Annotated in this window: 97 protein-coding genes, 1 tRNA gene, 1 pseudogene and 3 riboswitches (2 of these 102 cut by a window edge); of the genes and pseudogenes, 51 read left to right on the forward strand and 48 right to left on the reverse strand. The window is 66.0% G+C overall.

Annotated features, from left to right (window positions below; translation table 11 throughout):
• A protein-coding gene (locus JQ639_RS17355; RefSeq protein ID WP_211967348.1) for a Crp/Fnr family transcriptional regulator crosses the window boundary here: on the forward strand, positions 1-297 show its 3' end. 372 nt of this gene lie to the left of the window's left edge; 297 of the gene's 669 nt are visible here — the last part of the coding sequence; its start codon lies off the left edge, out of view; it ends in the stop codon at positions 295-297.
• Here the strand turns inward: JQ639_RS17355 and JQ639_RS17360 are convergent.
• The 6 genes from JQ639_RS17360 to JQ639_RS17385 all read right to left on the reverse strand — a co-directional run bounded on the left by JQ639_RS17360 (position 287) and on the right by JQ639_RS17385 (position 7,639).
• The gene (locus JQ639_RS17360) at positions 287-778 is read right to left on the reverse strand and encodes a flavin reductase family protein (RefSeq protein ID WP_211967349.1); all 492 of its coding nucleotides are present in this window, start codon (positions 776-778) and stop codon (positions 287-289) included. The two genes, JQ639_RS17355 and JQ639_RS17360, sit on opposite strands and share 11 nt — an antisense overlap.
• 106 nt (positions 779-884) lie before the next feature.
• Positions 885-1,496 (reverse strand): Crp/Fnr family transcriptional regulator, encoded by a 612-nt coding sequence (locus tag JQ639_RS17365; protein ID WP_211967350.1) that lies wholly within the window; start codon positions 1,494-1,496, stop codon positions 885-887.
• 233 nt (positions 1,497-1,729) lie between these two features.
• Positions 1,730-2,764, reverse strand: a complete 1,035-nt coding sequence (gene rocF, locus JQ639_RS17370) for an arginase (RefSeq protein WP_211967351.1) — start codon at positions 2,762-2,764, stop codon at positions 1,730-1,732.
• Positions 2,765-2,841: 77 nt separating this feature from the next.
• Positions 2,842-4,392, reverse strand: coding sequence for a SpoVR family protein (locus JQ639_RS17375; RefSeq protein ID WP_211967352.1), 1,551 nt, complete (start codon positions 4,390-4,392; stop codon positions 2,842-2,844).
• Positions 4,389-5,660: a YeaH/YhbH family protein gene (locus tag JQ639_RS17380; RefSeq protein WP_211967353.1), complete on the reverse strand. Its 1,272-nt coding sequence runs from the start codon at positions 5,658-5,660 to the stop codon at positions 4,389-4,391. Before JQ639_RS17380 ends, JQ639_RS17375 begins: the two co-directional genes overlap by 4 nt.
• Before the next feature lie 35 nt (positions 5,661-5,695).
• A complete protein-coding gene (locus JQ639_RS17385) occupies positions 5,696-7,639 on the reverse strand; it encodes a PrkA family serine protein kinase (protein WP_211967354.1) in 1,944 nt (647 codons plus the stop codon).
• A 636-nt stretch (positions 7,640-8,275) separates the two neighbouring features.
• On the opposite strand from JQ639_RS17385, the gene recQ reads away from it, so the two are divergent.
• The 7 genes from recQ (at position 8,276) to JQ639_RS17420 (ending at position 18,416) form a co-directional block, all read left to right on the forward strand.
• Complete coding sequence (recQ, locus tag JQ639_RS17390; protein WP_211967355.1) at positions 8,276-10,114, forward strand: DNA helicase RecQ; 1,839 nt, start codon at positions 8,276-8,278, stop codon at positions 10,112-10,114.
• 77 nt (positions 10,115-10,191) lie between these two features.
• The gene (locus JQ639_RS17395; RefSeq protein WP_211967356.1) at positions 10,192-10,353 is read left to right on the forward strand and encodes a hypothetical protein; all 162 of its coding nucleotides are present in this window, start codon (positions 10,192-10,194) and stop codon (positions 10,351-10,353) included.
• Between the two features lie 291 nt (positions 10,354-10,644).
• Positions 10,645-12,087, forward strand: coding sequence for a citrate/2-methylcitrate synthase (locus JQ639_RS17400; RefSeq protein ID WP_211967357.1), 1,443 nt, complete (start codon positions 10,645-10,647; stop codon positions 12,085-12,087).
• A complete protein-coding gene (locus JQ639_RS17405) occupies positions 12,084-13,715 on the forward strand; it encodes an amino acid adenylation domain-containing protein (protein ID WP_211990914.1) in 1,632 nt (543 codons plus the stop codon). Before JQ639_RS17400 ends, JQ639_RS17405 begins: the two co-directional genes overlap by 4 nt.
• Positions 13,705-15,192, forward strand: a complete 1,488-nt coding sequence (locus tag JQ639_RS17410) for an FAD/NAD(P)-binding protein (protein WP_211967359.1) — start codon at positions 13,705-13,707, stop codon at positions 15,190-15,192. The genes JQ639_RS17405 and JQ639_RS17410 overlap by 11 nt, the downstream gene beginning before the upstream one ends.
• A gap of 141 nt (positions 15,193-15,333) precedes the next feature.
• Positions 15,334-16,788 carry an L-lactate permease gene (locus tag JQ639_RS17415; RefSeq protein WP_211967360.1) on the forward strand — a complete coding sequence of 485 codons (1,455 nt, stop codon included), beginning with the start codon at positions 15,334-15,336 and terminating at the stop codon, positions 16,786-16,788.
• A 389-nt stretch (positions 16,789-17,177) separates the two neighbouring features.
• The gene (locus JQ639_RS17420) at positions 17,178-18,416 is read left to right on the forward strand and encodes a GGDEF domain-containing protein (RefSeq protein ID WP_211967361.1); all 1,239 of its coding nucleotides are present in this window, start codon (positions 17,178-17,180) and stop codon (positions 18,414-18,416) included.
• A gap of 16 nt (positions 18,417-18,432) precedes the next feature.
• Here the strand turns inward: JQ639_RS17420 and JQ639_RS17425 are convergent, their stop codons facing one another.
• Positions 18,433-18,570, reverse strand: coding sequence for a hypothetical protein (locus JQ639_RS17425; RefSeq protein WP_211967362.1), 138 nt, complete (start codon positions 18,568-18,570; stop codon positions 18,433-18,435).
• A gap of 362 nt (positions 18,571-18,932) precedes the next feature.
• Here JQ639_RS17425 and JQ639_RS17430 point away from each other — a divergent pair, with 362 nt between their 5' ends.
• From JQ639_RS17430 to JQ639_RS17460, 7 genes are all read left to right on the forward strand, one after another.
• Entirely contained in the window at positions 18,933-19,505 is a 573-nt protein-coding gene (locus JQ639_RS17430) for a hypothetical protein (RefSeq protein ID WP_211967363.1), read from the forward strand.
• Positions 19,506-19,578: 73 nt separating this feature from the next.
• Positions 19,579-19,881, forward strand: coding sequence for a hypothetical protein (locus tag JQ639_RS17435; RefSeq protein ID WP_211967364.1), 303 nt, complete (start codon positions 19,579-19,581; stop codon positions 19,879-19,881).
• A gap of 40 nt (positions 19,882-19,921) precedes the next feature.
• Complete coding sequence (locus JQ639_RS17440; RefSeq protein ID WP_211967365.1) at positions 19,922-20,134, forward strand: hypothetical protein; 213 nt, start codon at positions 19,922-19,924, stop codon at positions 20,132-20,134.
• Between the two features lie 55 nt (positions 20,135-20,189).
• Positions 20,190-20,387, forward strand: coding sequence for a hypothetical protein (locus JQ639_RS17445; RefSeq protein WP_211967366.1), 198 nt, complete (start codon positions 20,190-20,192; stop codon positions 20,385-20,387).
• Positions 20,384-20,530 carry a hypothetical protein gene (locus JQ639_RS17450; RefSeq protein WP_211967367.1) on the forward strand — a complete coding sequence of 49 codons (147 nt, stop codon included), beginning with the start codon at positions 20,384-20,386 and terminating at the stop codon, positions 20,528-20,530. The genes JQ639_RS17445 and JQ639_RS17450 overlap by 4 nt, the downstream gene beginning before the upstream one ends.
• 1,662 nt (positions 20,531-22,192) lie before the next feature.
• A complete protein-coding gene (locus JQ639_RS17455) occupies positions 22,193-23,005 on the forward strand; it encodes a dCTP deaminase/dUTPase family protein (RefSeq protein ID WP_211967368.1) in 813 nt (270 codons plus the stop codon).
• Positions 22,905-23,888, forward strand: a complete 984-nt coding sequence (locus JQ639_RS17460) for a thymidylate synthase (protein ID WP_211967369.1) — start codon at positions 22,905-22,907, stop codon at positions 23,886-23,888. Before JQ639_RS17455 ends, JQ639_RS17460 begins: the two co-directional genes overlap by 101 nt.
• Here the strand turns inward: JQ639_RS17460 and JQ639_RS17465 are convergent.
• From JQ639_RS17465 to JQ639_RS17510, 11 genes and pseudogenes are all read right to left on the reverse strand, one after another.
• On the reverse strand, positions 23,885-24,325 hold the full coding sequence (locus JQ639_RS17465) for a very short patch repair endonuclease (protein WP_249126384.1): 441 nt from the start codon (positions 24,323-24,325) through the stop codon (positions 23,885-23,887). The two genes, JQ639_RS17460 and JQ639_RS17465, sit on opposite strands and share 4 nt — an antisense overlap.
• Before the next feature lie 34 nt (positions 24,326-24,359).
• Positions 24,360-25,493, reverse strand: a complete 1,134-nt coding sequence (locus tag JQ639_RS17470) for a PD-(D/E)XK nuclease family protein (protein ID WP_211967370.1) — start codon at positions 25,491-25,493, stop codon at positions 24,360-24,362.
• Positions 25,494-25,495: 2 nt separating this feature from the next.
• Positions 25,496-31,138, reverse strand: a complete 5,643-nt coding sequence (locus JQ639_RS17475; RefSeq protein WP_211967371.1) for a DEAD/DEAH box helicase — start codon at positions 31,136-31,138, stop codon at positions 25,496-25,498.
• Positions 31,135-32,004: a hypothetical protein gene (locus JQ639_RS17480; protein WP_211967372.1), complete on the reverse strand. Its 870-nt coding sequence runs from the start codon at positions 32,002-32,004 to the stop codon at positions 31,135-31,137. Before JQ639_RS17480 ends, JQ639_RS17475 begins: the two co-directional genes overlap by 4 nt.
• The gene (locus JQ639_RS17485) at positions 32,001-36,035 is read right to left on the reverse strand and encodes an ATP-binding protein (RefSeq protein WP_211967373.1); all 4,035 of its coding nucleotides are present in this window, start codon (positions 36,033-36,035) and stop codon (positions 32,001-32,003) included. Before JQ639_RS17485 ends, JQ639_RS17480 begins: the two co-directional genes overlap by 4 nt.
• Positions 36,036-36,240: 205 nt before the next feature.
• Entirely contained in the window at positions 36,241-37,401 is a 1,161-nt protein-coding gene (locus JQ639_RS17490; RefSeq protein ID WP_211967374.1) for a DNA cytosine methyltransferase, read from the reverse strand.
• A 220-nt stretch (positions 37,402-37,621) separates the two neighbouring features.
• Positions 37,622-39,430 carry a coiled-coil domain-containing protein gene (locus JQ639_RS17495; RefSeq protein ID WP_211967375.1) on the reverse strand — a complete coding sequence of 603 codons (1,809 nt, stop codon included), beginning with the start codon at positions 39,428-39,430 and terminating at the stop codon, positions 37,622-37,624.
• Positions 39,427-39,729, reverse strand: a complete 303-nt coding sequence (locus JQ639_RS17500) for a YlcI/YnfO family protein (protein WP_211967376.1) — start codon at positions 39,727-39,729, stop codon at positions 39,427-39,429. Before JQ639_RS17500 ends, JQ639_RS17495 begins: the two co-directional genes overlap by 4 nt.
• 757 nt (positions 39,730-40,486) lie before the next feature.
• On the reverse strand, positions 40,487-42,475 hold the full coding sequence (locus JQ639_RS17505; RefSeq protein ID WP_249123315.1) for a tyrosine-type recombinase/integrase: 1,989 nt from the start codon (positions 42,473-42,475) through the stop codon (positions 40,487-40,489).
• 6 nt (positions 42,476-42,481) lie between these two features.
• Positions 42,482-42,655: pseudogene (locus JQ639_RS35830) on the reverse strand (DUF6538 domain-containing protein); the annotation flags it as partial.
• 70 nt (positions 42,656-42,725) lie between these two features.
• A tRNA-Ser gene (locus JQ639_RS17510) sits at positions 42,726-42,815 on the reverse strand.
• A 234-nt stretch (positions 42,816-43,049) separates the two neighbouring features.
• Between JQ639_RS17510 and JQ639_RS17515 the strand changes: the two genes are divergently transcribed.
• Together JQ639_RS17515 and JQ639_RS17520 are read left to right on the forward strand one after the other, a co-directional pair.
• On the forward strand, positions 43,050-43,274 hold the full coding sequence (locus JQ639_RS17515; RefSeq protein WP_211967378.1) for a sulfurtransferase TusA family protein: 225 nt from the start codon (positions 43,050-43,052) through the stop codon (positions 43,272-43,274).
• A gap of 50 nt (positions 43,275-43,324) precedes the next feature.
• Positions 43,325-43,624 (forward strand): hypothetical protein, encoded by a 300-nt coding sequence (locus JQ639_RS17520; protein ID WP_211967929.1) that lies wholly within the window; start codon positions 43,325-43,327, stop codon positions 43,622-43,624.
• 57 nt (positions 43,625-43,681) lie between these two features.
• On the opposite strand, the gene JQ639_RS17525 is transcribed toward JQ639_RS17520, so the two are convergent.
• From JQ639_RS17525 to JQ639_RS17555, 7 genes are all read right to left on the reverse strand, one after another.
• A complete protein-coding gene (locus JQ639_RS17525; RefSeq protein ID WP_211967379.1) occupies positions 43,682-45,148 on the reverse strand; it encodes a trehalose-6-phosphate synthase in 1,467 nt (488 codons plus the stop codon).
• A 342-nt stretch (positions 45,149-45,490) separates the two neighbouring features.
• The gene (locus tag JQ639_RS17530) at positions 45,491-47,281 is read right to left on the reverse strand and encodes a glycoside hydrolase family 15 protein (protein WP_211967380.1); all 1,791 of its coding nucleotides are present in this window, start codon (positions 47,279-47,281) and stop codon (positions 45,491-45,493) included.
• On the reverse strand, positions 47,278-48,093 hold the full coding sequence (gene otsB / locus JQ639_RS17535; RefSeq protein WP_211967381.1) for a trehalose-phosphatase: 816 nt from the start codon (positions 48,091-48,093) through the stop codon (positions 47,278-47,280). The genes JQ639_RS17530 and otsB overlap by 4 nt, the downstream gene beginning before the upstream one ends.
• Positions 48,094-49,596 (reverse strand): MFS transporter, encoded by a 1,503-nt coding sequence (locus JQ639_RS17540; protein ID WP_211967382.1) that lies wholly within the window; start codon positions 49,594-49,596, stop codon positions 48,094-48,096.
• Positions 49,597-49,931: 335 nt separating this feature from the next.
• Positions 49,932-51,995: a methyl-accepting chemotaxis protein gene (locus tag JQ639_RS17545; RefSeq protein WP_371745115.1), complete on the reverse strand. Its 2,064-nt coding sequence runs from the start codon at positions 51,993-51,995 to the stop codon at positions 49,932-49,934.
• 134 nt (positions 51,996-52,129) lie between these two features.
• Positions 52,130-52,843, reverse strand: coding sequence for a 3-oxoacid CoA-transferase subunit B (locus tag JQ639_RS17550; protein ID WP_211967383.1), 714 nt, complete (start codon positions 52,841-52,843; stop codon positions 52,130-52,132).
• Positions 52,840-53,553 (reverse strand): 3-oxoacid CoA-transferase subunit A, encoded by a 714-nt coding sequence (locus JQ639_RS17555; RefSeq protein ID WP_371745150.1) that lies wholly within the window; start codon positions 53,551-53,553, stop codon positions 52,840-52,842. Before JQ639_RS17555 ends, JQ639_RS17550 begins: the two co-directional genes overlap by 4 nt.
• 319 nt (positions 53,554-53,872) lie before the next feature.
• On the opposite strand from JQ639_RS17555, the gene JQ639_RS17560 reads away from it, so the two are divergent.
• The 4 genes from JQ639_RS17560 to JQ639_RS17575 all read left to right on the forward strand — a co-directional run bounded on the left by JQ639_RS17560 (position 53,873) and on the right by JQ639_RS17575 (position 58,351).
• Positions 53,873-54,358, forward strand: a complete 486-nt coding sequence (locus JQ639_RS17560) for a (2Fe-2S)-binding protein (protein ID WP_211967385.1) — start codon at positions 53,873-53,875, stop codon at positions 54,356-54,358.
• A 97-nt stretch (positions 54,359-54,455) separates the two neighbouring features.
• On the forward strand, positions 54,456-56,810 hold the full coding sequence (locus tag JQ639_RS17565) for a xanthine dehydrogenase family protein molybdopterin-binding subunit (RefSeq protein ID WP_211967386.1): 2,355 nt from the start codon (positions 54,456-54,458) through the stop codon (positions 56,808-56,810).
• Between the two features lie 14 nt (positions 56,811-56,824).
• Positions 56,825-57,625 (forward strand): FAD binding domain-containing protein, encoded by an 801-nt coding sequence (locus tag JQ639_RS17570; protein WP_211967387.1) that lies wholly within the window; start codon positions 56,825-56,827, stop codon positions 57,623-57,625.
• 123 nt (positions 57,626-57,748) lie between these two features.
• Positions 57,749-58,351, forward strand: a complete 603-nt coding sequence (locus JQ639_RS17575) for a DUF938 domain-containing protein (protein ID WP_211967388.1) — start codon at positions 57,749-57,751, stop codon at positions 58,349-58,351.
• A 234-nt stretch (positions 58,352-58,585) separates the two neighbouring features.
• Here JQ639_RS17575 and hppD read toward each other — a convergent pair whose 3' ends face one another.
• Positions 58,586-59,710, reverse strand: a complete 1,125-nt coding sequence (gene hppD / locus JQ639_RS17580) for a 4-hydroxyphenylpyruvate dioxygenase (RefSeq protein WP_211967389.1) — start codon at positions 59,708-59,710, stop codon at positions 58,586-58,588.
• A 121-nt stretch (positions 59,711-59,831) separates the two neighbouring features.
• On the opposite strand from hppD, the gene JQ639_RS17585 reads away from it, so the two are divergent.
• From JQ639_RS17585 to JQ639_RS17605, 5 genes are all read left to right on the forward strand, one after another.
• Entirely contained in the window at positions 59,832-60,338 is a 507-nt protein-coding gene (locus tag JQ639_RS17585) for an Lrp/AsnC family transcriptional regulator (RefSeq protein WP_211967390.1), read from the forward strand.
• Positions 60,339-61,163: 825 nt separating this feature from the next.
• Positions 61,164-61,358, forward strand: a riboswitch (cobalamin riboswitch).
• Positions 61,359-61,461: 103 nt separating this feature from the next.
• Entirely contained in the window at positions 61,462-63,423 is a 1,962-nt protein-coding gene (locus tag JQ639_RS17590; protein WP_211967391.1) for a TonB-dependent receptor plug domain-containing protein, read from the forward strand.
• A gap of 50 nt (positions 63,424-63,473) precedes the next feature.
• Positions 63,474-63,682, forward strand: a riboswitch (cobalamin riboswitch).
• A gap of 31 nt (positions 63,683-63,713) precedes the next feature.
• Positions 63,714-65,663: a TonB-dependent receptor plug domain-containing protein gene (locus tag JQ639_RS17595; RefSeq protein ID WP_211967392.1), complete on the forward strand. Its 1,950-nt coding sequence runs from the start codon at positions 63,714-63,716 to the stop codon at positions 65,661-65,663.
• A complete protein-coding gene (locus tag JQ639_RS17600; protein WP_211967393.1) occupies positions 65,657-66,682 on the forward strand; it encodes a FecCD family ABC transporter permease in 1,026 nt (341 codons plus the stop codon). The genes JQ639_RS17595 and JQ639_RS17600 overlap by 7 nt, the downstream gene beginning before the upstream one ends.
• On the forward strand, positions 66,679-67,476 hold the full coding sequence (locus JQ639_RS17605; RefSeq protein ID WP_211967394.1) for an ABC transporter ATP-binding protein: 798 nt from the start codon (positions 66,679-66,681) through the stop codon (positions 67,474-67,476). Before JQ639_RS17600 ends, JQ639_RS17605 begins: the two co-directional genes overlap by 4 nt.
• An 8-nt stretch (positions 67,477-67,484) precedes the next feature.
• Here JQ639_RS17605 and cobD read toward each other — a convergent pair whose 3' ends face one another.
• On the reverse strand, positions 67,485-68,474 hold the full coding sequence (cobD, locus tag JQ639_RS17610; RefSeq protein WP_211967395.1) for a threonine-phosphate decarboxylase CobD: 990 nt from the start codon (positions 68,472-68,474) through the stop codon (positions 67,485-67,487).
• Between cobD and JQ639_RS17615 the strand changes: the two genes are divergently transcribed.
• Positions 68,466-69,344 (forward strand): ABC transporter substrate-binding protein, encoded by an 879-nt coding sequence (locus JQ639_RS17615; protein ID WP_249123281.1) that lies wholly within the window; start codon positions 68,466-68,468, stop codon positions 69,342-69,344. The genes cobD and JQ639_RS17615 overlap by 9 nt on opposite strands.
• A 1-nt stretch (position 69,345) precedes the next feature.
• Positions 69,346-70,323 carry an adenosylcobinamide-phosphate synthase CbiB gene (gene cbiB / locus JQ639_RS17620; RefSeq protein ID WP_211967396.1) on the forward strand — a complete coding sequence of 326 codons (978 nt, stop codon included), beginning with the start codon at positions 69,346-69,348 and terminating at the stop codon, positions 70,321-70,323.
• A gap of 2 nt (positions 70,324-70,325) precedes the next feature.
• Here cbiB and JQ639_RS17625 read toward each other — a convergent pair whose 3' ends face one another.
• From JQ639_RS17625 to cobS, 8 genes are all read right to left on the reverse strand, one after another.
• Positions 70,326-71,789, reverse strand: a complete 1,464-nt coding sequence (locus JQ639_RS17625; RefSeq protein WP_211967397.1) for a cobyric acid synthase — start codon at positions 71,787-71,789, stop codon at positions 70,326-70,328.
• Complete coding sequence (cobO, locus tag JQ639_RS17630) at positions 71,789-72,415, reverse strand: cob(I)yrinic acid a,c-diamide adenosyltransferase (protein WP_211967398.1); 627 nt, start codon at positions 72,413-72,415, stop codon at positions 71,789-71,791. Before cobO ends, JQ639_RS17625 begins: the two co-directional genes overlap by 1 nt.
• The gene (gene cobN / locus JQ639_RS17635; RefSeq protein WP_211967399.1) at positions 72,412-76,122 is read right to left on the reverse strand and encodes a cobaltochelatase subunit CobN; all 3,711 of its coding nucleotides are present in this window, start codon (positions 76,120-76,122) and stop codon (positions 72,412-72,414) included. Before cobN ends, cobO begins: the two co-directional genes overlap by 4 nt.
• A 163-nt stretch (positions 76,123-76,285) precedes the next feature.
• Complete coding sequence (cobW, locus tag JQ639_RS17640) at positions 76,286-77,299, reverse strand: cobalamin biosynthesis protein CobW (protein WP_211967400.1); 1,014 nt, start codon at positions 77,297-77,299, stop codon at positions 76,286-76,288.
• 12 nt (positions 77,300-77,311) lie between these two features.
• The gene (cobU, locus tag JQ639_RS17645) at positions 77,312-77,848 is read right to left on the reverse strand and encodes a bifunctional adenosylcobinamide kinase/adenosylcobinamide-phosphate guanylyltransferase (RefSeq protein WP_211967401.1); all 537 of its coding nucleotides are present in this window, start codon (positions 77,846-77,848) and stop codon (positions 77,312-77,314) included.
• Positions 77,845-78,294, reverse strand: a complete 450-nt coding sequence (locus tag JQ639_RS17650; protein WP_211967402.1) for a DUF1636 family protein — start codon at positions 78,292-78,294, stop codon at positions 77,845-77,847. The genes cobU and JQ639_RS17650 overlap by 4 nt, the downstream gene beginning before the upstream one ends.
• A 110-nt stretch (positions 78,295-78,404) precedes the next feature.
• Positions 78,405-78,600: riboswitch (cobalamin riboswitch) on the reverse strand.
• A gap of 17 nt (positions 78,601-78,617) precedes the next feature.
• The gene (locus tag JQ639_RS17655) at positions 78,618-79,190 is read right to left on the reverse strand and encodes a histidine phosphatase family protein (RefSeq protein WP_249123282.1); all 573 of its coding nucleotides are present in this window, start codon (positions 79,188-79,190) and stop codon (positions 78,618-78,620) included.
• Positions 79,191-79,198: 8 nt separating this feature from the next.
• Positions 79,199-79,945, reverse strand: coding sequence for an adenosylcobinamide-GDP ribazoletransferase (cobS, locus tag JQ639_RS17660; RefSeq protein WP_211967932.1), 747 nt, complete (start codon positions 79,943-79,945; stop codon positions 79,199-79,201).
• Between the two features lie 137 nt (positions 79,946-80,082).
• On the opposite strand from cobS, the gene cobT reads away from it, so the two are divergent.
• Positions 80,083-81,096 (forward strand): nicotinate-nucleotide--dimethylbenzimidazole phosphoribosyltransferase, encoded by a 1,014-nt coding sequence (gene cobT, locus JQ639_RS17665; RefSeq protein ID WP_211967404.1) that lies wholly within the window; start codon positions 80,083-80,085, stop codon positions 81,094-81,096.
• Between the two features lie 10 nt (positions 81,097-81,106).
• Here cobT and JQ639_RS17670 read toward each other — a convergent pair whose 3' ends face one another.
• Together JQ639_RS17670 and JQ639_RS17675 are read right to left on the reverse strand one after the other, a co-directional pair.
• A complete protein-coding gene (locus JQ639_RS17670; protein WP_211967405.1) occupies positions 81,107-81,598 on the reverse strand; it encodes a winged helix-turn-helix transcriptional regulator in 492 nt (163 codons plus the stop codon).
• A 21-nt stretch (positions 81,599-81,619) separates the two neighbouring features.
• Complete coding sequence (locus tag JQ639_RS17675) at positions 81,620-82,156, reverse strand: PaaI family thioesterase (protein ID WP_371745151.1); 537 nt, start codon at positions 82,154-82,156, stop codon at positions 81,620-81,622.
• Positions 82,157-82,330: 174 nt separating this feature from the next.
• Between JQ639_RS17675 and JQ639_RS17680 the strand changes: the two genes are divergently transcribed.
• From JQ639_RS17680 to JQ639_RS17690, 3 genes are read left to right on the forward strand one after another with little or no spacing between them, the layout of a single operon-like run.
• Entirely contained in the window at positions 82,331-82,825 is a 495-nt protein-coding gene (locus JQ639_RS17680) for a (2Fe-2S)-binding protein (RefSeq protein ID WP_211967407.1), read from the forward strand.
• The gene (locus tag JQ639_RS17685; protein WP_211967408.1) at positions 82,818-85,187 is read left to right on the forward strand and encodes a xanthine dehydrogenase family protein molybdopterin-binding subunit; all 2,370 of its coding nucleotides are present in this window, start codon (positions 82,818-82,820) and stop codon (positions 85,185-85,187) included. The genes JQ639_RS17680 and JQ639_RS17685 overlap by 8 nt, the downstream gene beginning before the upstream one ends.
• Positions 85,184-86,038 carry an FAD binding domain-containing protein gene (locus JQ639_RS17690; protein ID WP_211967409.1) on the forward strand — a complete coding sequence of 285 codons (855 nt, stop codon included), beginning with the start codon at positions 85,184-85,186 and terminating at the stop codon, positions 86,036-86,038. Before JQ639_RS17685 ends, JQ639_RS17690 begins: the two co-directional genes overlap by 4 nt.
• Positions 86,039-86,054: 16 nt before the next feature.
• Here the strand turns inward: JQ639_RS17690 and JQ639_RS17695 are convergent, their stop codons facing one another.
• Genes JQ639_RS17695 through JQ639_RS17705 form a run of 3 tightly spaced genes read right to left on the reverse strand, consistent with a single transcriptional unit; the run spans position 86,055 to position 88,789 of the window.
• Positions 86,055-86,681 carry a winged helix-turn-helix transcriptional regulator gene (locus JQ639_RS17695; protein WP_249123283.1) on the reverse strand — a complete coding sequence of 209 codons (627 nt, stop codon included), beginning with the start codon at positions 86,679-86,681 and terminating at the stop codon, positions 86,055-86,057.
• Between the two features lie 57 nt (positions 86,682-86,738).
• Positions 86,739-87,989 (reverse strand): CaiB/BaiF CoA transferase family protein, encoded by a 1,251-nt coding sequence (locus JQ639_RS17700; RefSeq protein WP_211967410.1) that lies wholly within the window; start codon positions 87,987-87,989, stop codon positions 86,739-86,741.
• Between the two features lie 2 nt (positions 87,990-87,991).
• Positions 87,992-88,789, reverse strand: a complete 798-nt coding sequence (locus JQ639_RS17705) for an enoyl-CoA hydratase/isomerase family protein (protein ID WP_349644746.1) — start codon at positions 88,787-88,789, stop codon at positions 87,992-87,994.
• A gap of 387 nt (positions 88,790-89,176) precedes the next feature.
• Here JQ639_RS17705 and JQ639_RS17710 point away from each other — a divergent pair, with 387 nt between their 5' ends.
• The 12 genes from JQ639_RS17710 (at position 89,177) to dhaK (ending at position 99,275) form a co-directional block, all read left to right on the forward strand.
• Positions 89,177-90,502 carry an ABC transporter substrate-binding protein gene (locus JQ639_RS17710; RefSeq protein ID WP_211967411.1) on the forward strand — a complete coding sequence of 442 codons (1,326 nt, stop codon included), beginning with the start codon at positions 89,177-89,179 and terminating at the stop codon, positions 90,500-90,502.
• Positions 90,503-90,656: 154 nt separating this feature from the next.
• A complete protein-coding gene (locus JQ639_RS17715; RefSeq protein ID WP_211967412.1) occupies positions 90,657-91,619 on the forward strand; it encodes a carbohydrate ABC transporter permease in 963 nt (320 codons plus the stop codon).
• Between the two features lie 8 nt (positions 91,620-91,627).
• Entirely contained in the window at positions 91,628-92,581 is a 954-nt protein-coding gene (locus JQ639_RS17720; RefSeq protein ID WP_211967413.1) for a carbohydrate ABC transporter permease, read from the forward strand.
• Positions 92,578-92,787, forward strand: coding sequence for a hypothetical protein (locus tag JQ639_RS17725; RefSeq protein WP_211967414.1), 210 nt, complete (start codon positions 92,578-92,580; stop codon positions 92,785-92,787). Before JQ639_RS17720 ends, JQ639_RS17725 begins: the two co-directional genes overlap by 4 nt.
• 3 nt (positions 92,788-92,790) lie before the next feature.
• On the forward strand, positions 92,791-93,888 hold the full coding sequence (locus tag JQ639_RS17730) for an ABC transporter ATP-binding protein (protein ID WP_211967415.1): 1,098 nt from the start codon (positions 92,791-92,793) through the stop codon (positions 93,886-93,888).
• Positions 93,881-94,903 (forward strand): ABC transporter ATP-binding protein, encoded by a 1,023-nt coding sequence (locus JQ639_RS17735; protein ID WP_211967416.1) that lies wholly within the window; start codon positions 93,881-93,883, stop codon positions 94,901-94,903. The genes JQ639_RS17730 and JQ639_RS17735 overlap by 8 nt, the downstream gene beginning before the upstream one ends.
• The gene (gene dhaL, locus JQ639_RS17740) at positions 94,903-95,499 is read left to right on the forward strand and encodes a dihydroxyacetone kinase subunit DhaL (protein ID WP_211967417.1); all 597 of its coding nucleotides are present in this window, start codon (positions 94,903-94,905) and stop codon (positions 95,497-95,499) included. Before JQ639_RS17735 ends, dhaL begins: the two co-directional genes overlap by 1 nt.
• The gene (gene dhaM, locus JQ639_RS17745) at positions 95,496-95,903 is read left to right on the forward strand and encodes a dihydroxyacetone kinase phosphoryl donor subunit DhaM (RefSeq protein WP_211967418.1); all 408 of its coding nucleotides are present in this window, start codon (positions 95,496-95,498) and stop codon (positions 95,901-95,903) included. Before dhaL ends, dhaM begins: the two co-directional genes overlap by 4 nt.
• Positions 95,904-95,924: 21 nt before the next feature.
• The gene (locus JQ639_RS17750) at positions 95,925-96,230 is read left to right on the forward strand and encodes an HPr family phosphocarrier protein (protein ID WP_211967419.1); all 306 of its coding nucleotides are present in this window, start codon (positions 95,925-95,927) and stop codon (positions 96,228-96,230) included.
• Complete coding sequence (ptsP, locus tag JQ639_RS17755; RefSeq protein WP_211967420.1) at positions 96,214-97,824, forward strand: phosphoenolpyruvate--protein phosphotransferase; 1,611 nt, start codon at positions 96,214-96,216, stop codon at positions 97,822-97,824. The genes JQ639_RS17750 and ptsP overlap by 17 nt, the downstream gene beginning before the upstream one ends.
• On the forward strand, positions 97,821-98,228 hold the full coding sequence (locus JQ639_RS17760; protein ID WP_211967421.1) for a hypothetical protein: 408 nt from the start codon (positions 97,821-97,823) through the stop codon (positions 98,226-98,228). Before ptsP ends, JQ639_RS17760 begins: the two co-directional genes overlap by 4 nt.
• 57 nt (positions 98,229-98,285) lie before the next feature.
• Complete coding sequence (gene dhaK, locus JQ639_RS17765) at positions 98,286-99,275, forward strand: dihydroxyacetone kinase subunit DhaK (protein WP_211967422.1); 990 nt, start codon at positions 98,286-98,288, stop codon at positions 99,273-99,275.
• Between the two features lie 168 nt (positions 99,276-99,443).
• Here the strand turns inward: dhaK and JQ639_RS17770 are convergent, their stop codons facing one another.
• Complete coding sequence (locus JQ639_RS17770; protein WP_211967423.1) at positions 99,444-100,496, reverse strand: S1C family serine protease; 1,053 nt, start codon at positions 100,494-100,496, stop codon at positions 99,444-99,446.
• 54 nt (positions 100,497-100,550) lie between these two features.
• Complete coding sequence (locus JQ639_RS17775; protein ID WP_211967424.1) at positions 100,551-101,639, reverse strand: carboxylesterase family protein; 1,089 nt, start codon at positions 101,637-101,639, stop codon at positions 100,551-100,553.
• Positions 101,640-101,816: 177 nt separating this feature from the next.
• On the opposite strand from JQ639_RS17775, the gene JQ639_RS17780 reads away from it, so the two are divergent.
• Positions 101,817-102,866, forward strand: a complete 1,050-nt coding sequence (locus JQ639_RS17780) for a LacI family DNA-binding transcriptional regulator (RefSeq protein ID WP_211967425.1) — start codon at positions 101,817-101,819, stop codon at positions 102,864-102,866.
• A gap of 9 nt (positions 102,867-102,875) precedes the next feature.
• Here JQ639_RS17780 and JQ639_RS17785 read toward each other — a convergent pair whose 3' ends face one another.
• Entirely contained in the window at positions 102,876-104,354 is a 1,479-nt protein-coding gene (locus tag JQ639_RS17785) for an aspartate ammonia-lyase (protein WP_249123284.1), read from the reverse strand.
• Positions 104,355-104,404: 50 nt separating this feature from the next.
• The gene (gene pyrC / locus JQ639_RS17790; RefSeq protein WP_211967427.1) at positions 104,405-105,508 is read right to left on the reverse strand and encodes a dihydroorotase; all 1,104 of its coding nucleotides are present in this window, start codon (positions 105,506-105,508) and stop codon (positions 104,405-104,407) included.
• Between the two features lie 347 nt (positions 105,509-105,855).
• Here pyrC and JQ639_RS17795 point away from each other — a divergent pair, with 347 nt between their 5' ends.
• On the forward strand, positions 105,856-106,827 hold the full coding sequence (locus JQ639_RS17795) for a S1C family serine protease (RefSeq protein WP_211967428.1): 972 nt from the start codon (positions 105,856-105,858) through the stop codon (positions 106,825-106,827).
• Between the two features lie 119 nt (positions 106,828-106,946).
• Here the strand turns inward: JQ639_RS17795 and JQ639_RS17800 are convergent, their stop codons facing one another.
• Positions 106,947-107,543 (reverse strand): cysteine hydrolase family protein, encoded by a 597-nt coding sequence (locus JQ639_RS17800; protein WP_211967429.1) that lies wholly within the window; start codon positions 107,541-107,543, stop codon positions 106,947-106,949.
• A gap of 128 nt (positions 107,544-107,671) precedes the next feature.
• On the opposite strand from JQ639_RS17800, the gene JQ639_RS17805 reads away from it, so the two are divergent.
• Together JQ639_RS17805 and JQ639_RS17810 are read left to right on the forward strand one after the other, a co-directional pair.
• A complete protein-coding gene (locus JQ639_RS17805; protein WP_211967430.1) occupies positions 107,672-108,526 on the forward strand; it encodes a LysR family transcriptional regulator in 855 nt (284 codons plus the stop codon).
• Between the two features lie 130 nt (positions 108,527-108,656).
• Entirely contained in the window at positions 108,657-109,286 is a 630-nt protein-coding gene (locus JQ639_RS17810; protein WP_211967431.1) for a transglutaminase-like cysteine peptidase, read from the forward strand.
• A 36-nt stretch (positions 109,287-109,322) separates the two neighbouring features.
• Here the strand turns inward: JQ639_RS17810 and JQ639_RS17815 are convergent, their stop codons facing one another.
• On the reverse strand, positions 109,323-110,666 hold the full coding sequence (locus JQ639_RS17815; protein ID WP_211967432.1) for an MFS transporter: 1,344 nt from the start codon (positions 110,664-110,666) through the stop codon (positions 109,323-109,325).
• Between the two features lie 340 nt (positions 110,667-111,006).
• On the opposite strand from JQ639_RS17815, the gene JQ639_RS17820 reads away from it, so the two are divergent.
• Together JQ639_RS17820 and JQ639_RS17825 are read left to right on the forward strand one after the other, a co-directional pair.
• Positions 111,007-111,429 carry a YciI family protein gene (locus JQ639_RS17820; RefSeq protein WP_211967433.1) on the forward strand — a complete coding sequence of 141 codons (423 nt, stop codon included), beginning with the start codon at positions 111,007-111,009 and terminating at the stop codon, positions 111,427-111,429.
• Between the two features lie 57 nt (positions 111,430-111,486).
• On the forward strand, positions 111,487-112,749 hold the full coding sequence (locus JQ639_RS17825) for an RNA polymerase sigma factor (RefSeq protein WP_211967434.1): 1,263 nt from the start codon (positions 111,487-111,489) through the stop codon (positions 112,747-112,749).
• Positions 112,750-112,769: 20 nt separating this feature from the next.
• Here JQ639_RS17825 and JQ639_RS17830 read toward each other — a convergent pair whose 3' ends face one another.
• Together JQ639_RS17830 and JQ639_RS17835 are read right to left on the reverse strand one after the other, a co-directional pair.
• Complete coding sequence (locus JQ639_RS17830; protein WP_211967435.1) at positions 112,770-113,240, reverse strand: nucleoside deaminase; 471 nt, start codon at positions 113,238-113,240, stop codon at positions 112,770-112,772.
• Positions 113,241-113,339: 99 nt separating this feature from the next.
• Positions 113,340-114,209 (reverse strand): HAD family hydrolase, encoded by an 870-nt coding sequence (locus tag JQ639_RS17835; RefSeq protein ID WP_211967436.1) that lies wholly within the window; start codon positions 114,207-114,209, stop codon positions 113,340-113,342.
• On the opposite strand from JQ639_RS17835, the gene JQ639_RS17840 reads away from it, so the two are divergent.
• A protein-coding gene (locus JQ639_RS17840; RefSeq protein WP_211967437.1) for a YgiQ family radical SAM protein crosses the window boundary here: on the forward strand, positions 114,196-115,343 show its 5' portion. It continues 889 nt past the right edge of the window; 1,148 of the gene's 2,037 nt are visible here — the first part of the coding sequence; its start codon is at positions 114,196-114,198; its stop codon lies beyond the right edge, outside the window. The genes JQ639_RS17835 and JQ639_RS17840 overlap by 14 nt on opposite strands.

Consider the following 115,343-nt stretch of genomic DNA (forward strand, 5'->3'; position numbering starts at 1 on the left):
ACCGTTACCAGCCTCAAGCAGCGCGTGCTGGCGATCCGCCTCGAGCACCTGACCTCGCGCGAGCCGCAGGACCGCATCATGGAGCTGCTCAACCGCCTCAAGGCGATGTTCGCGATCGACCATCCGCGCGGCCGCCTGCTGGTCACCCATCTCACTCATGAGCAGATCGGGGCGATGACCGGCATCTCACGGGTGACGGTGACACGGGCGCTGCAGCGCCTGCGCGAACAGGGCATCATTGACACCGTTGACGGCCACATCCTGATCCGCGGCCGGCCCGCGGCCACTAGCCGCTGACCGCCGGCGCCGGCAGGCGGGCATAGCCGCCGGCGTAATAGAGCAGCGGCTGGTCCGCACACTCCGGCCCAAGGATATGCATCACCCGGCCGACGATGATCGCGTGGTCGCCGCCGGGATGCACGCGCTCGACATGGCACAGGAAGCTGGCGTTGGCATCAGCCAATGCGATCCAGCCGCCGTGATGCTCGATCGGCACGGGCCGCGCCATCCGGCGGCCAGCGAAATGGCCGGAGACATCCTGTTGTGTCGCCGCCAGCACGTTGACCGAAAAGCGGCCGTTACGCACCACCGCTGCCGCCGAGCGGCTCTCGTTGCGGGCGCAGAACAGCAGCAGCAGTGGATCGAGGCTGAGCGAGGTCAGCGAATTGACCGTCAGCCCCTCCGGCTGGCCGCCATCGCCCGTGAGCACCACCGCGACGCCGGTGGCGAAGCGGCCGATCAGCCGCCGGAATTCGCTCTGTTTGTGTTCGGCCGTCATGCCCGTTCCGATCGCTCTCGTCTCGTCACCGACGATAGCGAAATCCCGGAATCGTGCCGTATCGCCGTACACAATGACGGCGCCTCCCTCCACCTCGCGCGTTTCGTCAGCTGTGCATCGCAGCGCGGTGGACGAGTTCGTATTCGCCGCGGCGGCAGCGCACCGCGCCCTCACGACGCAGCTTCTTCATCGCCCGTGTCACGGTGATGCGTGAGGTGCCGATGAGATTGGCGATCTGCTGGTGGGTCAGCACGATGGTCGGCGAATCTGCCTGGGTGATCTGCGACAGCAGCTCGGTGATGCGGATTTCGGGCGAGGCCTGGGAGATCTGGTTGAGCCGCCCGGCCAGCATGCGCTGCTTGAGCGCGATGGCCTGCACGATCAGCGGCACGATCTCGACCTGCTGCGACATCAGCCGGCACAGTTCGTCGGCGGCGATCAGCAACACCTCGCTGGGCTCCAGCGCGCTGGCGCTGGAGAACCGCGGCAGACCGTCGAACGCGGCGCCCTCGCCGCAGATCGCGCCCGCACCAACGATATCGATGAGGAACTCCTGGCCGTCGGGACGCAGCATCGAGATGCCGATGCGACCCGACATCACCACGAACAGATGACCGTCGTTCTCGCCCTGGCGGTAGACCGTCTGCCCCTTGGCGACGCGGCGCCGCGCGATCGGCGGCATCACGCGCAGCAGATGGCCAAGCAAAGTCGTTGGCACGCGCATCGTCTCGCTGACCTCGGAACGCCGTCTGGCAGACTTCGCGGACGCGCCTTCGTTGCCCTTCATGGTGGTTCAATCCTCCCGTCTCTTGCCGAGACTATTGTGTGTTTTCGGATCTGGAGATCCAGCCCATTCCTATAGCAGGTGCTGCCTCGCTGCGAAGCCCTGCAACCGATACGCGCGCTGCAGCATTTCCACCCGTTGCGCCGCAATGTCGTAGGAAAATGCGCCTAGAGCGCTGGCAGCGAGGTGATCGCGGCCATGCCGCTGGCGGCCGGCGCGCCGAGCAGGCGCGCGGTGAGCTCGACCGCGAGCCGCGCGGTGCGCTGCCCGCGATCGAGCAGCGGATTGAGTTCGACAATGTCGACGGAGCGCACGAGGCCGGATTCGGCGAGCGTGATCATGACCTCCTCGGCATCCTGCACCGTGGCGCCGCCGGCAACCGTGGTCCCGGCTCCCGGCGCAAAAGCGGGATCGAGAAAGTCGACATCGAAGCTGACGTGCAGCAAGCCCCCCGCCGCCGTGACCCGCGCGACGAGCGCGCGAATCAGGGCGCCGGCGCCGGACATCGCGATCTGCGGCATGTCGGCGCGCTCGATCGCGCGCGCCGCCAGCAGCTTCCGTTCCAGTGGATCGATCGAGCGGGTGCCGAACAGCGCGAGATGATCAGGACTGATCGGAACACGTGGCTCGTCGGCCAGCAGATCGTCGAGGCCCGGCTCTCCACACAGGAAAGCCGCCGACATGCCGTGCATGTTGCCCGAAGGGGTCGTCTCCGGCGTATTGTAGTCGGCATGCGCGTCCAGCCACAGCACGAACAGAGGCCGCCCTTCATCGTGGCAACGGCGCGCAATCCCATTGATCGAGCCCATCGACAGGCTGTGATCGCCACCGAGAAACACCGGCACGACGCCGGGGTCAGCGAGTGCATACGCCCTTGCGCTGAGCGCGCGGACCCAAGCCTGAATCTCGCGATAGTGTCTTGCCATCGGCGGACCTGGCCGATCCAGCCAGGTTCGGTCGAGCGAGGTCAGATCGTCGCGTGACAGATCGCCGTGGTCGCGGACGGTGAGACCCAGTGCCGCAAGGGCCGGAGCGAGCCCCGCCGCCCGCAGTGCCGCCGGCCCCCTCGCCGCCCCGCGGCGGGAGGCGCCGATTTCAATCGGCACGCCGAGCAGAGCCACGACCGGACGATCGGGGGCAACGAGTGGTGGCGACGCCGAAAGGCCCGGTGCGACGATCCCCTGAGATCCCCCTTCAACCATCCTCGCCCTCCCTTCATGCGCGGGACGCGACAACAGATCGACGGTGAAACGAGGCGGCGACGCGGCCGGCCGTGTGCTCAGGCCGCGGCGGCGATCTTTCGCGGGCTCGCAGCGTGTTCCTTCAACACGGTGTCGGTCGCATCGACCTCCTTGAGCAGCACATCATAGCTCCAGAGATCCGCGAGATGCTGCAGAACACGCTTGGCGTCGAGGTCGTCGAGCTGGGCGCCGTTGACCACCTGATGACGCAGCAGCAGGCGCCGGTCGCCGGCGAGATCGACATCGACCACCTCGATATTGGGCTCGATCTGGCCGACATCGTACTGCCGGGCGAGCTCGCGCCGGATGCGGCGGTAGCCGCGCTCGTTGTGAATGGCCTCGACCTCGATGCCTTCGTGGCGCGCCGGATCGTCATGCAGGTGGAACATGCGCATATGACGGATCAGGCGCGGACTGAGGAACTGGCTGATGAAGCTCTCGTCACGATAGTTCGCCCAGATGTCGCGCAGCACGCCCATCACGTCGCCGGCGCCGGCGATGTCGGGGAACCAGGCGCGATCCTCATCATCGGGCTCGGTCACGATGCGCTCGATGTCCTGCATCATCGCAAAGCCCAGCGCATAGGGATTGAAGCCCGAATAGCGGGGATCATCGAAGTTCGGCTGGAACACGACATTGGTGTGCGACTGCAGGAATTCGAGGAAGTTGCCGTCCGACAGCCGGCCCTGCTGGTGCAGGCGGTTCATGATGCGGTAGTGGACGTAGGTCGCCGTGCCCTCGTTCATCACCTTGGTCAGGCCCTGCGGGTAGAAGTACTGCGCGATGTGACGCACGATGCGCAGCAGCTCACGCTGCCACGACTGCAGCCGCGGCGCCGACTTCTCGAGGAAATAGAGGACATTCTCCTGCGGCAGGCCGAGCAGCGCGCGGCGACGGTCGATCGTCAGCTCGCTGGCGCTCTTGCCGGGGCCCGACGGCACCGTACGCCAGAGGTCGTTGAAGCTGCGCTCCTTGTGCGTCCGCCGTTCCTGCTCGCGCTTCTCCTCGGCCCGCAGATCGATGGTCTTCTTGCCGGGATAGCGAAACACGCCATGGGACATCAGCGCATGGGCCGCATCGAGGGTGCGTTCGACCGCCAGCGAGCCATGATGCTCTTCGCACTGCGCCACATAGGTCTTGGCGAAGTTGAGATAATCGAGGATGCCCTCGGCATCGGTCCACTGCTTGAACAGGTAGTTGTTCTTGAAGAAATGATTGTGGCCGAAGGCGGCGTGGGCGATCACCAGCGTCTGCATCGTCGCGGTGTTCTCCTCCATCAGGTAGGAGATGCAGGGCGACGAGTTGATGACGATCTCGTAGGCAAGCCCCATCAGGCCCCTGCGATAGAACGCCTCGTGATGGGCAAAGTGCTTGCCGAACGACCAGTGCTTGTAGAACAGCGGCATGCCGATCGATGAATAGGCGTCGAGCATCTGCTCGGCGGTAATCACCTCGATCTGGTTCGGGTAGACGCTGAGACCGAGCTCGCCGAGCGCGACCTCCTCGCAGGCGTCATGAATACGCTGCAGAGTCTGGAAATCCCAGTCCGCGCCGCGGAACAGGAGAGGACCGGCAGAGGACGCTGTCACGGGGCGACTTTCTCCTGCTTGCGGCGACGCTGGAACAGATCGTGGAAGACCGGAAAGATCTCGCTGCGATCGCTGACCTTGCGCATCGACAGCGGCGCGCCGTCGGCGCTGAGCTTCTTGTACAGCGTCCACAACGACGAATCCGGCATGTCCATCGGGCCGCCCGCCTCGCTGACCTCCAGATAGGCGTAATACTGCGTCACCGGCAGGATCATGTTGGTCAGCAGCCGCGCCGTGGTTTCGCTGTCGGAATAGGCGTTGTCGCCGTCTGAACTCTGCGCGGCATAGATATTCCAGTCGGCAGGATGGAAGCGCGTCCGCACGATCTCGTTCATGACCTCCAGCGCGCTCGACACCAGGGTGCCGCCTGACGCAGGGTTGCGGAAGAACGTCTCCTCGTCGACCTCCTCGGCACGGTCGGTGTGGCGGATGAACACGATCTCGACATGACGATAGCGCCGCGTCAGGAAGACGTAGAGCAGCATGTAGAACCGCTTGGCGAGATCCTTCATGTGCTCGGACATCGAGCCGGACACGTCCATCAGGCAGAACATCACCGCCTGCGCTACCGGCTTCGGCACTGTTTCGAACCGGCGGTAGCGAATATCGATGGGATCGATGAACGGGATGCGCTTGGTCTTGGCCCTCAGCGCTTCGATCTCGGCCAGGAGCTCGGCGCGACGCTCCTCGTCGCACGTCTCGAGCTCCGCCTCCATTTTCTCGATGGTCTCGGTGCGCGGCCGACGCAGCGCGATCCGCCGCGCGGTCGCGAGCTTCACCGTCCGGCTGATCGAGAGATTGGCGGGCGATCCCGAGACCGAGTAGCCGGCGCGCCGGATGCCCTCGTGCTCGACCTGCGTGAGCCGCCGCTTGGCGAGGTCCGGCAGTTCGAGATCGTCCAGGAACAGATCGAGGAATTCCTCCCGGGTAAGAACGAAACGAAAGGCATCCTCGCTGTCGCCCTCGCCCGCGTCCTTGGGCTTGCCGCCGCCTCCTCCGCCGGGGCGCGGCAAAATATCGCCTTCGACGAACTTCTTGTTGCCAGGCAACACGAAGTCACGGGTGCCGGCGCTGCGGCGAAAGCGCGGCTCGTTGGTGCCATCGAGCGGGATGCTGACCTCGCCGCCCTCCAGCACATCGCGGATGTCGCGCTTCTGCGAGGTGTCCTTGACCGCTCGCTGCACCAACGCCTTGGCCCGGCGCAGAAAACGCTGACGGTTTTCCAGACTCTTGCTGCCCGGGTTCAGGCGTCGGTCGACGATATGCATGGCCACCTTCGCAGTTCGACGTCCCAATCAGCGGATCAACCGGCCTGCTTGACCCGCATGTACCATTCGACCAGACGCCGGACCTGGCGTTCGGTGTAGCCACGATCGACCATGCGCTCGACGAACTCGCCGTGCTTCTTCTCGGTTTCGCCGTCCCGCTTCGAGCCGAACGAGATCACCGGCAGCAGATCCTCGACCTGGGAGAAGATGCGCTTTTCGATGACCTCGCGAATCTTCTCGTAGCTCGTCCAGGTCGGATTCTTGCCGCCGTTCTGCGCCCGCGAGCGCAGCGAGAACTTGACGATCTCGTTGCGGAAGTCCTTGGGGTTGGCGATGCCCGCCGGCTTCTCGATCTTGGTCAGCTCCTGGTTGAGCAACTCGCGGTCGAGCATCTGGCCTGTGTCGGGGTCCTTGAAGTCCTGGTCCTCGATCCAGGCGTCTGCATAGTCGACATAGCGGTCGAACAGGTTCTGGCCGTAATCGGAGTACGATTCGAGATAGGCCTTCTGGATCTCGTGGCCGATGAACTCGGCATAGCGCGGCACCAGCTCGGCCTTGATGAACTCGAGATAGCGCTTCTCGGTTTCGTCCGGCAGCTGCTCGCGGCGGATCGACTGCTCGAGATTGTACATCAGATGCACGGGGTCGGCGCCGACCTCCGCGGTGTCGTGGTTGAAGGTCGCGGCCAGCACCTTGAAGGCAAAGCGCGTCGATACGCCGTCCATGCCTTCGTCGACGCCGGCGGCGTCACGGTATTCCTGCACGCTGCGCGCCTTGGGATCGGATTCCTTCAGGCTTTCGCCGTCATAGACCCGCATCTTGGCGAACAGGGTGGAGTTGTCGTGCTTGCGCAGCCGCGATGACACCGTGAAGCGGGCCAGCGTTTCCAGAGTCGCCGGCGCGCAGGGTGCGCTGGCGAGCTCGGACCCCTGGATCAGCTTCTCGTAGATCTTCTGCTCCTCCATCACCCGCAGGCAGTACGGTACCTTGATGACGCAGATGCGGTCGATGAAGGCCTCGTTGTTCTTGTTGCTCTTGAAGCTCTGCCACTCCGCCTCGTTGGAGTGGGCGAGGATGACACCGGTGAAGGGGATCGCGCCGATGTTCTCGGTGCCGATGTAGTTTCCTTCCTGCGTCGCCGTCAGCAACGGATGCAGCATCTTGATCGGCGCCTTGAACATCTCGACGAATTCGAGAATGCCCTGGTTGGCGCGGTTGAGGCCGCCGGAGTAGCTGTAGGCGTCCGGATCGTTCTGGGCATAGGTTTCCAGCTTGCGGATGTCGACCTTGCCGACCAGGGACGAGATATCCTGATTGTTCTCATCGCCCGGTTCGGTCTTGGCAACGGCGATCTGCCGCAGCCGCGACGGCTGGATCTTGGCGACACGGAAGCGCGAGATGTCGCCGCCGAACGCTTCGAGCCGCTTGTAACACCACGGGCTCATCAGTCCCGTGAGACGCCGGCGCGGAACGCCGTAGCGCTCCTCGAGGATCGACCCCATCGTGTCGGGATCGAACAGGCTGAGCGGGCTCTCGAACACCGGGCTGAGCTCGTCGCCGGCCTTGAGCACGTAGATCGGATGCACTTCCATCAGCGACTTCAGCCGCTCGGCGAGCGATGACTTGCCGCCGCCGACCGGTCCGAGCAGATAGAGGATCTGCTTGCGCTCCTCGAGCCCCTGCGCGGCGTGGCGAAAGAACGACACGATGCGCTCGATCGTCTCCTCCATGCCGTAGAAGCCGGAGAACGCGGGATAGACCCGCATCGTGCGATTCAAAAAAATACGGCCAAGGCGCGCGTCCTTGGCCGTGTCGATCATCTGCGGCTCGCCGATCGCGGCCAGCAGCCGCTCCGCCGCATTCGCATATCTCATTGGGTCGCCGCGGCACGACTCCAGATAATCCGACATCGACATGTCGGCTTCGCTGCGCGCTTCAAACGAGCGAGCGAAGGCGTTGAACAGAGAATCGTTGTACATGACCCCGTCTCCTTAAGCCCCGTCATTCGGCATGCCGAGCGACGACGTTCGTGCAGCGGTCATCAAAGCTGCACATTCAATCGACGAATCAGCAGCACAGTTGACCGATTGGACACCCGCAAGACGTGCTTTCGCAATACAGGAATTAGGCACACGCATGTTTCATTCCTGTGCTGTTGCCAAAAAACTCGGCGAAAACGGAGGCGTTCGTACGTACATGAACGACATAGCCCGATACCCGTCTCGTTGACTCGTCGCAGCACTTCCCTGCTGCGAATGGCGATCTGGCAGCACTCCTGACTCGTTAGTGCTGACGCCGCGCAGTCGCCTGTGTCACTTCAGGAACGGCCTCGCGAACGGGCAGTTCCTCTTCCCTTTTGACATGTGTATGCGCTCGCCGAATTCAATCCCGATCGACGTCGCGGTTCCGCGCCGTCGGGCACGACAACGGCGTTGCGCCACGCATACCTGGTCGCCAACCAAAGTCCTGGATTTGCTGCACAATCGAATGACCGCGAAGACCGGGAAAAAGCGCCGGCCACGATTGCGTGACCACCTCGCGGTGCGTTATCCAGAACGCGTCACGCCTGCGTCGCCGCTGCGGCATCGGCGTGACATCCGCACTCCCAGGTCATCATGCTCAATCCCGCCGCGAAAACCAGCAAACCGTCCCGGGCGCTCGCGCTGCTCGACAGCGTGTTCGGCCTGCCGGCGTTTCGCGGGCCGCAGGAACAAATCGTTGGTCACGTCGCCGATGGCGGCAACTGCCTTGTGCTGATGCCGACCGGCGGAGGCAAATCGATCTGCTACCAGCTGCCATCATTGCTGCGCGACGGCTGCGGCATCGTGGTGTCGCCGCTGATCGCACTGATGCGCGACCAGGTCGCAAGCCTGACCGAAGCCGGCGTGAAGGCGGCAGTGCTCAACTCCACGCTGTCGTTCGAGGAAGCGTCCGCGGTGGAAGCGCGGCTGCTTTCGGGGGACCTCGATCTCCTCTATGTCGCGCCCGAGCGACTGGTGACGCCGCGGTGCCTGTCGCTGCTGTCGCGCGCGAAACTCGCGCTGTTCGCCATCGACGAGGCGCACTGCGTGTCGCAGTGGGGACATGATTTTCGTCCGGAATACATTGGCCTGTCGGTGCTGGCCGAGCGCTTCCCCAATGTGCCGCGCATCGCGCTGACCGCCACCGCCGACGAGCTGACGCGCCGCGAGATCGTCGAACGTCTCGGCCTCACGGATGCGCCGAGTTTCGTCGCCAGCTTCGACCGCCCCAACATCCGCTACGAGATCGTCGACAAGCGCACGCCGCGCGCCCAGCTCGAGAATTTCATTTCCCGCCAGCACGCGGGCGAAGCCGGGATCGTCTACTGCCTGTCGCGCGCCAAGGTCGAGGACACTGCGGCGGCCTTGGTCAAGGCGGGAATCCCGGCGTTGCCGTATCACGCCGGCCTCGATCCAGCGGTGCGCGCCCGCAACCAGGACCGCTTCGTCAATGAGGACGGCCTCGTGATGGTGGCGACGGTGGCGTTCGGCATGGGCATCGACAAGCCTGATGTGCGGTTCGTCGCCCATCTCGACCTGCCCAAGAGCGTCGAGGCCTATTACCAGGAGACCGGCCGCGCCGGCCGCGACGGCAAGCCCTCGGTCGCGTGGATGGCCTATGGGCTCGCCGACATCGTGCAACAGCGCCGCATGATCGACGAATCGACCGGCTCCGATACGTTCAAGCGCGTGTCGATCGGCAAGCTCGACGCGCTGGTGGCGCTGGCCGAGACTCCGCACTGCCGGCGCCAGCATCTGCTCGGCTATTTCGGCGAGGCCGCCAAGGCCGCGCGCTGCGGCAACTGCGACAACTGCCTGTCGCCGCCGAGCGTCACCGACGGCACGGTGATCGCGCAGAAGCTGCTGTCCTGCGCCTACCGCACCGGGCAGCGCTTCGGTGCCATGCATCTGATCGACGTGCTCTGCGGCCGCGCCACCGACAAGGTCCGACAGTTCACGCACGACAAGCTGTCGGTGTTCGGCATCGGCGCCGACCTCAACGACAAACAGTGGCGCTCCGCGCTGCGTCAGATCGTGGCCCAGGGCCACCTACGCGCCGACAGCGACGCCTATGGTGCGCTGATGCTGACCGAGAGCGCTCGCGGCGTGCTCAAGGGCGAGACCAGGGTGATGTTGCGGGAGGAAACCTATTCGGCGAAGGCCGGTGGCGGCCAGGGCGCAAAGGCAAAGCGCGCCGCGTCCTCCGCACCCGGCGGCGCCCTGCTTGACGCGCTGCGTGCATGGCGATCGGCGATCGCCCGCAAGCGCAATGTGCCGGCCTATGTGGTGCTGCACGACGCCACGCTGGAGAGCATCGCCGACCTGCGTCCCACGACGTTTCCGGAGCTCGGCGCAATTTCCGGCATCGGCGACAAGAAGCTCGAACGCTACGGCGAGGAGCTCCTCGAACTGGTCGCGACAACGAAATCCTGACTCGCGTACGCGCCGGGAGCGCCCGCAACACCACAATCGATTGGAGATCCGCGTCGGCACCGTCAACGAAGCGTCGTATGACGCGTCTGCCGACGACGCTCTCCGCCAGCTTCGGCATCGGCTCCTATCTGATTTACGCTTCCATGACGCAAACGCTTGCGCTGAAAATTTCTGCTTCGCTGATGCGCCACAAAAGAAATTCAACCGCCTTGCATTCTGGCGCGCATGTGCAATCTTGACGCGCATGGATCCGACAACTCGCCACGCAGGCGAGGCGACGGACCTCAAGGAGCCGAACGTCGCTTCGTCCACCTGAACGGAAAAGACGAGAGCACAGCAGTGCACGAATGCTGCGACGATGCCGCTCTTCGGGGACGGCGAGCAGCGGATTGACATCAACTCTCTATCGATAACGCAGCGGCAGATCGCCTGCGACTGCGAAGCTGCACTTGCGCACGGCCAGCGCTGCTCCCCGGGGCAGCGCGGGATCGAATACGCGTCGACGCATGCATATTACAGGGAGATTCAAGATGGTGCCGCATGCCGCAGTCCGGTCGGTCGAGCCCCTACAGTCCTCTTCTCACGCGTTCGAGCTCGAGAGCACGATCGCGACCGCTCTCGGCGTTCCCGCCGCTTCGATTACTGACGATCTCGCCTACCGCGATATCGCGGAATGGGATTCCCTCGCCCATGTCCGCCTGATGCTCGAGATCGAGGCCCGCTACGGCGTCGCGATCACGAGCGACCATGTCAGCGAACTGACTTCGGTCGGCGCCATTCGCGCATTCCTGCTGAACGGACTGACGCTTGCGCCATCGCCGTCCCCGTCGGTGCTTCGCCAGCTCAACTCCTCCCGGCAGGTCGACGAGACCGCGCCGCCGCCGGTCCATCGCGGACTTGCGGGCATCCATTTCGACCGCACCGCGATCACGCACATCGATGCTGGCGGCAATGCGCTTCGCTATCGCGGATACTCCGTCGACGAGCTTGCCGATCGCGCCGATTTCGAGCAGACCGCCTTCCTGCTGATTCAAGGTCACCTGCCACGCGGCGAGGAACTTGCCGCATTCTCGGCAGCCTTGCGCAAGGCCCGCGCCATTCCCGCTTCGGTCGAACGGATCGTCGACGCGCTGAGCGACCGGCCTCCCTTCAATGCCCTGCAGGCTGCCGTCGCCGCTCTGGCCGAGACCGGGCCGGCGGCGCCCGACGCCGACCTGCTGGCCATTGCGCAGTTTCCGACGCTGCTCGCAAGCTACCATCGGCTGCGTTCCGGGAGCCAGCCGCTCGCGCCGAGACCCGATCTTGGACACGCGGCAAATCTGCTCTATTTGCTGCAGGGCCGCGTGCCATCCGATGAACGCGCGGCGGCGCTGGAAGCGACCCTGGTCATTCTCGCCGACCACAGTTCGAGCGCCTCGACCTTCGCCGCGCGCATCGTCACGGGCACCAACGCCTCGGTGCATGCCGCACTCGCCAGCGCGATCGGTGCGTTCTCCGGGCCGCTGCACGGCGGTGCCGTCGATCGGGTCATCGCCATGGCCGAGGAAGTCGGATCGGCCGAGAACGCGGCGGATTTCGTCAACGGCCGCTTCGCCCGCAACGAGGTCGTCTATGGCTTCGGCCATCGCGTGTACCGGACGGCGGACCCGCGCAGCTTCCGTCTCCGGGAGCTCGCGGCCCGACTCAGCACGGGCAACAGACGCCTGCTCGACATCTTGGAAGCGATTCCGCCGGCGCTTGCACATCAGGCGCGCCTCGGCCTCGACGTGAACGTCGACTTCTATGCCAGCGCGGTGTTCGAAGCTCTCGAAATTCCGCGAGACCTATTCGGAGCGACATTCATGGCGGCGCGGATCGCCGGCCTCGTGGCGCATTGCCGCGAACAGCGGGCCAACAACATCCTGATCAGGCCACAGCTGCTGTACGACGGACCGGCCGGGCGGGCCTACGACACCGCGCATGGTGCATCATGACCGCGGAACCATCGCATCAGGCCGCGCAGCCGAGGCTGCACACCGGCTTTCTCGCCAGCGCCGCCAGGTGGCCGAACCGCACCGCGCTGTTGCTCGGAGGCCAGCAATGGACCTATGCCGAGGTCGACCGCTTTGCCACTGACATCGCGACCGTCATCCTGTCCGCGAACCCGACGCCCGCGCGCATCGGCATCTATGCGCGGCGAAGCCTGACGTCCTATGCCGCCGTGATCGCCGCCCTGGTCGCCGGCGCCGCCTTCGTTCCGCTCAATCCGCTGCTGCCGCCTGCCCGCATCCGCGCGATCGTCAAGGCGGCCGACCTCGACACGGTCGTGACGGAGCGGCGGCTGCTTCCGTCCCTGAAAGACATCCTGAACGATGACGTGGTCGCGGCCCTCCCAATCGTCGTCACCGATGATATCGGCGTGGCCGTCGAACGCGTCGTTGCCCCGAGGACGGCCGGTGACGACATCCGGCCCCCATTGCCACCGCGCGTTCGCGCCGACGACACCGCCTACATGCTGTTCACATCGGGCAGCACCGGCACTCCGAAGGGGGTGCCGATATCCCATGCGAACGTCACATCGTTTCTTGCGACCAACCTCGCCCGTTATGCCCCAACGCCGGACGACGTCTTCTCCCAGACATTCGAGCAGAGCTTCGATCTGTCCGTCTTCGATATGTTCATGGCCTGGTCTGCCGGCGCCACCCTGTGCGGCTTCACCTCGACGGAGCTGCTGGCGCCGCTGAAGATCGTCCGGACGCGCGGAATCACGGTCTGGTTTTCGGTGCCGTCGGTGATCGCGATGCAGATCAAGCTCGGCCTGCTCGAACCGGCCTCGCTGCCGTCGCTGCGATATTCGCTGTTCTGCGGCGAACCCCTTCCCCGCGAGTATGCGCAGGCGTGGCAGCGCGCCGCGCCGGGCTCGATCGTCGAAAATCTCTATGGGCCCACCGAGCTCACGATCGCATGCACGGCCTATCGGTGGGACCCGGCGCGGTCGCCGCCGGAATGCCATGGCGGTGTCGTTCCGATCGGCCGGCCCTATGACGGACTGATCTCGCGGGTCATCGACGAGCAGGGAACACCCGCGTCAGTCGACGATACCGGCGAACTCGTCGTCGCGGGTCCGCAGACATTTGCCGCCTACTGGCGAAATCCGTCTGCCACGGAGGCCGCCTTTGTCGATCTGCCGAATGACGAGGGCGAGGCCACGCGCTTCTATCGCACGGGCGACGTCGTCCGCCGGCTGCCGAACGACAACCTTGTGTTCGTCGGTCGGCGCGACCATCAGGTCAAGGTCGGCGGCCACCGGATCGAACTCGGAGAGATCGAGACCGCCTTGCGTGCGCAGTCCGGCATTGTCGAGGCCGTCGCCTATGCTTGGCCGCCAGACGGCGCTGTCGCCGAAACAGTGGTCGCCGCGGTGTCCGGCACCGAAATCGACGTCGATGCCGTTCGCACCCGGCTTCGCGCGCTCCTTCCCGCCTACATGGTTCCCACCACGATCTGGATCATCGAGACAATGCCCCGCAACAGCAGTGGAAAGCTCGATCGGCGAGCCTTGGCAGCCACCCTCACGGACCGGGCCGCCCGGCCGGTGGAGAGGACAGCCCATGCACAATGATCTCACAGGTGCCACGGTAGCAAAGGCCGTGAACAACGGCGCGTTCGTGGCGATTGTGGGCGGCGGCTTCTCGGCCATCTGCCTTGCCGCCCATCTCCATCGCCAGCGCACGGCCGCCATCGATGTCGTCGTCTTCGAGCGCGCGACCCTTGCCAGCGGCACGGCATTCCGCACCTCTGAGGCCGCCCACCTGCTGAACGGGCCTGCCGGCAATCTCAGCGCGTTCGAGGATTTGCCAGACGATTTCGCCGACTTCCTCGCCGACGATCCCGCGGCTGCGGAATTCATCGAGGACGCCACGCCGATCCAGCGACAATTCGTGCCCAGGACTCTTTACAAGCGCTATCTCGAACGCATCGTCGCCCGGTTGCGGGCACCGTCGCCGATCGGGACGACGGTCCGCTTTGTGCGCGACGAAGTGACGGATGTCGTTCCTCATGACGGTCACATCGACGTCGTTCTCCGCGACGGCGGCGTCGCACGCGCGCACCATGCCGTCCTCGCGGTCGGACATCCGTCGGCCCAGGCGCTCGGGCCACGGCTTGGCGAGCGCTTCGTGATCGACGATCCATGGAATGCCGCGGCGATACGCGCGATCAGGACCGACGCGCCCGTGGCCGTGATCGGCAGCGGCCAGACCGCAAGCGACATGGTTCTCGGCCTCATCGCCAACGGACACACAGGCCAGATCACCCTGGTGTCGAGACGCGGGCTGGTCGCGCAGCCCTATATCCATGTCGATCGGTCCATCACCGTTCAGCGTGACGAGCTCCCGCGGCGGCTGCTTCCACTGATGCGCTGGGTCCGCAGCACCAGCCGCCGCCTCGCCGAGCAGGGCGGCGACTGGCGCGCCCTGATCAACGCGCTCAGGCCGCACACCCAGGACGTCTGGCACGGATTCTCCACCTTCGAGAAGCGCGCGTTTCTCGAGCACCTCGCGCCGTTCTGGCACATGCATCGCACGCGGCTGCCACCAGCCACCGCCGTGCGCATGCAGGAGCTGCGCAAGCGCGGTCAGGTACGGGTCGTCGCCGGCCGCATCGACGGCGCGAGCCCGGCCGACGATGTCCTGGAGCTCCGCATCAGACGCCGCGGAACGCACGCCCTCGAACGGTTGCCGGCGGCCGCGATCATCAACTGCACCGGACCATGCTGGGATACCTCCGATCCGCACAACCAGCTTGTCGGCCGGCTGCTATCATCGGGTGTCGTGCGATGGGATGATGTGCGTGTCGGCATCGACATCACCCCCGACGGCACCCCGCTGGACCGGCTGGGCCGTCGCGACGGCCGCCTGTCGGCCATCGGCCCGATCGGCAAGGGCAGCCTGCTGGAAATCATCGCGATCCGCGATATCCGCGTGCAGTGCGCCGAACTGGCGTCGCGTCTCGTCCGCAGCCGAGAGCTCGCACAACGCCCGGCGCAAGCGCCCCCTCATGACGTCGGGACTGCCCTGTCGCCGGCCCATGCGCGCTGATCGGGACAAGCGCGCGATGAAAAGTTCGCCCTTGCGGCCCGCGCGCACTTCCCGTCTGAATGGCCGCCCGGGCTTCGTTCACTCCCTCTGCCGCTCGTTGCGGACGTTTCCTGCCGACGGCGGCCAATCCGAATAGTGCGCATGTCGTATTTCGTATGGTCGCTGCCACTGCTCGCGGTCGCGCTGTGCATGGCATCCGGCCGCGTGAACGCGATGCTGGCCGGACTGTGCGGCGGCCTGATCGCCGCTGCGGTCGCGCTGTGGGGCGCACCGTTGGCGATGACGGCGTCCGGCCTCGTCGTCGCCATCGGCAAGGGTTTGTGGCTGGCGTGGCTGGTGATCGCGGTCATCCTGTCCGGCTTGTTCTTTCGCGAGATCGTTTCCGCCGGCGGGCCGAAAATCTCCGACGCACAGCCATCCGGCGATCTCCAGACGCGCCGCCGCGTCTTCTTCGCGTGCTTCCTGATCGGCCCGTTCGCGGAAGCCGCCACGGGCTTCGGCGTCGGTCAGGTCACCACCGTCGCCATGCTGCAATCGATCGGCCTGCCCGCGCTCGATGTCGTCCTGCTCGGCCTGTTCAGCCAGGTGCTGGTATCGTGGGGCGCGATGGCCAACGGCACCGTCGTCGGCGCGGCATTCGCCGGGCTGCCAGCCCGCGACCTCGGCATCCACAGTGCCATGCTGAGCGCGCCGCTGCTTCTGGTCTGGCTCGTGCTGTTCTGGCGCATGACTGCACGCGCGGGGCTGACCAATTCCGTTCGCAACTCCGCGACGGAATTGGCGACCCTTGTCATCGCCGTCGGCCTGCTGCTGCTGGCCAATGCACAGTTCGGCCCGGAGATCGCCGGCATGGCGGCCCTGGCTCCGCTGATTCTGCTGCAGTTCTGGCGCAACGAGCGCCCCGACGCGGCGCGCTGGCGCGCGATGCTGCAGATCGGCCTTCCGTACGCCATTCTGATCGCTGGCCTCGCCGCCAGCCGCGGCATTCCACTGCTCAACGAGTGGCTGCGAGCCGCGGGAACGCTCCGCCCGTTCGCCGCAGTTCCGGCGTGGTCGCCTTTCCTGCATCCGGGCTCGTGGCTGGCTGCCGTCGGAATTGCGACGGCGCTGCTGACCGGCCGCCTGCGCGACGTCCCGCATGCCATGCGCATGGCCCTTGTCCGGGGACGGAGCTCGGTCACGACGATCGCGATCTACATGGTCGTCGCCCAGATCATGTCGGATGCCGGCATGGCGGCGGCGCTCGCCGCCGGTCTCGGCGCCGCGCTCGGCCCATTCGCCGTGGTCGCGACGCCCTGGCTCGCGGGGGCTTTCGGCTTCCTGACGGGAAGTAGCAACGCCTCGAACGGACTGCTGATGGCGTCCCAGGTCAACCTGTCGACCTCAACGCCGGTCCCTGCGATCTGGATCGCCGCCCTGCAGAACAGCGCCGCCGCCGCGCTGACCATGCTGTCGCCGGCCCGGATCGCCATGGGGTGCGCGCTGGTGAAGCAGAAGGAACTGGAGGCGCAGGTCTACCGCAACAGCTGGGGCCTCGGCGCCGCGCCGCTCATCGCCCTGTCGGCGCTGGCGGCCGCGTGGGTACTGCTCGCCTGATCCGCGGTCGGCGCACGGTCAGCACTGAAAATCTTGACACTTCCCGCGCCCAGACCGGGGCACCTTGATGAGGCGCAGCTCCGGGCCAACGCTGTCAGCTGCCCTCTCACCCCGAGCATGAGGAGTTCATGCGCCTGCTGCAGACCACGCCGGAATTCGACGAACCGCGCCTGCTGCCAGGTGCGAGCCTTGTGACCATGCGCGGGGCACTGCCGTTCGGCAGGCGAGGCGGCATAGCGCGTGCTGCGGCGTTCATGACACGGCGACAACGAGGCTGAATTCCAATCTTCAGGTGTTTCAACGCGGTTTGTTAACCGTACGCGCGGCGCCCGCCCATGTTTCCGCTCGCCATTAAGTGTTGAAACAGCATGCTCCAGTAGCAAGCCGTCATGACTGCGGACACGAGACAATACAGCCTTCCGCGCTGGCGTTTGACGCGCTGGCTGGCGGAGTGCGGACAGGGCGTTCCCGAGGACATCCGGATCGCCCTCGTCGGCAATCTGTTCGGCTCGCTGTCGGTCTTCACGGGCGGCACGCTCAACACGCTGGCTGTCGCCGCGGTCATCGCCATTCATTCGCCGACGGTGCCACTGATCACCTGGCTCGTCCTCGAGCTCACGATCTGCACGACCCGACTGGTGGTGCTGATCATCGCGCGCCGCCGGGCGCTCGCCCACCGCCCGACCCCCACCGACCTCAACATTCTGCTGTCCGCGGCCTGGAGCGCCGGGGTCGGTTACGGCGTCGTCGCCAGCCTCGCCTCCGGCGACTGGGTGGTGGCGACCCTCGCCTGCCTGTCCGCGGGCGCCATGGTCGGCGGCATCTGCTTCCGCAACTTCAGCGCCCCTCGTCTGTCAGCCACCATGATCGTGCTGAGCATGGGGCCGGCGCTGCCCGGCGCGCTCATCGCCGGCGAACCGCTGATGCTGATCGTCGCGCTGCAGATCCCGCTCTATCTCGTCGCCATGACCATGGCCTGCTTTCGGCTCAACAAGATGCTGATCGCGACCATGACCGCCGAGCGCGAGAAGGACTATCACGCACGGCACGATCCGCTCACCGGCCTTGCCAACCGCGCCGAACTGATGAGCGCGCTCAGAAACTGGCAGATGGTGCGCGGCGTCCGCGGCGAAACCTTCGCCGTTCTGTATCTCGACCTCGATGGCTTCAAGACCGTCAACGACAGCCATGGGCATGCGGCGGGCGACCGGCTGCTCCAGGCGGTCGCCGGGCGGATGCGCCACGTACTGCGCGACGGCGACCTGCCCGCCCGCATCGGCGGCGACGAGTTTGTCGTGCTCGCGGCGGTCGACGCCGCCGGCGAGGCGACCACGCTGGGACAGCGGCTGATCGATGCCATCGGCGCGCCTTACGAGCTTGGCCTTGGCCGGACGACCGATGTCGGCGTCAGCATCGGCATCGCCATCGCACCGGAGTGCGGCGGCGAGGCGGAAGACCTGCTGGCGGCCGCCGACGCCGCGCTCTACATCGCCAAGTCCGCCGGCGGTTCACGCTGCCGGCTGGCCTCGATCGACGCGGACCTCCGCACGCGCCTCCAGCATCCTTCGGTGACGTCCGCGGCATCCCCCGCCACCGACCGCCCGGCGCCCACCCGGCACGCCCGCTGACGGCACACCGGCGTCATCAACGCCGAGCATCCAGCCGGATGCAGAACACCACCACGCCGATGCACAGCAGCGCGAGGGGCACGGCCGTCGGCGCCACATGGGTGACGTTTTCCAGACCGGCAGGCCTGCCGAAGCAGCGCGCTTTCATCGACATCGTGGTGCGCAACCTCCTCGCTGCACAGGCTCGGGGCCGCATGCCGTTGTCGCTGGCGGCACGATGACCGGCTCGCACCAATTCCACCCTGGACCGCAACGACACAGGCTCCGCGAAAACGTCAGGCCAAGCGCGCGGTGACGATAACGGTGGAGAGAACGTGCCGCTCTGTCATGACCGGCGGCGATGCTTGCACCAGCCCTGATGTCCCGATAGCGCCTGCCGACGTTCCGTTGCCGAAACCGAACCCGCGGATTTGTTCCACAACAGATGCCAAAAGAATGGGAGCAAGACCGACTCCGAAATGCCGCAATTCCCCGTGGAACTAGCGGCATACTTAGTTCAGTTGCCGGGAGGAATTCATGGCGTTTGACAGCCTGGCTGCGGTGTCGTTGCTGCAGCGCAAGCACTCCATCAGCAGTGAGAACGCCGAGGAGATGAAGCGGCGCGCGTTCCGGCACGTCTACCTCCGGGAGCACCACACCTACGCGACGGAGGAGCTGTTGAGGCTGATGGCGGTGTTCGACAAGCTGCTGTTCTCGATCGTGTTCGAAAGGAAGAGCCCCACGGCAGAACTTCTCAACAGGCGCGTCCGTGAAAAATGCGGCATCTCGAAGCCGACCGCGCGCGTCTGGATCCAGACAGCGGTCAGTCGCCTGGAGATGATGACGGAAACGCCCGACGGCACCTACCAGATCTATACGTTCAACCGTGCGCAGGAAGGAAATGCGCGCGCCTACCAGAAGTATGTCGCCGAGATCATTCCCGACATCGTGCGCTTGCAGCTCGACAATCCCGACGACGCCAACGCCGGGCGCCATTTGCTGGAGGAAACGGCCCAGGCAATCTATTTCAATGTCGTGGCCGAGTTCGACGCTGACCAGCAAAGAGCAAATAGCAAAAGACAAATCATAGCTCACAGTCCGAACCACTGAGAGCTTCCATCGTTTGTGGCAAGGTGACCTGACGGCTCGCGATCAATCCGCGAGCCAGTCAGGAGGTGTCACGATGCGTGGGAAGATTGCAGTGGTTGTTGTGGCGGTCGCGCTGTTGTCGTCGGCGAGGGCTGAACGGATCGAAGCGACGGCCCGGCCCGCTGGCGTCAGCAACACGAAATGCATGGCCTGGTATCAGCCGGTCTGCGGTTCGCTCGACAACAAGCGGCGGGAATTCAGCAATGCCTGCTTCGCTCGCACAGCCGGCGCCAGCGACATCGCGCCGGGAAAGTGCAGCCCCCGCGGCGATTCGCTGAGTGGTCCCTATCCGTGGCCGTGGCCCTGGAAGGCCAGCGCGCCGGACGACCGCGAATAGCAGGGCCAGACTACGCATTTCACGAAAACAAGAGGCGTGCATGGAAAGCTTGATGTTCTTTGGCGTGCTGATCGTCGTCGCAGTGCTGGTCGGCAGCTTCTTCGCTCGCTTGCTGGAGTGGGAGCCTGACGAAGGAGGATACAGGCCCGACCTGGACGCGAAGAAGAAGGGCTTTGACCATTCGGAGAACCACACCTTCGACCATTCGAGCCATTGGCACCATCATCACCACGATCACAGCCAGAATTTCTAGGCACGACGCGCCGGTGCCACGGCCGGCGGGCGGGTCGCATGATCATGAGGAACGGATGAAAGAGATCTCTGCATTGATTCTGATCGCGCTCCTCGGATGGGGCGCCTGGAGCATCGACTCGTCCGAGGATTCATTCGAGACAGCTTGCGTCGCCAAGGGGGGCACGGTCGTCAGCAAGCCCTTTGTTCTCAGCGGCGGCGCCGCGCGCGAGGGCATTTTCGGTCGGAGCCGGAGCTGCGAGGTCGGGAAATGACGTTCTTGCAACGCACGGCCTTGTACCTGTCTTCCGCAGTCGTCGCCTTTGCGCTTCTGTGGCTCTGGTGGCATCTGCCGCCGGTCGCGTGCAACAAGGATGGCCTGAACCTGCAGGGGTGCTACTACGCCAGCCGTCATTGACGCGCCCGTCGCCGGTCGGCATCGCAGGGGTGCACCACCTGCTTTGTGGAGCTCGACGACCGGCGATCTTGCGGACAGTCATGTCGGCCCGGCGCTGTCTGCCTGGTCCGGGCTTCCGCATACGACGGACGCAAGAAGGTGCAGGCCTCACACCCGCGCAACGACGATCGATGTCAGTGGAGATACAACCGCCTCAACGCATCGTTGCCGGCGGGAATGGGATTCGGGATTGATCTGAATTGGTTTTCTTAATTCAGAACAATGCCTTGCAGGATATCCTGGCGGAGAGAGCGGTAACGAACCCCAGTCCCGTACCTTGCCCTTGATTTGTTTAAGATTTTAGGCTCGCTTACCTCAGAATGTGTACATGTGCGTGTTAGATTGTCAACGCTGCTTCGAAGGAGAGGCCGGCACCCGCGACGGTGAGAACGAGCAGAACGGTCTAATGTCGCCCGCTCGGCGCCGATCGGCGCTGTCAAGGCGTCGAAGGGACGACTGTTGGCAGCACCGCCGACCAGGTGTTCGCGGCCTGCGGCGGCGACGCGCGGGAAGCGGTGAAGGCGCTCATCGTGGCCAACCACTTTCTCGAGGCCCAGCTCGACGGGCTCCGGAGGAAGGTCTCGACCGGCTACGCCCGCGGGCGGCTTCCAGGAGGGCGCGAACCGAGGGGTGACCCAGATGACTGACGTGACCTATTACGTCGCTCTACCGTTCGTTTTCTCCGACGATGGCGTGGCTGCCGGCGAGGCGGTCGAGTGGGGTCGACGCAGGTATCGATATTAACAAGGTAGAGGCTTGCCCGAGTTCGCCAATTATTCGGACCGCAAGCCGCTCGACCCGATGGCAGCGTTAGGCCGTCGACGCCGTGAGTGCCGTCCAGCGAGGAGACGTCACTCTGTGTTGCCGCCACTTCAGCGTTCGGATGCAGCGACGGGCACGTCGCGCAGTCGGGACGCTTTGGGACTATCGCCCACATAGGGCTCCCGAACGACCGGGCGTAATGTAGATCTGCTGATCAAGCAGTGCTGCGCCGCGAACGTCGGCGCGGTGGAAGGAGCTCCGACTTGGCAGCCAGTCCGAGAACTAGACGAACGCAACCGTCGATTAGGAGCTCGGGTGGGATCGTCGCAGGCACTCGGCGCAACCGTCGGGACAGGGTAGATGGAACGCGCCATGGCTAACCAGTGCCGTCCTTGCGCCACGCCGAGCCATACCGGCCAGGCGCGCCTGCACAAGCCGCTGCGAGTGGATGTCGCCCACCCAGCACTCCCTCACTCAGGCCGATCCAATTGGCTGTCTCAGGACCAAATCGCTCCGGGATGCATATGACCGCCAGACCGGTTCCTGCGCAGATCTTTTCGGGGTCTTTGGCCTTTATGCGCACCGAAGCGCTAGTAGAGGATTCCCTTGCGCGGGTCGGCGTGGCAAGCTCACGACCGAATACGCGGGAAATCGCGCACCTTTTCTTGGTGGTTTGAAGGAAGAAGCTTTTTCGAGGACGCCAGTGCATGCCTCTAAGGCGTTTACATCGGTTTTGGCATTAGTATGCCAGTAGAGAACCGGGAGCGTGGGGCAGCGGTGCTGGCCTCAAAATCAATGAACCGCGATTGTCGGGACGGCGGATCCGTCAATTTACCTGCGGCCGAATCGAGGGGTATTTGAATGCTCATTGCGAAGGAATTCGAACGCATCGGGCTAGTAGTAGATGGCGTAAGGGATCAATATCGAAGCGCAAGCTACGATCCGACGATTTGGAAGATTATTACCCCGAACGGGGACGAAGTTGATTCTTACAAGTTGCCTCCAATGGGCATAGTAGAAGTCGTCTCGAAGGAGCGCTTTCGGATTCCTGTGGGGCTTTGTTGTCTGGCTCACGTCAAGACGAGCTTGTGCAATGAGGGACTTCTTACGCTCAATACCGGGATTATTGATCCAGGTTGGAACGGTCGTGTTTCCAGCTTCATTCTCAACTTCGGCAAGGACGATCGACTTCTTCTTCAAGGAGGCGTTTTCCTGCGCGTGACGTTGCATCGCATGTCTTCTCTGAATGCGGACGATACCTTCGATTTGTTAGAAACGGATCCCCAATCCGACCGCTCATATATCGCGGAACGCAGAAGGAATATCGTGGAGCGTTTCGCACCCGAATTCCTCAATCTTCAGAAAATCGTCAAGAGCGCGGTCGCCGAGACGTTTGATAAATACAGGCAGCTCCTGATCTACTATGTGCCGATTGGCGCTGTTCTGTTGGCGCTTCTTACTTTCTTCCTAAATTTCGGCATCCTAGCGCTCGTTCAAAAGTGGGTTCAGCCCAATGACGCCGCTAAGTCCGAGCTTCTCAGAGCCTCTCTGGAAAGACGGAATGATGCCGAAGATGAACAACGCAGACTGCTATTGGAACGTCTCGATCGGCTGGAGAAAAGGCTCAATGCAATCGGACCGCCCTCAGCACCATCGCCGCAAAATGCCAAATGACCAAACCGAAGCGCACGCGTCGTTCTCGAATGTCGATGACGTGCAGCGCTGGGCGATAGCCTCAATTTTGAAGCTTGGTAAAAGAGTCGCCCCTCGCGGAATGGGAACGATTGAACTTGCTCCGTTCACTTTCACTCTTTCGAACCCGCGGCGACGTTGCACGGAACAGCCGGAGCGGCGATGGAGCAAAGCCCTCGCGTTTGGAGAATTCCTTTGGCACGCGGCTGCCTCGGACGATGCTGCCGCTCTTGAATACTATGCAAGACCTTGGGCGGAATTTGCCGTCGATGGACGGATCCTGGGTAGTTGCTACGGCAAATCGATCTTCGAGCAAACGTGGCAAAGGAAAAGTCAATGGAGCAGGTTAATCAACCTGCTAAAGTCAGATCCGCATAGTCGACGAGCTGTTTTGGACTTTCGGGTGTCGGGTGGCGATGTTTTGAACTCGCCTGATATCGCCTGCGTTTCCTCCCTCCAATTTCTCATTCGAGATGGCAGGCTCAATGCGTTAGCAGTGCTTCGGAGTAACGATGTTATTTGGGGGCTGCCTTACGATCTTTTCGTTTTGACTATGTTTCAGGAAATGGCGGCCCAGGAGCTAGGACTCGACGTGGGGTGGTATAATCACCATGTCGCTTCCATGCACATCTATGAACGGCATATTGACCTTGCGAGACAGATTCTCGCTGGTGCGGAATTTGCTTCCTCGGAGATGCAGCCCCTGGGTGACATTTCGGAGCTTCCGGATGTTATCTCGGCGGAACGAGATATCAGAAATGGCTCAGTACCTGATCTCAGCAGGATCACTTCGAAATACTGGTTAGAGATGATCGGCGTCTTGATGGACTTCCAAGGCAAGAAGCAGGCTCAATCGTCGGCCTAATTGCTTAGTTTGAAGAAACGGTCAATTTGCTCGGCTGCCCGCTCCGGCCTGCGAGATGAGCATTCCCAGACGACGAGCACCCGGTAGCCAAGTTCCTCCAGTCTTCTTACGTGCTCGAGATCGCGAGCCTTCGTCCTATCCAGCTTCGGCCGCCAGTATCCGCGATTCGATTTGGGGTCGGAAGCCAGCGCGCAGCCTTCGTGGGAGTGCCAAAAGCATCCGTGAACGAAGATCGCAAACTTGCGGGTCTTGTTCGCAAAATCGGGCTTGCCCGGAAGATCGCGGACGTTCAGCCGGTATCTGATCCCGGCGACAGATAGGAGCTGCCTGATGACGCGCTCCGGAGCCGTATCCTTAGACCGGATCCGGGACATCGATTCACCCCGGCTCAGGGCCGCCCGTTTGTGCCGAGGGAGAAGCTTACGAAGTTTGGCCATCTAAAACGAGCGGTCTCCTAGGCTGCGAGCCGATTCAAGGTCCAGCGAGGCTAATGCCGATCGCCGGGATGCGATCCAACGGTACCAGGAGAGTCGCCCAGTCGGCAACGAGACGCCCGTCGCGCCGCATGCTCGCTGCGACGATCCTGCAGCCGGAGCTTGCGCTGCTCGCCGGCAACGCTCCGTGAATGGAACGGCGGGTCACTACGCTTGCGGTGGTCATCCCCGACACTGTCGAAACGGCCCCTGCCAGAGTGACGCTCTGCAGATCTCCATCGTTGCCGAGCTGCACCGAACTCACTTGGCCGCTGACGGCAATGGGCGCTTCCAGTGCGGCGCCGTTTGGAGTTCGCCGCGCGAGCCACTCCCAGAATGCAGGACATACAAGCTGGAAGCGGCATGACCCGCAGGAAGCTTCCGATGGACTCGCGAGGTCCGCAGCACGTGCCGCGGACGTTAGCGCGCTGTTCCACGCGTCGAGATCCGCGATCGCCGCGTCGGCTTCCGCATCGCATTCAGCCGGCGCGAGCCCGAACTCGATGGTCTCGCCCGACGCTCCGGCGATGACGCCCTTGTTTGGCCAGAAGCCTAGGCTCTCGGCGATGATCGCGGCGTATATTAGGATTTGGCGCCGGTGCCGGCCGAACAATTCGATGCCAAGAGGTGTCGCGCGGTCCGGCAGGTTCGACTTAATGTCAGTCACCGTGGTTCTGTCGAAGCGGTCGGGACGTCCGACCAGGCGGCCGCCGCGTGCGGTCAGTCTCCGCTCGGTGCCGGACCACGGCGGCGCCTGCACGCCGCCGGACGAAGGCTTCGTCGCCGAGTTCAGCTTTGCCGCCGAACTGAGCGCTCGCTGCCTCGTCAGATAGTAGGCAGGCCAGCGGGTCGGATCGGAGAACCGCCTGTCGAACTGATGAGATCCGATCCGCTGAACGAACCCGACGATTTCGCCGTCCCATGCGCCCTCGATATCGGCGAGTCCCTTGCGCTTTGCTTTTTCGAGAAGAGCATGCAGCGCCGTCCCCAGCCAGAGCCGCGGGTCGTGCAGCACCCATTCGTCCGCCTCGCGGCAGGACGCGAGGCCAGCGCGCAGCGCGCAGATCTTCATCTCACTTCCGAGCGAGGGGCTGGTGGTCGCCAGCGGCCGTATCGAGAGCGCCGTCTGCATGTCTATAGCGGGCGCCGCAGCGCCTCGAACACCGAAACGAACGACTGGCCTGGGTCGATGCGCAGGCCGTGGACGCGCTCGGCCTCGTCCCAGGCGCTCGCCAGATCGGGGCCAAGGTTGTTGCGGTCGGTCAGCCAGAGCGGGTGGGTCACGATCTTGACGTCGACGCCGTTGGTAATGGCCGGCAGTCCCGCGATCGTCATCTGTCTGTAGCCCGGCCGCGCGCCGAGCAGGGTGACCGCCGCAATGTTCGCCACGCGTGCCCATCTGGGCGACAGGAGTGAGATAGGAGCGGCTGCGTCGAGCGCCAGCGACGCGAGGTCGACCGCGAGCCTCCAGTCGAGAAGGTTATGATACTGGAGGTTACTATAGCTCCGCAGACAGTCGGGACAGGACGTATCGCAAGCGTCCGCGTGGAGACCGCCTGCGAGGATTTCGTAGAATCCGTTGTGCCCGGGCTCGCAGATGAGCCGCAGCAGATATTCGGCTTCGGCAGGCCGGCCGAGATAGGTGGCGTATCCGGCGCCGTTCTCTAGCGTATCGGACAGGAAGATCTGCCCGGTGACTCCCGCAGCGGGATCTTCGACGCTGCGGATGCCCGACTTCAGTTCGTAGTCGTGGATGTCCAGCAGGACCGCCGCCGCGCGCCGAAGCATGAAAGCGAGGGAGTAGAGCGCCGCACGCCCCTGCGGAGTGCGGGGATCCGCACCGCGGCCGGGACCGTAGTCCCGGATGCCAAGCAGCAGCATGTCTGTGTCGCTGATCGCCGCCAGCGCGCAGGCGACCGGATTCTCGAGGGGGACCAGCCGCAACGGGGGATTGCGGCTTCCGATTGAAGCGGCGTACTTCGCATCTGCGGCTTCCGCGGCGGCGATATCGATCTTCGCCTGCGAACTGGGCCAAACTCGCGCCAGATGGTAGAGGTCGCCCCAATTGTCGTTGATGACGTAAAGGCTTCCGACGCCGGCGCCGACCTGGAAATTGAGATGAGGGTTGATCGCGAATGGCGGGCGCCCGACCTTCGGCCTCGCGGCCCGGGGCACGAAATCAAACGAACCGTCGTAGTCGCGAGCCCACCGCGAAGAACTGTAGAAACCTTTGGGCTGGCGAAGATCGAGGGCGCGATATTCGCGCTCTCCGCTTCCGGCGACGGCCGCGCACGTGGGGCAGGCCGGGCCTCCCGGATTCACCGTCTCGACGTGCTGGCAGTTGCCGCAGACGGCCACCGGGATCGACGGACCCAGCGCGTCGTCATCTTCGACGGCGCGCTGTCCTTGCCTCGAGTAGTGCGTCACGCCTATCGCAGTATGAATCGCGCGTTCCTTCACGGTCTCGGCGCCCGGAGCGAACATGCTGACGGCGAGTTCCAGATCTCGGTCGATCACGTCACGCGGCGGCCAACCTCGCGGAATTCCGTGATAAAGATTCCGCGCTCTGGTCGGGAAGCCGAACATGGGGAGGATGCCCCGATTAGCCAGCCTTTCGCTGAGCCCGTCCTGAATGAGTGTCGGGTTTTGGCTCTCCAGCGTGACCTGCTGAACGAGATCGTTGCGCACGAAGTTCAAGGCCTGGACGCGCGATGCCGGGTTCGTCGCCAGAACCGTACCCCTCAAGAGCAGGTCGCACGCGTGCCCCACCTCAGCGGGGTGCCGGTTAATCCATTCTTGAACGACGTCCGCGACCGTGTTTCCCGTATACCCGGCCGGCATCGTGTCCGGAAGCTGCGTCCATCCTGCGGCGAGTCCGAATTCGCCGTGCACGCTGTCTCCGCCGGAGCCCGCGAAAAGCTGAAGTTCCGCGAAAGCCGCCCGCAGCACCTCCTTGCTGAGAACGCGCCGAAGTATCTGCAGGCGGTTGGTGTCGACGTAGGGAGGCGGTGGCGGATCGGAAGTGATTCGGTCAGGCCGCTGGAAATAGTAGTCGTCATGGCTTCGCCCGCGACACAGCGTCAGCGCGATCGACACGGCGGCTCCGCGCCGCCCGGCGCGTCCGACGCGCTGCTGGTAGTTGAACCGCATGGGCGGCATGTTCGCCATCATCGCCGCGAGCAGCGAGCCGATGTCGACGCCGGCTTCCATCGTGGTCGTGACGCTGAGCAGATCCAGATTTTCGGTGAGCCCGTGCTCGTTTCCGACGTTGACGTTCTGGAAAAGCCGCTGGCGGTCCCGGGCGACGATCTTGTCGGTCTGTCCGGTCATCTCGGCGCAGTTCAGGCGGAAGACGGGACCTGCCCGCGTCGCGAGCCAGCTATAGTAGTCGAGTTCATTGTTCGCGTCGTCGTCGGCGATGCGCCGCGGCTGCCCGAGGCGGAATTCGCAGTTCGAGCAGATACCTCCGCTGTGGTGCAGGTGGACACGTGAACAGCGGTCGCACTGGAAATATGTCTCGCCCGGGCCTCTCGCGAAGAGGCGATCGTATTCGAGGATGCCCTGGTTCAGCACGCCCGAGCGCGTGAGTATGCCAGTAACGTCCTGTTCAAACGCTTGGGGATCGCGCCCATTCAGGTCCGCCACCGCAGCGAGATAGTCCCGTGCATACTTCGGCAGCCGAGGGTCCCGGTCCGTCGCCCGGTGTGTGGTGATTCGCCGGCGTTTTCCGAGCATCCGAATGCAGCTATCGGCTGCTTCATCGAGGATCGGGTCGCCGGCAGGCGGCCGGAACATCGGATTGAAGGTAACCACGCCAAGCTTCAGCGATTCGAAATCGCGGCGCCCGCCAGAAAAGACAGATTCCGCGATCGCTTCGCGCTCCGCGTTTTCGATTCTGTTCTGATGAGCGCGTTCGTCCGGAGACAGGTTGGCTCGGAAGCCGGGCGGAACGAGCTGCCAGTCAAGCAGCCGCGGCCACTCGCCCTCATGCGTCTGCGGGTTCGTCCATGTCACGCTTCTATCGACACCGCCGGGATTCATTCCGGTCGCAAGCAGCCGTCTCTGCGCCTGGGCCTGAAGGCTCTGAATCGGCAGGATGCCGCTGCGCGCCTGGGCGAGCAGCAGGTCGGCGTACTGCTGCAGCGTCATTCCACCGACTGCCGACGGCATCGCTCCTTGCCCGTTGGCGGCCGCCAAGATCGCATACGCGGCATCGGGCCGCGCGGATCCGAACCGGTTGGCGAGCGCTTCCTCTTCGGGCGTAAGATTCTCCCGTCTCGTCCTCCGCTCGAACGCGAGGATCGCAGCGGCCTCTTCGCTAACGCCTTCGACCAGGACCTGGCGCATTGCGTCGAGCCAGTGCGACTTCGCCACGCCGACGGCAAGCTTCGCGGCGTCTTGCCGGCTGTCGGAAAAGAGGACGAGCTTGCGCCTGGAATCCTCGGTGGCCTGGGCCGCACCGCGAGGGACGGGTGCGATCTCGCGCAATAGCGCGTCCGTCAGAACTTGCGCCGTCTTCTGGAAACCGGTGCGCTGCGTCCGTATCGGCGCAGCGCTCGCCAGTTGGCTCCAGTTCGCCTCGCACCTCGGGCAAACTGCGGGCCTGTCGTTTTGCGCCGACTGCGCGCTCAGCGCCGCCGCGGGAATCGGCTGCTGATGTAGCTGCGGCACGTAGTAGAGCCACCCCGTCGTTGAGGCGGAATTGCGCGCAAGCTGGATCTCCCCAGTCCGGTGGTCGTAGTTGGCGCGCCTCCAGGTCCGTCGGACGTTCTCCTGCGTCCAGGTGTCGTTCTGAGGGACTTGAAGTCTGGTCGCGGTGCGGGCGGGCCAGTACACGGCGTAGTTGGAATAACTCCGGTCGCTCGCGGAATGGTCGGGCGCCTTTTCGATGTTTGGATCGTCCGGAACGAGCGACCATACGTTGGGCCTGAGCTCGCGCCGGTGGCCGCCGAGGAAGACATCACCGCACGGTTCGCAATAAAGCATCTCGAGGACGCGCGATCCGCAAGGGCAGGTCGTCGCCGGTCGGTCGAAGAGCCGGCCGACCAGGATGTCGGGCTCCGTCCGCGCCACCTCGGTGCAGTTCGGATTCGTGCATGTCCAGATGCCCTGCACGTTCCTGAAGAAGACATGCGTCCGCAACGGAAGCAGGGGGGCGTCTTCCGAGCTTCTCGCCCGTGCCAGGGACGACACCAGTCCTTGTCCTGCCGAGGCGGCTTCGTCCGAGGCGATCTCAGGGAAAAGCGCCTCGCCGATCGCGGCCGGCGTCAGCGGCCGCACCACGGGGTCGTCGTCGGTACCGCTGTTGCAAGCCGCCCTGACGGCTTCGGCCGCGCCGGCCGAACCGAGGGCTTCGCCCAGCCGCCGCTCGATCGGCAGCGCCGCGTCCGGAGGCGCGACCCCTGCACCCGCGCTCAACGCATCGACGGCCGCGTTGATCGCCGCGGAATCGTTCGCTTCGATCGCCAGGCCAAGCTGGCGGAACGGGCCGCCGAGATTTCGCTGGCTTTCCCGCGCTCCGGCCGCGATCGGCACGGCGCCGCCGCGGATGAGCTCGAACGGTGTGGACCTGCCGAAGAACTGCCGCAGATATTCCTGCGCGCGAGCCTCGTCCGATCCGAGCGACGCGCTGGATGCGAGGATACGAAGCTGAGGATGATCCGGATGGAGGCCGATCCGGTCCAGAAGAACCCTCAGGATGTAGGCGACTTCGGTCCCGGGTGTGCCGCGGTAGGCATGAAGTTCGTCGACGACGAGATGGAAGACGTTCGACTCGTCGTCTTCGAGCCAGGCGCGCGTCGCGTCGAAGATCGGCGTCTCAACGTCGCGCATCAGCATGATGTTCAGCATGCTATAGTTTGTCACCAGGATGTCGGGCGGCGCATCCTGCATGTCCCACCGGCTCCACATCTCTCCACCGTCGAGGCGTGGAAAGAAGCGCTCAGCATCGGTGCCGGCGACCGCGTTCGCGGTGTCTGAGAGACGCTTCATCTCGGTACGCAGGCTCGTTTCCGCTTCGCTGCTCGTCGGGCGGCCCGAGACCGGCGTGGACCCGATGTAGCGGCCGAACCAGAAGCGATTTCCGGGGCGGTTCGCCGAGAGCCATCCCCGGATCGCATCGCTGTCCAGAGACTGGCGAAGTCGGGTCATCTGGTCTTCGGCCAGCGCGTTCAGGGGATACATGACGAGCGCCCTCATCCCGGGGAGGCGCGCACCCTGTTCATGGTCGCGCTGGCCAATACGCGTGTGATGCAGACGCCGCCCCGATCCAGGAGCGGGAGGCATATTCCACCAGTCGTTCTGGGGCGCGGCGGGAATGGCGGGCCAGCCCGCCGACTCGCGGATGAGCGAGGCGAAGACTGGCAGATAGATCGACTCCGTCTTCCCCGAACCGGTGCCGGTGAGGATGACCGCGTCGCGTCCCTCCGCCGCGGAGATGCGAAGCATCTCGACCTGATGGCGGTAGAGTTCGATTGGCGTGCGGGTTCTGGAGAGGAACAGACCGTTCCCCGCGAACTGGCCGAGATCGGCGATGACCTGCGCCGGCCATCCGGCCGCGCCGCCCAGCGCAGACTGCGCTGCCTGGACGATGTTTTGCTGGCTTCCAGCGTACGGTGGCTGCGGCTCGATGAGCGGTTCGCGATAGAGGACGCCATCGCGGTCGAGGAGCTCGCGGCGCTCATTCACCAGTTCGTCGAACCGGAGATCGAACGGGCTATCGAAGTACCGAAGATACGCGTCCTTGAGTCCGCGAAAGATGGCTGCTGTGTCGGTCATGCTAACTTCAATCCGGTAATCGAGGTGGCGAGGTGCGCGGTGCGGTGCGATATTCCGCGAAAAGTGAGCTCGCGTCTTTCGCGTCCGAATTCCGGCAGCATGCCCGAGCAGAGCGCGAGTGAACGGGTGATTAGCGTCGGTGGCCTCAGCGCGGCGGGCATCCGCAACGACCGGGTCTTGAGATCGAGGTGGAGCTTTCTGGCGCCTGCTACCACGGCGAGGCGGCCGGCGGCCGCATCGATCTCTGACTGCGAGTCCTTGCTGTCCTTCAAGAGTACGATTGAATTCCAGTCACGCTTGATCTGGAACAGTCCACGTACGGCATCGCGCGCTTCGTCGAGCGAAGAGTCCATCCAGCGCAGGCTCGATTTGGAAAACCTCCTCACCTCTTCCACTTTTCCGGCCACCATCTCGCACGGCTTCCGCGGCCAAGCGGCGATCGCCGGGAGACTTGCCAGTAGCGTGAAGGCGGCGTCCCGCTGCCAGTTCAAGGCCGCTTCCGCGGCTATCGTGCAGAGAAGCGAGCTCGTCGCGGCCGTCACCAGCGTGCACTCGGGACGCTCGGTCTGCGCTACTGAATGCGTTTCGGCGCCGTACTTAGCGCAGACTTTCGAGAGGCGGTCGGTCAGGCCTCGGGTCCTGGCGCCGCACAGGACCGCTGTCGCGCTATTCTCCGAGTCTTCGCCGAGTGCGGCCAGTACCGGCGGTGCGACGTGCCAGCGGTCCCCATCGAGTTCGATATGGCCGAGCACGGCGAGATCCTCCATGACGCGGTACGGCCGGCGGTCGGGGACCAGTTCGAAAGGAAGATCGTTCAGACGCCCGCTTTCGCGGTAAGAGATCCACTCGAGCAGGCGATCGGTCATCGAGCACGCTTCCGGCGGCGTGCTTCCTGGGTGGCGGACCGCCAGGCGGCTTTCGCAGCCGGTGTCTCCGGCCGCACTTGGACGCGCCGCGCGGCCATGTCTCTGACGATGAATGCCCAGCGGGCGTCGAGCTTTTTGGGCTGCCGCTCCGACGCGGCCTGCGGGAAGTCTAATACCAGAATCCTGCTTTGCTCCCTCCGCCCACCGGACGATAGGACCGCGAACAGCGGCTCGAAGGACAGCGCCGCGATCGCCGCAGGCGCATCCTGCCGGACCGGTAGCATCTTGATCTCATGGCGTGCGCCGAGGGCCGTGACGCTCGAAGCCGCTTCGGTCGCGAGCACGGTCCTGCCGTCCGGCGAATAAACCATGGCGCCGCAGATCGCCGCCGCTCCGGAGAGCGCGGGAGCAAGCGAAGTATGGGCGGTCCACCGCTCCCAGCCGTCACGAAGCGCGGGATCCGGCATGATGTGGTAGGTGAGCGTCTTTCCCGGAACGATGTCGACGAGGTGCGCTCCCGGCTTATCCCAGCCGGGCGCGCTCCAGCTTCTGTCGGCCCGAATCTGCGCCGGCGAACCGTCGATGAAGACTTTGCAGTTCGACGGCATTCCGTCGATACGGATCAGCGGCGGTTCGCCTTCCGCATAGACCGCGGTTTTGATTTCAAAGCCGCCGTCGAGCGCGATCGCCATTTCCGCGCCGGGATCGAGCGGTTTGAGCCACTCCGGTGGTGAAACGAGGGCCCGCACCGGCACATAGCCGTCGAGCACGGTCCATCCGGAAGGCAGACCCTCGAAGCCCGACAGCCGCGCGGGCGCGGAAGATCCCGCTTCTGTCGCGGTAGCTTCGATATCGGCGGCATGCCTTTCTCGGCACACGATCGTGCAGCGGGTGCCAAGAGGCGCCGCGGAGACCGAAATCAGATCCGGTTCGCCCGGCGCGCCAGTGAACAGATGAAAAGGCCGCGCGCTGCGGACCCACTCCAGCTTTTGCGTCTCGTCCGAAAAACGAATCTCGCCATCGAGAAGTCCGGTGGTCCAATCGAGATCTAAGTCGTCGTAGCGCGAGTCGTCGAAGTTCTGCACGTCCTCTCCGCCGATCCGGATAAGATCGGGAAAGCCCTCGGGTCTTTGCAAGATGGCTGCGAGCGCGATGCGCTTTCTGATGGGATCAACCATGAGACGCAGCTTGGCTTCCGCCTGGCGAAGGCGGGACGTTGCCCGCCGCTCGCGCCGCGGCCCCGCTTCTTCCCGCTGCGGGATATGTCTGCGCGCACCGCGCCGGTCGCGGAAGACTGCCCGCGGACGCGGCCCTGTGTCTTCGCCTCCCTGTGGTTCGGACGGGGCGGCATCGGTATTCTGCGCTTCCGAAGAGTGGCCTGCCGTGTGTTCTTCGGGTGCAGCTTCTTCGCGAGCAGAATAATCATCTGCGGGCTCGGCCGCGCCGGACAAATCGTCTTTGGAGGCCGTCGGCGGCTCTGTCTCTGGTGAACTCTGCGGCGGAATGGCTTGCGAATCCGGCTGGCTGACTGCCGCTTCGACGGAGGCGTCTTCGGCAGGTGCCGGAGAGCCAACAGCCGTCTCGCCGCGATCGCCGGTGGCAGCATGCTCAGGAGTCAAAACCTCGGGAATTTCGGTCGTGATGCCCACGCCGGCTTCATGGTGCGGGGCTTCGCCAACCTCGGTAGCTTCTGGCTCGGCATCGCCGCGCTCGTCGAAGTCCGGACCATGGCCTCCGCCGTCAGGAGGCGGACCGCGAAGGTCGAGTGCTTCCGCGACGCTTCTAAAGCGGTTCGGCGCAAGCGGACGAGAGTGTGCGGCAAGCAGTCGGGACAAGTCCTCGGGGCCGCGCTCGGTCCCACTCCATGAAATGACCGGAGCCCAGCCCAGCGCTTTCAGACGCTGGGAAACGTCGGCGACAGTCTCGTCGTGCGCAGAGATGTGCGCTTTCTCCTCGACGAGCACGGCGGTGCGGCCGCCTTTGTCCAGGACAGTGCCCTCGGTCGCCGCGCGCGAGATCTTCCAGCCCAGCGACTGTGCCGCTTGCGCATCGGCGCTTTGGGGCGGCTCTGCAGGGCTCGAAGCTGACCGGAGATCCTTGCGGCACAGGATCACAACGCCGTGGGCGGCTCTCTGAGCGACGCCGGCGAGATCCGCATCGTGCAGTTTATCGAAAGCGGCGACCACGACATCGGCCGCCTCGCTGCCGGATGCGGACGCGCTGCAGCCTTCCCGCCGAAGTTCGGCGGCCAGACGCTCTGCTGCGGCTGAAAGTCCGCCCGCGTCCAGCCCTTCGTCCTCGCGGACGAGCACGCCGAAGCCGCCTGGCTCTCCGAGCCAGCGGTTCGGTTCGCCGGACGCGGCGGCGGCGACTTCTGGATCGGTCTGCCGGTGCGGAATCTCGAGCGAAATCGTCCTGTCGTCCTCGGCGATGCCGAGCAGGTGCACGGTAGGCCGGAAGCTTTTGATTTGCGCCAGCGAGTCGGCAGGAAATCCGGAGGCATCGTCGATCACGACGACGTCGAACCGGTTTTGAGCCAAGGCTGCGAGCGCATCGGAAGCGGTCCGTGCCCGCCGCACCGCAGCAGGCCATCGCTCATCCGCGGGACGCTCGGCCAACGACGTCAGATCGAGCAGCAGGTCGAGGACACCGGGGCTGTAGGATGGTCCGGACGCCGGCTCGGCCGCCGGGACCGCAAGAGAAGCCTGCTCGATTTGCCGGGCGAAGTCCTCGGGAGCGTTGAGCATGTCGCCGAAGCCCGTGCTCGCGAACAAATCACGAAGCTGTCTGGCTTCGTCGGCCGCCTTGGCGCGCGGCTCCAACGTCCCGCCGGCCGCGCCAAGCGCGGTAGGGGCCTCCTCGATCGGCGAATTGAGCAACCTTTCGAACGCGGGTTTGGGCATCGATGCGCGCAGCAATCCGAGATGTCCGGGCAGGTGACGGGCCGCGTACCGTGCTTCCCGGAGCAACTGGACGAGCCGCGCGACATCCGGCACGGCCCTACCGGTTTGCCGCGACGCAGCGGCACCGAAGCTGGCAAGCGGCCTGCTACCGTACTCGGCGACGAACGGCTCCAGCAGGGCGCTGTCTTGCCTATAGTCCTGCAGCGCCGCTTCGAACGTTCTGACCGCCGTTACCGTCCCCTGGTCCGGTTTCATCCGCATGAAGTATTCGATCGCCTTCGCGGCATCGCTTCCGCTGCTCGCGGCGAGTGTGGCCTTCAAATTACCATGCCGTCTGATCAGCGAAATGGCGGTGCTGATCGTATGAGCCATGAAGGCCGCATGTTTTTGGTAGTCCGCCAAGCTCCGGTCGGTCGACCGAGGACGCAGGAGGCTGGCTACCGCTTTCGAAACGGCTCGCTCCTCGTCGGCTTCCTTCTGATTGGAGACGATCTTGGCGATGCCGGTCTTGTACTCCGCATCGCCGGCCCGAATCAGGTCCAGCGCCGCATCATCAGGCGGAACTTCGATTGCGCGGCCTGCGATGGCTTCGCCGACGTCCCTGAACGTCCTGCCGGCCCGGGCATTACCCGTCCACAGCACGTCGGCGACCCTGGCCGCGTCCTGGGCGGCGAGCGACAGCGAATTCAACGTGGTGGCTGAATGACCGCGGTTCGCCGCGGCACTGCTCTCGATTTCGCCGGCCGTCAGATTGTGGGTTCGAGCCAGTGCCCGCGCCTTCTCGAGGATGAGTATCGCCGCGCGCGCGGCGTCGGGAGTGGTTCTGGCCCGTGCCTCGATTGCACTCGCGGGTGCCATCGGCGTAGCAGCGGAATCCGCGGAGACGTGACTGATCTGCGCCCGCTCCGCGAGAACCCGGTGGATCTCGCGGACGATGGCAAAGCCGAGGGGCCGTTCAAGTACCTCGCTCGCCCCGATCAGAAGACAGGTCCTGCCGGCTCTAGCGGTTTCCGACGCGATCGCGTTCGCCAGCACGGACTTGCCCGTGCCGCGGCGCCCCGCCACGCCGACGGGACCGGTAGCGGACTTGCGGAGCGCAAGCGCCTGTAGTGGGTCGAGGACGATCATGTGCAGCCAGCGACCCGCTACCTTTTAGCCTCTGTCATTTGCCCCCGCCGGATTGTTTTTAGCAGTTGAGCCTACTTTAGGCATGGGCGAGACCGCGTCACAACCGATTTTCCGCTGTCTGAATCCAAAGTATCAGGAAAGTCCGCCTTAGGTTTCGTTCGGCCGCGGCATCGGTGGTGGGGTCCGAGACCGGCGGCAATGGCCGTTACATTGCCCGCAGCAGCTTCTTCGCCGCGGTCGCTACGGCATGGCCGAGGAGAGGCGGCACCGCATTCCCGACCTGCTTGAGTTGCTGAGTTTCGCTGCCGACGAAGACGAATCCGTCATGGAACGACTGTAGTCTGGCCGCTTCGCGTACCGTGATCCAGCGGTCGTGCTTGGGGTGCACCCATTCCGACAGGTCGCGCTGCATCTGCGCGAGGATCGTGTAGGAGGGCTCGTTCGGATGCAGCCTTCGCCACTTGTACGGACGAGAGCCGCTCCACAGCGCCGACGGCAGCGAGTCTCCGCACATTCCAGGCTTGAGCGCCCGCAGGATGCGCTTCCTTCTGCTTTCGATGCCCTTGGTGTGATGATTGAACAGCGACGGAGCTCCGTCGACGTTTGCCCGTTTCCACTGCTTCGGAATCAGCGGGCTTTCGAGATCGAGCCGCATGCTGCGCTGGAAATCGGACAAGGTCCGTCTGCGAAGTTTCGGATAGGGCAGCGGCCCATCGTCGAGCGAGACGCGTTTGGGAAGATCGGAGATCGCTTCGGCGACCGTGGTCTCGCGCTCGGTTCGGCTGGCGTCGAGATAGCGTTCGAACCGTTCCGCGAGATCGGCCGGAGCCGCCAGGTCGTCTCTGGTGCCGACGAAGAAGACGCGCCGGCGATGCTGAGGCACTCCAAATTCCGATGCGGTCAGCGTGGTCAATATCGTGTTGCGGTAGCCCGCGCCCTTCAGCGCGGAGAGGATGAGGTCGCGGAAATGACCGTTCTTCATGGCGACCATGTTCGGCACGTTTTCCATCACGAAGACTTTGGGCTTGAGCGTTTTCAGCACTCTCGCGAATTCGAGATATAGGAGATTTCGGGTGTCCTTCAGATCTCGCGGACCGATCTGGCTGAAGCCTTGGCAAGGCGGCCCGCCGAACACCAAGTCGACCTCTCCATCGAGAAGCTCGCGCCTGCTGGGAACGCCCGGCTGTGCATCGATGAGGAACGTCGAGATGTCACCCCTGAATATGGGGACCTTCGGGAAATTGGCGCCGTGGGTGCGCGCGGCGTACTCGTCCATCTCGACTGCGCACGCGAGTTTGAATCCTGCGAGGCGAACGCCTTCGCAAAAGCCTCCTGCACCACTGAATAGCGAGACGGCGGTCGGCATGGTTTGGATTCCGAGAGGGTGATCGCGCAGACGGATCTACGCTCAGGTGAAACGCGATAAGTGTCAACGAGTCCGGAAGCCTTATGAACCGCTTCTTCCGTTGCGATTCGAACTGGTCTCGAGATAGCATGTAGTACGAAAGCGGTTAATAGAGTGCCGCGAAGCTCGCCGGCTCTAACTCAGCGGGCCGGGCCGATGTCCCCGCTAGTCCTGGCCGAGATCAAAAGATCTTTGGCGGCGGCAGGCGAGGGATTCCCCACAAGTCGAAAGACGGCTCCCAATTCTCGTCCAACGTCTCATCCATACGATGCATCCGGGCCCGAGCAGTTTGCAACGTGCCTGCAACTGCAAACAGCCGGACTGCTCCCCAACGCGCGCATCGCGGGCTTTTTTCGGCCATCGAGCGCGCCAGTCGAGCCGTCGCTATCTGACGAGTGGCACGCTCGCGCCGATCGGGGAGCGCGGCCTGGTACCGCACTTGCGCCATCCGGAATTTCCTCTCCTCGGTTTGCAACGCTGCTCGGGCGGTCGAGAGAGCCGCGCCGGCCGTTGCGATCTTCTCCCTCAGCCGGTCGAGGCGGATTTCAAGGGACCGCCGGTCCGGACCGTTCGCGGTGCTGATCAGCCGCGCCCAAATCGACTGCGAGGGATGGTGTGCGATACTCTCGGAGAGGCCGTTGGCTTTCTCCTCAAGCGACCGGACCAACGCGGCGGCATGCTCCACTTTCCGACGGGCGGCGAGAAACGACGCGGGCTCCGCAAGCTGGGCCACCCGCAACGCAACTGTTTCTTGCTCAACGAGACCATCCAGATCCGAGATGACCCGCTCTAGGGGCGGCAAAGTGTTGCGCCGCGCGGCCCCTAGGAGATCGAGCAGTGCTTCTGTTTGCCGCAGGCCACCCGCCGCGAGCCTCAACCGTGTACGGAGCTTTTGATCGCGTTCATCACCGTCGCGTCGTCCAGGCGCGCTTCCAAGGCTTCCAGCCTGGCGAGAATCCGATCGATCCCCGTCACCGTCTGTGAGAGCAGTTCGATGATCGTAGCGATCGGATCGACCGCGTTCGGACTGTCCGTCCCCTGGACGAGCTTGGTGACCGGCTCCAATTGCCGCGCGAGCCGGCGAACCGCGTCGTAGGTCGTCTGATGGATGTTTGGAGACTGCGGGCGCTGCTGCTGCATTGAAGCTTAACCTTTCTGCTAGGGCTTCTTTTCGTAACCGGACCAATCGAGCCAGTGCCCCCACGAACGTTCCGTCGGCTGTCTCGACAATCAGGGTATCCTTCTTGTCACCGAACCCGAGGCGAAGGCCGACGCGGGCCAATCGGCTGTCGAAATCCTCCCGGCTGGTCGCGCTAGTGAGCGCTTGCGCGACCAGCTCTCTCACGCGCGGCAGGTCGACACCGATCCGCTTCGTGCGCTGATGGTCCGTTTCATTGAAGCTGGCCGGATGATCCGGAGCCTGAACGCCACGCAGCGCCTCCGCTGTCACGTGATCGCCTTCACGATCTAGTGCAGCTATCAGGCTGTTCATCCGAGGCGCTGGGACAATGCCGTGGCCCCACCGGACCTCGCAGATTCGCGCCAGCTTGGACTGCCTGTCCCAGTCATGCGACGAGGGCATTACCCGCCCGCTCAGGGGGTCGACTTCGGGCGCCAAGAGATGGAAATGCCTCGGACTGCGCTGCCCTTGGGCAGCCCCCTCCGACAAGTCGCCCTCTCCTTTTGACGCCCGCTCTTTTTCATGAGCCCACAGGACGATGCGCTTCGCATCAAACTCGAATTCAAAAGCCAAACGCTCGATCAGCTCGTCTAGCTGTTCGTCGGTGACGTCTTGCGCCGGCGAAATGATCCAATGCCGCACGCAATACTGCCTCGCAAATCGGATGGCGTCGTCGCGCGCATCAACGAGGTCTGCCGGATTGCCCCGCAACAGTATGACTTCGTCGTTGTCGTCTCCATCGCAAATGTGCGCAAAAGCGCGCTTAAGCGCTGGACCCCGGGCGCGAATCCGCTTCGACTTGATGATCATTGTGCGCCCACCAGATGCCGCCGCGCGATCTCGCGCAGGGTTTCAGCGGCGGCCTTGATCTCCGCGGAGACCCTGGCGTCACCGCCGGCAACAGCAGCGAGCGAGTCAAGCCGATGGGCGAGCGAACGAACGTGGACAAGGTCCGCGAGGATCGGCCTGGAGGCAATCCGACCGTTCACTGCAGCCTTGGCCGCCCGGCGCAGCAGGTCTGAGACAGTCACGCCGCCAGCCTTCGCTGCATTTGCGACGGCTTCCTTATCAGCCTCGGGGAAGCGACATTTCACGATCTTTGACGCCATCCGACTTGCTCTTCCGGGTCCACGGGGCGGGCCCCTGGTAAGCGCGGGGCCCACAACGCGCATGGCTTGCTGCTCTTTTTCCTAAGGACCTATCAGGCCCACGGTCTCAACATGAATCGTTGTTCAAGAGCGATCAAGCGACTGTGGCCACAAATCTTGATCGGATGGGAAGCCAAGATTTCTACAGGAGCGATCGCACGGTAACTCAAGGTGCGATCGCTCTTGGTGTCATCGAGACATTCGCCCCACCCTGTCGTTTCAGCCGATGCGACTCCGCCACGCAGTTGGCTGCTGTGGTGAGGTGATCGAAGGATCGGCTTAGTGCTGCTCGGAGTGAACGCCGGGCATGCGAAGGCGAAGCGTCGTCGTCGCCGGTCCGCTCTTATTCTGAACGGTCAGCTCAAGCGTAAGACCGGCGAGAGTGCGATCAAAGCCGACACCCGTGTCGGAATTGATCCCGGCCTTTCGTTCGAGAGTCAGTGAGAGATCCTTGGCTCGCCCGTTCACCGAGGCCTGGGCACCGACCGTCCCGTCGTCAGCCATGGCCTTCGGCGCATCGGCCTGGCGGGGGCTTCGCCGCCGGGCGGCTCTCGCCGACGCCGACCGCGGGGCCGGCCGTCCCGTCGCCGCCCGCGGCCCTCGGCGCGTCGGCCTGCGAGGGCTTCGCCGCCGGGCGGCTCTCGCCGACGCCGACCGCGGTGCCGGCTATCCCGTCTCAACCAGGAGAAGCCACCCACCGGGGGCAATCAATCCGATATTAACTCTGTGGATGAACGTGCGGCTGGGCAACCGCGGTACCAGTCTCCCCAAGCACTTTCTTTTGGCCGAGCTGAATTGATTTCAGGAGGGTTCGCGCTAGTCGACCAGGACGGCTCCTTCCCTGTTCCCAGTCCCGGACATTCCCAATGGAAATGTCGAAAGTGCGCGCGAACTCGCGCTGCGACAACCCAAGAGCCTTACGAAGTGCCGCGACATCGATCGCATCGTGACTGTCGGAAGCCGGACGCTCCTTCCGACGCTCAGGCTTTGACTGCTTTGGCGCTCTGACCAAACCCCTGTCCGAAGTAATTGCGTGATCGACGGGTCTTCTGACCGGGGGCTGGACAACAGATTTCGGATTCACGCCTCGGTAGGCGCTAACGTCGAGACCGTTCAGCAACGGTAGTGATGCGATCTTCTGGAGTTCATCCTCCCTCAGGTATCGGTTTCCATAGCGAAGAGCGATGCCATCCAGAGAGTGGCCAGCTTGAAGGGTTATTGTTCGTTCTTCTACGCCAAACTGCCGTGCCCAATCTTTGAACGAGTGACGCAAAGAGTGAAAGACGTGCTGGCCACCCATGCCTAGGCTCTGAAAAATTCTCTGGAAGCGCTTCGACGCAGCATTTGTAGGCCGCGCCGCGGAGTGCAGATCAGGAAATAGATATTCATGTCCAATCCGTTTCTGCTCTTCAACCCAGTCGATGAAGCCCAGGTTTACTAGGCTGTCGTGAAGGGCAAACAATCTCAGGCTCTCCCGATTTTTCAGGGGTCGATTACGGACGCCTTCAGAATCCGTGATCCGTCCCGTCAAATCGACGACATAGACGCCGTAACGTTTCCGGATGTTGTGAGGCTGAATCGCAACCAACTCGCCTAGTCTCGCGCCGGTCAGGAATGCCAAAAGCGGGAGCCAAACGTCTTCTGGCCGGCGCTCGTCCGCTTCCGATGCGCAGTGGGCGAACAGTCTGTTTAGCTGCCCAGTATCGAGACCAAATCTAATGAGAGGGGTGGGGAGTTCCTTGGGAATAAGAGTGTGGCCATAGTCGAATGGATAGGGGGCTTGGTAGTTAGCGCAAAGCCACCGGATGGCCGTTTTCACTTTTCCGACGTAGCCCACCTTTACTGTCGTGAAGGAAATGGTCTCAGCGCGGTTTGGCCGACTACGCTTTTCGTTTTCTTCGATGGCCTGAACTAAGGTCATCCCCCTCCAGGCCGGATCAACAGTATGGCGTTCCGGAAGATGCTGGAGGCGGCCGGCGAAGCAGGTCAAATCGGCTTCGGTGTAGGCCCCTATTGGTTTGTCACCAGCGATCTCTAAGAAGGCGTTCAGGCGATGTCTAAAGTAATCCGGCTCTCGCGAGTTCTCCGGCAGTTGAATTGTCTTCGCGTCTAAGAATTTTTGCAAACATTCGCTCAGCAACGGCCCTTTATAGAGGAGCTGTTTGTTGACCGTGTTAGTGGTTTCCGCGACCTCTCTAATTTCGGTCAACGCTTGTGTGTTTGCTTCGTGCGCTGCGCGCAACTGAGAATCGGAATCGTCCGCCTTCTTTGAAATCTCGGCGAGTTTTTGCTTCCACTCTTGGGAATCGTCAGCCGACCCTTCGATCAACTGCTGCAGCTCATCAAGAATTCGATGCTTTGCTTCTAGCTCCGATTGGAGATCCCGAAAGACTTCGTCATAGTCGGCGAGAGTTTTTTGGGCGAACTCCTGCCAACCAGCGAAGCCTCTCAACGCAAGCTCGTTTTTCTTCTGCTGGATTTGCCGGCGATTTGCGACGCTGCCGCTTTCCTCCAAAGGGGAAAGTCCCTGGTACTCTAGGGCGATCTGCCGGAGAGCCTCAACTTCCGCCTGAAGGGCATCCGTGAATCTCTGTCTGAGTACGGCCTGGAGGCTCTTGATTTGATCTGGCGTTTCGTTCCGCTCGTCGTCCTCGATGTTGCTCCGGAGAGCAAAAACGCGGAGCTTTTGGAATCCACGGTACCGCATCGACAAGAACCAACGCTCCGACGCGCCAGCGAGATGACGAGCGAAGCGGGACGCCTCTCGACGGGTCTGGCACGGCAGTCGAATTCTGAAGGGCGTCGCACCGAGGGCGGCTAAGAGATCAAGGGGTGGTCGAAGCTGGAAATACCAGCACGACCCCCGCAGCCATAGATAGGACGCCATTGACTACGCCGATGTGTACAGTGCCCCGGCGAGTCCTAAACTTCTGTAAACAAATCAAGATCTTGAGGGCTGGCGGAGAGAGCGGGATTCGAACCCGCGATACGGTTTCCCGTATACACACTTTCCAGGCGTGCGCCTTCAACCACTCGGCCACCTCTCCGTGCGCCCTCTCTTACGGACCCGTCCGGCTTTTGCAAGAGAGCGCACGCGGATCATGAAACATTTCTACAAGATATTGATTTTTCGACCATAATCCGTTGCTGCCGCTGCTCCCGCGCATGGCCGTGGGTGCCCACCGGCGCGGCGGTGACGCGCCCGTGACACCTGCTTCGCCTCCCGGCTTGATTTTTGGCCGGCCGGCGGCGAGACCGGTGACCTGACCAGAGCCTCCGCAATGCCCGAAACCATCCTGCGCCTCCAAGGGCTGAAGTGCCCCCTTCCCGTCCTGCACACCCGCAAGGCGCTGCGTGGCCTCGCCAGCGGCGACGTCGTGGTGGTGGAATGCACCGATCCCATGGCGGCCATCGACATCCCCGTCCTGCTGCAACAAACCGGCGATATTCTGGAAACGTCCCGCCAGGACGACGGCCTGCTGACATTCCGGATCCGCAAATCATGACCCGCCGCCATTGCCCGGCCGCCACCCGTCTCGCAGTCTGCGTCGCCCTGATGACGCTGGCCGCCGTCACCACGGCCACCGCACAGACTTGCCGTCGCGACGGCACCAGCGTGACATGCGACGATGGCCGCCGTGGCGTGCTGTCCGGCCCCTCGATCATCTGGAGCGATGGCACCCGCTCGAGCGCCGCCACGCAGCATCCCAGCGTGATTATCGGCAACAAGGCGTCGGTGCATGTCGGCCCCGGCGTCTTCGTCGGTCAGGGCTCGGGCGTGGTGCCGCTCGACGATCCGCATGCGCCGAACAAGACGCGCTGCGCCATCGTGGACGGCGTCTCCTACTGTGAATAGCAGCGGCGCGCCGCGCGCAGGCACGCGCGACGCAGCCCTGTCTTCAACGACGATGTGTTACTGCAGCCGGCCCGCGCCGACCGAATAGAGCGGCCTCACCGCATGGCCGCCAAACATCGGTTTGGCGGCGACGACCGACTTGTCGGAGAGGTTGTGGGCATCCTCCAGCGCCTCGACGAAGTCCGCGAACCACTGATGGATGGTGCCGGCCCGCAGCTTTGTCATCATCGCTTCCCAGCGCAGCCGCCGCTCCGGCGCCGGCATCGCGAGAGCCATGGCGATCGTGCGCGCCATCGCGTCGATGTCATGCGGATTGACCAGCAGCGCCGCATCGAGTTCGTTGGCCGCGCCGGCGAATTTCGACAGCACAAGCACGCCCGGATCGGCCGGATTCTGCGCCGCGACATACTCCTTGGCCACGAGGTTCATGCCATCGTGCAGCGGCGTCACCACGCCGACCTGCGCCGTCCGATAGAAGCCGGCCAGCACGGTCTGGCTGAAGCCCTTGCTGAGATAGCGGATCGGCGTCCAGTCGACCTCGCCATGCCGGCCGTTGACGTCGGTCACGAGCTTGGCCAATTCGTTCTGCAAGTTGCCATAGGCCTCGATGCCGCCACGGGACGGCGTCGCGATCTGCAGCAGGGAGACCGCGCGCTTGAGCGAGGGCTGCATCGTCAGCAGGCGATCGAACGCATTGATCCGGTTCACCAGCCCCTTCGAATAGTCGACGCGATCGACACCGATCGCGAGGCGCTCGCCATGCAGGCTCATGCGCAGGCGCGACACGTCCGGATGCGAGGCGGCGCGCGCCGCGTGCTGGGTGAAGACGTCGACGTCGATGCCGATCGGGAACACGGCGAGACGCGACAGGCCATAGCGCGACGTCACCACGCCGTCCTCGACCTCGAGACCGAGCTCGTTGCGCAGGTAGTCGGCGAAATTCTCGCAGTCGTCCTCGGTCTGGAAACCGATGAGATCGTAGGCCAGCATCGCGCCGATGAGTTCGCGATGGTTCGGCACGCCGCCGATCACCGCGCGCACCGGCCACGGTGTGTGCAGAAAGAAGCCGATCGGCTGGCGCACATTGAGATCACGCAGCTCGGCGCCGAGCGCCAGGAAATGATAGTCCTGGATCCAGAACGCGGTGTCGGGCTTGCGGAAGCGCAGCAGCGCCCGCGCCATGAACGCGTTGACCTCGCGATAGGATTGATAGTCGTCGCTGGAAACGCGAATCAGGTCCGGCCGCGAGTGCAGCGCCGGCCACAGCGCGGAGTTGGCGAAGCCTTCATAATAGCCGCCGTAGTGATCGGCCGGCAGGTCGAGCATCGCGATCGCACCGGCGCCGAGCGCCTCGATCTGCGGAAACGGATCCTTGTGCGCACCGTCACGCACACGTCCGCTGGAACCGACCCATATTGCTCCCGTTTTTTCCACCATCGGCAAGAGTGCCGCCGCCAAGCCCCCTGTCATGGGCTCGTTGGCCTTCGCGCGCGCCACGCGATTTGAGACGACAACGAGATTCACAGGCTGTTCTCCGATTTCTAGTCGAGAGATAAACGGCCGTTCATCAATATGGTTCCTGAGTGACCTGCCTGTTCGTCGCAGCTTGTTGAGGTCCCCGCCGCGACGCGTCCCAGACGCACCAGAAACCAATGACTTGCATCGGGTTTCGATTCCGGAACAGCTCGATCGACAGCAGCTCGTTGAATCACCCGGGCGCCACCATTCGTCCCAAATGAAGTCAAATTCGGGCAACGCCGCGCGGAACCCGGTTCCACGCGGCGCGATGAGTGGATGTGGTGGACAAGATTGTCGCAGCGATTCGCTGTCGTGACCCAAGGCTCACAGCGAGCGAATCGCTTCGCGTCATCCGCGCCAGTAACGATCTTCCCAATTGCGCGACAGTTTCATGCCGGTGAGAATCAACCCGGCCATCGAATAGGTCTGCGGGAAGTTGCCGAACAGCGCGCCGGATTTCGGATCGACGTCTTCGGACAGCAGTCCATAGCGATTGCGGTGCGCCAGCGCATCGACGAACAGCTCTCGCGCCTCCTCCTTGCGCCCCAGCGACCACCAGGCGTCGATCAGCCAGAAGCGGCAGATCAGGAACGCGGTCACAGGAAGGCCGAAATCGTCTTCGGCGGCGTAACGCATCATGTGCTTCTCGCGAAGCAGCTCGCGCTCCATGGCAGCGACAGTCTTGACGAAGCGCGGGTCGTCGACCTCGCAGACGCCGAGATCCGGCAGCAGCAGCACGCTGGCGTCGAGATCGTCGGAGCCGAATGCGGCGGTGAAGGCCTGCCGCTTGGGATTCCAGGCGCGCTCGATCAGCTCGGCATGAAGGGGATCGGCGATCGCGTTCCAGTGCGCCGCGCGATCGGCGAGACCAAGACGCGTGGCGATCGCCGCCAGGCGATTGACGCCGGCCCAACACATCGCGGACGAGTGCGTGTGGACCCGCTGACGTCCGCGATATTCCCAGATGCCGGCGTCGGGCGCGAGCGCGACCTTCGCCGCCTTGTGCCCGAGCGTCTCCAGCAGGCGGAACAGGCTGGCGTCACCGGGCTTGGGCAGACGGCGATCGAAAAACAGCGGCAACGCGGCGAGAATGACGCTGCCATAGGTGTCGTGCTGGATCTGGTCCACCGCGGCATTGCCGATGCGCACGGGGCCATCGCCCTGATAACCCTGTAGATCGCCCGCGATCCACTCGTCGAGAGCAAGCGTCGGCACGACGCTGTAGACCGGCTTGAGATCCTCCTCGGCGTTCGCCGCGATCGACAGCGTGAAGCCGATGAAATCCTCCATGGTCTGGGTGGCGCCGACGCGGTTGAGCGCCTTCACCACGAAATAGGCGTCGCGCAGCCAGCAGTAGCGATAGTCCCAGGTGCGCCCCGAACCCGGTGCCTCCGGAATCGAGGTGGTGTGCGCGGCGATGATGCCGCCGGTCTCCTCGAAATTCGACAGCTTCAGCGTGATCGCGGCGCGGATGATCGCTTCCTGCCAGTCGTAGGAGATGTACAGCCGCCGCACCCAGTCGAGCCAATAGGCCTTGGTCTGCTCGGCGAATGATGCCGCCGTCGAGGCGAGATCGCCGGGGAACGGCTCGTCGGAGCCGAACACCAGATGCAGCGGCCGCGTCAGCACGAATGGCGATTCGTTGTCGATCAGCGCCAGCGGCCCGTCGGTCGTCATGCGAACAGCCAGGTCGTCATGGACATAGCGGATGTGATTGCTGCCCATCGTGCGGCGCGCCAGCGGCTTGCCATAGGCATGGGTCGGCCGCACGCGGATGGTGATGCGCGGCAGGCCGGCGACCGGCTCGATGATGCGGAACAGCTGCGGCGGCCGGAACATGCGGCCATACTGACGGAAGCGCGGCGCGAAATCGGTGACGCGCACCGCGTTGCCATGCTGGTCCGTCAGAGTGGTCGACACCACCGCGGTGTTGCGGACATAGTCGGACTGCGTGTCCACCATGCCGTCGAGCACCACGTCGGTAAAACCCTTCTCCTCGTTGCCGGCGAGCAGCCGCGAAAAGATCGGATCTGAATCGAACCGGGGATAGCACCACCACACGAGGCGCGCCGACGGGTCCACCAGTGCAGCGGTGCGACCGTTGCCGATCACGGCAAGGTCGAGTCCATGATCGATCATCGTGCAATCATTCCTTCACGAACCAGCAGCCCTTCCAGCCAGGCGCGAACCTGGCGCGGATCGTCGAAATGTCCGGCGACGCCGCTGGCGTGGCGGCCGACGGAGAACGCGAGCCCGCGCAGATCGGGCATGATGGCGAACACCGTCTCGTCGGTGACGTCGTCGCCGAGAAACACCGGCGTCCGTCCCTTGAACGGCGCATTCTCCATCAGCTTGCGCACGCCGCTTGCCTTGCTGAAGCCGGCCGGCTTGATCTCGCACACCGACTTGCCCGGAAGCACCTCGATCGGCGCCCCCGGCAGCTCGGCACGGATCTCCGACACGGCCTGATAAATGCCACGTTCGGCCTGCGGCGCGAGACGATAGTGCAGCGCCAGCGAATAACCCTTGTCCTCGAGCAGGATGCCCGGCGCGAGCCCGGCGATCGCCGCAAACCGCCGCTTCAGATCCGGCTCGATCGGCCGGATCGGTGATGGCGTCACGGCTCCGCCGGCGCTCAACCGCATCTCGGCGCCATGCCCGCCCACCGCCGGAAACTGAGACGGCGCGAAGATCGCGTCGATGTCCACGATCGAACGGCCGCTCACCAGCGCGAGCGCGCCCGAGGTGCGCGCCAGCAATCCCTTGATGGTCTGCCGCAATTCGGGCGGAACCCACACCTCGCTCGGCGTCGGCGCGAGTTCGAGCAACGTGCCGTCGATATCGAGCAGCAGCGCGCAATCGTCGAGCGCCGGAATGCCCGCATCGGCGACCACCGCCGGGTTGGGCGATGGCGACGTCGGCGCGTGCAAATCGGTTGCGTTCCGTATCATTCAATCCTGCTCCTGGGCCGCGAGCGGCCTTGCGATGTCCTCGAGTGACCGACGCTCTGCCGGAATGCAGAAGCGCCAGGCGATGACAGCCGCAGCTACCATCAGAAATGCTCCCAAAAGATAGCCGGCGAACACACTGTTGCGTGATCCGCTCGCGATCAGCGCGCCGAACAGCGCGGGGCCTGCGACGCCGCCGATGCCGGTGCCGATCGCATAGAACAGCGCGATCGCGAGCGCCCGCACCTCCAGCGGAAACGTCTCGCTCACCGTCAGATAGGCCGCGCTCGCCGCTGGCGATGCGAAGAAGAAAATCACCATCCAGCTGATGGTCTGTGTCTGCGCGCTCATCACGCCGATCGAAAACAGATAGCCGGACACGGCGAGCAGCAATCCCGACACGCCGTAGGTCAGCGCGATCATGACGCGCCGACCGAGACTGTCGAACAGACGTCCCAGCAGCAGCGGCCCGAGAAAGTTGCCCGCCGCGAACGGCAGGATGTACCAGCCGATCCTATCCGCCGCGATGCCGAAGAAATCGGTCAACACCAAGGCGTAAGTAAAGAAGATCGCGTTGTAGAAGAACGCCTGCGCCGTCATCAGCGCGAGGCCGACGAGCGAGCGCTGACGATAGGTCCGGAACAGCGTTCGCGCGACCTCGCGCAAATCGGTGTGCGAGCGCATGGTGAGACGAATGGTCGGAAGATCCCGCGGCGAAGGCGGCGCCGACGCTGCGCGCTCGATCTCCGCGACAATCTGCTGCGCACGCTGCGGCTGGCCATGAATCATCAGCCAGCGCGGGCTTTCGGGAATCCAGAAGCGCATCAGAAAGACCACAAGCCCCAGCGCAGCGCCGGTCAGAAACGCCAATCGCCAGCCGAGTTCCGGATCGATCACTACGGGATTGAGCAGCACGATGGCGCTGACCGCCCCCAGCGCCGCACCGATCCAGAAGCTGCCGTTGATCACCAGATCGGTCCAGCCGCGATAGCGCGCCGGCACCATCTCCTGGATGGTGGAGTTGATCGCGGTGTATTCGCCGCCGATTCCCGCGCCCGTGAGAAATCGGAACAGGCTGAAGCTCCACACGTCCCAGGACAGCGCGGTCGCGGCCGTCGCCGCCAGGTAGAGCGCCAGTGTGACAAAGAACAGCTTCTTGCGGCCGAGCCGGTCGGTCAGCCAGCCGAACAGGATCGCACCGAGCACGGCGCCGCCGAGATAGGCGCTGCTGGCGAAGCCGATGTCGAGATTGTCGAAACGCAGCGTCGGGCTCTCCTTGAGCGCGCCCGACAGCGCGCCGGCGAGGGTGACCTCAAGACCATCCAGGATCCATGTGACCCCAAGCGCGACGACGACAAGCGTATGAAAGCGGCTCCATGACAGACGGTCGAGCCTCGCCGGAATATCGGTTTCGACCACCCGCGCCCCAGCCAGGACGTCGACACCCGCCGCCGCCCTTTCGGACGTCGCGGGCCAGACCAGCCGTGCGCGACCTGTCGCGATCATGATGCGTCCTTCCGCCGCGCGCATCGATCGCACCACGGCGGGAACGCCAGAGGATCATGTGCGCGCCGGTATGTGGGGTGACCCGTGATGGACAGACCCGCAATCCAACAATGTCCCGGAGTTGCCCCGGGGGCTCGGATGCGACGGAACCCAGATGTAACCGCCGCGGGAAGCTAACGCCCGGATGAGGGTCGGGTTCCCGGCCAGACCCGTGCATGGAACTGTACGTGGGACTGTGCGCGGACCTGCGCGCTGGCTCGCGACAAACAAAAATCCCCCGGACCGTGGGTCCGGGGGATTGTCTGAAGCGAGACGTCCGCTCTGGAGGCCGCCCGTCAGGCGGCGCGGATCGTCGCCATGAAGCGGTCGAGTTCCTGCCGAAGCCGGGTGCTTTCCACCGACAGCGTCTGCGCCGAGTTGAGAACGTCGCCGGACGCAGCACCCGTCTCGCCGGCACCGCGGTTGACCTCGGTGATACTCCCGGCAACTTCCTGCGTGCCCTTGGCGACGCTCTGGACGTTGCGGGCGATCTCCTGGGTCGCCGAGCTCTGCTGCTCGACGGCAGTGGCGATGGTGGCGGCGATCCGCGAAATCTGACCGATGGTCTGGCCGATCTCCTTGATCGCGGCGACCGATTCCTGGGTCGCGACCTGCATGCCGGTGATGTGCGAGGAGATCTCGTCGGTCGCCTTTGCGGTCTGGCTCGCCAGCGATTTCACCTCGCTCGCCACCACCGCGAAGCCACGGCCGGCTTCGCCGGCGCGGGCGGCCTCGATGGTCGCGTTGAGCGCGAGCAGATTGGTCTGTTCGGCGATCGCCGTGATCAGCTTCACCACGTCGCCGATCTGCTGTGCGGCGCGCGACAGTTTGGCGATGCGGGCATCGGTCTCCTCGGCCTGGGTCACCGCCGCGGCGGCGATCCGGCTCGATTCCTGGACCTGACGACCGATCTCGTCGACCGACGCCGACAGTTCTTCGGTCGCCGAGGCCACCGACTGCACGTTGGACGAGGCTTCCTCCGAGGCGCCGGCCACGCGGCCGGACAGCTCCTGGGTGGTCTCGACCGTGCGGGTCAGCGTACCGGCCGCACTCTCGAGCTGGTTGGCCGACTGCGACACGTTGGACACGATGCCACCGACCGCTTCCTCGAAGTTGTCGGCGAAGCGATGCAGTTCGGCGCGGCGGGCGTCGCCGGTCGCCTTGTTCTGCGCATCGCGCTCCGCAGCCTCGCGTTCGGCTTTGGCCACGGCCTGAAGCTTGAACTCCTCGACGGCGCTGGCCATCTCGCCAATCTCGTCCTTGCGGCCCAGACCCGGCAGCACGACATCGAACTTGCCGGTGGCGAGCTCGCGCATCGCGGCGCACATCCCGATCATCGGACGGGAGATGCCCTGGCCGAGGGTCCATGCCAACAGCGCGCCGAACACCAGGCCGCCGATGCCGAGCAGCGACACGAAGTTCTTGGTGTCCTGGGCGATGGCGTTGGACTGCGCGGAGATGCGATCCTGCTGGGCCAGCAGGCCATCCTTGACCACCTTGGCGTCCTTGGTGATCGCACCGGCGGCTTCGGTCATCTGGGCGGTCAGCTCGTCCACCTTCGCCGCGTTCTGCACGAACTTGGTGAAAGAGGTCTGGTAGCCGCCGAGCTGATCCGAGATCTCCTTGATCTTGGCGCTCAGCTTCTCGTCGCTGGAGGTCAGCGAGGCGAAACTGTTCTTGAGCAGATGGATGCGGGCGGTGGCGCTGTTGGCGACCGCCTGGTCCGGCTTGACGATGAAGTTGGCGACGTTCGCGGTCACAGCCGCGGACTGCATCGCCATTTCCTTGACGCTCGCCTGGAACGAGGTCTGGCCGGCGAGCGCGGCAGTGTCGGCAAGGTCCTCGAGGCGGTAACGGAAGAAGTTGCCGAGCCGCAGCAGCTGGTTCGACGCGATCCCCGCGTTCTCGGTCTTGATCTCGACGACCTGGGCGAACAGCTTGGTGAACTCGTTGTACTTGTCGCCGAGGGCCGAAATCTTCGGCTTGTTCTCCGCGCTGCTGACGCTTTCGGCGCGCTTGATCGCCTTGGCGAGGTCGCCCTCGGCCGAGCGTGCCGCCGATTCGTCGGCGGCATAGCCGGTCAGGGAGTAGTAGCGGGCGAGCAGCTGGTAGGCGGCGAGCTCGCGGTCGATGTCACGGGCCGCATCGGTCTCCGACACGATGGCGTGGTAGGAACTGACACCGGCGGAAATCCGCTCGAAGCCGAAATAGGCGACACCCATGCTCACGGCCGACAGGCCGAGAACGGTGATGAAGCCCAGCATGATCTTGGCGCGAAATCTCAGGTTGGATAAAAAGCCGGGCTTCTTTTGCTTCTGCGTTCCCTGCTTCTGCCCCCCGGCACCCCTGAACCAGCCCATTTGCGAACCACCCCAATCGATTGCCAAACGAAAGTGACCGGGACGGCCCCCGGTCACCGTGATAGTTAAAAGTAGGGCAAAATCGATAAGATGCCGTAAATCTCTACCTCTGGTAGTGAGGTAGGGTACGGGCGTCAGGCGGCCTGTTCGGCCGCCCTGGCTGGCTTTTTCGCCACCGCAATGGCCGGTGCGTGCAATTCCTTGCAGTCGGGCGCCAATGTCAGCTTCGGCTCGGTTAGCGACTGCAGGCGGTCGAGATCCATTCCCGCGACCATTTCGCGCACCACCAGCCCCTCCGGCGTCACGTCGATCACCGCGAGGTTGGTGTAGATGCGCTTCACCACCCCCGGCGCCGTGAGCGGCAGCGAGCAGTGATGCCTGATCCGCGGCTCACCCGTCTTGCTGGTGTGCTCCATCAGCACGCGGATGGCACGGGCGCCGACGGCCAGATCCATGGCCCCGCCGACTCCCGGTGGAAAGTCCGGATCCTCCGTGGTCCAGTTGGCGAGGTCACCAGTGCCCGAGACCTCGAAGGCGCCCAGCAGGCTGATGTCGAGATGGCCACCGCGGATCATCAGGAACGCGTCGGCATGGTGGACATAGCAACCGCCCGTCACCAGCGTGGTGTAGTTCTTGCCGGCATCGATGAGATCGTCGTCTTCCTCGCCCGGCTTCGGCGCCGGCCCGAGGCCGAGCACGCCGTTCTCGCTATGGAAAATGACTTCGCGATCCGCCGGCACATAGCTGGCGGTGAGGGTCGGGATGCCGATGCCGAGATTGACATAGGCCCCCTCGGGCAAATCCTGGGCGGCGCGCCAGGCGATCTGGTGGCGGGTGAGCGGGGTCATGCGGCGGCTCCCGAATACTTGGCATAAAGTGGATGATTCCTGGGCGGCAGGCGACCGACCTCGATGACGCGGTCGACGAAAATCCCTGGCGTCACCACCGCCTCGGGATCGAGGCTGCCGAGATCGACCATGCGCTCGACCTCGACGATGGTGAGATCCGCGGCCATGGCGCACACCGGATTGAAGTTCCGGCTCGACTTTCGATAGGTCAGATTGCCCCAGCGATCGCCATCCGCCGCCTTGACCAGCGCGACGTCGCCGCGCAGCGGCTTCTCGAACACATGCAGGCGCCCATCGATGACCCGCGTCTCCTTGCCTTCGGCGAGCTTGGTGCCCGCCGAAACCGGCGAGAAGAAGCCGCCCAGCCCTGCTGCAGCGCAGCGCATGCGCTCGCTGATCGTGCCTTGTGGCACCAGCTCCAGCTCCAGGCTCTTGCTGCGATAGGCGTTGAGAAAGGCGCTGTAATCGCCCGAACGCGGATAGGAGCAGATCACCTTGCGGACGCGACCGAGATTGATCAGCCGCGCAAGGCCATGCTCGTCATTGCCTGCATTGTTGGCGACGATGGTGAGGTCACGCGCGCCCTGGTCGCACAACGCCTCCAGCAGATGGTCGGCAATGCCGACCGCACCGAATCCCGGCACCAGCACGATCGCGCCATCGCGAATGTCCGCGACCGCCTCCCTGATGTCGTTGACCTGCTTGTTGATCACACCGAACCTTTCCTTCCCGAGGGGGGCCGGCTGCCGTCGCAGTCCGGTCGTGTCGCAGCGCCGCATGACATTGCCGGACGCCTGTTGTCATTCACCGGTCATTGTTTGCACCCACGCGGCACTGCGACAAGGCCACGCACCGCCGCCCCTGTACGCAAGTTTGTCATAACTCGCGGAACGTGCACGCCCGAAAAAGCCGCAGGCGCCGTGCACGCCCGCCGCGCATCCCCTCGTTCGACCAAAATCGTGGTTGCAAAGCCCTCAGGCGGTGCTCTTTAATATTGGAATAATGAGAAGATATTGAGGGAGAAACGGCGTGCCTACAGTCAAGCTGACGGTCAACGGCAAGGCGGTCTCCGCCGACGTTGAAGATCGAACCCTGCTCGTCCATCTCTTGCGCGATCACCTCGGCCTCACCGGCACCCACGTTGGATGTGACACCAGCCAGTGCGGCGCCTGTATCGTCCACATCGATGGCCGCGCGGTCAAATCCTGCACCACCCTCGTCGGCCAGGCCGACGGCGGCAACGTGACGACGATCGAGGGCATCGCCACCGGCGACCAGTTGCACCCGATGCAGGCGGCATTCCGCGACAATCATGGCCTGCAGTGCGGTTACTGCACGCCGGGAATGATCATGAGCGCGATCGACATCGTCCATCGCCATGGCGGCAAGCTCGACGAAGCGACGGTGCGTCACGAGCTCGAAGGCAACATTTGCCGCTGCACGGGATATCACAACATCGTCAAATCCGTGCTCGACGCGGCGGAACGCATGAAGGTGGCCGCCGCGGCCGAATGAGTCGCGGCTCCGACGGATTCTTCGCAGCAATCACAGGCGGCAAGCGCCCCGACTCCGCAAGCGTCGCGTGGCCGTCCGCCGGACAGGGAGAGATCGCATGGGCGTTGAAGGCATCGGCGCGCGCGTCGCGCGCAAGGAAGACAAGCGGTTCATTACCGGCAGCGGTCGTTATGTCGACGACATTCGCCTGCACGGCATGACCTATGCGCACTTCGTGCGCAGCCCGCACCCGCACGCCAGGGTCAAGGCCATCGACGCGTCGGAGGCGCTGAAGCTTCCCGGCGTGGTGGCCGTGCTCACCGGCCAGCAACTGGTCGACGACAAGGTCGGCAACCTGATCTGCGGCTGGATGATCCATTCCAAGGACGGCACCCCAATGAAGATGGGTGCATGGCCGGCGATGGCGCCGGAAACCGTGCGCTTCGTCGGCCAGGCCGTCGCGGTCGTCATCGGCGAGACGCGCAACCAGGCGCGCGACGGCGCCGAAGCGGTCGTCGTCGACTACGAGGAACTGCCGGCAGCCGCCGACATCCGCGCCGCGATCGCACCGGGCGCGCCCCAGCTTCATCCGGAAGCGCCGGGCAACATGATCTACGACTGGCATATCGGCGACGAGGCGGCGACCGACGCCGCGATCAAGAACGCCGCGCATGTCGTCGAGCTCGACCTCGTCAACAACCGCCTCGTGCCCAACGCCATGGAGCCGCGCGCCGCGGTCGCCAGCTACGACGCGGCGGAGGAGCACTACACGCTCTACACCACGTCGCAGAACCCGCATGTCGCGCGCCTCGTGCTATCGGCGTTCTACAACATCGCCCCCGAGCACAAGCTGCGGGTGATCGCTCCTGACGTCGGCGGCGGCTTCGGCTCCAAGATCTACATCTATCCCGAGGAGATGGTGGCGCTGTGGGCGTCGAAGCGCGTCAACCGCCCGGTGAAGTGGACGGCGGACCGCACCGAAGCGTTCCTCACCGACGCCCATGGCCGCGATCACCTGACCAAGGCCGAGATGGCCTTCGACAAGGATCACAAGATCACCGGGCTGCGGGTGAAGACCTACGCCAATCTCGGCGCCTACATGTCGCTGTTCTCGTCGTCGGTGCCGACCTATCTCTACGCGACGCTGCTGTCGGGGCAATATGTCATCCCCAACATCTCCGCCGAGGTGATCACGGTCTACACCAACACCACGCCGGTGGACGCCTATCGCGGCGCCGGGCGGCCGGAAGCGAGCTACCTGCTCGAACGCATCATGGAAACCGCGGCGCGGCAGTTCAAGGTCGATCCCGCCGAACTGCGGCGCAAGAACTTCATCACCCAGTTCCCGTACCAGACCCCGGTGATCATGGCGTACGACACCGGTGACTTTAATGCCTCGCTCGACGCCGCGCTGAAGGCCATCGACTATGCCGGCTTCCCCGCCCGCAAGGCGAAAGCCAAGCAGGACGGCAAGCTGCGCGGCATCGGCTTCTCCTGCTACATCGAGGCCTGCGGCATCGCGCCGTCGAAAGCCGTCGGCAGCCTCGGCGCCGGCGTCGGCCTGTGGGAATCCGCCGAGGTTCGCGTCAATCCCGTCGGCACCATCGAGATCCTCACCGGCTCGCACAGCCACGGTCAGGGGCATGAGACCACCTTCGCCCAGGTGGTCGCCGACCGGCTCGGCATTCCGATCAGCCAGGTGTCGATCGTCCACGGCGATACCGACAAGGTGCAGTTCGGCATGGGCACCTATGGTTCGCGTTCCGGCGCGGTCGGCCTCTCCGCCATCGTCAAGGCGATGGAGAAGGTCGAGGCCAAGGCCAAGAAGATCGCCGCCCATCAGCTCGAAGCCTCGGTCGACGACATCGTCATCGAGGAAGGCCAGTTCAAGGTGACCGGCACCGACAAGGCGATCGCCCTGCCGATGGTGGCGCTCGCGGCCTACACCGCCCACAACCTGCCCGACGGCATGGAGCCGGGCCTCAAGGAAGGCGCGTTCTACGATCCGACCAACTTCACCTTCCCCGCCGGCGCCTATGTCTGCGAGCTCGAAGTCGATCCCGCCACCGGCAAGACCAGCTTCATCAACTTCGTCGCCGCCGACGACTTCGGCCGCCTGATCAACCCGATGATCGTCGAGGGCCAGGTCCATGGCGGCCTCGCCCAGGGCATCGGGCAGGCGCTGCTGGAGGGCGCGGTCTATGACAGCAGCGGCCAGCTGCTGACGGCGTCGTTCATGGACTACGCCATGCCACGCGCCGACGACCTGCCGTCGTTCCAGCTGTCGCACACCACGACGCTGTGCCCGGGCAATCCGCTCGGCATCAAGGGCTGCGGCGAAGCGGGTGCCATCGGCTCGTCCGCCGCTGTCATCAACGCCATCACCGACGCCATCGGCCACAACCGCCTGGAGATGCCGGCCAGCCCCGACCGGGTGTGGCACGCCATTCACCAGCCGCAGGCCGCCGAGTAACGGGGAGACGAACCATGTACCAGACCACATATCATCGCCCCGCCACCGTCGCCGAAGCCACGGCGCTGTTCGCCAAGGGCGCGGAAGCCAAATATCTCGCCGGCGGCCAGACACTGCTGCCGGTGATGAAGCAGCGCCTCGCGGCGCCGAGCGACGTCATCGACGTCGCCCGGATCAAGGAACTGGTCGGCATCGAGGCGTCGGCCGACACCCTGACCATCAAGGCAGCGACGACCTATTACGACATCATGACCGATGCGGCGGTGAACAAGGCGATCCCGGCGATCGCCCATCTCACCTCCGTGCTCGGTGATCCCGCCGTGCGCTATCGCGGCACCATCGGCGGCTCGATCGCCAACAACGATCCAGCGGCGGACTTCCCCGCCGCGGTGCTGGCCCTCGACGCCACCGTCACCACCAACAAGCGCAGCATCAAGGCCGCGGACTTCTTCAAGGGCCTGTTCACGACCGCCCTCGAAGATGGCGAGATCATCACCGCGGTCGCGTTTCCGATCCCGGAGAAGGCGGCCTACGCCAAGTTCCGCCATCCGGCGTCACGCTTCGCGCTCACCGGCACGTTCGTGGCGAAGCTGAAGGGCGGCGAGGTTCGCGTCGCCGCCACCGGCGCGTCGCAAACCGGCGTGATCCGCGTGCCCGCGATCGAGAGTGCGCTCAAGGCCAACTGGTCGGCTGCGGCGCTCGATGCGATCACCATTCCCGCCAGCGGCATGATCGAGGACATCCACGGCAGCGCCGCCTACCGCGCCAACCTCATCAAGGTAATGGCGCAGCGCGCGGTGGCCGAGGCAGGCTAGACCCACCCGACCGACTGATCACGCTGATCCGGCGCCCGAGTCTTCGCGCGCCGGATTTTCTTTGGAATCGCGGCCCCGGAGCTTTCTTCGCCGGCCGATCCGGATTCCGGATAGTGTATGCCCATGACCGACGACCGCCTGTCCGCCCCTGCCGCACTGCGCAACCGGGACCCCATCCTCGACGTCTTGCGCAGCATCCTGCCCGCGCGCGGCACCGTGCTGGAGATTGCGAGCGGCAGCGGCGAGCATGTCCTGCACTTCGCCCGCCATCTGCCGAACCTGATCTTTCAACCGTCCGATCCGGGCACGGCCGAGCAACGCAGCATCGCGGCCTGGATCACCGACAGCGGCCTTGGCAATGTCAATCCACCGATCGCTGTCGATGCCGCCGCACCGCCATGGCCGATCGCTCACGCCGACGCCATGCTCTGCATCAACATGATCCACATCTCGCCATGGACCGCGACGGAGGGTCTGATGCGCGGCGCCGCCGCGATCCTGCCGCCGGGCGCGCCACTCTATCTCTATGGTCCCTATCGGCGCAGCGACGCGCCGCTCGAGCCCAGCAATGCAGCCTTCGACGCCAGCCTGCGCAACCGCAATCCAGCATGGGGCCTGCGCCTGCTCGACGACGTCGCCGCGCTCGCCACGGCTCAGGGCTTTTCACCCCCGAGCGTCACGCCAATGCCAGCAAACAATCTCAGCGTGGTCTTCCGGAAACATTGAGCTGAAGCGTTTTCGAACGAAGTGGGCACCGGTTCGCGTCAAGAAAACGCGTCAAAACAGAAAATTTAAGCACGGCCAGCCGACAGGCCATTGCATGTCGTTCCGGGCCGGCGCGCAGCGACGGACCCGGAATCTCGGCTGTCGATCTTGCGGAGGCGAGATTCCGGATCGCCGCAGAGCGGCGTCCGGAATGACGGCGCAAACGCCGATGCGCGACTGCTCAGCGCGCCGACGCTACGCCGCCGTCTTGTTATCGACCGCCAGCACGCCACGGCGGATCTGGTCTTCCTCGATCGATTCGAACAGCGCCTTGAAGTTGCCCTCGCCGAAGCCGTCATCGCCCTTGCGCTGGATAAACTCGAAGAAGATCGGGCCGATGGCGTTGGCCGAGAAGATCTGCAGCAGCACCTTGGTGTGGCCGCCGTTCACCACGCCCTCGCCATCGATCAGGATGCCATTGCGCTGCAGCCGCGCGACGTCCTCGCCATGGCCGGGCAGGCGATGGTCGACGCGCTCGAAATAGGTCTCCGGCGGCGACGGCATGAACGGCAGGCCATCGGCCCGCAGCGCCTCGATGGTGCGGTAGATGTCCTTTACGCCGCAGGCGATGTGCTGGATGCCTTCGCCGCGGTAGATGTTGAGATATTCCTCGATCTGGCCGGAGTCGCCGGCGTCCTCGTTGATCGGGATACGGATCTTGCCATCGGGGCTGGTCAGCGCCCGCGAAAACAGGCCGGAGGCGCGGCCCTCGATGTCGAAGAAGCGGATCTGGCGGAAGTTGAACAGGCGGCTGTAAAAGCCGGTCCACACATCCATGCGGCCGCGATGGACGTTGTGGGTGAGATGGTCGAGATAATAGAGGCCGACGCCTTCGGGCCGCGGATTGCGGCCATTGAGCCACGCGAACTCGGCGTCGTAGGCCGAACCCTTGGCGCCATACTGATCGACGAAATACAGCAGGCTGCCGCCGATCCCCTTGATCGCGGGAACGTCGAGGGTCTTCTGCGCGGACGGAACGTCCGCTGGTTCGGCGCCGAGCGAAATGGCGCGCTCATAGGCGCGGCGCGCATCGACCACGCGAAAGGCCATCGACGGCGCGCACGGCCCGTGGGCGGCGACGAAGCTGTGGCCGTGGGTGCCGACTTCCTCGTTGACGAGATAGTTCACATCGCCCTGGCGATACATGGTGATCGCCTTGGTCTTGTGACGTGCAACCGCCGTGAACCCCATCAGGCGGAACAGCGTGTGCAATTCCTCGGGCTGCGGATGGGCGTATTCGACGAACTCGAAGCCGTCGGTCCCCATCGGGTTGTGGTCGGTAATGGCGGCAGGCGGCGCCTCGTGCGGAAACGGACCCATGTCGTTCTCCCTGGACTTTGATGACGACATTTTCGGTCATATCGGGCACAATGTTCATGCATAATGGGGCACGACATCCCTAAGAAACGCACGTTTTGTGCAAACGGGAGGGCATTTCTGCATGACAACCACGGGGGCTGTGGAGGTCGACACCTTTGACCTCAGGATCCTGGCCGCCCTGCAGGATGATGGCCGCCTGACCAACCAGGAGCTGGCGGACATCGCCGGTCTCTCCGCCTCACAATGCTCGCGCCGCCGCACCCGTCTCGAGGAGGCGCGGATCATCCAGGGCTATCACGCCGACCTGGCCGGCGAAGCGCTTGGCTTCAACGTGATCGCACTGGTGCACATCACCCTTGCGACCCACTCCCCCGACAACGCCAAGCGCTTTCGCGACCTCGTGCTACGGGTCGACGACATCCAGGAGGCCTACGCCCTCACCGGCGATGCCGACTACATGCTCAAGATCGCGCTGCGCGATCTCAAGAGCCTGTCCGATATCGTCAACAATGTGCTGATGCCCCACGAAAGCGTCGCCCATGTGCGCTCGTCGATCGTGCTCGACTGCCTGAAGACGACGCGAAAGCTGCCGCTGGGGCAACCGCGCTCGGCCGGCGGCGGGCGTTAACTTTTACGCCTGTTGCGCGGCAGTTGGGCCGCGCGCGATTGATCGTCATCTTGGGGCATGGCGTGAGCCGATCACTAGATGCAGATGGCCTCGCCGCCATAACCTGCTGATTCGGCCGATTCGCCCCTGCTTCGTTCAGGCCGCGTTCGAAGCGTTAACGGCGTCAACACGATCGTTACATTTCGACACAAATGCATTGTTCTGCCCGATGCCGCCGGTCGCGGTGTCGTGTGGCACGGCAAGCGCATACTGCGCTCTGCCGGACTCCCCGCGAAATTAACGATTGCGACACGCCGCGGAGTCAAACGAACGCGAACCGGGCCTGCGCCCGATCTTGATCTTGTGCCCGCGCATTGGCCCGACCCCAGATGCGGCGGACGCGTTCCGCTGAAATGGCGATTCGGCCGATTCGCCCCCGTTTCGTTCGAGCAGCGTTCGAAGCGTTAACGGCAGGACCGCACTCGTTACATTTCGACACAAATGCAATGCTCCGGCGCGGCGTGCGAAACGCGCCTTGGCGGGCGGACGTCGACACCGATCACCTCATGAAATTAACGATTGCCCTGCTCGGCGTGGCGGCATGAGCCCGCATGCGGTCTCTCTGTGGTCGCCATCTTGTGCCCGCTTGTGTGCACGATCCCCCACATCCGGCACGCGCAATGGAGTGACATGGTGATTCGGCCGATTCGGCCGCGTTTCGTTCCGACGGCGTTCCAATGGTTAACGGAAACGCTCAAATGCGTCGCATTCTGAGACATGAGCGCAACACTCGTGACCACAATGCCACGACGGCGCCCGTTTCCATTGACGCTGGGCCGAGCCAAATCTTAACGTCTGGTTGACGGTTCCCGTTGGGATCAAAAGGGAATGCGGTGAGGACAGCCGTCCGATGCCGCAGCTGCCCCCGCAACTGTAAGCGACGAGCCTGCCATCCTCAGCCACTGGGCCCTCGGTCCCGGGAAGGCGACGGCGAGGCGACGACCCGCGAGCCAGGAGACCTGCCGTCAACGTGGTCACACGCGACGATGTCGGTCGGGGAGTACAGACATTTGCTTCATGCAGGCGCAGGCCTGCACGAGGCCGCGGTTGCTGTGACGTGCCACTGCCGTCCACCGAGGCCTTGATGTCCATCGTTGCCATTGTGTTGTCGTCCCGCCGCCGCCAGGCCGCGCTCGCATCCGCCGCGATCGCCCCGTTCCTGATCGTCCCTCATGCTCACGCCCAGCAAGCGCAAACAGCCCAGCAGACTCTGCCCGAAATCGTCGTCAGCGCCACGCGCACCGAAACCCCGGCCGACCAGATCGCCAGTTCGGTGACCGTGATCACCGCCCAGGACCTCGAGCGCGACCAGCGCCGCACGGCGCCGGATGCGCTTGCCACCGTGCCTGGACTGAACGTGGTGCAGACCGGCGGCCCCGGCGGCATCACGTCCGTGTTCATCCGCGGCGCCAACGCCAACCACACCAAGATCCTGATCGACGGCATCGACGTCAGCGATCCCAGCGACGTCAACCGCGTGTTCGATCTCGGCCAGCTCCTCACCACCGACATCGAACGCATCGAGGTGCTGCGCGGCCCGCAGAGCGGCCTCTACGGCGCCGACGCGATCGGCGGCGTGATCTCCATCACCACCAAGAAAGGCGAGGGTCCGCCGCGCGCGACCGCCAGCATCGAGGGCGGCTCGTTCGGCACGTTCAACCAGAATGTCGGCCTGAGCGGCTCGCAAGACCGCATCAGCTACGCCTTCAACGTCTCGCATTTCGCGTCGTCGAACACACCGGTGACGCCGTCGGAACTGCTGCCGCCCGGCCAGAGGGCGATCGGCAACTGGTACGACAACATGACCTACTCGACGAAGCTCGGCGTCGATGTCACCGACAATTTCAGCGTCAACGTCTCGGCGCGCTACACCGACGCGACGCTGCGCTTCACCGGCGACGCCTTCAATCCCGTCACCTTCGCCAGCACACCGAGCCCGACCCAGAGCACGATGCAGACACGGCAGATCTTCACCCGCACCGAGGGTGTGTGGTCGCTGCTCGACGGCCGCTTCAAGAACTATTTCGGCGTCAACTATACCAGCCACTGGGACTTCAACGCCGATCCCAGCGCGGGCAACTCCACCAACACCGGCGAGCGCGTGAAGTATGACTGGCGCGGCGTGCTGGCCGTGCTGCCGGGACAGACGCTGGTGATGGGCGCCGAGCACGAGCGCGAGCAGCTCAACACCGCCACCATATTTGCCGAGAATATCAACAAGGGCGCCTATCTCGAACTGCAGTCCGAGTTCTTCAAGCGGCTGTTCATCGTCTCGAACATCCGTCTCGACGACAACGAGCGCTTCGGCGACCACACCACCTGGCGCGTGGCGCCCGCCTATATCATTCCCGAGACCGAGACCAAGCTGAAGGCGAGCTACGGCACCGGTTTCAAGGCGCCGACCCTGAGCCAGCTCTATGTCGACTATCCGTCGTTCCTGTTCTTCGCCAACCCGAACCTCAAGCCCGAGCAGAGCACCGGCTACGATGCCGGCTTCGAACAGCCGATCGGCGACCGCTTCCGCTTCGGCGCCACCTACTTCCACAACGACATCACCAACCTGATCCAGACCGTCTCCGACCCGACGACCTTCAGCTCGACCTATGTCAACATCGGTGCGGCGGAGACCGAGGGCGTCGAGACTTTCGCGACCTGGACCGTCTCGGAAAGCGTGCGCCTGCGCGGCGACTACACGTATACCCGGGCGATCGACAAATCGACGGGCCTCGAGCTGCTGCGCCGGCCGAAGAACAAGGCGAGCGTCACCGCGAGCTGGACGCCCTATGCACCGCTCACCGTGTCGGGAACCATCCTCTATGTCGGCAGCTTCATCGACGTCAGCCGCGACTTCTCCGTGCCGCGCCTGACCGCCCCCGGCTACACGCTCGTCAATGTCGCCGCCGACTACACCATCAACGACCAGATGAAGCTGTTCGGACGGATCGATAACCTGTTCAACCAGCGCTATCAGGATCCGACCGGCTTCCTGCGGCCCGGTTTCGGCATCTTCGGCGGCGTTCGCGTCGCCAGCTTTGGCGTCAGATAGTCTTCACAACTCCGCCCTGTCGCATGCTTGCGTGCGGCAGGGCTTTATGGTTCGGTGCCGCCGTCATCGGTGTCTTCCATCCGGGAAGATGAAACGGGAATGCGGTGTCGGGACCATGGTCCCTCAGTCCGCAGCTGCCCCCGCAACTGTAAGCGGTAGGCCTCGATCGAGCGTGCCACTGGACCAAGCCGTGTCCGGGAAGGCTGATCGCAGGCCGCCAACCGCAAGCCAGGAGACCGGCCGTTGACAGGCATCAACACGCCGGCGGCGGGCCGGCGACAAGGGGTTCTATGACACATCTTCTTCGCGCGGGGGCGACCGCCGCCTGCATCGCTCTGTCGCTCGACGCGGCTCACGCCGAGCAATCCCCGCAGCAACTGCCCGAAATGGTGGTGACCGCCGACCGCACGCCGGAAGCGATCGGCCGCACCGGGAGCGCCATCAGCGTGGTCAACGGGGCGACGCTGCAGGCGACCAATCCCGGCACCCTGGTCGACGCGCTGCGCTCTGTGCCCGGCCTCGACATCACCGAATCCGGCGGCCCCGGCGCGACCGCCAACATCCGCCTGCGCGGCGCCAACACCGGCCAGACGCTGGTGATGATCGACGGCATCCGCGTCAACGACCCGACCGCCGCCAGCGGCGATTTCGATTTCTCGATTCTGGGACCGAGCGCGATCGAGCGCATCGAGGTGCTGCGCGGCCCGCAAAGCGCACTCTATGGCTCGGACGCCATCGGCGGCGTGGTCAACATCATCACCAAGTCCGGCCAGGGCCCGGCCCAGGTCAGCGCCCGCACCGAGGCGGGCAGCTACGGCACCATCAATTCCAGCGCCGCAATAACCGGCTCACAGGGGCCCTGGAGCTATGCCGTCACCGGCGGCGCCGGGCGCAGCGAAGGCTTCTCGCGCTACGGCTATCGCATCCCGGCGATCGAGGCCAAGTTCCCGAACCTCGAGAACGACGGCTACGACCGGCTGGGCGGCTCCGCCCGCGTCGGCTATGATGCCGGCGAAGGCTTCCGTGTCGAGACCGGCATCTTGTCCTCCTACACGCGCTCTGACTACGACGCGGCGACGGGCAAGTTTCCCGACACACCATCGACCGCGACGCGACTGCTGAACCAGGTATGGGGCAAGGCGACGGTCGATACCTTCGATGGACTGTGGACCCACAGCGTCAACGTCTTCGCCACCCGGATCAACCGCTCGTTCAACGACGTCTCGTACGGCGCGACCATGCTGCCGGCCAACACCACGTCGACCCGCACCGACTACATCGGCAACAGCGTCGGCGCCGAATATCAGTCGACGCTGAAGCTCGGCTGGGCCGGTTCGCTGATCTACGGCGCCCGTACCCAGCACGAAACCGCCGACACCTATCTCACCAAGCTGCTGCCTGTCTCCGTGGGCCGCACGCCGCAGCTCTCCGCCACCCAGGACACCAACTCGCTGTTCGCGCTGTGGCAGCTGCCGGTCGGCGAGCGCCTGACCCTGACGCTCGGCGGGCGGATGGACGACGTCGCCAGCGTCGCCACCTTCGAGACCTGGCGCGCGACCGCAGCCTACGCCATCACCGAGACCGGCACCAAGCTGCGGGCGAGCGCCGGCACCGGCGCCAAGGCGCCGACCCTCTATCAGCTCAACGCGCCGATCTATGGCAACTCCAGTCTCAGCCCGGAGCAGAGCATCGGCTACGACGCCGGCATCGACCAGGCGCTGTTCAACGGCCGCGTCAATCTCTCGGCCACCGTGTTCGAAAACCGCTTCAGCAACCTCATCGATTTCGCCTACGACGCCGCCAACCCGCTCGGTCACTACATCAACGTGTCGCGCGCGGAAACCGCGGGTGTCGAACTCGGGGCCGACGTCACCCTGCTGCCGGGCTTCGCCCGGCTGACGGCGGCCTACACCTATCTGCATGCCAAGGACCTTGCGACCGGCCTGACGCTGCAGCGCCGCCCCAGCGACGTCATGCGCCTCGCCCTCGCCCTGACGCCGACCGAGCAGTGGATGATCGAGCCGCGCATCCTCTACGTGTCGCGACGTTTCAGCGGCAACGGCGAAACCAGCCCGCTCGCAGCCTACACCCGCGTCGACCTCTACAGCGAGTACAAGATCGACCAGACCTGGAAGGTCTACGCCCGCGGCGAGAACATCTTCAACGCGCGGTACCAGGAAGTGGCGAACTACGGCACCACCGGGCCTGCGATCTACGGAGGCGTCAGCGCGACATGGTAGTTCCCGGCGCAGCCCGCTCGCCCCTCGCGGCGGCGACAGTGGTCCTCGCGGTGCTCGCCGCCGCGCTGACCATCGGCTCGCTCGGCGTCGGCCCGGTCAAGCTGGCGCCCCTGACCGTGGTCAAGGCGCTGTTCGGCCAGGGCAGCGACACCCACCTGATCATCGTCCGCGAGATCCGCCTGCCGCGCGCGATCCTGGCGTTCGCGATCGGCGGCATCCTCGGACTGTCGGGCGCCGCGCTGCAGGGCCTGCTGCGCAACCCGCTGGCGTCGCCGTCGCTGTTCGGCGCGCCGCAGTCCGCCGCCTTCGGCGCGGTCCTGATGATCACCCTCGGCGTCGCTGATGTCCGCTCCTATGCCCTGCCGGTGGCGGCGATCGTCGCTGCCTTCGTCTCGGTATTCGCGCTTCTGGCGATCGCCGGCCGGCGCGCCGGGCTGCTGCTGCTGATCCTCGCCGGCCTTGCGCTGCAAAGCCTCGCCGGCGCCCTGACATCGCTCGCCATGAACCTGTCGCCCAATCCGTTCGCGGCGCTGGAGATCGCGTTCTGGCTGCTCGGCTCGCTGGAAGACCGCAGCTTCCAGCATGTCATGCTGGCGCTGCCGTTCATCGCCGCCGGTGCGATCGTGCTGCTGAGCCAGCGTAACGCCTTCCGCGTCCTCAGCCTCGGCGAGGAAGCGGCGCAGAGCCTCGGCGTCGACGTCGCGCGGGTGCGTCTCATCACCATCGCCGGCGTCGCGCTCGGTGTCGGCGGCGCCGTCGCCGTCACCGGGACAATCGGCTTCATTGGCCTCGTCGCGCCGCATCTGGTGCGCCCTCTCGTCGGGCACGATCCCGGGCGGATCATGGTGCCGAGCGCGCTCGCCGGCGCCTGCCTGCTGCTGGCAGCCGACATCGCCGTCCGGCTGATCCCGTCCTCGTCCGACATCAAGGTCGGCGTGCTCACCGCGATCATCGGCGTGCCTTTCTTTCTCTATCTGATCGTGCGCGAACGACGGGCGCTGGGGGGAGGGCTGGCATGACCGCGACCTTCCTGACCGCCTCCGATCTGCAGGTGCGCCTTGCCGGCCGCGACGTGCTGCAGGGCGTGTCGCTCGCGCTGCCGCGCCAGGGCCTCATCGCGCTGGTCGGTCCGAACGGCGCCGGCAAGACGACGCTGTTGCGTGCGCTTGCCGGCCTCCTGCCCGCAAAGGAGATGATCCGCGGCACGATCAGGCTGGATGACGTCGACGTCGCCACGCTGTCGGTGCGCGAGCGCGCCCGCCGCTTCGCCTATCTGCCGCAGGGCCATGCCGTGCATTGGCCGCTGCCGGTCCACGACGTCGTGGCGCTCGGCCGCTATCCCCATGGCGCGACCGATCCGTCGCGCCTGAGCGCCACGGACGAGGCCGCGGTGGCGCGCGCCATGCGCACGGCCGACGTCGAGCAGTTCGCCGCCCGCAGCATCATGGAGCTGTCCGGCGGTGAGCGCAGCCGCGTCGCGCTGGCGCGCGTGCTCGCGGTCGAGGCGCCGGTGATCCTCGCGGACGAACCGATCGCCTCGCTCGACCCGCGTCATCAGATCGACGTGATGCGCGGTCTGCACGCCGCCGCCGGTGACGGCAAGCTGGTGATCGTAGTCACCCATGATCTCGGCCTCGCGGCGCGCTTCGCCGATCAGATGCTGGTGCTGTCGAACGGACGGCTGGTGGCGCAGGGCACCTGCGACACCGCCCTGTCGGATACGATCCTCGCGGAGGTCTTTCGCATCGAAGCCTATCGCGCCGTGCACGGCGACGCCACGGTGATCGTGCCATGGACGGAGCGGCTGCGATGAGCGCGCGCTCAGCCGGACCGCAATGCGGCGATCAGGCGCTCACGCGCCGCGCCGTCGGGCGGCAGACCGAAGCGCAGCAGATCCGGCGCCTCGTCGAACCGGCGGCACCAGATGTGATGACGGGCAAGGCGATCATGGATGGCAGCGGCATCGCGATGCCGCGCCAGCCGGAACAGCGTCGTACCGCCGACGATGGCGAAACCGGACTGAACCAGCGCGCGATCGAGGGCGTTGGCCATGACCGTCAGTTGCTCGCGCATCTGCGCGGCCCAGCCGTGATCGGCCAGTGCCGCGGCGCCGATCGCGAGGGCGGGACCGGAGCAGCACCAGGGTCCGAGCGCCTCGGCGAGGACTGCCGCGATCGGCGGCGCGGCAATGGCGAAGCCCAGCCGCAGGCCGGCGAGGCCATAGAACTTTCCGAACGAGCGCAGGATCACAACCGGCAGCTCGTCGCACAGCGCGGCGGCGGTGAGGCCGGGATCGACATCGACAAAGGCTTCGTCGACGACCAGCCAGCCGCCATTGCGTTGCACGTGGCCCGCTGCCTGCCGCAGCACGTCATGGCCGACGACGCGGCCATCCGGGTTGTTCGGGTTGACGATCACGATGTGGCGCGCATGCGCGGCAGCCGTGGCGAGATCGTCCACGGCGACGACCTCGTGCCCGGCGCGGCGCCAGGCCGGCGCATGCTCGTTGTAGGTATGGCCGATCACGGCGACTGCGCCGCCGGCCGCGAGATGCGGCAGCCACTGGATCAGCGCCTGCGTGCCGGGAGCGGCGACGATGTCGACGGCCGCGGGCACGCCATAGGCGGCGCGCGCTGCCGCGAGCAGCGCAGCCCCGTCCCCGCGCGACGGCAGACGCCGCCAGACATCGCCGGCGAGCGCGGCAGACATCGGCCAGGCATGCGGATTGATGCCGGTCGAGAGATCGAGCCACGCCGCGGCGTCGCCGCCGTATCGCGCCATCGCCTCGCCGAGATCGCCGCCATGCTTCATGGCCGCTTCATGCCACCATCGCGCCGGCTGCGCGAGCGAATTCGTGGCGGCATCGCCGCTCTCGCCATCGCGACCACAACGGTGACCACCGCCACCGCAAGCGGCCCGCACATCGCCTCCATCAATATGTGCACCGACCAGTTGCTGATGATTCTGGCCGATCCCGACCAGATCCTCGGCCTCAGCCCCTATGCGCGCGACAAGGCGCGATCCTGGATGGCCGCCGACGCTGCTCGCTTTCCGCTGCTGTCCGGCGAGGCCGAGGACGTCCTGGAACTCAAGCCCGATCTCGTGGTCGCCGGCCGCTACACCAAGCGCGCCACCCGCGAGTTGCTGAAGCGGCAAGGCCTCAAGGTGGTGGAGTTCGACGCTGTCCGCTCCATCGACGAAACCAAGCAGCAGATCCGGCGCATGGGCGAAACGGTCGGCCACCCCGATCGCGCCGCGGTGCAGATCGCACGCATCGATGCCGCAGTGGCACGGGCGCGCGCGGCGGTGGCGCGCAAACCGCTGCGCGTTCTCAGCGTGTCCCGCCGTGGCTGGGTGTCCGGCGGCGACACCCTGACCAGCTCGCTGCTGGCGACCATCGGCGTTACCAACGCCGCGGGCGATGTCCATCTCAAGCCGAGCGGCGGCTTCGCCTCGCTGGAGACGATCGTTGCGGCGCGGCCCGACTTCATCATCGTGTCCGAGGGCGACGATTTCGCCGAGGATCAGGGCCGCGCCTTCCTGCTGCACCCGGCGCTCAGGGATCTCTACCCGCCCGACAGGCGCATCGTGCTGCCGGAGCGCCTCACCGTATGCGGTGGACCGATGCTGGCCAATGCCCTCGATCGTCTCGTCACGGAGTTCGAGCGGGTCAGTCCCTGACATGGCGACATGGTCGGGCCACCTTGTCGTCGTCGTTGCCGCGCTGGCACTGGATGCCGTGATCGGCGATCCCGACTGGCTGTGGCGACGCCTGCCACATCCGATCGTGCTGATCGGCCGCGCCATTGACGCACTCGATCACGGGGTCAACCGCGAGGCGCAATCACCGGCGATGCGCCGCCTCGCCGGCGTCCTGGCCACGACCGTGCTGGTCGCCACCGCGCTGCTCGTCGGATATCTCATCGACATCGCCCTGCGGGCGCTGCCCGGCGGCCAGTTGCTCGTCGCGCTGGTCGCCGCGATCTTCATCGCGCAGCGCAGCCTCTACGACCATGTCGCCGGGGTTGCCGATGCTTTTGCGACCGGCGGCCTCGCCGACGCGCGCCGGGCCGTCTCGATGATCGTCGGCCGCGATCCCGCATGGCTCGACGACAGCGGCGTGTGCCGCGCCGCGATCGAATCCTGCGCCGAGAATTTTTCGGACGGCGTGGTGGCGCCGGTGTTCTGGCTCGCGTTGCTCGGCCTGCCCGGCCTCATCGCCTACAAGGCGATCAACACTGCCGATTCCATGATCGGCCACCGTACCGCTCGCCACGAGGCGTTCGGCTGGGCGGCCGCGCGGCTCGACGACCTCGTCAACCTGATCCCGGCACGGTTCGCCGGTGCGCTGGTCGCGCTCGCAGCGCCGCTCGCGCATGGCGCGGCCGGCCACGCATTCCGCGTCATGATGCGCGACGCCGGCGAGCACCGCTCGCCCAACGCCGGCTGGCCGGAGGCGGCGATGGCCGGCGCACTCGGCCTCGCCCTCGCTGGGCCCCGCCGCTACGCGACCTACAGCGTCGACGATGCCTTTCTCAATGCCGACGGCCGCAAAGATGCAACCGCCACCGACATCCGCCGCGCGCTGCGCGTGATGGCTGGTGTCTGCGCGCTGCAGGCGATGATCTATGGCATGCTGCTCGTGGTTGCCGTGAGCTGACCTCAGCGGCTGCGCGCGATCGCCAGCATGCAATCGACATCGAGATGCGCGCCGAGATGGTCGGCCAGCGCATCGAGCGCCCGCTCGACCGTCGCCTCATAGGCCAGCGACGCGGCAACGCCGAATTGCGCGAGCCACGCCCGGCGGAACGCATCGCCCGCGAACAGACCGTGCAGATAAGTGCCCTGCACCCGCCCGTCCGCCGAGACCGCACCATCCGGCCGCTCGGCAAGCCGCAGGAACGGCCGGGCACAATCTCCGCCTTCCGTGCGGCCGAGATGGATCTCGTAGCCTTCGATCGGCGCACCGCTGGCGCAGTGCGTGCCCTCCGACAACACCGTCGTCTTGTCGCCGCTCATCACTGTGGTGACATCGAGCAGGCCGAGCCCCGCCACCGTGCCCGCCGGACCATCGACGCCGTCGGGATCGGCAATGGTCGTGCCGAGCAGTTGATAGCCGCCGCACAGGCCCAACACATGGCCGCCGCGCCGGACATGGGCGAGAATATCGATGTCCCAGCCCTGCGCGCGCAGGAAGGCGAGGTCGCCGAGCGTCGACTTGGTGCCGGGAAGGATCACGACATGCGCCTCCGCCGGGATCGGCGTGCCCGGGCGGACGAAGACAAGGCGCACTCCCGCTTCCATGCCGAGCGGATCGAGATCGTCGAAGTTGGCAATGCGCGACAGCATCGGCACGGCGACAACCAGCTCTGCCGATGCCGCACTCGCGCGGTCGAGATCGAGCGCATCCTCGGCCGGCAGGAACGCGGCCTGCGGCAGCCAGGGCACGACGCCGAGCGATGGCCAGCCGGTGCGGCGCGTGATCTCGGCAAGGCCGGCATCGAACAGGCCGGCGTCGCCGCGAAACTTGTTGATCAGGAAGCCGGCGATGCGCGCCCGCTCGTCCGACTCCAGCACCGCATGGGTGCCGACCAGACTGGCGATGACGCCGCCACGGTCGATGTCGCCGGCCAGCACCACGGGCACGTCGGCAGCAGCGGCGAAACCCATGTTGGCGATGTCACCGGCACGCAGGTTGATCTCCGCCGGGCTGCCGGCGCCCTCGACCAGCACGATATCGGCCTCGGCGGCAAGCTGTTCGAAGCTCTCGAGCACAGCCGGCAGCAGCGCCGCCTTGCGGTCGAGATAGTGCTGCGCCCGCAGCGTGCCGGTGCGCCGGCCGCGCACGATGACCTGCGCGCCCGTGTCGGTCTCCGGCTTCAGCAGCACCGGATTCATGTGCACGCTGGGCGGCTGCCGCGCTGCGCGCGCCTGCACCGCCTGGGCGCGGCCGATCTCGCCGCCATCGACCGCGATCGCCGCATTGTTGGACATGTTCTGGGGCTTGAACGGCGCGACACTGAAGCCGCGCCGCACCAGTAGCCGCGCCAGCCCGGCGACCAGGGTCGACTTGCCGGCGTTGGAGCCGGTCGCCTGGATCATCAGTGCGGGCGTGCGGCGTGCCATCAGAACTCGATGCCCTTCTGCGCCTTGATGCCCTGGCGGAACGGGTGCTTGACCAGCGTCATCTCGGTGACGAGGTCGGCAAGCTCGATCAGCGCCGGATGGGCGTTGCGGCCGGTGACGATGACATGCTTGTCCGCCGGCTTTTCGTCGCGCAGGAACGCAACGACCTCGTCGATCGGCAGATACTCGTAGCGCAGCACGATGTTGAGCTCGTCGAGCAGCACGAGACGGTTGTCGTCCGAGAGGATCAGTTCCTTGGCGCGCTGCCATGCCGCGGTTGCGGCGGCAATGTCGCGGGCGCGGTCCTGGGTCTCCCAGGTGAAGCCTTCACCCATGATGTGCAGCGTGACGAGTTCGGGGAATGTCGCCAGCAGCTTGGCCTCGCCGGTGTCCCAGCTCGGCGACTTGACGAACTGCACCACCGCGACCGGCCAGCCATGGCCGATGTGGCGGAACACCATGCCGAGCGCCGCCGACGTCTTGCCCTTGCCGGTGCCGGTGTGGACGATCAGCAGGCCCTTGTCGCCACTCTTGCTCGCCATGATCTTGTCGCGCGCCGCCTTGTGCTTGCGCATCTTCTCGGCGTGGCGGGCGTTGACGGCGGTTTCATCGAGGGGCTCGGTCACGGGCGTGTCTCCTGCAAGGTCAAAAGCTCGGCGATCAGGTTGGCGGCGCTGTTGGAGCGCGGCGTCCACAAGCCACGGCGCAGCGCTTCGGCGAACCGCAGCGCCGTCTCGCGCAGCGCCGCGGGGTTGGCCTGCGCCATGAAGCTGCGCACCCGCGCATCCTCCAGATAGGCGGCGAACAGCTGGTCGAAATGATGGCCCGATACCGCGTCGGTCGAGGCGGCGAAGCCGAACAGATAGTCCACTGTCGCCGCGATCTCGAATGCTCCCTTGTAGCCGTGGCGCATCACGCCGTCGATCCATTTCGGGTTGGCGGCGCGGCCGCGCACCACCCGCGAGATCTCCTGCGACAGCGGCCGCGGCAATGGTGCCTCGGGACGCGATGTATCGACATGGGCGATGCGCGGCGCCGCGCCGCGCAGGGTCTGCACGGTGGCGGCGAGACCGCCCATGAACTGGTAGTAGTCGTCGGAATCGAGAATGTCGTGCTCGCGGTTGTCCTGCGCCTGCGCCACCAGATCCACCCGGCCGAGCTGCGCGGCAAAATCGTCGCGGACGGCGGCGCCCTCGCTGCCGCTGCCATAGGCGAACGCGCCCCACGACAGATAGACGTCGGCAATGTCGTCGCGTCCGTTCCAGCCGCCCTCGTCGATCAGTGCCTGCAATCCCGCACCATAGGCGCCGGGCTTGGCGCCTAACACGCGGTAGCTGGCCTGCCGTTGCGCCGCCTCCGCGGGCATGCCTTCGGTGACCAGAACCCGCGCACGCGCGCGGACATGCGCCGCGATCGGATTGGCGTCATCGGGCTCGTCGAGCACGGCAATGGCGCGTACCGCGCTGTCGAGCAGATCCATCTGGGTCGGGAAGGCGTCACGAAACAGGCCCGAGACACGAAACGTGACGTCGACCCGCGGCCGCTTCAGCTCCGCGAGCGGCACGATGGCGAAGCCGGTGACACGGCCCGATGCCTCGTCCCACACCGGGCGGGCGCCGATCAGGGCGAGCGCCTGCGCCACATCGTCGCCACCGGTGCGCATGTTGGCGGTGCCCCACGCCGACAGCGCGATGGTGCGCGGCCATTCGCCGGACTGCTGCCAGTAGTACTCGACCAGCCGCTCGGCGGCGAGCCGGCCGATGCGCCACGCCGACGGGCTCGGCACCGCGCGGACGTCGACGGCGAAGAAGTTGCGCCCCGTCGGCAGCACGTCCGGCCGTCCGCGCGTCGGCGCGCCTGACGGTCCGGGCGGCACGAAGCGGCCGTCGAGACCGCGCAGCAGCGCGGCGATTTCCGCCGCGCCACAGCCGGCGATGGTCGGCCGCAGCCGCGCGGCGATCCAGCCGAGAACGGCAGCGGCATCCCGCCACTCCGGCGCGGGCTGGATGTCACCGCGGACCAGCGCGCTCGCGAGCAGCTCGATCCGCTCCACGGTATCTCCCGTGGTCCGCCAGGCCGCGCCGCTCTGACGGGCGAGCATATCCGGCCGCGGACCATCATAGTGCGCGGCGAGATCGCGCGTCAGTGGATCGAAATCGCCAAGCCCGAGATCGCGGGCCAGCGCGCGATGCAACGAAGCATCCTCGGGGCGGATCTCCGAGCGCGGCAGCCGCGCGATGGCGACCAGCAGGTCGTCGTTCTGCCGGCTCTGCGGCGAGCGGCCGAACACATGCAGGCCGTCGCGGATCTGCATTTCCTTGAGATCGCAGAGATGCGCATCGATGGCGCGCAGCGCATCGACGGTCGGGGTATCCCTGTCGACGCCGACGTCGGCGTCGAGACGCTGCGCGCGCGCCAACGACAGGATGTCGTCGGCAATCGCCCCGGCGCGGCGGGGATCGAGATCGGCGGCGAGCGCATACTCGTCGACAAGGCTTTCCATCCGCGCGAGATCGTCGTGCAGTTCGGCACGGGTCATCGGCGGCGTCAGGTGATCGACGATCACGGCGGCCGTGCGCCGCTTGGCCTGGATACCCTCGCCGGGATCGTTGACGATGAACGGATAGAGGTGCGGCAGCGGCCCGAGCACCGCATCGGGCGTGCAATCGGCGGACAGCCCGGCACTCTTGCCCGGGAGCCATTCGAGGTTGCCATGCTTGCCGAGATGGACGACGGCATGGGCACCGAACACCATGCGCAGCCACAGGTAGAAGGCGAGGTAGTGATGCGGCGGCGCGAGATCCGGGTCGTGATACGTGCTCTTGGGATCGATGTTGTAGCCGCGCGCCGGCTGGATGCCGATCACGACATGGCCGAAGCGATGCAGGCCGAGATGGAAGGCATCGCCGGCGAGATGCGGATCCTGTGCCGGATCTCCCCAGCGCGCGGTGACCGCCTGCCGGATCGCCGCCGGCAGTGCGGCGAATGCCCGGGCATAGTCGGCGAGCGGCCAGCGCACACCGCCGCTGCGCATCGCACGGTCCGTCAGGTCGTTGGTCGGACCAGCCTGCAGCAGATGCATCATCGCCGCATGATCGTCCGGCGTCGCGCCGGCATCGTATCCGGCCTGGCGCAGCGCCTGCAGCACCACGATCAGGCTCTCTGGCGTATCGAGCCCGACGCCGTTGGCGAGCCGGCCGTCGCGGTTGGGGTAATTCGCGAGCACGAGCGCAATGCGGCGATCCGCCGGCGCCGTACGGCGCAGCGTCACCCACCGTGCCGCCAGCTCCGCCGTCGCGGCGATGCGATCGGGAACGGCGCGCAGCGTCGTCGGCGTGAACGCGCCATCGGCCCCCTCGGCCTTTTCCTTGAAGGCGATGGCATGAGCAAAGATGCGGCCATCGACTTCGGGCAACACCACATGCATCGCGAGATCGCGCGGCGACAGCCCGCGCGACGAGGCTTCCCACCCCGCACGCGACGAGCCGGCGAGCGCGACTTGCAGCACCGGGCAATCGAACGCCGCCAGCACGCCGTCATCGTCCGCGGCCGTCGCCGTGGCGAACGCGGTCGCATTGATTATGATGTCGGGCGGGTGCGCGGCGAGCGCCGCGCGCAGGAACGCGCCCGAGCGCTCGTCCTTCAGACTGGTCACGTAAAGCCCGACCGGATCGAGGCCGCGTGCGCGCAGCGCGTCGGCAAGCTCGGCGAGCGGCGCCGTGTCGCCGGCAGCGGCGAGCGCACGGTAGAAGATCATGGCGGCGCGCGGCCGCTCGCCGGGCGCGGGCTCGGTCGGCCAGAACCCCGCCGCCGGCATCGGACGCGGCGGCGGCGGTGCTTCACCGCGGCCGATGAGATGAGCGGCGAAACGCAGCGCGAGTTCGAGGTTTTCCGGCCCGCCCTCGCTGCAATAGCGCCACAGCCGCTCGGTCGCCGCGAGATCGGCGGTGCCGCGCGCGGCCAGCGCCGCGTTCCAGGTCAGCTCGCCGGGAATGCAGGCGAACAGCGCGCCGCGGCGCAGCGCGTCGGTGCGCAGGCTTTCGACGCCATGCGGCCAGTAGCTCTCGCCGCCGAGCATGCGCAGCACGACGATCTTCGCCGCGCGCAACGTACGCTCGACATAGGCATCGACCGAGGCGGGATGGCTGAGCGCCAGCAGATTGGTCAGCGTCAGGGATGGACAGCCTGCCCCCAGCCGCGCGGCCGCGGCGCCGAACGCCGCGAGCTCGCTGTCCGCTGCCGACAGCACGACGATGTCAGCCGTCGGCTGCCCGAGATCGCGGGCGACGTCGCCGTCGTCGATGCAACCACCGGTGTCGAGCTTGAGGTGCATCTCGTGTCACAGACTCATGAATTCTGGCGCAGCCTATCTCCTCATGGAGAGGAGCGCGGCAAAGCCGCGCGTCTCGAACCATGAGGCCAACAATCTGCAACGTACCGGCCTCATCCTTCGAGACGCCCGCCGAGCGGGCTCCTCAGGATGAGGGTTGAAAGTCCTAGCCTGCCAGCGCGCGGCGCGCTGCGTCGCCATCAAAACCCTTCAGGCCGATGACCACGAGATGCTCGGCCTGCGCGACGTCAGGCCGGCCGAACGCCAGTTCGACCCGGCTGCCGACCGCCTGCACCACCACCGGCGCCGGCTTGCCGTCGATGCGGACATGGCCCTTGACCCGCAGCACGCCGTCGAGCGCGAGCGCCTGCGCCACGCGGTCGCGCACGCCATCGAGGTTCGGCACGACCGATGGCGTCACCACGATGCTCTCGAAGTCGTCGTGGTCGTGCTCCTCCTCCTCGCCATGATGACCGGCACGGGCGGCGAGATCGTCCTCGGCGGTGGCTTGCAGACCGATCAGCACATCGGCCGGCAGATTGCCTTCGGAGCGCACCAGCCGCACGCCGGAGCGCACCGCGGCGGCGAGACGGCTCTCCATCTCCGCCAGTGCCTGCGGCGCGACGAGATCGGACTTCGACAGCACGACGAGATCGGCGCAGGCGAGCTGGTCCTCGAACACCTCCTCGATCGGATCGTCATGATCGAGCGACGGATCGGCGGCGCGCTGTGCGTCGAGCGCGTCCTCGTCGAGCGAGACGCGACCTTCGGACAGCGCCAGCGCATCCACCACCGTGACCACGCCATCGACGGTCGCGCGGGTGCGTACATCCGGCCAGGCGAACGCCTTCAGCAGCGGCTGCGGCAGCGCAAGGCCTGAGGTCTCGATGACGATGGCGTCGAGTGGGCGCTCGCGCGACAGCAGCTTGTCCATGGTCGGAATGAAGTCGTCGGCGACAGTGCAGCAGATGCAACCATTGGTCAGCTCGACGATGTCGCCGGGCGCGCACGCCTTGGCGGCGCATTCCTCGACCAGGCCGCCATCGAAGCCGGCATCGCCGAACTCGTTGACGATGACGGCGATGCGGCGGCCGCCGGCCTGGGTTAGCAGCGAGCGCAGCAGGGTGGTCTTGCCGGCGCCGAGGAAGCCGGTGAGGACGGTGACAGGAACACGGGACATGCGGACTCCGGATCAGACGGTGGAACGGGCGGATGACTTGAGCCACAGCGGCAGGCCGGCCGCGACAAAGGCGACATCGGACACAGCGGCGGCGATGGTCTGGTTGAGGCGACCCTGCGCATCGCGGAAGGCGCGGCCGAGCGGCGTTTCCGGCACGAGGCCGAGGCCGACTTCGTTGGACACCAGCACCACAGGCCCCGGCGCGCCGCGCAGCCAGTCGGCGAGACGCGCGCCCTCCCGCGCGGCATCGTGGCCGGCATGCATCAGGTTGGACAGCCACAGCGTCAGGCAATCGACGAGCACGGCGGTGTTCGCGGTGCCGTCGCGCGCCAGGGTGTCGACGAGATCGAGTTCGACCTCCCGCGTCGTCCAGCCTGCGCCGCGCCGGTCGCGATGATGGGCAATACGCGCGCGCATCTCGTCGTCGCCGGCGGCCGCCGTCGCGATGTAGACGCGCGTCAGCCCGCTCGCAGTCACCAGCGCTTCGGCGAAAGACGACTTTCCCGAGCGCGCGCCGCCGAGCACGAGCGTGGTGCGCGGCGCGGTCATTTCGGCGGCTCGCCGTCCTCGGGCGACCAGATCGCCGGCGGGATTCGTGCGACCGTGCCCTTGCGCAGCACCTCCGCCCGCGCGCGCCATGGCACAAGGCCGTAATTCGCCGTGCGGTAGGCAGACACGAAGCTCGCCAGCGCCGGCACGCCGCGCTCGAGGTCGAGATCGCCGAACAGGAAGGTATAGCGGTCCGGGCCGGACACCGCGACCGTGACCGGACGCTTGCAGACGCTGAGGCACTGCACCGCGCGCACGCGCGCCGGCTCGCCATCGGCCGCGAACGCCTCGCGCAGAGCGCCGAGCAGCGTCGGCCCCACCGTCGACGTCGCATCGCCGGCGCGACAGGTGGTACAGACGCTGACGACGACGTCGTCGCGCACGATCGCGCCCGTCCCGGGCCCGACGGCGACGGCCGCATCGGTCGGCGTTTCGGATTGATCCATCACAAGCTCTCAAGGCATGGCATCAACAGCCGCGAGCTTTGTCGGATCGCGCGATGGCCTTGGGCCATCGAACAACGCTCCCGTCCGGTGCACCCCGCCCCGACGCCTCCAAAGCACAAGTCCCGACGGCAGGTCTCCTGGCTCGCGAGTCACCGCCTGATCGCCGCCTTCCCGGGAGCATCCCAGTGGCCTCGGCACAGGCTCGTCGCTTACAGTTGCGGGGGCAGCGCCGGCGTTGAGACGAACTCGCACCGGCTTCCCTTTTCACCTTCCTCGGGGGAAGGAACCATCGGCCGGCACGGTATCCGTGGCGCCGTCCGGGGTCAACCGCGGCCGAGTGTCAGCCGGTTGACCGCGACCACGCGCCAGCCCGGCTGAATTCGGTCGATCCGCGTCAACGACAGCGGATCGATGACAAAGCGCAGCGCATGCTCCGGCGCGAGATCGAGCGCGACCGCAAGCGCCGCCCGCACGGTTCCCGAATGCACGACGAGCACCACGTCGCCATCCGGCAGCGCGGCAATGCCCTCGGCGACCCGCGCGATCTGATCGACGAAGCTCTCGCCGCCCGGCGGCCGGTTGTGCGCCGACGCATCCCAGAACGCGCGATAGGCGTCGCCCGTCTCGGCGGCAAGATCGTCATGGCGGCGGCCGGTCCAGGCGCCGAAATCCTGCTCGCGAAAGGACGACACGATCTGTGGCGCAAGGCCGAGGCCTGCCGCGGTCTCGCGTGTGCGCCGCGCCGGGCTGCAGACACTGACCGCCGCCGGCGGCAACTGGCGTCGCAACGCGGCGAAGGCCTCCGCGTCCGACACGTCTGCCGGCGCATCGGGGCCATGGATCACGCCGCGCGGGCCATCGACCGGCGCATGCCGGATGAGCCAGAGCCGGGTCATCCCCGCCGTCATGCCAGCCGCACCGACAGCAACAGCAGCACCAGCACCTCGACGACCTGCTCCGCGGCGCCGAGCACGTCGCCGGTGTAACCACCGATCTGGCGCCGCGCCAGCCAGCCCACAGCGGTCGCCCCGGCGACGGTCATGATCATGGCGAGCAGCGCCGTGCCGAGCGGCAGGCAGATCACCGCGATCAGCAGGCCGATCGCGAGCGCGATGAGCACGGTCGCCTGATCGGGACGGCCCGCGCTCGCGGCCAGGCCGTCGCTGCGCGCCGGCGGCAGCAGCAGCGCGAGCGCCGGCAGCGGGCTGCGCGCCAGCGCATGGGCCACCACCAGCGCCGGCACAACCGCGTGCAGCGGCAGCGCAGCCAGCGCCGCGAGCCTGGCAGCAAAACTCGTGATCAACGCCAGCATTCCGTAGCTGCCGAGCCGGCTGTCCTTCATGATCGCGAGCTTGGCGGCGATGTCGCGTCCGCCGCCGAAACCATCAGCGACGTCGCCAAGACCATCCTCGTGCAGCGCGCCGGTGAGCCACGCGCTGGCGCCCAGTGTCAGCGCTGCTGCGGCGAGAGGTGGCAGGCCGAGCCGCAGCAGCGCGAGGTCGAACAGCGCTGCGGCGAGGCCAATGACAGCCGCCACCAGCGGAAACAGGCGCATCGCCCGCGGCACGTCGACGGGGCCCGGCGGCGGCGCCAGCGGCACCCGCGTCAGGAAGGTCACGGCAAGGCGGAAATCGTCGAACCAGTCATGCATGGGCACGGCAGCAACAATCGGACGGCATCGCCCTGCTGCATACACGCGCCCTGCCAAAATTGCTTCCGTTTTCCGCCATTGACAGCCCCTGTCTGCGGTGGGATCGAGGGTTCGCAGTCCCGCCCGACAGGTTTTTCATGCCCTTCGAGACGCTCGACGAGATCCGCGCTTTCTGCCGCGACCCTTCGCACGGCAACGCCCAGGCGGCCGAAGCTGCCGCCGCGCGGCAGGACATGCTGACCAAGCCGCCGGGCAGCCTCGGCCGGCTGGAAGAGCTCGCCGTCTGGCTCGCCACCTGGCAGGGCCGGGCCGTTCCGCGCCTCGACCGCATCAAGGTCGCGGTGTTCGCCGGCAATCACGGCATCGCCGCCCAGCGGGTATCGGCCTTCCCGCAGGAAGTGACCCATCAGATGGTGGCGAACTTCGCCGCCGGCGGCGCCGCCATCAACCAGCTCGCGAAGCTGCTGGGTGCCGATCTGCATGTCACGCCGCTCACCCTCGACCGGCCGACGTCGGACTTCACCAAGACGCCGGCCATGGGCGAGGCCGACTTCCTCGCCGCGGTCAACGCCGGCTGGGCTTCGGTGCCCCTCGCCTGCGACCTGCTGATCATCGGCGAGATGGGCATCGCCAACACCACCACCGCGGCGGCGCTGTGTACGGCCTTGCTCGGCGGCGGCGCGGCACGCTGGGTCGGCCGCGGCACCGGCGTCGACGATGAGGGGCTGGCCCGCAAGCGCGCCGCGATCGACGCGGGTCTCGCGCAGCATCAGGCACGGCTCGCCGATCCACTGGCGGTCGCCGCCGCCCTGGGAGGCTTCGAGCTCGCCGCCATGGCCGGCGCGGTGCTGGCGGCGCGGGCGCAGCGCATTCCGGTGCTGCTCGACGGTTTCGTCAGCACGGCCGCCGTCCTGCCATTCGCGAAACTCAATCCCGACCTGCTGACCCACTGCCGGGCGGGGCATGTCTCGGCCGAATCCGGCCACCGGCAATTGCTGGCCGATCTCCATCTCGACCCGCTGCTCGATCTCGGCATGCGGCTCGGCGAGGCCTCGGGCGCGGCCACCGCCGCACTGCTGCTTCGTGCAGCGGTCGTGTGCCATGGCGGCATGGCAACCTTCGCCGAAGCCGGCGTCTCCGACGCCGGCTAGCTTCGCACGGTCATGTCTGCGGAAACGTCAGTCGCCAGCGAATGCGATCGTCGGCGCCCGGGCCGGCCTGCGGCGCGACATCGGCGATCCTGACCGGCTCGTCGGTCGCGGCATCGACCAGCTTCAGCTTCACCGGCCGGCCGGTCTTGCGGTTGACGAACCTCATCGGCGGGCCGTCCTCTCCGGTCACCTTCCACTTGTCGCCGATCTGGATCAGCGCCTGGGTCAGCAGCACCGTGTCCCAGCCCTTGCGGGTCAGCAGATATTCATGGCGCTCCGGATTGGTCTGGTACAGGCGCCGTTCGATCAGCTCGTTCGCTTCGAGATGCTTGAGACGATCCGACAGGGTCGCGTGGGTGACATCGGTCGACCGCCGCAGATCCTCATAGCGGCTAAGGCCGAGCGACAGGTCGCGCAGGATCAGGATCGCCCAGCGATCGCCGATCGTCTCCAGCGCCCCGGCGATCGAGCACGCCATTCCGTCGAAACTCTTCGAACGCATCGTTGATCCGCCTCTCCTCGCTCAGGCCGGCTTGCCCGCCGTCCCGATCATCGCGAATGTCGCCGTCGCGTGCACTGCCAGTTGTTCGGCGCCGTCACGAACGAAGCCCTCGGCATAGCTGGTCTGCCGCCCGAGCTTGATGACCTTGCCCTCCGCCGAGATCAAGCCCGAGCGCGCCGACAGCGGCCGCAGGTAGGTCAGCTTGAGATCGAGGGTCACCGCGCCCTGCCCCGCCGGCAACATGGTCGAGATCGCACAGCCCATGACGGTGTCGAGCAGTGTTGCCGCAACCCCACCATGCAGCAAACCGATCGTGTTCTCCAGACTCTCGTGTGGCTCGATCGCCATGCCGATCAGGCCGGGCTCGGCGACATTCATCATGAAGCCCATCAGCCGAGCGATCGGCGGCGGCGGCAGCAAGCCATCGCGGATCCCGCGCATCGCCTCGAGCCCTGACAGCTTCGCCGCCAATTGCGCCACCGGTTGCGGCGCCTGCCAGTCGACGACGTGTCGCCGCTGCGCCGTCGGCGCGAACAAGGCGGCTCGCTGGCGCTCCATGTCGTCCATTACTCCTCCTCCGGCCACCGGACCACCCGCATCAAAACACTTGCATCAAAACGCTTGCATCCGGCCTGCATCTCATTCACTCTTATTATCAGAGTTACAAAATGTCCAGCCCTTGCCGCCCCCCCCCCATAGGGCCCGGCAACAATGGCGCGCATGGAGATCCACATGAGCCAGAGCGACGACCGGCATCACACCGTGTCGATCACCATCAACGGCACCCGCAGATCGGCAACGGTCGAAGCCCGCAAGCTGCTGGTGCACCTGATCCGTGACGATTTCGGCCTCACCGGCACCCATGTCGGCTGCGACACCTCGCAGTGCGGCGCCTGCACGGTCGACATCGACGGGCAGGCGGTGAAGTCCTGCACCGTGCTCGCGGTGATGGCCGATGGCGCCTCCGTCACCACCATCGAAGGGCTCGCGCCGAAGAACGGCGGGCTGCACCCGATCCAGGCTGCGTTCCAGGAGCAGCACGCCCTGCAGTGCGGCTTCTGCACGCCGGGAATGATCATGAGCGTACGCCAGCTGCTCGCGACGTGTCCCGCGCCGGACGAGCACGAGATTCGCCACGGCCTCGCCGGCAACATCTGTCGCTGCACCGGCTATCACAACATCGTGCGCGCCGTCGAAACCCTCGCCGCGGAGGCTCACCATGACTGACGCAGCGCCCCGCTACATCGGCCAGCCGCTGCGGCGGCGCGAAGATCTCAAGCTGATCACCGGCAAGGGCCGTTACGTCGACGACATCAAGCTGCCGGGCATGCTGCATCTGGCGATCCTGCGCTCGCCGCACGCCCATGCGTATATCAAGCATGTCGACCTCGATGCGGCGCGCGCCGCGCCAGGCGTGCGCCTCGCGCTCGCGGGCGCCGACCTCGCCGGCAAGCTCGGCGCCATCGTCCCGAACTGGGTCCTGCCCGGCACCAAGGTGCCGCACCGCCCGGTCGTCGCCACAGATCGCGTGCGCTTCGTCGGCGAATGCGTCGCGCTCGTCGTGGCGGAGACGCTCGCGGAGGCCTGCGACGCTGTCGGCCTGATCGACGTGGACTACGAGGCGCTGCCGTCCGTGGTCGACGAGGATGCTGCGATCAGGCAGGGGGCGCCGCAGTTGCACGACAATGTGCCGGGCAATATCACCACGCTGTTCAGGATCAAGGGCGGCGACTTCCAAAAGGCGGTGCAGGACGCCGATCAGGTCATCAAGCTGCGCGTCGTCAACAACCGCCTGATCCCGACCTGCATGGAGACCCGCGCCATCATCGCCGACCCCGGCGCCGACGGCGTCATGACCGTCTACATCCCGAGCCAGGTGCCCCACATGCACCGCCGCTGGATCGCCGAGACGGTCGGCATCTCCGAGCACCTGCTGCGCGTGGTCGCGCCCGACATCGGCGGCGGCTTCGGTGCCAAGATGCATCTCTATCCGGAAGAACTGCTGTGCACCTATCTGGCGCGCGAGCTCGGCGCCCCGGTGAAATGGTGGGAAAGCCGCTCCGAAAGCCATCAATCCACAAGCCACGGCCGCGCCCATATCGAGACCATCGAGGCCGCGATCCGCAACGATGGCACCATTCTCGGCATGCGGGTGGAGACGCTGGGCAATGTCGGCGCCTACCTCTCCAACATGGCGAGCGGCGGCCCGACGGTGAACACCATCAGCTACGGTACCGGCTCGTACCGGATCGCCAACTATGAGGCGATCTCCAAGGTCATCGTCACCAACACGGTGCCCGTCGACGCCTATCGCGGCTACGGCCGGCCGGAAGGCGCCTACATCGCCGAACGCACCATCGATGCGGTGGCCCGGCATCTTGGCCTCGACCAGGTCGAGGTGCGGCGCAAGAACTTCATCCAGCCCTCGGACTTTCCCTATCGCCCGTATAGCAGCACGGGCGTGATCCTCGACAGCGGCAACTACGAGGGCTGCGTTCGCAAGGCGCTCGCGGCATTCGACTATGATGCGCGGCGCAAGGAGCGGGACGACTTGCGCGGCCAGGGGCGCTACCGCGGCATTGGCGTCGCCGCCTACACTCATATGTGCGGCATGGCGCCGTCGCGTCGCCTCGCCACGAGCGGCTTCGACCGCGGCGGCTGGGAAAGCGCGCGGGTCAGCATTGATTCCAGCGGCCGCGCGGTGATCTATTCGGGTTCGATGAGCCAGGGCCACGGCCATGCCACCTCATTGGCCCAGATCGCCGCCGATGTGCTGCAGATCCCCATCGAATACATCGACGTGGTGCAGGGCGATACTCGGCTGGTCCAGGCCGGGCATGGCACCTTCAACTCGCGCTCGATGGCGGTCGGCGGCTCGGGCGTGCATGTCTCGTCTCACCGTGTCCTCGTCAAGGCGACGAAGATCGCCGCCGCCTTGCTGGAGGTCGACGAGAAGGACGTCGCTTATGAGCAGGGACGGTTCAGCGTGCCCGGCACCGATATCGCGCCGGTGACCTTCGCCAGCGTCGCGCGCATGGCCTATGTCGGCCATCGCCTGCCGGCCGGACTCGAGCCCGGCCTCGACGAGACGGTATTCTACGATCCCGTCGGCATGGGCGCGCCGTCCGGCGTGCACCTCGCCTATGTCGACGTCGATCCCGACACCGGCATCGTCGATATCATCGACTATGTCGCCGTCGATGATGTCGGCGTCCTGATCAATCCGCTGCTGGCCGCCGGCCAGATCCATGGCGGCGTGGTGCAAGGCATCGGTCAGGCGCTCTATGAGGGCGTGACCTACGATCCCGACAACGGCCAGTTGATGACCGGTTCACTGCTCGACTACGCCGTGCCGCGCGCCGAGCACATGCCCAACATCCGCGCCTCGTTCCAGGAAACGCCGTCGCCAACCAATCCGATCGGCGTCAAGGGCATCGGCGAAAGCGGCGCCATCGCCGCGCCGCCGACCATCGTCCATGCCGTGCTCGACGCGCTGGCGCCGTTCGGCATCACCCATCTCGACATGCCAATGACGCCGCCGCGGATCTGGGCGGCGATCCAGGCCGCCCGTACCGGAGCCCCGTCATGATCCCCGCAGCCTTCGACTACATCCGCGCCACGTCGCTGTCTCATGCCATCGGCCTGCTGCAGGACGATCCCGACAGCAACAAGCTGGTCGCCGGCGGCCACAGCCTCATTCCGGCGCTGAAGCTGCGGCTTGCCTCACCCGAGCGGCTGATCGACATTCGCAACCTCCCCGAACTGAAAGGCATCTCACTCGGAGACCGCATCCGGATCGGCGCGCTGACGACCCATGCGGAGCTGCTGGCAAGCGATGCCCTGCACGAAGCCGCGCCGATCTTCCGCCAGGCCGCGAACCTGATCGCCGATCCGCAGGTCCGCAACCGCGGCACCATCGGCGGCGCGCTGGCGAACGCCGACCCGGCCGCCGACTGGCCGGCGGTGGTGCTCGCGCTCGGCGCGACGCTCGACGTCGTCGGGCCCAACGGACCGAGCCGGGTCGCCGCCCGCAATTTCTTCGTCGACATCATGACCACGGCGCTCGCGCCCGACGAGATCCTGCTCGCGGTCGAGTTCGACCGGCCGCAGCCCGGCACGCGCTTCCGCTACCGCAAGATCCGCCATCCGGCGAGCGGTTATGCCGTGGTCGGCGTCGCAGTCGTGCTGCGGCCCGTGGACGGCGCGGTCGCGGAGGCCACGATCGCGATCACCGGCGCGACCGGCCACGCCTTTGTCGCCGTCGACGCCGCGGCGCAGCTGATCGGCAAGCCACTGTCGGAGGCGACGATCACAACGGCCGCGGACATCGCGAGCGGGCAAGCCGAGTGTCTCGCGGACAATTACGCGCCCGCGGCCTATCGCCAGCATCTGATCCGGACAGAAGTCGCGCGGGCGCTGGCATCTCTGGACGGTGACTGACTTGCTGACGCCGTCGCTAGGACCGTTTGCGTGGGATGCGGGCCGCCTTGGCGCGCGGGGCGCCCGCTTCATCGTCAACGCGGTCCCCGAACCGCTTGCGGTTGAAGGCGACAGCGCCGGTGCCTGGTACGACCTCGACATCCTCGAGGCGCAACGGGGTACCACGCGGCGACTGCAAATCAGGATATGCGATCGGCCGGCCGCTTTCGCGATCACGGAACACGACCTGCGGGCCCGCCGGTTCAGCCAGCCAGTCGTCACCCCACTTCTTGAGGGCGAGATAGGCCGGGAAGAATCCTCGTCCCTTTTCGGTCAGCACATATTCGTAGCGGCCGGCATGTTCGGGCAGCGGCACCCGCGTCATCAGGCCCGCCTCGACGAACTTCTTCAGCCGGGTGCTGAGAATATTGGGCGCGACGCCGACATAGTGCTGGAATTCATCGAACCGCCTGACGCCGTAATAGGCCTCGCGCAGCAGCAGGATCGACCAGCGGTCGCCCACCACCTCCATCGCGCGCGCGACGGAGCACTCCTTGTTGGCAATACGGCTGCGCCGTTTATCCGGCATCTCGGATCCTGACCGCGCGCTTCCAGGAGCGCGCGGATCGACTTCTAGCATTCTATCGCATCGATTGACCAGCAACGCATGCCACCGGCTGCAGCAATGCCGCAGCCGGCCATGACCGTGCGTGCCGACCCATCAGGCCGCGGCTTCATCACCCCTGGCCTCGGGCGCCAGTGCTCGCTTGTGCGCGACCAGCGCGCCCGATGCTGTCAACCGCTGCACATCGGCGTCGCTGACGCCCAGCTCACGGAACACCTCCCTGTTGTGCTCGCCCTGGAAGGCCGGCGCGCCGATCGGGGCGAGTTCGTCCCGCGAGAAGTGCCAGGGCCGGCCAGGCAGGCGGTATTCGCCGCCGCTGCGGTCCGGGACGAGTTGAACCGCGCCCCAGTAGTCGCTCCACTCCGACTCCGCGAGATCCTTGACAGAACGGATTTCACCCATGGCGATCTTCGCTTCGTCGAACTGCGCGTCGAGCGTCGCCATATCCGGGAAGGTCAAGATCCAGGACTGAATGATGGCATGCAGGGCGCCGAAATTCAGCCGCCGCGCGGCCGCGGACGCGAACCGAGGATCCTCCATCAGGTCGACCCGCCGCATCGCCCGCAGCCAGGACGGAAAGGTCCGGCTGCCGACAATGCTGGTGGCGACGGTGAAGTGCTCGCCATGCGGGCCGGTGAAGAATGCGCAGTCGGTAGCGCCCAGCACCGCTGGCTCCGCACCGATGTCGTCATCGGACAGATCGACATGGGCGCGCTCGTTGACCGCAAGCAGCGTCGCCGCCATCGCGACGTCGATGTACTGGCCCTGCCCGGTCGTCTCGCGGCTGCGCAACGCGGCCAGGATGGCGATCACTGCTTGGAGGCCCGCATAGACGTCGGCGTGAGACAGGCTGTCGGTGCGCGGTTCGGCGAGTGCGTCGCCATAGTGGCGCACGCTGTTCTCCGTGAAGCCGGCTTCGGCCTGCACGGTCGGCGCGTACGCCATGCGGCTGCGCCACGGGCCGCCCTGGCCGTAGCCGGTGATCGAGGCGTAGATCAGCCGTGGATTGCGCTTCGCCAGCGTCTCATAGTCCAGTCCGAAGAAGCCGAGCGTGCCGGCGCGGAAATTCTCCACCACGATATCGGCGCTGTCGCACAATTTGAGCGCCAGATCATAGGCGCCGGGGATGTTGAGGTTGATGCTGACATTGCGCTTGCCGGCATTCTGCTGGGCATAGTAGCCGGACATGCCGTCGGTCGAGGGAAACGCATAGCGCGAGACGTCGGGGCTCGGCGGCTCCACCTTGATCACCTCGGCGCCGAGGTCCTGCAGGGTCCTGGCGCACAGCGGGCCCGCGAGCACGCGGGAGAAGTCGACGACACGAAGGCCGTTGAGGGGTCCGCTCATGGTCAGCGCCCCGCGAACTTGGCAAGTCCCGGACCATTCTTCCGGAACGAGGCGAGGCCCGCCTTGAGATCTTCCGAAGCCCAGATCGGCGCCTGCACCCGCGCCATCGCCTCGTCGGCGGCCGTGACGCCGTCATTGACCGCGATATGAACCAGCTCCTTCGTCGCGGCATGGGCCAGCGTCGGCCCCTGCGCGAACTCCTCGGCGATCGCCATCGTCGCCGCGTCCAGCTGCTCTTCCGGCACGGTGAGATTGATCAGCCCCCATCGCTCCAGGGTCGGCGCATCATAGCGCCGCGCCAGCATCGACATTTCCTTGGCGCGGGCCGCGCCGATGCGCTGGGCCTGGCGCTGGATGCCGCCGAGCAGCGGATGAAGGCCGAGGGTTGCCTCGACCGAACCGATCTTGGCCGACGACGCCGCGATGATGTAATCGCACGACAGCGCCAGTTCGAGGCCGCCGCCGAGGCAGACGCCATGCACGCTGGCGATCACCGGGATCGGCAGCAGTTCCATGAAGCGGAGAAATTCGATGCCGCTGAGACGCCGCTCGTCTGTCGCCGCAGCAGCTCCGTCCTGAGCGACGCGCTTCTCGAAGATCTCGAGATCGGCGCCGGCGGAGAAATGCCGCAGCCCGCTGCGCAGCACGATGGCGCGGCTGCCCACTCTCTGCGCCTGCTCGACCTCGCGCACGATGGCGTTGATCAGCTTCGGCCCCAGCAGGTTGTAGGGCCGATAGGTCATGGTCAAAACGGAGATATTGCCGCGCTGCTCGCGCGTCACCAGGGCGTCCTCGGACACGGTTTCTGCTCCCTCGCTGGACGCATTGTCGCGTCCTTTTCACTCACGGCCGGAGCCTAGCCGATGACTTGCGTTTTGCAAGCCATCGATGCGATCGCCGTCGCGCAGACCTGCTCTGCGTTCGACCCCGCCGTCGACAACGGATTGCCGTGCGCCGTCGAAGGACGCCAGCAAGCAACAGGGGTGTTTAGTGTTTTACGCTGCGACGCACAAAATTGCGCGCGATTTTGCCAATTGCGATGTTTACTGAAATGCGCTTTACTAAACTCAATTACTAAACAGACGCCGGACCTACCGGTGCATCAAGGAAGAAACGTCGCTCACCAAAAAGAGCCCGCTCCGCTTTTTCAGGCGCATGCCGCCGCGCGGGCGTTCAAGGAGGAATTGATGAGATCATTGCTCTCAGCCGCCACAGCCCTCGCCGCTGCCGTGCTTGCTTTCAGCCCGGCCGCACCCGCCCATGCCCAGAGCAAGCAGCTCACGCTGTGCTGGGCCGCATGGGACCCCGCCAACGCCCTGGTCGAACTGTCGAAGGACTTCACCAAGGAGACCGGCATCGGCATGAAGTTCGAGTTCGTGCCGTGGACCAACTACGCCGACCGCTTTCTCAACGAGCTCAACTCCCATGGCAAGCTCTGCGACCTGATCATCGGCGACAGCCAGTGGATCGGCGGCGCCGCCGAGAACGGCCACTACGTCAAGCTCAACGACTTCTTCGCCAAGGAAGGCATCTCGATGGATGACTTCATGCCGGCGACCGTCGTCGGCTACTCGCAATGGCCGAAGAACACCGCCAACTACTGGGCGCTGCCGGCGATGGGCGACGCCATCGGCTGGACCTATCGCAAGGACTGGTTCAGCCGCCCCGAAATCCGCGCCGCCTTCAAGGCGAAGTACGGCCGCGAACTCGAGGTGCCCAAGACCTATGACGAGTTGAAGGACATCGCGACCTTCTTCCAGGGCCGCGAGATCGACGGCAAGACCGTCTACGGCGCCTCGATCTACACCGAGCGCGGCTCCGAAGGCATCACCATGGGCGTGTCCAACGTCCTCTACGACTACGGCTTCGAGTATCAGAACCCGAAGAAGCCCTATGACATGAAGGGCTTCGTGAATTCGCCGGAAGCCGTCGCCGGCCTCGAATTCTACAAGTCGCTCTACAAATGCTGCACCCCGCCGGGCGCGTCCAACGGCTACATGAGCGAGGGCCTCGACGCCTTCAAGTCGGGCCAGGTGGCGCTGCAGATGAACTTCTTCGCCTTCTTCCCGGGCCTCTACAAGGACCCCAATGTCGGCGGCGACAAGATCGGCTTCTTCGTCAATCCGGCGGCGAAGTACCAGTTCACCCAACTCGGCGGCCAGGGCATCTCGGTCGTTGCCTATTCCGAACATCGCGACGATGCGCTGAAGTACATCAAGTGGTTCGCCAAGGGCGACGTGCAGAAGAAGTGGTGGACGCTCGGCGGCTACTCCTGCGCCAAGTCGGTGCTGAACGACCCGAGCTTCCCCAAGAGCGCGCCGTTCGCGGCCGAATTCCTCAAGTCGATGGACATGGTCAAGGACTTCTGGGCCGAGCCGTCCTACGCCCAGTTGCTGCAGGCCGAGCAGAAGCGCGTCCACGACTATGTCGTCGCCGACAAGGGCACGGCGAAGGAAGCGCTCGACAAGCTGGTGGAAGACTGGACCCAGATCTTCAAAGACGACGGCAAGTGATGAAAGCTTGACGTTGTCAGTTGCTCCGGGAGTCCCCTCTCCCGGAGCAGCGCCTTCCGGATCAACCGTCTTGGCCAGCCCCGACCACAACAGCGACACCGCCGCGCGCGAGCGCGCCGTCCCATCCCCCATGCCCCAGCCGGATCACGGGTCCATGACCGAAGTTTCCGCCCAGAGCACGTTCGCCAACCGCGCCGCCGGCGCCACGCCGGCCACGGTCGGCCGCGCGATCCGCGGCCTCTCCGACAAGGCCATCGCGTGGCTGTTCATCGGCCCGACCATCGCGCTGCTGCTCGCGATCAACATCTTCCCGCTGATCTGGACGATCTACCTGTCGTTCACCAACTACCGCGCCAACCGGCCGAATGCCGAGGTCAAGTTCGTCGGCCTCGACTGGTACCAGCGCATCCTCGGTGACGCCGATGTCTGGGCGGCGATGCAGACCACGGCGCATTTCGTGATCTGGACCATCGTCATCGAGACCGTGCTCGGCTTCGGCCTCGCCTGGCTGATCGACAAGAAGTTTCGCGGTCACGCGCTGTGGACCACCGTGATCCTGATCCCGATGATGCTGTCGCCCGCTGTCGTCGGCAACTTCTGGACCTTTCTGTACCAGCCGCAGAGCGGGCTGTTCAATTACGCCATCGCCTTCGTGTCCGGCATCGATCCGTCCTCGTTCCAGATGCTCGGCAGCGTCCGCCTGAGCCCGTGGGCGATCGTCATCGTCGACGTCTGGATGTGGACACCCTATGTGATGCTGATCTGCCTCGCCGGCCTGCGCTCGATCCCCGACTACATCTACGAGGCTGCCGAGGTCGATCGCGCCTCACCGTGGCGGCAGTTCTGGTCGATTACGCTGCCGATGGCGCTGCCCTTCATCATGCTGGCGGTGCTGTTCCGCGGCATCGAGAACTTCAAGATGTTCGACATGGTCAACCTCCTGACCGGCGGCGGCCCCGGCTCGATCACCGAAGTCGCCTCGATCACCCTGAAGCGACAAGCGTTCGAGAGCTGGCGCACCGGCTACTCGTCCGCCTTCGCCATCATTCTGTTCGTCACCGTGTTCGGCCTCGCCAATATCTATGTGAAGGCCCTGAACCGCGTGAAGCAGCGCTGAGGCCCGTCATGTCCGGATCAACCCAGGCCCATTCCGTCGTCGCCCCCTCCCAGCTGTCGCGCCGCATCGCCGGCACGCTGGTGATCATCTATGCCATCATCACCATGATCCCGCTGGTGTGGATCGTGCTGACCAGCTTCAAGACGCCGCCGGATTCCATCGCCTACCCGCCGAAGGTGCTGTTCACGCCGTCGCTCGAAGGCTACGTCAACCTGTTCACGACGAGGACGCGGCAATCGCCCGAGGTGATCGCGCAATTGCCGCCGCCGACCACCTGGTACGACAAGCTGGTGCGGTCGCGGAACATGGTGATCGCCGGCCCGTCCAACGTCATCCCGCGCTTCGTCAACTCGATCATCATCGCATTCGGCTCGACCTTCCTCGCCGTAGTGCTGGGCACGCTCGCGGCCTATGGCTTCTCGCGCTTCCGCGTGCCCCTCAAGGACGACCTTCTGTTCTTCATCCTGTCGACACGGATGATGCCGCCCATTGCGGTGGCGATCCCGATCTACCTGATGTACCGCGAGCTCGGCCTGTCCGACACCCGCCTCGGCATGATCCTGCTGTACACCGCGGTCAACGTCTCGCTCGCGGTCTGGCTGCTCAAGGGCTTCATCGACGAGATTCCGCGCGAGTATGAGGAAGCGGCGATGATCGACGGCTACACGCGCCTGCAGGCATTCCGCAAGGCCGTGCTGCCCCAGGCCGCAACCGGCATCGCCGCCACTGCGATCTTCTGCCTGATTTTCGCCTGGAACGAGTATGCCTTCGCCGTGCTGCTGACCTCCGGCACCGCCCAGACCATGCCGCCGTTCATTCCCTTCATCATCGGCGAGGGCGGCCAGGACTGGCCCGCCGTCGCCGCCGCCACCACGCTGTTCGTGATCCCGATCTTCGTCTTCACCATCCTGCTCAGGAAACATCTCCTGCGCGGCATCACCTTCGGAGCGGTGCGCAAATGACCGGTCCAAGCCCCACCCAGGCCAACACGCTGCAGCGCCTGCTGCGCTTCCGCCGCGGCCCCTGGGAAAACCTCGCCACGGTGGTCATCGCCCTCGGCATCGTCATGCTGATGCAGCCGTTCTCGGCGACCGCCTACGCCTATTCGTTCGCCACCATCCTCGCCGGCACGGTGTCGTTCACCGTCGTCAGTCATTTTCCGGAGTAAGCCATGGCCGAGATCCGGGTCGAGAACGTCCAGAAGACTTTTGGCGGCTTCACCGCCGTCAAGGGTTCGACATTCACCATCGAGGACGGCGAGTTCTTCGTGATGCTGGGCCCGTCGGGCTGCGGCAAGACCACGACACTGCGCATGATCGCCGGCCTCGAGCTGCCCACCGCAGGCAAGATCCTGCTCGGCGGCGAGGACGTCACGTTCAACCGCGCCGCGGCGCGCGACATCGCCTTCGTGTTCCAGCTGTTCGCGCTGTACCCGCACATGAACGTGCGTCACAACATCGGCTTTCCGCTCAAGTGTCAGGGCATGGCGCGCAGCGAGATCCGCCAGCGCGTCGAGGAGGCCGCGCGCCTGCTGCGCATCGACCATCTGCTCGACCGCCCGGTGTCCGGCCTCGCCGGCGGCGACCGCCAGCGCGTCGCGCTCGGCCGCGCCATCGTGCGCCGCCCCAAAGCCTTTCTCATGGACGAGCCGCTGGGCACGCTGGACACCGAGTTCCGCGACCTCATGATCCACGAACTGCGTGACCTGCACACCCGTATCAGGGCGACCACGGTCTATGTCACCCATGACCAGCTCGAAGCCATGGCCATGGCCGACAAGATCGCGGTGATGAACCATGGCGTCGTCGAGCAGTTCGGCCGCCCCCAGGACATCTACGATCGCCCCGCCACCATGTTCGTCGCCGATTTCTTCGGCTCGCCACCGATGAACTTCCTCGCCTTCGAGAGCGGCCTCAAGACCGGCGATCGCGCCGTGCGCATCAACGGTGCGGAGGTCGCGGTGCCGGAAATCCGGGCAGATCGCGCTCCCGGCGCGCTGGCACTCGGTGTGCGGCCTGAACACATCGTGTTCGATGACGCCTCCAGCCTGCGCGGGTCGGTGTTCGAATCCGCCTATCTCGGCACCACCCAGATCGTTGCGGTGGAAACGGCCCACGGCGCGATCAAGGCTCGCCTGCCCGCCGACCGCGTGGTGCGCCCGGGCGAAACCGTGGGCCTGCGCTTCCGCTCGGAGCGGCTGTCGCTGTTCGACGCCGGCTCGGGCCGCGCGGTGCCTTCCGTCCTCTATGCAGGAGCCGTCCATGGCTGACGTCGTTCTCGATGGGGTGACCAAGCGCTTCGGCGACACCACCGCGGTCGCCAACCTGTCACTGTCGATCGCCGATGGCGAACTGATCGTGCTGCTCGGCCCGACCGGTGCAGGCAAGACCACGACGCTGCGGCTGGTGGCCGGCCTCGAACACGCCGACGCCGGACGCATTGCGATCGGCGGCCGGGACGTCAGCACGGTCGAGCCGGCGGGCCGCGACGTGACCTTCGTGTTCCAGCAGTACTCGCTTTACCCGCACCTGTCGGTCTACGACAACCTCGCCTTCCCGCTGCGCTCGCCGGCGCGCCGCGTGCCGGAAGACGAGATTAAACGCCGGGTGACCGACATCGCCACCATGCTGCGGATCGCGCACAAGCTCGACAACCGCGCCACGCGGTTGTCCGGCGGCGAGATGCAGCGTGTCGCAATCGGCCGCGCGCTGGTACGACGGCCGTCGATCTACCTGATGGACGAGCCACTGTCGTCGCTCGACGCCAAGCTGCGCTCGGACCTGCGCCTCGAACTCAAGCGGGTGCAGCAGGACCTCGGCGCCACCATTCTCTATGTCACCCACGACCAGATCGAGGCGATGACGCTGGCAAGCCGCATCGGCATCATGCGCGCCGGCGAACTGGTGCAGATCGGCACGCCGCGCGAGATCTACCAGAGCCCGGCCAATGTCTATGTCGCAAGCCGGCTCGGCCAGCCAGCCATCAACCTGCTGCCGGCGGGCCTGATCCCCGCCGGCGCCATGCCCGCGGGCGCGACAACCGTCGGCGCCCGCACCGAGCATCTGCGAATCACCAGGGCGTCGCGACGCGATGCCCTCGGCGAGGTTGCGCGGATCGAGCATCTCGGCGATCAGAACCATCTGCATATCCGGATCGGCGACAGCCGTCTGACCACCCTGGTCGATCCGGGAACGGAACTCGCAGCCGGCGACACGGTTGCGCTGGCGCTGATCGATCCGCTTTATTTCGACCAGGCCGGACATCGAATCGGAGGAGGAGCCTGATGCTCGACCAGACCGCGCGACGCGCCCTGATCGAAACCGCCGCAAGGCGCGTGATCGACCATGCCGATGAACTGACCGCGCTCGATCAGGCGATCGGCGACGGCGACCATGGCATCAATATGAAGCGCGGCCTCGAGGCCGTGCTCGCCGATCTCGACGGCCTTGCCGCCAAGCCGCTGCCGGAAGCCCTCAAGGCGATCGGCATGACGCTGGTGATGAAGGTCGGCGGCGCCTCGGGACCGCTGTTCGGCACACTCGCCATGACGCTCGGCAAGGAGCTGCCGGAAGATCCCGGCCGCGCCGACATCGCCCGCGCGCTCGATGCGGCGATCGCCGCCGTCAAGGCGCGCGGCAAGTCGGAGGTCGGCCAGAAGACCATGCTGGACGTGCTCGCTCCCGTCGCCGAGGCGCTGGCGCAGGCCGGCGATCCGGCTGAGGCGGCATCTGCCGCGGCCGACGCCACCATTCCGATGAAGGCGATCCGCGGCCGCGCCTCCTTCCTCGGTGACCGTTCGATCGGCCACATGGACCCCGGCGCGCGATCGAGTGCATTGCTCGTCGCCGCCATCGCAGAGACAGCAGGACACCCGGCATGACCAAGACGACCCACAGCAGCAACGTCGGCATCGTCATCGTATCGCACTCGCCCGACGTCGCTCGCGGCACGGCGCAGATGGTGCAGCAGATGGTCGGCGAGGAGGTTCCGCTCGCCTATTGCGGCGGCGATCCCGGCGGCGGCCTCGGCACCAGTGTCGAAGCCATTCTCGGCGCGATCGACCGCGCGTGGTCGGACGCCGGCGTCGCCATCCTGGTCGATCTCGGCGGCGCGGAGACCAATTCGGAGATGGCGATCGAAATGCAGCCCGCCGAGCGGCACGGCAAGATCGTGGTGTGCAACGCACCGATCGTCGAAGGCGCGGTGATCGCCGCCACCGAGGCATCCGGCGGCGCATCGCTTGACGTGGTACGACGGACGGCCGAAGAGCTGTCGCCGGCCTGACGGACAACAGAAGGATCGATCATGGTGAATGGTGAAACAACCGGCAGCGTCCTGTTGACCCATGAGGTCGGATTGCACGCGCGCCCCTCGGTGAAGCTCACCAAGCTCGCCAAGACGTTTCAATCGACCATCGAGCTCAACATCGACGGCAGCGACAGCTGGATCGACGCCAAGAGCATCGTCAAGGTGATGGCGGCCAAGGCGCCGCAAGGCTCGACGCTCCGATTCCGCGCCAGCGGCTCCGATGCCGCCGCCGCGATCGCCGCGCTGGTAGCGCTGGTCGAACGCGATTTCGACGAGGCGGAGGCCCATGCCGGCAACGGTTGAACTGAAAGGACGCGCCGCCGCCCCCGGCCTCGCGCACGGTCCGGTGCATCGCATCGTCGATGTCGGCGCGCTGCATCGCAAGGCCGGCACGCCAGGCGACGAGCGCGATGCTCTGGTCCGCGCGATCGAGGCTGCGACCATCAACCTCGGCGACCTCATCGCCGGCGCGGATGCTGACGGCGCGGCCATCCTCGAATTCCAGGTCGCCATGCTGGAAGACGATGCGCTGCGCGATCCGGCGCTCGCCGCCATCGATCGCGGCGTCGATGCCGCCAGCGCCTGGACGGACGCACTGGCCGCCCAGATCGCCGACTATCGCGGCAGCGACGACGCCTATTTCAGCGCCCGCGCCAGCGACCTCGAAGACCTGCGCGACCGCGTGCTGGCGCAGCTGTTCGGTGCGGCGACCGACGCGGAGGTCGCGCCCGGCGCCATCCTGATCGGCCGCGACCTCACGCCGAGCCGGTTTCTCGCCATCGACTGGTCGCATGGCGGCGCCATCGCGTTGGCCGAGGGCAGCCCGTCGAGTCATGTCGCCATCCTGGCGCGCTCGCGCGGCGTGCCGATGACCGTGGGCCTCGGCCCGATTCCCGACCGCATCTTCACAGGCGCCATCGTCGATGGCGAGCACGGCCGCCTGCTGCTCGATCCCGACGCCGACGACATGACCGCCTTCGCCGCGGCGCGGACCGCGGCTGCGGCCCGCCGCGCCCAGGAAGCGACAGTTCTCACGCGGCCCGCGTTGACCGCAAACGGCGTCTCCGTCGCGGTACATATCAATGTCGCCGAGCCCGAGCAGCTCGACGCGCTCGATCCGGCGATCTGCGACGGCATCGGTCTCGTGCGGACCGAGTTCCTGTTCAGCCGCCCCGGCGGGCTGCCGGATGAAGCGACGCAGTATCGCGCCTATGCCCGCATCGTCGACTGGGCCGCGGGCCGCCCCGTCACCATCCGCACCATCGACGCCGGCGGCGACAAGCCGGTGCCCGGGCTGACGGAGGATGGCGAATCCAATCCGTTTCTCGGCCTGCGCGGCGTCCGCCTGTCACTCGCCAAACCCGACATTTTCAAGGTGCAGCTGCGCGCACTGGCACGCGCCGCCGTGCATGGCCCGCTCAAGATCATGCTGCCGATGATCACGGTACCGGAGGAAATCACTGCGGCCGCGGCGCTGCTCGATGCAGCCGTCGCCGAGCTGCAGGCGGAAGGCATCGCGGCGCGCCGGCCGCTACTCGGCATCATGGTCGAGGTTCCGGCCGTCGCCGTCGTGCCTGAGCTGTTCAAATCGGCCGCGTTCTTCTCGATCGGCTCCAACGACCTGACACAGTATGTCACCGCCAGCGCCCGCGACGTTGCCGCGGTCGCCGCACTCAACAATCCCGGCCATCCCGCCGTCACGGCGCTGATCCGCCACGTGGTGGACACCAGCCGCAAGCTCGGCCTCGACGTCAGCCTGTGCGGCGACATGGGCGGCGATCCACAGCATCTGCCGGCGCTGATCGGCGCGGGCCTGCGCTCGGTGTCAGTGGCGCCGCCACTGGTCGGACGGGTCAAGCTCGCGTTGCGCGACATCGCGACGGGAGGCCCGGCATGACCGACGACAGCGACGTCGGCGATGCGGTGGCCGGCTACAAGCGGGTGCTGCAGCGCGTACTCGACAACCGCCCGTCCGGCACCCGCGGCCGGCTGGCGCATGCGCTCGGTAAAAATCGGTCGTTCGTGAGCCAGATCACCAATCCGGCCTATGCCACGCCGGTGCCGGCGCAGCACATCGAGACCATTTTCGAGATCTGCCACTTCTCGCCGGAGGACCGGCGGCTGTTCCTCGACGCCTACGCGCTGGCGCATCCGCGCCGCGCGCCGTCGATGGATGACATCCGCCGCACGCGCCAGCACGTGATCTATCTGCCTGATCTCGGCGACGACGACCGCAACCGCGAGCTCGACCAGCTGGTCGGCGAGTTCGTGCAGCGCCTGAGCAAACTGCTGGGCGAGTAATCGTCCGCGACCATCACACACAAAGACGTTCGCCTGAAACGTCCCGGGGAGGACATCATGAAGAAGCTCATCAACGCGCCCGACGCCGTGCTGGCGGAAAGCCTTGACGGCCTCGCCGCCGCCCACGCCGATATTCTCACCCTTGGTGAGGAGCGCAAATTCGTCCGCCGCCGTCATCTCGTCACCGGCAAACCGGCGCTGATCTCCGGCGGCGGCGCCGGACACGAGCCGCTGCATGCCGGGTTCGTCGGCGCCGGCATGCTGGATGCGGCCTGCCCGGGACAGGTGTTCACCTCGCCCACGCCCGACCAGATGATCGCGGCCGCGAGCGCGGTCGACACCGGCGGCGGGGTGCTGTTCATCGTCAAGAACTATGAAGGCGACGTCATGAACTTCGCCATGGCCGCCGAGATGACGGAGAGCAAGAACCTGACGCTGATCGTCGACGACGATGTCGCGGTGGAGAAATCGACGTTCTCGACCGGCCGCCGCGGCGTCGCCGGAACGCTGATCGTGGAGAAGGTGGTCGGCGCGGCGGCGGAAGCCGGCATGCCGCTCGACAGCCTGAAGGCGCTTGGCGAACGGGTCAACGACGCGACACGCTCGATGGGCGTGGCACTGACCAGCTGCACCGTGCCGGCCGCCGGCAAGCCGACCTTCACCCTTGGCGAGGACGAGATGGAGATGGGCGTCGGCATCCATGGCGAGCCCGGCCGCCGCCGCGTCAAGCTGGCGTCGGCCGACCACATCGCCGAGGAGATCGTCGCCGCCATCGCCGGCGACATCCAGCGCACCGGCGACTGCATCCTGCTGGTGAACGGCTTTGGCGGTACGCCGTCGATCGAGCTCTACTTGATGTTCAATGCGGCCCGCAAACAGCTGGAGAAGCACGGCCTGCGTGTCGGCCGCGCGCTGGTCGGCAACTACGTCACCTCGCTGGAGATGGCAGGCTGCTCGATCACGGTGTCGATGCTCGACGACGGGATCGCGAAATACTGGGACGCGCCGGTGCACACGGCCGCACTCAACTGGGGCCAGCGGTCGTAAGGCCGCGATCGCACGAACGCTACGCATCCTCTCATGGTGAGAAGAGCGGCAACGCCGCTCGTCTCGAGCCATGAGGCCACCACAAGCGCCGCCCGGGCCTCATCCTTCGAGACGCCCGCTCCGCGGGCTCCTCAGGATGAGGATCAAAGACCGAGCCGTACGACTAGCTTACTTCGCCGCCTGCTTGCGCAGCGTCGGGCGGATGTTGAACACCCGCAGCCGGCCGAGCCGCAACACCTCGATCTCGAGCGAGCGATCGATCCGGTCACGATCGAGGGTGCGGATCAGGTCGTCGACGCCATTGATCTCCTGACCATCCAGCCGCACCACCACATCGCCCGGCAGCAGACCGGCGCGGGACGCCGCTTCGTTCGGCTCGAGCTGCGCCAGCAGCGCGCCCATCCGGTTGGCGATGCCAGCCAGCACCGCATGCTGACGCGGCACCGGGACGGTCTGCGCCGCGACGCCCACATAGCCACGCCGGACATGGCCGTGGCGGATGATCTCCGACAGTACGAACTGTGCGGTGTTGCTGGCGACCGCAAAGCAGATGCCCTGCGCACCGCTGATGATCGCGGTGTTGATACCGATGACCTCGCCCGCCGACGACACCAGCGGCCCACCGGAATTGCCGGGGTTGAGCGCCGCGTCGGTCTGGATCACGTCCTCGATGGTGCGGCCGCTGACCGAGCGGATCGAGCGCCCGAGCGCCGACACCACGCCGGCGGTCACCGTCGATTCGAAGCCGAGCGGATTGCCGATCGCCACCACCAGCTGGCCGCGGCGCAGGGTCCTGGAATTGCCGAGCGAGGCAAAGTGCAGGTCGCGCGCGCCATCGGCCCGCAGCAACGCAAGATCGGTGTCCGGATCGACGCCGAGCACGCGCGCCTCAGTGCTCATGCCGTCGGCGTCGCTGAGACGGATCTGCCGCGCCATGCCGACCACATGGCTGTTGGTCAGCACGAAGCCGTCGGGCGAGATCACGATTCCCGAGCCGACCCCGCCGCGGCCGCGCGCGCCGGCCTCGGTCGCACGCGTCTCGACGCGCACCACCGCAGGGCCGACCCGCTCGGTGACGTCGATCACGGCGCGCGAGTAGGCGTCGAGCAGCGCATTGTCATTGAGCGCGGCTGCGTCATCGGCCGCCGCGCGCACAGGCCCGGACGCAGCTGCCGCGTCGCCCGCTGCCTGCAGTGAAATGTCCTGAGTGAAGTCCAGCATCGCACGATACCTCGGCTTCACAGATGGTGGCCCTGCGAGCTGCTCGCAAGTAGCTCAGGCCCCGACCGTCGGCAGGGGGGCCGCCAGCCAGTCGAGGAGCCCGGCGTTCTCCTCACGCGGATAGGTGTGGCTGAGATCCTCGATCTCGCGATAGCTGACATTGGCGCCTGCCGCCGTCAGCGCCTGCCGCGCGCCGCGGGCGATCTCCACCGGGAACATCCAGTCGAGCGCACCATGGGTAATGCGGATCGGCAGGCCGTGCAGCCGTTCGGCATCTGCCGCCTGCGCCATCAGCGGGTGGAACGAGGCAGCGACCGGGGCCAGATGGGTGAACGGCGATGCCGGCTCCAGCCCGCTGACATAGCTGAACGTACCGCCGTCGCTGAGGCCAGTGAGCAGCAGCCGCTGCGGATCGACGGCCCAGCGCGCACGGACGAAGGCCAGGATGCGCGCCAGATTGGGCGTGTCCGGATCTTCGCCCATCAGCGCCCAGGTGGGGCCGACCGCGGTCGGCGTGACCAGGATGGCGCCGCGGCTGCGCGCATCGCGCAGCCAGCTCCACAGGAAGGCGCGGCCATGACCGCTGCCGCCATGCAACGCCATCACCAGCGGCCAGGCGCGGTCCGGCGTGTAGTATTCCGGGACATACAGCGAGAAACCGCCGCGATCGCGAAACCCGTTCTCCGCATGCATCACACCGGTATCGTCGCGCTTGCCGGCCTGCGCGAAGCGGGCCTGCAGAGCCGCGTCCTCGCGCAGCTGCGGATCGATGAAGAAGTCATGGATCGGCGCGAGGTCTGTCAGCGGATAGAGCGCCTCCTGGGCGCGGGGCAGCTGCCGCAGCGCGCGGAATACCATCCTCAGGCTGTCCGTCTCGCCCGGTGCGGCGCGCAATCCGGCGAAGGCGGCCAGCACCGCTTCTCCCGCCACACGCAACTGGGTGGCGACCACCGCCATGTCCGCAGGCCACGCGGCGAGGCGCGGCAGAGCCTCCCGCAACGCCGCTTCGGGCGTGCCGACCGCCTCGAGCACCGCACCGAAATCCGGCGGATGGAAATGACGCGCCACCAGGCCAAGCCCGTCCAGCGACCGCAGCAGCGGCGGCAGCAGGGCGACGAGATCGTCCAGTCGGGCCTTGTCCATGCCGCTCACTCCGTCGGGATGCGTGCCGTCACCGACCGTATCCCGCCGCGCCGCGCTTGCCCATGCATGCCAGCCATGACGATCGATTGCGTCGAGGTCGATTGCCGCTACAATGGCCGGATTGATTTTCAACGCCCCGCGCTGGGGCCGCTTTGCACAAGGCCGTCGACCCCCTTCATGACTCCCACGCGCAAAGGCAAACGCCGCATCGTCACGCTGAAGCAGGTGGCGGAACTCGCCGGCGTCCACGCTTCCACCGTTTCCCGCGCGCTCAATCCATCGACCCGTTCGATGGTGATGCCCGCCGTGGTCGAGAGGGTGGTGAAGGCGGCGAACAATCTCGGCTACCGTCCCGATCCGGTGGCGGCGAGCCTGCGCACCGGCCGCTCGGCGCTGGTCGGCATCCTGGTGCCCGATATCGCCAATACCGTGTTCGCCCCGATCCTGAGCGGCGCCAGTGAACGATTGTCAGCCCAGGGCTACTCGGTGATTCTCGCCGATGTCGGCAACGACGAGAGCAAGCAGATCGATCTCGTCACCGGCCTGATGGCGCGGCGAGTCGACGGCCTGATCCTCGCGACCGTCAGCCGCGACGACCCTCTCGTCGCCTACTGCGTCGAGCAGGATCTGCCGGCGGTGCTGGTCAACCGCGCCGAGACGCAATCGCGCCTGTCGTCCGTGGTGTCCGATGATACGCTCGGCATGAAGATGGCGGTCGATCATCTTGTCGAGCTCGGCCATCGCCGCATCGCCCACCTCGCCGGTCCGGCACGGCACTCGACCGGCTTCCTGCGCCGCCGCGGCTTCACGGCAGCCATGACCGCCAATGGCCTCGACGCCGACGCGGCGCCCTGCGAGAACGCCGACGCTTTCGCCCGCGGCGCCGGCGCCGCGGCGATGCGCCAGTTGCTCGACACCTCGCCCGACATCACCGCCGTCGTCGCTGCCAACGACCTGCTGGCGCTCGGCGCCTATGACGCGCTGCGCGAGCGCGGCATCAGCTGCCCCGGCGACATCTCGGTCATCGGCCACAACGACATGCCGCTGGTCGACATGGTCGAGCCGGCGCTGACCACGATCCGCATCAGCCATCGCGAGATGGGACGGCAGTCGGCCGACCTGTTGCAGCAGGCGATCGAGCAGCACGACGTGCCGGTGCGCACCATCGTGCTGCCGCCGCAGCTTGTCGTGCGCCGCTCGACGGCGGCGCCGCGCATGCGCGGCTGATCGCGGCCGTCAGCGCGCTCGTGCGGGCGCGGTCATGGCGTCCGCCCGGAACAGGCGGCCGAGCTGCTCCGGTGTCAGCAGCTTCTCTTCCAGCAGAATGTCGGCAACGCGGCGGTTCTGCGCCAGCGCCAGCTTGGCGACCCGCGAGCAGACCTCATAGCCGAGTGTCGGCACCAGCGCGGTGACGAGCCCGATCGAGTTATCGAGCAGTGCCTTGCAGCGCTCTTCATCGACCTCGATGCCATTGACGCATTTGCGCGTCAGCGTGCCGACGGCGGCGGTCAGCGTGCGGATCGACGACAGGATGCAATAGCCGATGGTCGGCTCGAACGCATTGAGCTGCAACTGTCCGCCCTCGGCGCACATGGTGACCGTGAGATCATGGCCGATCACCATGAACGCGACCTGGTTCACCACCTCCGGGATCACCGGGTTGACCTTGCCGGGCATGATCGACGATCCCGCCTGCACCGCCGGCAGGCGGATTTCGGCAAAACCGGCCCGCGGCCCGCTCGACAGCAGGCGCAAGTCGTTACAGATCTTCGACAGCTTGACCGCGACGCGCTTGAGCACCCCGGAGAACAGCACGAACGCGCCCATGTCGGACGTCGCCTCGATCATGTTGCTGGCCGGCACCATCGGCTGCTGCGACGAGCGCGCCAACTCCTCGATCGCCAGCGCCGCATAGCGCGGGTCGGCATTGATGCCGGTGCCGATCGCGGTGGCGCCGAGGTTGACCTCGCGGAACAGCGCCGCCGCCTCGCGGATGCGCTGGACGTCCTCCTTGATCGTGGCGAAGAAGGCATCGAACTCCTGCCCCACCGTCATCGGCACCGCATCCTGCAACTGGGTGCGGCCGATCTTGAGCACGCCGCCGAACTCCACCGCCTTGGACTTGAACGCGAACGCCAGCTCTTCCAGAGCGTCGATCAACGGACCGGACGCGAAGATGATGCCAAGCCGCAGCGCCGTCGGATAGGCGTCGTTGGTCGACTGGGACATGTTGACATCGTCGTTCGGGTGCAACGCGCTGTAGTCGCCCCTGGACCGTCCCATCAGCTCGAGCGCGACGTTGGCGATCACCTCATTGGCGTTCATGTTGGTCGACGTGCCGGCGCCGCCCTGCACGGCATCGACGACGAACTGGTCGTGGAAGCGCTTCTCCCGGGCGATGAGATCGCAGGCGCGATCGATCACCGCCGCCTTGTCGGGCGCGAGATAGCCGAGCCGGCGATTGGCGCGGGCCGCCGCCTGCTTCACCAGCGCCAGCGCCCGCACGAAATCCGGAAAGTGCCCGACCGGCACGCCGGTGATCGGGAAATTCTCGACCGCACGCAAAGTGTGAACGCCCCAATAGGCGCTCTCTGGCACCTCGGCGTCGCCGAGCAGATCATGCTCGCGCCGGGTGGCGACGCGGTTGATCTCGATGGAGCGCGTCGTCGCAACCTCCACCGTATCGGGACCCGTCGTTTCAGCCGTCATCGTCATTCCTTTCGATCCATCATCGCCGGGGGGACGCATGTCTCCCCCTGTCGTGATCACGTGCGCCCGTCGCCGCCGGAACGCTCCAGCGACCACGGCAATTGCTCATCGCCGCGGAACACCATGACTTCATCGTCGCCGACAGGAATCGACAGCGGCACCGGGCCCGGCCGGCGCACCAGCGTGGTGGTGCCATCGTTGAGCGGCAGGCCATAGAACGTCGCGCCATTGACCGAACAGAAGGCCTCGAGCCGATCGAGCGCGCCTTCCTCGTCGAACACCTGGGCGTAGGTCTGCAGCGCGGTGGCGCCGACGAACACGCCGGCGCAGCCGCAGGCCGCTTCCTTGGCGCGCGAGGGATGCGGCGCGGTATCGGTGCCGGCGAAGAAGCAGCCGGCGCCGGATGTCGCCGCACGGCGCAGCGCGAGGCGATGATGTTCGCGCTTGGCGACCGGCAGACAGTAGAGATGCGGCCGCAGGCCGCCCTGGAAAAGCGAGGTGCGGTTGATCACCAGATGGTGAGGCGTGATGGTCCCGGCCGCGCGCCCTGCGTGCGCCGTCACGATCGCCACCGTCTCTTCGGTCGTGACGTGCTCGACCACGACCTTGAGCGCCGGATGATCGCGCAGCAGTGGCAGCAGCTGCGTCTCCATGAAGACCGCCTCGCGATCGAACACGTCGACGGCCGGGTCAGTCGCCTCGCCATGGATCAGCACCGGCATGCCGATGCGCTGCATGCGCTCCAGCACCGGCCGCAATCCCTTGATGTCGGTCACGCCATGATGTGCGTTGGTGGTGGCGCCCGCCGGATAGAGCTTGGCCGCGACCCACACCTTCTCGGCATAGCCACGCGCGATCTCGTCCGGCGACGTCGCGTCGGTGAGATAGCAGGTCATCAGCGGCTGGAAGTCACTGTCCGGCCCCCGCGCGGCCAGGATGCGCGAACGGTAGGCGTCCGCGGCGGCGACCGTGGTCACCGGCGGCACCAGATTGGGCATGATCACACCGCGGGCGAACTGCGCCGCCGTGAACGGCAGCACCGCACGCAGCATGTTGCCGTCCCGCAGGTGCACATGGAAATCGTCAGGGCGGCGGATGGTGATACGGTCGGCTGCAGCCGCACGGCGAGCCGCGAGATCGAACAACGCTTCGGTTGTCATGGCTACCCCTCCGCAACCGCACTTCGCGCATGCGCCGGACACCGCCCGGCGCGCACATCTCGTGGCAAACCCCGCTCCCACGGAAGGGAAGCCGGGTGAAAAACCTCGAAACAGTCGATCGCCATGTCGGTCAAGATGGGCAGCAATGCCGGAAGATCAGGCCGCCAAAATACGGGATTGGCATCGTTTGATCCAGAGTGAACCGCACACGATTTATTGCATTGTTGCGGTTGTGCATCTGCGGCGACCAAACGTCGCGATCGAAAGCCCGTGGCAGGTTTGCCAACGCTGCGGCTCGTCGCCGCCGCGGCCTTATGATAGAGTGCGCTGCAAACAGGAGAGCCCCGATGGCCTCGTTGACCGAGTGGACCGTCCCGCAAGCCGCTCAGCCGCGCACTGACGATTACGATTTCGACCTCGAGCAAGCGCTGGCCGCCGTCGTCGGACTCCATTCCATCATTCCCCCCGATGCCTTCACCGCCGAAGTGCTCGGCACCGAGCGCGTCGGCAACGGCGTGGTGATCGGCGATGGCCTCGTGCTCACCATCGGCTACCTGATCACCGAAGCGGAAACGGTGTGGCTGCACATGGGCGATGGCCATGTGGTGGAAGGCCATGCGCTAGGCTTCGATCAGGACACCGGCTTCGGCCTCGTGCAGGCGCTGGGAGCGCTCGACATCGCGCCGCTGGCGCTCGGCGTGTCGTCCGCCACCGATATCGGCGATCGCGTGGTGATCGGTGGCGTCGGCGGCCGCACCCGCTCGGTCGCGGGACGCATCGCGGCCAAGGAAGGCTTTGCCGGCTATTGGGAGTATGCACTCGACGAAGCGATCTTCACCCATCCGGCGCATCCCAACTGGGGCGGCACCGGACTGATCTCGGCACATGGCGAGCTACTCGGCATCGGATCGCTTCAGGTCGAGCGCGAGCGCAAGGGCAAGAACGAACATCTCAACATGGTCGTGCCGATCGACCTGCTCAAGCCGACGCTCGACGACCTGCGCCGCTTCGGCCGGGTCAACAGGCCGGCGCGCCCCTGGCTCGGGCTGTATGCGACGGAGATCGAGGACAACATCGTCATCGTCGGCATTGCCGCGAAAGGGCCGGCATCGCGTGCCGAACTTCGCGTCGGCGACGTGATCGTCGCGATCAAGGGCGTGAAGGTATCCGGGCTCGCCAGCTTCTACCGCGAGCTGTGGGCGCTCGGCTCGGCCGGCGTCGATGTGCCGCTGACACTCTACCGCGACGGTGTCACCTACGATGTCGAGGTAAAGTCATCGGACCGCGCCCGCTTCCTCAAGCAACCGCGGCTGCACTGAGCCGCGACGACCTGTTCGAAGCAACAGGCCGCTGCGCTGCGGGCGCGCTCTGCGCCTGCCGGCGAGCGAACACGCCATTGGCGAAGAGTAGCGCTGAAGCATCGCGGTCTCCGACCGGCTCAGGCAAACACGTTGTTGTCGCGCACGATCACCGCAAAGCGATCCGACAGTTCGACCAGCGCGACCTCGTGAACGACATCCGCCGGGATTTCGCCACCGCGTCCGTCGGGCAGCGCGCGTGTGGCACAGCTGCCGGCATCAATGGTGACGCGAAAGCCGAGATCGAGTGCGGCGCGCGCCGTCGAGCTGACGCACATATGGGTCATCAGGCCGACGATGACGATGTCCTTGCGCCCGGTCGCGGCGAGGCGTGTCTGCAGGTCGGTCCCGGCGAATGAGTTAGGCAGCGCCTTCTCGATCACCGCTTCACCGGCTTGCGGCGTCAGTTCGGAGACGATCTGGCCGCGCGGTGCTTCGCGGTCGAACAGGCCGCCGGCCTTACCCTTGTGCGCGATGTGAAAGACCGGAGCTCTGGCCCGACGCGCCGCGGCGAGCACGCGGGCGGCGCCGGTGACGGCGCCGCTTGCGCCCGGCAGCGCGATCGGCCCGGACAGGTATTCGTTCTGCAGGTCGATCAGCACCAAGCTGGCATCACTCAGCCTGGCAGGCGAAAGGTCTGCCCCGGCGAGTTCGAGCAGGGTTTTTGCTGCGGTCATCATTCATTCCCTTTCCTCAAAATTCCGATCCGGTGAATATAACGGCCTGCCTCGCGGCATTCACGCAGGACTCCTGCAGCCACTGGCTGCAAATTTGCAGGCAGATGGCGGCCGTGCTAGCGAGGCGCATGACCGGCCCCGACCTCAACTGGGACGACCTGCGCATCATCGCCGCGGTGAAGGACGAAGGCACGTTCGCCGGCGCCAGCGCCCACCTGCGCATCGACGAGACCACGGTGGCGCGCCGGCTGGCCCGCATCCAGCGCGCCCTCGGCGTGCGGCTGTTCGAGGCCGCCGACGGCCTGCGCAAGCCGACGCCGCAGTGCGAGCGGATTCTCCGCCATATCAGCGACATGGCGCTGCAGGTCGCGAAGATCGGCCAGATCGGCGACAGCGTGCCCGACCTCGCCGGCCGTCTGCGCATCGCCTGCACCAATGGCATCGCCGAACAGATCCTCGCACCACGGCTGGCGCCGTTCCTGGCGCAGCATCCCGGCCTCGCCATCCAGCTGCTGTCGTCGAGCGAGAACGTGCAGTTCTCGCGCTGGCAGGCCGACATCGCCATTCGCCTGCGCAAGCCGGACAAGGGCGACTTCACCATCGCCAGACTGTCGGACATGCGGCTGTACTTCATCGAGCCGGCGACCGGAATCGACACGCCGGTCGTCTGCGCCTACCCGCCCGAACTCGACCAGATTCCCGAAAGCCAGTTTCTCAAGACCAGGGGCCTGCAGCAGCAGGCTCGCTGCGTCACCGACAACATCCGGGTCATCCACACGCTGCTGCTCAGCCATCGCGCGGTCGGCGTGCTGCCGGACTATCTCTGCGCCGACCTGCGCGCCGACAAGCGCCTGAAGGCGACGTCGCTGCCCAGGCGTCGCGAGATCTGGCTGCTGCTGCAAAACCACCTCAGGCAGGATCGCGCCGCCCGTGTGGTCATCGACTGGGTCCGGGAGTGCTTCCAGCACAAGGACCAGCCGTGACGCCGCAGGCTCGCAGGCCCTCTGCAGGCCCGCCGACGCAGACAATTCGATTCAAATCGACCGGCCCGGCTTAGCCGCGTGACAAATCCTCCATGGGAGGAACGGCCTCGTTGTCCATGCGAGGTTCATGATGTTGCGCGCAGCGCTGTTTCGCCCTGTCCTTTGTGCCGCGATCGCGCTGGCGTGCCTCACCTGCACGGCGCGCGTCGGCGCGGCCGCCGGCCTCTATGTCAAGGTCGGCGCGCCCACGTCGACGCCGCCGATCGGATGGGTGCAGTTCTGCCAGACCTATTCCGGAGAGTGTGACACGCAGCCGCTGCCGCCACGCGACATCGTCCTCACCGACGAGGCCCTGCACGACCTCGGGCGTCTCAACGCCTTCGTCAACCGCACCATCAGGCCGATGACCGACCGGGAGCACTACGGCATGGTGCAATGGTGGCGCTATCCCGACGACGGCGCCGGCGCCTGCCACAGCTATGCGCTGCTCAAGCGCCGCCTGCTGATCCAGGCCGGCTGGCCGCGCCAGGCGCTGCTGATGACCATCGTCCGCCAGACGAATGGCGAGGGGCATGCGGTGCTCACGGTCAAGACCGATCGCGGCGAGTACATTCTCGACAACATGACCGACGAGATCTTGCCGTGGTCGCAGACATCCTACGGCTTCCACAAGCGCCAGTCGCAGGACGATCCGAACCAGTGGGTGTGGCTCGAGGAAGCCCGTGCCGACATGGCAACGGCTTCCCCGCGCACACGCTGAAGCGTTATCGAGCGCAGCGGCAACTGCGCTCGCGCCTTAGGGCGTCGTGCTGTCGACGTGCAGGTCGATGCCCGGGCGATCCCGGATGGTCGACACCGCCGCGAGCGAAATGATCGACAGGATCATGATATAGACGCCGATCGCCCATGAGCTGCCGTACACGCCGATGATCCATTGTGCGATCATCGGTGCGAATGCGCCGCCGAGAATGGCGCCAAGCGCGTAGCCCACCGACACGCCGGAGTAACGCACCTTCGCCGGATAGAGTTCGGCATAAAGCGCCGCCTGCGGTCCATAGGACAGCCCGAGGCCCATGGTCAGCCCGACCGCCGCGACGAAGAACAACAGGATGTTCCTGGTGTCGATCAGGAACCACATCGGCACAGCCCACAGCACCAGGATGGCGTAGCCGACCTGGAAGGTGCGCACGCGGCCCCAGCGATCGCCGAGCACGCCGCCGGCGAGGGTGAAGACGAACCAGCTCACCGCGCCGAGCGTCGAAACCAGCAGCACCTGGTCCGCCGGCATCTTCAGCGTGTTCAGCCCGTAACTGATCATGAACGCAATGAAGATGTAGCCCGCGGCGTTGTTGGCCATGAACACCAGCGCGGTACGGAAGATCTCGGCGCTGTGGTTGCCGAACAGATCGCGCAGCGGCGCCGAGGATTCCTTCTGGCGGCGGATCATCTCGGCGAACACCGGCGATTCCTCGACCGAGCGGCGGATGACGGCGCCGATCACGATCAGCACGATCGAGAACAGGAACGGGATGCGCCAGCCCCACTCGGCGACGGCCGACTTGCCGAGCGTGGTGGTCAGGATCCACAGCACGCCGGTGGCGAGAATCATGCCGATCGGCGTGCCGATCTGCGGGAACGAGCCGAAGAAACTGCGCCGGTGCGCCGGTGCGTGCTCGACGGCCATCAGCGCCGCGCCGCCCCACTCGCCGCCGGCCGAAAATCCCTGCAGCACACGCATCAGGATCAGCAGCGCCGGCGCCCACGCGCCGATCTGGGCATAAGTCGGCAACACGCCGATCGCGGCGGTCGCCACGCCCATCAGCACCAGCGTCATCACGAACATCGCGCGGCGGCCGAGCCGGTCGCCGAGATGGCCGCACAGAACGGCGCCGAGCGGCCGGAACAGGAACGACAGGCCGATGGTCGCGAACGACACGATCTGGGCGAGCAGCGGATTGTTCTGGACCATCGGCCCGAAGAACTGCGGCCCGAACACGAGGCCGGCGGCCTGCGCGTAGACGAAGAAGTCGTACCATTCGATGGTGGTGCCGACGAGGGTCGCGACCAGCACGCGCTTTTCGTCCGCGCTTACCCCCACAGCCCCGCCGCGGCCCGGCGCCGCAGCCACATAGGTTTCCATGACGTCCCTCCCGAAGTGTTCTTGTGGCGATCGGGACGGCCAGCCGGCGCGCGCCGGCGGCGCGACGCTTCGCCACACCTGACGCAAAAGGTATATTGGTGTGACTACATCTGGCAAACGCATGCATGGCATGCACTTTGCCCCCTGCAGGCTGCCGAAGCGAACGCGACAAGCTCACCCGACGCCGCCCAAGCGGCTGGGAAATAACGACTTTTAGAAAAAGAGCGACTGGGGCAAAAAAAGATTCAAAAAAATCCGACCCGATGTCGATCTGGCCGTTGCCCGCTCGTCGTGAAGGCAGGACGGCCATCACGGCCGCCACAAACGAAGGAGACGACACATGCGCGTGATGGTGCTGGTCAAGGCGACCAAAGACAGCGAATCCGGCACGTTGCCCTCGGCCGAACTTCTCGAGGCCATGGGCAAATTCAACGAGCAACTGATCAATGCCGGCATCATGCTGATCGGCGACGGCCTCAAGCCATCGTCAAACGGCAAGCGGATCGCCTTCGACGGCCCGAGCCGCGCGGTGATCGACGGCCCGTTCGCCGAGACGCGTGAGCTGGTGGCGGGTTTCTGGATCTGGCAGGTCAAGGACCTCGACGAGGCAGTGGAGTGGGCGAAGCGCTGCCCCAACCCGATGCCCGGCCCGGGCGAGCTCGAGATTCGCCCATTGTACGAGGTTGCCGATTTCAGCGACGTGATCACGCCCGAGCACGCCGAACGAATCCACAACCACCGCCAGAATACGCCCGGCTACTGATGGTTCCGGTCGCCGCCGCCGCTTGTCCCGCCTGCGGCCTTGCCGTAAGCGAGACGGGTGGCGGCGACCGAGACCCATCGTGCGATCGAGACCGTATTCCGGATCGAGCAGGCCCGGCTGATCGCCGGTCTCGCCCGGATGGTTCGCGACGTCGACCGCGCCGAGGAACTGGCGCAGGACGCCCTGGTCACCGCGCTCGCGGAATGGCCAAGGAGCGGCATCCCGACCAATCCCGGCGCCTGGCTGATGGCGACCGCCAAGCGGCGGGCCATCGATGGCTTCCGCCGCGACACCATGCTGGCGCGCAAGCATGCGGAGATCGGCCGCGATCTCGACGACGCCACCGTTGACCATGTCGAACAGCTCGATGCCGCCCTCGACGACGATCTCGGTGACGAGCTGCTCGGTCTGATCTTCACGGCGTGCCACCCGGCGCTGTCGCCGGAGGCGCGCGCGGCGCTGACCTTGCGCCTGATCGGCGGTCTCACCACCGACGAGATCGCCCGCGCCTTTCTGATGAACGAAACCACGATCGCCCAGCGCATCGTCAGGGCGAAGAAGACGCTGGGACAGGCGCGCCCGACCTTCGCGGTGCCGGCGGGCGAGGAGCGCCGCGACCGCCTCGCTTCGGTGATGGAGGTGATCTATCTCATCTTCAACGAAGGCTATGCCGCGACAGCCGGCGACGACCTGATCCGCCCGGCGCTGTGCAGCGAGGCGCAGCGCCTCGGCCGCATCCTCGCCGGCCTGATGCCCGACGAGCCTGAGGTGTTGGGCCTGCTGGCACTGATGGAGATCCAGGCCTCCCGCCTCGCCACACGCACCGCACCGGACGGCGCGTTCATTCCCATCACGGCACAGAACCGCGCCCGCTGGGACCGCCTGCTGATCGGTCGCGGCTTTACGGCGCTCGCGCGAGCCAAGGCGCTCGGCGGCGCTGACGGTCCCTATGCGCTGCAGGCGGCGCTGGCGGCATGCCACGCCCGCGCGCCGCGCGCTGAAGATACCGACTGGGCGGAGATCGCCGCGCTCTACGATCGCCTGCGCGTGGTGCGGCCCTCGCCGGTGGTCGATCTCAACCGCGCCATCGCCCACAGCATGGCGTTCGGTCCCGAGGCTGGCCTTGTGCTGCTCGATACGCTCGACCGTGCCGACGCGCTGGCCGGCTACGCACCACTGCCGGCGGCGCGCGGCGACATGCTGTTCCGAGCCGGCCGGCTGGCGGAAGCGAAGGAGGCGTTCACCGGTGCGGCCGCCCTCACCCGCAATGCCCGCGAGCGCGATTTCCTGCTCGGCCGCGCGGCGGCCTGCGATCGCTGACAGGCGCCGATAGCCCTCGCTCAGCGCGGCGTCTGCCGCGCGGCCCACGCCGCATAGAGATCCGCGTCCCCTTCGGGCCGCACCGGAACGTAGCGGATCGTCATCGATTGTTCGGCGAACGGTTTGGCAAGATCGGCATAGATCGCCGCGGTCGACAGGCCGACCGGCGCGCCGTCGTCGTTCGAATAGGCATAGTAGACCTCGTTGACGCCGGCGAGACGCATCGCCGCCATGCACATCGGGCACGGATGGCCGCTGGCATAGACCGCGGCTCCGGCGAGGCTGGGCGAACCGAGCTTGTGGCTCGCGGCACGGATCGCCATCAGTTCGGCATGTGCCGTCGGGTCGTTGGTCGTGAGAATCTCATTGACGCCGGTCGCGACGACCTCGCCGTCCTTGACCAGCACGGCTCCGAACGGCCGGCCTCCGGCCTCCATATTGGCCCGCGCCAGCCGAATGGCCTCACGCAGATGCTGTTCGGTTTCGCTCATGATCGTCTCCCTCGAGTACGGGACCGCAACGCGGCCATCGGACACCGTCTTGTATCGGGATCGGCCGTCGCGCTCCAGCGAGCCATGACCTCTCGAACGCTAGCCGAGGACGACACCCTTTTCGGCGAGATACGCCAGCAGCCAGGCCTCGTCACGGAACACTTCGGCCTGGAAGCCGGCCTGCCGCGCGCCGTCGACATTCGCCGGCATGTCGTCAAAGAAGATCGAGCGGCCGGGATTGATCCCCGCGCGTGCGGCGACGACCTCGAACGATCGCAGCGACGGCTTTTCATGGCCGATGAGATGGCTGAGGAAAGCGTCGTAGCCGCCAAGCTCGCCGTTCGACGCGGCGAGGATGAAATCCCAATGCTCCTGATTGGTGTTGGAGAAGATCACGATTCGATTGTGCCGCGACAGCCGGCCCAGCACCGTCACCATGGATGGGTCGACCGCCAGATGGCAGCACCAGTCATCCACGAACACGGACCACGGCGCATCGTAGCCAGCCTCGGTCCTGAGCTGATCGTGGAAATCGCGGATCGGCGTGCCGATGCCCCAGCCGCTGCCGCGGCTGAACAAGGCGACCACCTCGTCACGGCCCCATGCCGGCGCGCAGCGCGACGCCAGACGCTCGAACAGCACGGCATTGTCATGGCGGACGACGACACCGCCGAGATCGAAGACGAGGGCTTCAAAGGGAGAGGACGACATTGTGGCCGGACTCGCGGACGTGGACACGGCCTGCGGCGCGCACCCGATGCCTGGGCGACCGTAAGGACCGCGGCCGGCAAAGTCGAGGCGCGGGCGCCGGGCCGGATCGGCTTGCGGACCGGGGCGATCGGCCCCGCCGGGACCGGCCGGGGACGGGAATGGCTCGCTGCGGAACCCGCCTGCCCCTTTCACGTCACATTCTGGTTGGTTGAATTCGGCCGCCCGCGGTCTTATGCGTGTCGCCATGAACACCGCCATTGCCGCCGCCAAGCCGCTGAATTCCTGGCCCCGCCACCAGGCGCACCCCGGGACGCCGGCTCCATTCCTGCCGATGAGCCGCGCCGAGATGACGGCGCTCGGCTGGGATGCCTGCGACATCGTGCTGGTGACCGGCGATGCCTATGTCGACCATCCGAGCTTCGGCATGGCGATCATCGGCCGCCTGCTCGAGGCCCAGGGCTTTCGGGTCGGCATTATCTCCCAGCCCGACTGGCACTCGGCCGAGCCGTTCAAGGCGCTGGGCAAGCCGCGGGTGTTTTTCGGCGTTACCGGCGGCAACATGGACTCCATGGTCAACCGCTACACGGCGGATCGCCGGCTGCGCCATGACGACGCCTACACGCCCGGTGGCGAAGGCGGCAAGCGGCCGGACCGCTGCACTCTCGTGTACGCCCAGCGCTGCCGCGAGGCATTCAAGGACGTGCCGGTGGTGCTCGGCGGCATCGAGGCGTCGCTGCGCCGCATCGCCCACTACGACTACTGGTCCGACAAGGTGCGCCGCTCGGTGCTGGCCGACGCCAAGGCGGACATCCTGCTCTATGGCAACGCCGAGCGCGCCGTCGTCGAGGTGGCGCACCGCCTCGCGGACGGCGAGAGCCCGCGTGACCTTGCATCGATCCGCGGCACCGCGCTGTTCCGCCGCGTCCCCGAGGGCTACACCGAGCTGCATGCCGACGACCTCGATTCCGCCGACGAAGGTGCGGCGCGCCATCGCGGCGACACCGTGATCCGCCTGCCGGCATGCGAGCAGGTCGAACAGGACCGCGAGGCCTATGCCCGCGCCTCGCGCGTGCTGCACCGGGAGAGCAATCCCGGCAACGCGCGGCCGCTGGTGCAGCGCCATGGCGACCGCGACCTGTGGCTCAACCCGCCGCCGATCCCGCTGACCACCGAGGAGATGGACGGCGTCTACGACCTGCCCTACGCCCGCGCGCCGCATCCGTCCTACGGCGACGCCAAGATCCCGGCGTGGGAGATGATCAAGTTCTCGGTGACAATCATGCGCGGCTGCTTCGGCGGCTGCACATTCTGCTCGATCACCGAGCACGAGGGCCGCATCATCCAGAATCGCTCCGAGGGCTCGATCCTCCGCGAGATCGAACGCATCCGCGA

Source organism: Bradyrhizobium sp. U87765 SZCCT0048 (assembly GCF_018131225.1).
GTDB lineage: Bacteria > Pseudomonadota > Alphaproteobacteria > Rhizobiales > Xanthobacteraceae > Bradyrhizobium_A.

What these genes read in the sequence shown, in the direction of transcription:
- dhaK (WP_211967422.1), top strand. Translation starts at nt 98,286, where the DNA reads ATGAAGAAGCTCATCAACGCGCCCGACGCCGTGCTGGCGGAAAGCCTT.
- JQ639_RS17725 (WP_211967414.1), top strand. Translation starts at nt 92,578, where the DNA reads ATGACCGGTCCAAGCCCCACCCAGGCCAACACGCTGCAGCGCCTGCTG.
- rocF (WP_211967351.1), bottom strand. Translation starts at nt 2,764, where the DNA reads ATGGTTGAAGGGGGATCTCAGGGGATCGTCGCACCGGGCCTTTCGGCG.
- JQ639_RS17570 (WP_211967387.1), top strand. Translation starts at nt 56,825, where the DNA reads ATGTACCAGACCACATATCATCGCCCCGCCACCGTCGCCGAAGCCACG.
- ptsP (WP_211967420.1), top strand. Translation starts at nt 96,214, where the DNA reads ATGCCGGCAACGGTTGAACTGAAAGGACGCGCCGCCGCCCCCGGCCTC.
- JQ639_RS17730 (WP_211967415.1), top strand. Translation starts at nt 92,791, where the DNA reads ATGGCCGAGATCCGGGTCGAGAACGTCCAGAAGACTTTTGGCGGCTTC.
- cobN (WP_211967399.1), bottom strand. Translation starts at nt 76,122, where the DNA reads ATGCACCTCAAGCTCGACACCGGTGGTTGCATCGACGACGGCGACGTC.
- JQ639_RS17395 (WP_211967356.1), top strand. Translation starts at nt 10,192, where the DNA reads ATGACGCGTCTGCCGACGACGCTCTCCGCCAGCTTCGGCATCGGCTCC.
- JQ639_RS17565 (WP_211967386.1), top strand. Translation starts at nt 54,456, where the DNA reads ATGGGCGTTGAAGGCATCGGCGCGCGCGTCGCGCGCAAGGAAGACAAG.
- JQ639_RS17360 (WP_211967349.1), bottom strand. Translation starts at nt 778, where the DNA reads ATGACGGCCGAACACAAACAGAGCGAATTCCGGCGGCTGATCGGCCGC.
- cobW (WP_211967400.1), bottom strand. Translation starts at nt 77,299, where the DNA reads ATGTCCCGTGTTCCTGTCACCGTCCTCACCGGCTTCCTCGGCGCCGGC.
- JQ639_RS17540 (WP_211967382.1), bottom strand. Translation starts at nt 49,596, where the DNA reads ATGATCGCGACAGGTCGCGCACGGCTGGTCTGGCCCGCGACGTCCGAA.
- JQ639_RS17655 (WP_249123282.1), bottom strand. Translation starts at nt 79,190, where the DNA reads ATGACCCGGCTCTGGCTCATCCGGCATGCGCCGGTCGATGGCCCGCGC.
- JQ639_RS17425 (WP_211967362.1), bottom strand. Translation starts at nt 18,570, where the DNA reads ATGTCGATGAAAGCGCGCTGCTTCGGCAGGCCTGCCGGTCTGGAAAAC.
- JQ639_RS17440 (WP_211967365.1), top strand. Translation starts at nt 19,922, where the DNA reads ATGGAAAGCTTGATGTTCTTTGGCGTGCTGATCGTCGTCGCAGTGCTG.
- JQ639_RS17735 (WP_211967416.1), top strand. Translation starts at nt 93,881, where the DNA reads ATGGCTGACGTCGTTCTCGATGGGGTGACCAAGCGCTTCGGCGACACC.
- JQ639_RS17690 (WP_211967409.1), top strand. Translation starts at nt 85,184, where the DNA reads ATGATCCCCGCAGCCTTCGACTACATCCGCGCCACGTCGCTGTCTCAT.
- JQ639_RS17625 (WP_211967397.1), bottom strand. Translation starts at nt 71,789, where the DNA reads ATGGCACGCCGCACGCCCGCACTGATGATCCAGGCGACCGGCTCCAAC.
- cobD (WP_211967395.1), bottom strand. Translation starts at nt 68,474, where the DNA reads ATGAAGCATGGCGGCGATCTCGGCGAGGCGATGGCGCGATACGGCGGC.
- JQ639_RS17670 (WP_211967405.1), bottom strand. Translation starts at nt 81,598, where the DNA reads ATGCGTTCGAAGAGTTTCGACGGAATGGCGTGCTCGATCGCCGGGGCG.
- JQ639_RS17760 (WP_211967421.1), top strand. Translation starts at nt 97,821, where the DNA reads ATGACCGACGACAGCGACGTCGGCGATGCGGTGGCCGGCTACAAGCGG.
- JQ639_RS17770 (WP_211967423.1), bottom strand. Translation starts at nt 100,496, where the DNA reads ATGCTGGACTTCACTCAGGACATTTCACTGCAGGCAGCGGGCGACGCG.
- JQ639_RS17585 (WP_211967390.1), top strand. Translation starts at nt 59,832, where the DNA reads ATGACAACCACGGGGGCTGTGGAGGTCGACACCTTTGACCTCAGGATC.
- JQ639_RS17815 (WP_211967432.1), bottom strand. Translation starts at nt 110,666, where the DNA reads ATGGAAACCTATGTGGCTGCGGCGCCGGGCCGCGGCGGGGCTGTGGGG.
- JQ639_RS17505 (WP_249123315.1), bottom strand. Translation starts at nt 42,475, where the DNA reads ATGCGGTACCGTGGATTCCAAAAGCTCCGCGTTTTTGCTCTCCGGAGC.
- JQ639_RS17435 (WP_211967364.1), top strand. Translation starts at nt 19,579, where the DNA reads ATGCGTGGGAAGATTGCAGTGGTTGTTGTGGCGGTCGCGCTGTTGTCG.
- JQ639_RS17805 (WP_211967430.1), top strand. Translation starts at nt 107,672, where the DNA reads ATGACCGGCCCCGACCTCAACTGGGACGACCTGCGCATCATCGCCGCG.
- dhaM (WP_211967418.1), top strand. Translation starts at nt 95,496, where the DNA reads ATGACCAAGACGACCCACAGCAGCAACGTCGGCATCGTCATCGTATCG.
- JQ639_RS17500 (WP_211967376.1), bottom strand. Translation starts at nt 39,729, where the DNA reads ATGGCGTCAAAGATCGTGAAATGTCGCTTCCCCGAGGCTGATAAGGAA.
- JQ639_RS17465 (WP_249126384.1), bottom strand. Translation starts at nt 24,325, where the DNA reads ATGGCCAAACTTCGTAAGCTTCTCCCTCGGCACAAACGGGCGGCCCTG.
- JQ639_RS17600 (WP_211967393.1), top strand. Translation starts at nt 65,657, where the DNA reads ATGGTAGTTCCCGGCGCAGCCCGCTCGCCCCTCGCGGCGGCGACAGTG.
- JQ639_RS17445 (WP_211967366.1), top strand. Translation starts at nt 20,190, where the DNA reads ATGAAAGAGATCTCTGCATTGATTCTGATCGCGCTCCTCGGATGGGGC.
- JQ639_RS17520 (WP_211967929.1), top strand. Translation starts at nt 43,325, where the DNA reads ATGACGCTGGCCGCCGTCACCACGGCCACCGCACAGACTTGCCGTCGC.
- JQ639_RS17700 (WP_211967410.1), bottom strand. Translation starts at nt 87,989, where the DNA reads ATGAGCGGACCCCTCAACGGCCTTCGTGTCGTCGACTTCTCCCGCGTG.
- recQ (WP_211967355.1), top strand. Translation starts at nt 8,276, where the DNA reads ATGCTCAATCCCGCCGCGAAAACCAGCAAACCGTCCCGGGCGCTCGCG.
- JQ639_RS17550 (WP_211967383.1), bottom strand. Translation starts at nt 52,843, where the DNA reads ATGACCCCGCTCACCCGCCACCAGATCGCCTGGCGCGCCGCCCAGGAT.
- JQ639_RS17400 (WP_211967357.1), top strand. Translation starts at nt 10,645, where the DNA reads ATGGTGCCGCATGCCGCAGTCCGGTCGGTCGAGCCCCTACAGTCCTCT.
- JQ639_RS17490 (WP_211967374.1), bottom strand. Translation starts at nt 37,401, where the DNA reads ATGCCGACCGCCGTCTCGCTATTCAGTGGTGCAGGAGGCTTTTGCGAA.
- JQ639_RS17650 (WP_211967402.1), bottom strand. Translation starts at nt 78,294, where the DNA reads ATGGATCAATCCGAAACGCCGACCGATGCGGCCGTCGCCGTCGGGCCC.
- JQ639_RS17785 (WP_249123284.1), bottom strand. Translation starts at nt 104,354, where the DNA reads ATGACGATGACGGCTGAAACGACGGGTCCCGATACGGTGGAGGTTGCG.
- JQ639_RS17575 (WP_211967388.1), top strand. Translation starts at nt 57,749, where the DNA reads ATGACCGACGACCGCCTGTCCGCCCCTGCCGCACTGCGCAACCGGGAC.
- JQ639_RS17720 (WP_211967413.1), top strand. Translation starts at nt 91,628, where the DNA reads ATGTCCGGATCAACCCAGGCCCATTCCGTCGTCGCCCCCTCCCAGCTG.
- JQ639_RS17480 (WP_211967372.1), bottom strand. Translation starts at nt 32,004, where the DNA reads ATGACCGATCGCCTGCTCGAGTGGATCTCTTACCGCGAAAGCGGGCGT.
- JQ639_RS17380 (WP_211967353.1), bottom strand. Translation starts at nt 5,660, where the DNA reads ATGCATATCGTCGACCGACGCCTGAACCCGGGCAGCAAGAGTCTGGAA.
- JQ639_RS17605 (WP_211967394.1), top strand. Translation starts at nt 66,679, where the DNA reads ATGACCGCGACCTTCCTGACCGCCTCCGATCTGCAGGTGCGCCTTGCC.
- JQ639_RS17780 (WP_211967425.1), top strand. Translation starts at nt 101,817, where the DNA reads ATGACTCCCACGCGCAAAGGCAAACGCCGCATCGTCACGCTGAAGCAG.
- JQ639_RS17460 (WP_211967369.1), top strand. Translation starts at nt 22,905, where the DNA reads ATGAACAACGCAGACTGCTATTGGAACGTCTCGATCGGCTGGAGAAAA.
- JQ639_RS17680 (WP_211967407.1), top strand. Translation starts at nt 82,331, where the DNA reads ATGAGCCAGAGCGACGACCGGCATCACACCGTGTCGATCACCATCAAC.
- JQ639_RS17750 (WP_211967419.1), top strand. Translation starts at nt 95,925, where the DNA reads ATGGTGAATGGTGAAACAACCGGCAGCGTCCTGTTGACCCATGAGGTC.
- JQ639_RS17475 (WP_211967371.1), bottom strand. Translation starts at nt 31,138, where the DNA reads ATGACCGACACAGCAGCCATCTTTCGCGGACTCAAGGACGCGTATCTT.
- JQ639_RS17710 (WP_211967411.1), top strand. Translation starts at nt 89,177, where the DNA reads ATGAGATCATTGCTCTCAGCCGCCACAGCCCTCGCCGCTGCCGTGCTT.
- JQ639_RS17420 (WP_211967361.1), top strand. Translation starts at nt 17,178, where the DNA reads ATGACTGCGGACACGAGACAATACAGCCTTCCGCGCTGGCGTTTGACG.
- otsB (WP_211967381.1), bottom strand. Translation starts at nt 48,093, where the DNA reads ATGATACGGAACGCAACCGATTTGCACGCGCCGACGTCGCCATCGCCC.
- JQ639_RS17515 (WP_211967378.1), top strand. Translation starts at nt 43,050, where the DNA reads ATGCCCGAAACCATCCTGCGCCTCCAAGGGCTGAAGTGCCCCCTTCCC.
- JQ639_RS17675 (WP_371745151.1), bottom strand. Translation starts at nt 82,156, where the DNA reads ATGGAGCGCCAGCGAGCCGCCTTGTTCGCGCCGACGGCGCAGCGGCGA.
- JQ639_RS17685 (WP_211967408.1), top strand. Translation starts at nt 82,818, where the DNA reads ATGACTGACGCAGCGCCCCGCTACATCGGCCAGCCGCTGCGGCGGCGC.
- JQ639_RS17775 (WP_211967424.1), bottom strand. Translation starts at nt 101,639, where the DNA reads ATGGACAAGGCCCGACTGGACGATCTCGTCGCCCTGCTGCCGCCGCTG.
- JQ639_RS17715 (WP_211967412.1), top strand. Translation starts at nt 90,657, where the DNA reads ATGACCGAAGTTTCCGCCCAGAGCACGTTCGCCAACCGCGCCGCCGGC.
- JQ639_RS17820 (WP_211967433.1), top strand. Translation starts at nt 111,007, where the DNA reads ATGCGCGTGATGGTGCTGGTCAAGGCGACCAAAGACAGCGAATCCGGC.
- cbiB (WP_211967396.1), top strand. Translation starts at nt 69,346, where the DNA reads ATGGCGACATGGTCGGGCCACCTTGTCGTCGTCGTTGCCGCGCTGGCA.
- JQ639_RS17405 (WP_211990914.1), top strand. Translation starts at nt 12,084, where the DNA reads ATGACCGCGGAACCATCGCATCAGGCCGCGCAGCCGAGGCTGCACACC.
- cobU (WP_211967401.1), bottom strand. Translation starts at nt 77,848, where the DNA reads ATGACCGCGCCGCGCACCACGCTCGTGCTCGGCGGCGCGCGCTCGGGA.
- JQ639_RS17615 (WP_249123281.1), top strand. Translation starts at nt 68,466, where the DNA reads ATGCTTCATGGCCGCTTCATGCCACCATCGCGCCGGCTGCGCGAGCGA.
- JQ639_RS17485 (WP_211967373.1), bottom strand. Translation starts at nt 36,035, where the DNA reads ATGATCGTCCTCGACCCACTACAGGCGCTTGCGCTCCGCAAGTCCGCT.
- cobS (WP_211967932.1), bottom strand. Translation starts at nt 79,945, where the DNA reads ATGCATGACTGGTTCGACGATTTCCGCCTTGCCGTGACCTTCCTGACG.
- hppD (WP_211967389.1), bottom strand. Translation starts at nt 59,710, where the DNA reads ATGGGTCCGTTTCCGCACGAGGCGCCGCCTGCCGCCATTACCGACCAC.
- JQ639_RS17810 (WP_211967431.1), top strand. Translation starts at nt 108,657, where the DNA reads ATGTTGCGCGCAGCGCTGTTTCGCCCTGTCCTTTGTGCCGCGATCGCG.
- JQ639_RS17590 (WP_211967391.1), top strand. Translation starts at nt 61,462, where the DNA reads ATGTCCATCGTTGCCATTGTGTTGTCGTCCCGCCGCCGCCAGGCCGCG.
- JQ639_RS17835 (WP_211967436.1), bottom strand. Translation starts at nt 114,209, where the DNA reads ATGGCGGTGTTCATGGCGACACGCATAAGACCGCGGGCGGCCGAATTC.
- JQ639_RS17450 (WP_211967367.1), top strand. Translation starts at nt 20,384, where the DNA reads ATGACGTTCTTGCAACGCACGGCCTTGTACCTGTCTTCCGCAGTCGTC.
- JQ639_RS17800 (WP_211967429.1), bottom strand. Translation starts at nt 107,543, where the DNA reads ATGACCGCAGCAAAAACCCTGCTCGAACTCGCCGGGGCAGACCTTTCG.
- pyrC (WP_211967427.1), bottom strand. Translation starts at nt 105,508, where the DNA reads ATGACAACCGAAGCGTTGTTCGATCTCGCGGCTCGCCGTGCGGCTGCA.
- JQ639_RS17430 (WP_211967363.1), top strand. Translation starts at nt 18,933, where the DNA reads ATGGCGTTTGACAGCCTGGCTGCGGTGTCGTTGCTGCAGCGCAAGCAC.
- JQ639_RS17415 (WP_211967360.1), top strand. Translation starts at nt 15,334, where the DNA reads ATGTCGTATTTCGTATGGTCGCTGCCACTGCTCGCGGTCGCGCTGTGC.
- JQ639_RS17495 (WP_211967375.1), bottom strand. Translation starts at nt 39,430, where the DNA reads ATGATCATCAAGTCGAAGCGGATTCGCGCCCGGGGTCCAGCGCTTAAG.
- cobT (WP_211967404.1), top strand. Translation starts at nt 80,083, where the DNA reads ATGCCCTTCGAGACGCTCGACGAGATCCGCGCTTTCTGCCGCGACCCT.
- JQ639_RS17385 (WP_211967354.1), bottom strand. Translation starts at nt 7,639, where the DNA reads ATGTACAACGATTCTCTGTTCAACGCCTTCGCTCGCTCGTTTGAAGCG.
- JQ639_RS17830 (WP_211967435.1), bottom strand. Translation starts at nt 113,240, where the DNA reads ATGAGCGAAACCGAACAGCATCTGCGTGAGGCCATTCGGCTGGCGCGG.
- JQ639_RS17455 (WP_211967368.1), top strand. Translation starts at nt 22,193, where the DNA reads ATGCTCATTGCGAAGGAATTCGAACGCATCGGGCTAGTAGTAGATGGC.
- JQ639_RS17595 (WP_211967392.1), top strand. Translation starts at nt 63,714, where the DNA reads ATGACACATCTTCTTCGCGCGGGGGCGACCGCCGCCTGCATCGCTCTG.
- JQ639_RS17545 (WP_371745115.1), bottom strand. Translation starts at nt 51,995, where the DNA reads ATGGGCTGGTTCAGGGGTGCCGGGGGGCAGAAGCAGGGAACGCAGAAG.
- JQ639_RS17410 (WP_211967359.1), top strand. Translation starts at nt 13,705, where the DNA reads ATGCACAATGATCTCACAGGTGCCACGGTAGCAAAGGCCGTGAACAAC.
- dhaL (WP_211967417.1), top strand. Translation starts at nt 94,903, where the DNA reads ATGCTCGACCAGACCGCGCGACGCGCCCTGATCGAAACCGCCGCAAGG.
- JQ639_RS17470 (WP_211967370.1), bottom strand. Translation starts at nt 25,493, where the DNA reads ATGCAGACGGCGCTCTCGATACGGCCGCTGGCGACCACCAGCCCCTCG.
- JQ639_RS17795 (WP_211967428.1), top strand. Translation starts at nt 105,856, where the DNA reads ATGGCCTCGTTGACCGAGTGGACCGTCCCGCAAGCCGCTCAGCCGCGC.
- JQ639_RS17530 (WP_211967380.1), bottom strand. Translation starts at nt 47,281, where the DNA reads ATGATCGATCATGGACTCGACCTTGCCGTGATCGGCAACGGTCGCACC.